Source organism: Spirosoma daeguense, assembly GCF_054776875.1.
Window position 1 is genome coordinate 57672 of sequence record NZ_BAAHBF010000010.1, and the last position, 115343, is coordinate 173014.

Sequence of the window (115343 nt, forward strand, 5' to 3'; positions counted from 1 at the left end):
CCTTGCAGACTGGCATAGCGTTCCGGGTTATAGGCATCCCGAATGGCCTTCCCATGACCGATATAATCAAATCGGATGACCTGATAGTGAGCTTCAAAGGCGGGCGCCACGTAGCGCCACATGGTCTGGTCACAGCCAAAGCCATGGGCAAATAAAATCGGCTGAGTACCGTTACCCGTAACAGTTATATTATAGCGGTTCCTAATCGTGGGGGTCATTGTTACGGTTTACTTAAGAAAAGCCTTACCCGACGACCAGGCGCTTTTACTCAAAGATACTGAATCGAATCCACTCCTATGGATTAAATAACTTGACTCAGTCATCTGTCCATGAATCAATTCATGAAGGACAGAAAGCTACCCTCGAATTGATCACGTTAATTTCCGACTATACCCAATTTCGGAAGCCCAAGGACTGGTTCGATCTGATGATGACGCCGAAGTCAACCGAGAGCTTAGGAAGTGGGCTTAGACGTTCCGTCAGGAAGCTAGTTGGTAGAACGGATTTGAGGGAGGACGGAAGGGTCTGCCGGTATATAAGTAATCCCCTGGTGGCTTAACTTTACCACATCATTTGTGTTTATACAAACGGGGTTGTCAGGACAATCCTGCGTACATTTTCTTGCGTAAAGATCAGGAAGATCTGAGTGCTTTACTGACTACTTTAGCTTGCTTACTAACCGATTCATTTTGGACACGACGTCGACTACCCACACGTTTCCCTTTTTAGCCGGTGGTGGCGAAATGGGCGAGCTTACTCGCCAGTACGACTGGGCTAGCTCCCCCTTGGGTATACCCAATCACTGGCCGGTCAGTTTACGGGCCGCGGTTGGCATTGTCCTGCATTCCCGGTTTCCCATGTTTTTGTGGTGGGGAGCCGACTTAATTCAATTTTACAATGACGCTTATCGACCCAGTCTGGGACAGATCGGCAAACACCCGTTGGCCCTGGGTCAACGGGGAGAAGCGTGCTGGCCAGAGACCTGGTCCGTGATTAAACCCCTGATCGATCAGGTTTGGGCGGGTGGCGAAGCCACCTGGAGTGAGGATCAGCTGATTCCGATCTACCGCAACGGGCGGCTGGAGGATGTCTACTGGACATTTAGCTACAGTTCGGCTTACGGTGATGAGGGCCAGATAAACGGGGTGTTTGTGACCTGTACCGAAACGACTCAGGCCGTACTGGCGCGCTGGGCATTTGAGCGCAGTCAGGCAGCCTTTCAGCATTCCATTGCCCATGCCCCGGTCGCCACCGCTTTATTTCGGGGACCACAGTTCGTCATTGAACTAGCCAACGAGCAGGTATTAGCCTACTGGGGGCGAAGCCGGGAAGAGGTCATGGGTAAACCCTTATTTGAGGCCTTACCTGAGGCCAGTGGGCAGGGGTTTGAAGAATTATTGACGGGCGTGCTCACCAATGGCCACCGCTTTGTGGCCAACGAGCTCGCTGTCAAACTAAAGCGGGCTGGCCAGCTTGAGCAGACCTACATTGACTTTGTGTACGAACCCTATCGGGACATTGACGGGACCATTAGTGGGGTAACCGTTGTTTGTGTGGAAGTAACCGAGCAGGTCCTGGCCCGGCAACAACTTAACCAGGCCCAGGCCGCGCTGCAATCCGCGATGGCTGTCGCCAAACTGGGCATCTGGCAGGTAGACCTGGCCACCAACCAGGTGGAGGTTGATGACCGGTGCCGGGAAATCTATGGCTTTGCGGTAGCGGAAGCACTTACCCTGGAGCGCATTCAGCAGGCAATTGATCCGGCGTATCGAGTCCTGGCCATGGACGCGTTGACCATCGCCCTGCGGGAACCGACGGCGACGGCTGAATATTATCTCATTCAGCCAATAACAAAACAACGGACCTGGATTCGTAGCATCAGTAAGCTTCAGCAGGATGCAGACGGGTCCAGGTATATGAAAAGCGTTGTCCAGGACCTGACGGGCTTGAAGCAGGCGGTAACGGACATCGAGGGGTTGAATGGGCAACTCAACCAGACCCTTTCGCAGTTACGGGAAAGTGAGTCCCGATACCGATTATTATCTGTCGACTTAGAACAGCAGATCCAATTACGGACCCAGGAGCTGACCATGACCAATGCCGAATTACTCGATTTAAACGGGTTATTGATCCGCTCCAACGAGAACCTGGAAAAATTTGCCTACATCGCTTCGCATGATTTACAGGAACCGCTACGCAAGATTCAGCAGTTTGGCGATTTGTTAAAGACGCGCTATACGGACTCAACGGGGGACGAGCTAGTTTACCTGGAGCGGATGCAGCTAGCGGCCAGTCGCATGTCGACGTTGATTCGGGATCTGCTCAGCTTCTCGCGGATCTCTACCCGACGGGATTTAATGAAGCCCATAGTGCTGAACGAGGTGGTGGATCAAGCCTTGACCAGCTTAGAGTTGGTACTCGCCGAAACGGGTGCCGAGGTGCGAGTTGCCCCCTTGCCAACGATCGATGCGACTCAGCTTGGGCAGCTCTTCCAGAATTTGCTCAGCAATGCACTCAAGTTCCGAAGGAAAGATTCGTCGGGCGATTGGGTAAAACCCCTGATTGAGATTCAACTGAATCGAGTGACCAGTGAAGACTTACCTGCTTTGGTGAAGCCCGCCCGCCCGGCACAAACGTATTACCTAATCCAGGTTTCAGACAATGGCATTGGCTTTGAGGAGAAGTATCTGGACCGCATTTTTCAGATTTTCCAGCGGCTGCATGGGAAGGGCGAATTTGCCGGAACAGGTATTGGACTGGCCATCTGTGAGAAGGTCGTGGCGAATCATGGCGGAGCCATTACGGCCACCAGCCAATTGGGGCAAGGGACCACTTTCTTGATTTATCTGCCTCTGATCAGTTTATAAGTCCAGCTAAAAAACGTTTGTAGTTATACTGTAACCCCCTCTGGTTTTGCAATACCGCACTGCGATCCCCGAGATAAATTGTAGCGCACGGATTTCCAGGGCTTTTACAAACGTAAGTATATAATGTTTGCCTGCATCGGCGCGGAGAGGCTTGGCAGCATGGTATATTTCCACCACCCTATTTTCGCAGGTAGTAGTCCTACACATCTAATTCTAGATCAGTTTGAGGAGCATTTTGTGAGATTGAGTCAAAGAGCCGGAGTGTGTAAAAGCGGAAGAGAAGGCCATTAAATTAGGGGGTAGTCGATGATTGATTGATCTCCAACCAGTACCAACAAAGCTTCTCCAGCATGGCCTTCAACGAAGCAATATCTAATGGCTTTAGTAAAAATGAACTAGCACCCGCTTCGTAACAACCATTGACCTCTTTATCCGAGGCAGCGGAACTCATCATAACGACTGGAATTTTACTATATATAGGATCCTCTTTCAGACGAAGCAGTATCTGATGCCCATCTACATGAGGCATGTGCCGGTCGAGTAGTATTAAGCGAGGTATATGGCTAAGGTGGGGAAGCGCAGCTAGTAATTCGTCCCCATCAGCAAAGAAGCAGACCGAGTAAGCTGAAAAATATTGACTGAATAAGTGCTCAAGTAGTGAGCGGAAATCAGCTGAATCATCCACGATGCAGATTTGGGAGCCATCGTTCACATAGGTTGCCATGATGGTGACGGTACCGCCGAAACGGTTACTATTTAAAAAGACCAACATCCGGTTGTACGGCTCGTTCCGGAAGTTGGTGAATCCCTATTGGGCAACCAGGCGAAAAACTCGTTTATTATATGTAAACAGACGAGTCAAAATGACAAACACTTCGCCAATTTATAAGTTTTATCTTATTTAGAATAGTGATTGATAGGCCTTTAATAAATATGCCTGCTACGTCTAACCAGAGTAAAGCCAATTATCAACAGGCGAACATGTTGTTCGTAGAGGAAGAAGACGATCAGTGGAGACTCATTCAAGAGGCTATAAGTAAGTGTTTATTAGAAGTTGAAACCAGACGGGTGACTTCTGTGGACCAAGCAGTGAGTCTATTACAAAGCTGGCAACATCAGGAATGGGAGCTGCCTAAACTTATAGTAGTAGATCTTCACTTGCCTACACTCACCGATGGCTGGCAGTTACTACGTGCGGTAAAAAGCATGTCGGATTCTGTTCGTCGGATTCCCATCGTGGTGTTTAGTTCGTCCACTCTCCAGACAGATATTGGGGAAGCCTACCAACTAGGTGCTGCCTCTTATTTGATTAAACCAACTGAGTTGACTGGCTGGCTAACGTTTATTGATAATCTACGAACTTATTGGTGGGAAACGGTTACCTTACCCCCTGTTCACTACGGATCATAAGTTGGCTATAGATGCCAAAACCCTCTTTTCTCTGCAAACGAGTGTTCTTAAAATAGCCCAATTTACCGTTTCGTACTTTCTAACTTTACGTATAAAAATCGGTACTTGATTGACCTTTCCCCCCCTTTGAAACTTACTATTTGGGTGTTTTGCAACAGATTAATTTTCGTATCCCTAGACTAGTACGAAAGGTAGGATGTGTTACCTTAAACGCCCGTATCTCCGAGACGACATGTACTATATAAACACGCTGTCTACAGAAGTTGGCTGCAATCTCAAATTGCCATCTCACTAATCAACGTCTCATTTTCGTATTACTGGTTAAGTTAACGATGCATTGTAGTCAGGTGACGGATTTTCCGGTCGGCCGCTGCCGGACGAAACGGCAAAACTACCCAATCATCCGCTTTTATCGTTCTAATACAACGTAATGGCCTGCCCTTGGAACGCCTTCTCCGCGTCTGGCAAAATCTCGCAGTTGTCCCAAATGCCCGTCAGGAGTGTCTGAGCATAGGATTCGGGGAGTTGATTGGTCATCATTAACTGATGAGCCATATGATTGTCGTAAGTGAAAGCGTGAAAAGTGTAACTAAATACGCCATCGGTGTCATCGAGTAGCAGATACCATACACGGGGGGTTCCATCATTGGCGGGCATCCCGATTACACCTGCGTTGAACCAGTACCGCCCGACTCCCGTATTGGAAACTTGTCTATCCGCAAACGGTAATCCGGCGTGACCGGCTAGTATTATGTCGGCCCCTGTAGCCGAAAAGGTCGTTTCTTTAACTGGCCAGGGCGTTGATGCAAACACAAAATCAGCGACACCGGTAGCTGCCCCGTGCAACACCGTTACCGACTTACCGGCATACTCAAACGAAAGCTGGAGCGGTAACGTGCTCAGCCAAGCAACCGATTCAGTAGAAAGTGTCCGAACCGCATAAGGAAACCAGGTGCGGGAAAACAAATCACAGCGTCCGCCTTCCGTGAAGTTACAGCCGCAGTCATCTTCACCTCTGATGATATTCTGCTCCACATTGCCCTGAATGGAGTGAATGCCCCAGTTTTTTACGAATTGTACCGACTCTTCAGGCTGGGCGCAGTAGCCCACAATATCGCCCGTACAGATGATGTTGCTAGGGGAAATCTGGAGTTGGCAGGCAATGACTTTAAGTGTTTCCAGTGCCTGTAAGTTGGAGTATGGGCCCCCAAACACGAGCAGCCTGTCGCTACATGTGCCAAGGTCTCGGGTATCTGGACGATCAGTCATGAGTCTTTGTTTGGAACAGCGCACTCCCCGCGAAAACTAGGAAACAGAAGGACATAGTGATCAGGTTCACGCTCAGCAGCGATCCATATTTACCATCCCCCAGTCGGAGGGATTCGGGCAAGGGAAAAAACGTTAGGAAACCGCCCAGCAGTAGCCCACCCACCACTGACAGATGAAACGCCAGTCGTGGTACCCGAACGTTCCAGCACAAAAAAACTGGAGCCATGCCAAGCACCAACGTACCACTGATGGTAGTCGCTGACAGAATAGCCGGGTCGAAAAACACGGGAATTGTACCCAACACCGTAAGCACGACCATGGCCCATCGCCCTCTGGTAACGCTCGGTACAGCGGCCCGGCTCAAGTCGATACTGATGAGTTTGGAAAACGACGCCATGGCTGAGTCTAACGTCGAGGAGGCTGAGGTTACCATAATGAGATTCATTAGCAGCAACATCGGCACGCCAAAATACCGCGCTACGGCTACGGGTGCTTCGCCCGTCAGACTATTGAGCTTAGCGAAGATCCCGACGAAGCTGAAGAAGATTATACAAAGCGATCCAATGACTGCCGCCCAAATATAGGCTCTCAGTGTAGTGCGTGTGTCTGAGATAAAGCCTCGGTCGGTCAGTACAGGGTCGTGAAAGGGATAGCTGAAACACTGCACCAGCGCTACTAGTAGCAGATCGACACCCTGATTCAGCTCCCAGCGTCCACTGTGTAAAAAGGGCATTAGACTCCCGCCGTACTGGGGTAAAATGAAGCCTAGGATCACCGTAAGCAGTACGACAAAGAGCGATAGTTGAATTACGTCAGTCATGATCGAACTGCTCATACCGCCCTTAAGCGTGTAAGCCAGCGTGAGCAGTGTAAATATGATAATCGCTACGTAGTAATCAGTAGAGCCCTGCGCTCCAAAGTACGAGCCGATTACGATAGTATTCGACCAGATTTCGTTGTAGAGCCGGATCATAATCAGTAGTGTGAAGACCACCACTGCACTCGCCCCAAATTTTGACTCCAGAAAGTGGTGGATACTTCGGTATCCGCCCTTGTTACGCATTGATACGATCACGAACCCTGCTACCAGAAACGATAGGTAATAACCTGCATAGGCAACGCCCCCCACTAGTCCGAAGCTGTGACCCAGATTAGCGGCATTGGTGATCGACTTGGCAAACAACCATGAAATGACCAAGCTACTCGTCAGGAAAAGGGTATTAGGCATTCGCTCGTTACGAGTACCCCTAAAAAATTCAGGTGCGGTACGAGCCAGGGGCGACACGAGAAATAGCGTAATGCTGGAAGCCAGCACCAGCACCCATTGCAACAGGGTTGTAGTCATGCAGAAATGATTAGCGGGTAGCCCACCAAACGGGTATGTTAATGCTATTATTCTGGGTTTTGTCAGCAGCTTTTTTGTACTGAACTGCATTCAGTGCGCTCTCGGTGCCTGGGTAGGGCATTCGAACGGGAATCAACCCGTTGTTAAGGCTAGCCGAAATTGTTTTCAGCCGTGGGAAACCGGTCCGGCGGTATTCTGACCAGCCTTCGTAGCCATTGTTGATGTTGCCCAGCCATTTCTGTGTCAGAATCTGCTCAATGGGGTTCTGTCCATTCTGCGCATAGGCTATTTTAGCACTACTCAGATAACCCGCCGGTAACGTCGTGCGCCAGTAGTCAAATGCCTGCGTAATCCCCCGCTCATACCATTCCTTACCCGAAGCCGCCACCAGCCCCCGCTCGGCGGCTTCGGCCAGCCAGAAACTGGTTTCATAGGCCGTCATGTAGTTGGCATAGAGCTTGTCCGATTCCTCCCGGAAAATTGTTCCTGTCAGCGAATAATCAGCCACTGAAATCGACAGCTTTGAAGCATCTGGACCATTCAGCAGTCCTTTGTAAGTGCCTGGTTTGGCCGTAGTGGCCCGGAAATATACCCCAATACGTGGATCGTTCAAGCTGGTGAATAATTCCTGACTGGTCAACGACATAATAAACAGGTTATAGTCGCCAATACGGGCAGTTGACATCCGAAAGTTGTTGGGCTGCGTGAGTGAGAACCGAAAGAATGCATTATCTGCATTATTCTTGATGAAGTTACCTTCTGTCACTACTTTTTGTAACGCGTCCTTCACATTTACTTTACCGGAGATTCGCATTAACGCTTTAATCTTCAACGAATTGGCAAACAGTATCCACTTGCCACGGTTGCCATTGTAAAGAATGTCGCCGTCGAGGGCGGTAGCTCCTTTGTAATTGTTGATGGAGGCAATTCCTTTATCGAGGTTGTCTAGTATGCCCCCAGCAGCCGTGTAGATGGCTTCCTGTGAGTCGTACGTGGGGGTAATTATGCCCGATTTACCTTGCAGGGCCTCGCTATAAGGTACGTCGCCGTAGAGGTCGGTGAGTGCAGCCGCCATGTACGCTTTCATGATCAAGGCCGGACCTTCGTAGACTCCGAAAGCTACGTTGGCACGGGACTTCTGCAGCAGAATTTCATTGTCGCGCAGGTTTGTATAGATGAACGGCCATGGGTTGCCACCATACTGCGATTCGCTGAGGCTGTGTCGGTCGAATAGGTTGAAGTCGATAGCCGTAAAGTACTGTCCCAGCAGATTACCCGCTACGAAAGCTTCGTACGACATCTGTTCGCCATAGTCAAACAGTATCTTGCGAAACAGCAACGATGGCTGCACGTCGACAGGCGCGTTGGAGTTGGTATTGATTTCCTGGAAGTTGTCCGTACAGCTGGGCAGAAAGCCCACTAGTACGATCAGCAGGAGGGTAATATATAATGTCCGTTTCATGGTTTGCTGCTGGGTTGGCCGTTGAGCAAGTGGCTTAAAAATTCACGCTTAGTTTGACACCCACGTTACGGGTAGTTGGATAGGTCATGTCTTCGACGCCCGTTTGCATTTGGTTTTGCTGAAATGACGTCTGTTCAGGGTCAAAATGGGGGATATGCGACAGGGCAAACAGGTTACGACCTACCAGAGCCAGAGTCAGCCGCTGCATTCGCAACTTCTTAGCCAGCCAAGCCATTTCGGAAACAGTATAGCCGATGGTCAGTTCCCGCATTTTTACGTACGACGCATTGTAGGTGTTATTTTCCTCATTATTGCGGTCATAATACATGCGATAGTATGTTTCGGCTGGAATGGCGCGGTTGTTTGGCTGATAATTTGGGTTTTCGACTGTACCAGTATTGACCACACCTTTAGCTACGATTCCAGCATCTGGCCGGTTAGCCGTTTCGATAAGCTGACCCGCCACACCTGCCAGGGCCAGGGTTCGCGACACCAAGACCCCGCCTTGCCGCCAGTCGATCAGGAAGCCTAGGCTCCAGTTCCGGACGTTAAATTGGTTCGATAGCCCCACCATAAAGTCATGGTTGTAGTTACCCAGTTTCTTCAGCGTGTTGTCAGCAATGTACTGACCGTTGCTGCCTACAATAAACTCGCCTTGAGCATTGCGCAGGTAGCCAGTTCCCCACATATCGCCCATACGGTCGCCCTGCCGTACCTGATACCAGACCGTCTGGTTTACGTTGTCGTAGATGCGATTGTAACCTAGCGTTAGAGTACCGGCCTCAGCAGGCAGCGATATCACAGTTGTTCGGTTGCGGCTGAAGTTAAGACCCACATTCCATCGGACGCGGCTCGTCTGGATAGGTGTTGCCATTAATACAGCTTCTATACCCCTTGATCGTACTTCACCTCCGTTAATAACCCGTTCGCTATAACCTGTTGGGATGGCGATTGGCAACGACAGAATCTGGTTGCGTGTATGAGCGTCGTAATAGGTCAAGTCAAAACCTAGCCGGTCATTCAGAAAGCGAACATCAGCCCCCACTTCAACCGACGTAATGGACTCTGGCTTCAGATTGGTGTTGGCAATAGCGCTCTGATCGCTGAAGGCGGGCTGCGAGAACACCGGATTGCGAGCGTTGAACACTCCTGTGGTCTGGTAGGGGCTGGTATCGTTACCAACGCTTGCCACGCTGGCCCGCACTTTTGCAAACGACAAAACCGCGGGTAGCCGGAACTGATTTGATAATACCCAACTGGCCGACACCGAAGGGTAGAAAAAAGAAGTGTTGGCCGTCGAGATGGGTGTTGCTAACGCACTTGACCAGTCGTTGCGGCCCGTAATGTCCATAAATAGAACATCTCTATAGCTCAGTTTGGCAAGCAAATACAAGCTATTGATGCGCTTACGAGCGCTCTGTTGGTATACTTCCACCGGCGAAGCCGCATTGGTGAGCTTAAATACGCCCGGTTGCGCCAGTGTCAGGGCCTGATATTGGTTGAATGACGCCAACTGATCCATGCGGTTGCCTCCAGCCGATAGATCGATCGAGATCGTTCCCAAACTACGGGTGTAATTCAGTAAAAAGTCGGTGTTGATTTCCCGGAAGAAAACTGCGTTTTCAGCATAGGCACCATTTTTAAAACGGTTGCTGCTGAAGGCTCGCCGAAACTGCCGATTCTCACTCGAATAGTCCATACCACTACGTACCATCAACGTCAAGTTGGAGGCCAACTCTCCTGTCACGGCTAGGTTCCCGATGAGCCGATCGCGGTTAAACGAGTTGCGGTTTTCATAGAGCGTGAAATACGGGTTGTCAAAATATGTATAGTTGTACGAAAAGTGCTGAATCCCCTCTAGTCCCGGCTGCCAGTATTGCTTCATGGGGTTCACATCGGTTTGTCGGCCCAGCCAGGCACTCATGGCGTAGTTGATGTTCTCCGAGCCATATTTGGTGGCAGGACGATTATCGCTGCCGCTGTTGATGTAGTTGATGGACGAACTAAATTTCAGCCGTTCGATAGGTTCGAACTGCAATCGGGCTGCCAGCGTTTTACGTTTCAAATTAACGCCTGGAATAGTCGAATGGCTATTCAGATCGGTAAAGGAAAGACGGTAACTACCCTTATCATATTTGCCCGAAACAGCCAGATTATTTATGGCCGTGTGGCCCGTTTCGTAGAAGTTTTTCAGGTTATCGGGATGCGATACAAACGGGGTCGGGGTAATGGATAGGCCACTGTACACTCGTGTATCGGCCCCGCGAACCATTCGTCCGTCGGGCAAGTTTACCGGGCTGTCATACTGGGGAATAAGCAGACCGGCATCCAGCCGGGGACCGTAACTGTATGAGATATTATCGTTGATGCCCCCACTTAGGCCATCGACGTACTTAAACGCTCCGCTATTACCTTGTCCGTAGCTGTTCTGAAATCGGGGAAGCTGAAATGGGCGCTCGGCGTAGAAGGTGCTATTAAAGCTCACGCCAATACCTTTGTTTGCCGATGAACCATCTTTGGTGGTGATCAGAATAACTCCGTTGGAGGCTCTGGTACCATAGAGAGCAGCAGCTCCCGGACCTTTTAGAACCGATACCGCAGCCACATCATCGGGGTTTATTTCCATGGCCCCGTTGCCAAAATCGATCTCCTGAAAGCCATTAGCATCATCATCAACCCGGTTCACTACCGTAGCATTATTAATGACAATGCCGTCGACCACGAAGAGCGGGTTATTGTTGGTAAAGGATGATTCCCCCCGGATAGTAATGCGCGACGACGCGCCCACACCAGTTGAACCAGCCGTGATCGTCACGCCCGCTACCTTACCCGTCAGGTTGTCGAGAAAGTTGGGGGCCTTCACGTCACTGACCAGCTGTCCATCAACTTTCTGAATCGCAAAGCCCAAGCTCTGGCTATTGCGTTCCAGCCCCAGAGCCGTCACGACCACTTCGTTAAGCGAAACGCCCTCCACCAGTTCAACCTTCAGGCTGGCCTGACCTGTATACGAAATTTCCTGCGTCCGATAGCCAAGGTAGGAGAACGTTATAAGGTCTGCTGGCTGTAGATTGGTCAAGGTAAATGTGCCTGTAGAATTGGAGAGTGTACCACTCTTCGTGCGTTTAACCTGTATAGTGGCACCCACAATTGGTTGTTGTGAGGTCTGGTCGATAACCTGCCCAGTGAGTTCCTGAGCAAGTGTAGTAACTGAAAATAACGAAAAAAAAGCAATTAGTAGTAATAACTGCATAGACGGGAAGTAGAGAAAAAGAATATTATCAATATACGAGGTGCGAAGAGAGATAGATGTCCAAGAAAGGAATTAGTCAACTATCCGCTAGTTCAGACGCAGGAATCTGTCCGAGTGAAATTCAAAAAGGGCAAAGCAGTAATACCTCAATTGGCAAGCAGGCTATCATAAAAATATAACTCATAAAGAGGATATTTCCTAAAGCCATTACAAATTATCCATGCATGCAATTATGTGTACCAGGATATTATTCAAGCCTTCAAAATAATATCTATCGCAATATTGCGATAGATATTATTTTTACTACCTTTGCTACATGGGAGTTACAAAAACTGAAATATTCACTGAAGAGCAAAACAGGGTAGCTGATTTGGCTAAAGCATTCGCACACCCAGCAAGGGTAGCCATACTGCAATTGCTGGCGCAGAAGAAAGCCTGCGTTTGCGGTGACCTAGTAGACGAATTACCTTTGGCCCAAGCGACCGTTTCCCAGCATTTGAAGGAGCTGAAACGCATCGGCATCATTCAGGGCGAAATCAACCCGCCCCGCGTTTGCTACTGCATCAACGAAACAGTATGGGAGGAAGCTCGGCAAGCGTTTGGCGCGTTGTTTGATATTTACGTAGGAACCGCAACCTGCTGCTAGCTAGGTACGCGGCTTTTTTTGTCCGAATCAATCGCAATATTACATTAAACCAATAAGAAAGACATATGGAGACCGCCGAGGAAATTAAAGAAACCGTCCGCCAGAAATACGGCGCAATTGCTCAGAATCCCGATGCTAATGGGTGTTGTGGACCTACTTCCTGTTGTGGGCCTGAAATCGAATCAAACGTACCGATTTTCATGGCGCAGGATTACCAGGAGTTGAACGGCTATGTGGCCGATGCCGATTTGGGACTCGGTTGTGGACTGCCTACGCAATTCGCTCAGATTAACCTCGGTGATACGGTGGTAGATTTGGGTTCGGGCGCTGGCAATGATTGCTTTGTGGCCCGTGCCGAGACCGGCGAAACGGGCCGCGTGATCGGCTTGGATATGACCCCCGCTATGATTGACCGCGCCCGCAAAAATGCGAAAGCGTTGGGTTTTGCGAATGTCGAATTCGTTTATGGCGACATCGAAGACATGTCCTTGCCCGAAAATCTGGCGAATGTGGTCGTGAGTAATTGCGTAATGAACCTGGTTCCCGACAAGCAGAAAGCCTTCGCCGAAACCTTCCGCATTTTAAAGTCAGGTGGCCATTTCAGCATCTCCGATATTGTACTGAAAGGCGAGCTGCCCGCAGGTTTGCAGCAGGATGCCGAAATGTACGTAGGTTGTGTATCGGGAGCGATCCATAAAGACGCCTATTTACAGCTCGTCAGGGAGAGCGGTTTCACGAATATTCAGGTGCAGAAGGAACGGGAAATTACCCTGCCCGATTCGGTGCTGCAAAATTACCTGTCTGCCGAAGAAATCGCCGAGTATCGTCAGCAAGACCGGGGTATCTATAGCGTGACGGTTTTTGCGCAAAAACCATTGACACTCACCGAGATTAAACCACTGGGAACCAGCCAAACCGCTAGCTGCTGCGGAACTGATTGCAGCAACTAATTCCACAACTGAAACCAGTCTTGAAAATGAAACGAATTCTAGTTTTATGTACGGGTAATTCTGCACGTTCGCAGATAGCCGAAGGATATTTGCAATCCTTCGCCAGAGATCGGGCCAAAGTCTACAGCGCAGGCGTTGCCCCCCACGGCGTAAACCCGCTGGCCATTCAGGTGATGACCGAAGATGGCATCGACATTTCGCACCACACCTCGAACCATGTGGACGAATACACCACTGTGCCGTTCGATTACGTCATTACCGTGTGCGACAATGCCCGCGAGCAATGTCCCTATTTCCCATCGAGCGGGGAGAAGATCCACCACAGCTTTCCCGATCCTAGCCACCAACCTGGCATTGATGCCCTGACCTCTTTCCGCCAGCTGCGCGACCAGATTAAAGTTTTTTCACAGGAATTTATCGCATCGAAATTGCTAAACTCATCGGCTAGTTATGGCACTGCACATTGAAAACGCACGGCCCGACGAGAAAGAAACCGTTGTGGCCCTACTTGAACAAGGAGATTTGCTCACCGAGGATCTACCGGAGGGCCTTCCCCATTTCGTGATTGCCAAATACGAGCAAACTCCCGTCGGGGTGGCCGGTCTGGAATCTTTTGGAACAGTGGGTCTATTGCGGTCGGTGGCCGTTGATCCAGCCTACCAAGGCAAAGGCATCGCATCACAGATGATCGACCGGTTGCTAGCCATTGCTAACAATAGGCATCTGCATGAACCGTATCTAATTACTACCTCTGCCGAGGGCTATTTTGACCGATACGGATTTGCAACTGTGAGCCGGGACACCGTACCCGAAGCTATCCAGCAAACTAGGCAGTTCAGTAGCCTTTGCCCGTCATCGGCTATTGTGATGAAACGAACATCCAAACAGTAAATTCCATGAGTCCCCCCGTCTTTCTTTTCTGGACCGCTTTTTGACTCTGTGGATTTTTTTTGCCATGCTGATCGGGATTGGTATTGGTTATTTTTTTCCGCAGTCGCAGGACTTTATCAACGAATTTAATTCCGGCACGACCAACCTACCGTTAGCCATTGGCTAGTCATGATGATGTATCCACCATTGGCAAAGGTGAAGTACGAAGAGCTGCCAAAGGTGATGGCCAACACAAAAATACTAATACTCTCTCTGCTACAAAACTGGCTCATCGGCCCGTTGCTGATGTTCGGCCTGGCGGTCATTTTCCTACCCGACAAGCCTGATTATATGACCGGGCTCATCATGATCGGAATAGCTCGCTGTATTGCGATGGTGATCGTTTGGAATGACTTGGCGGGCGGTGATCGGCTTTATGCTACTGGACTGGTGGCCTTGAACAGCATTTTCCAAGTGCTGTTTTATTCGGTCTATGCTTGGTTGTTCATCACCGTGCTACCACCCCTATTTGGCTTACATGGATACGAGGTGAATATTACCATCGGTGAAGTGGCCAAAAGCGTTTTCATCTATCTGGGTATTCCTTTTTTGGCGAGCCTTTTCTCGCGGGTGATTCTGAGTCGAATGTTCAGCCGAAAATGGTACGAGCAGACGTTTTTGCCTGCCATCAGCCCGATTACGCTCATCGCGTTGCTGTTTACGATTGTGGTCATGTTCAGCCTGAAAGGGCAGCTCATCGTATCCATTCCGCTCGATGTGCTACGCATCGCCGTTCCGCTCTCGATCTATTTTACCATCATGTTCTTTTCGGCCTTCTACCTGTCCAAGTGGGCTGGAGCCGATTACGGCAAATCGACATCGCTGGCATTCACTGCCGCAGGCAACAATTTCGAGCTGGGCATTGCGGTAGCCATCGCCGTATTCGGCATCGATTCAGGCGCTGCCTTTGCTGCCGTGATTGGCCCTTTGATCGAAGTACCCGTGCTGATTCTGTTGGTGAATTTCGCACTCAAGCAGCAGCGCAGTTTTGAACCTAACTATAAAAGGACGCTCCAAACCACTTATAAAAATGGCGAACCCATTGCCTGAGCTGGTGGCCAGAACATCAGCCAATTATTTGGGGCTACCTGCGTAAGTACGTAAAAGATGACCCCATTGCGCAGGACATTTTTCTGATAGTATATCGCCTGAGCCAGCAGCTCCATTATATGTTCGTTTATGGCTGTTCCAGCTAGCGTATGTTAACATACTATTTCAAGAATCCGACCTTTCAACGTGATTTTGAAGCGGCCAGAGCAGAGTGGAAGAACTAATGATGGTTAGCAGTGGGTACAGCAACTCACTGCTCCTTTGGTTTTTTCTATGGTGTGAGCTTTACTGAACGTCGAATTCTTCGGACAATAGATCAATGCATGTCAGCCTCTCTGTAGATATCATTTCACTTAGTTCGGCTGGAATCCAGCGATGTAGTAATTTACTTTTAGCGTACGCGCGTGGAGGAACGTATACTCACCTCCCCGATTATTCTGTCTATTGACTCTGAGTATTCATCGATCACGCTGTATATATTCCAATATAATGGCTATGATTCACCATTGTCGGTGGAGAAAGCAGACCGAGTCAGTACCTTCTTTACTCTAGTTCATGGCCTAACTGGAAAAAAAATATGTAAAATTTTGGTGGGGCTAAAATGTTCTGAAAGCGCACGAGTAAGAACCTACCCCCATACCTCTCCCCGGTGACAATTATCGTTACTCCTCCCCCCGGCTATCTTAAAAGTTATGACCTAGGTTAACCACAAAAACGTTAACTGTTTTGAAGTTAACTCTATTCTTCGACTGCTGGTTTTCTCCTTTCTCCCAGCTCATACAACGCACTGACGTGCTGGACTTCAACAGATCCCTTGGATTTAGCAAGGTGCAAAGACAAAAAATGTCCATGTCTTGACAGGTCATACTAGAATTACTTTATTGGCTTGCCAGGAGTATAGCAAGAGGGCATCACGACATGAGTAGCGTTGAGCGAAGTTGTAAAAAAAGGCAACTCGAAGCCGCCTACATATCTTCAGTTATTCATTTTCAACCAGTAACGTTTTACTATCTATGGACTACAATCCTGTTAAAATCAATGTATTGCCGGTACTTTTTACCCAGCATGAACATGTTCAAGAAGATCAAACAAGCGCCCGAGCATTTATTGAAGCCAACACTATCGCTGTCACAGAGGAGGAAATACGCCATCAACATATCATTCCGGTATTTGTGAAAGACAACGAGCCGCTGATTAGTCAAGGCGACTTCATTGATGCAACCTTGGATGCGATTAGTGATGTCTTCCGGGGTGAACGCATTCTTCGACCCCAGCTACGTGCCTCTCATCCGATAAAGGGCCGTACCCCTGACGCTAAGGCTAAACCGGTCAGTCAGCTCAGAAATGGGAAAAAACGCTCTATTACGAACGGCTCATCTTTGCAGTGGAAATTACCTCCATTCAGACTACTTTAGACAGCAACAGGCTCTCTCTAACCGTGGGCGGGGTCAAAGCCTATAATCTGGGTAACCTGTATAATCGAAAGGGGGCTAATGAACATTTCAAGGTATTCGTGGGCTTCCAAAACAAGGTATGCACCAACATGTGCGTATGGACCGACGGCTATTATAGCGATTTACAGGTAAAGAGCGTACATCAATTACGGATGGCCATTTATAGCTTGCTTAAGTCCTATGGCCAAGACAACTTATTACAGCGGGTCAGGTGTTTGCCTGACTACTCTCTAACCGAGCAACAGTTTGCTCTTCTTCTGGGGCGTTGCCGAATGTACCAGCATTTACCAACAGCGGCTAAACAGTACATCCCTCCTCTGCTTTTCGGCGATACCCAATTAGGCGCTGTCTGCAAGGATTACTACCGGGATGAGAGCTTCTGTCGTCAGGGCGGATGGCAGCATTAACTTGTGGAAGCTGCATAACCTATTCACGGGCGTCAATAAGTCGAGTTACATCGATACCTTCCTAGACCGGTCTCTCAACGCTTTACAGTTTGTCGAGCAGGTGCGCTATGGACTAGATGAGCAAGGGGTAAATTGGTATCTTCAATAGCGCACTAAATGACGTATTAAGATGGAGGGGTCGGTAGAATCATACCTCCCTCACGGATGATTATGCCACATTACCTTCTGGTAATGTAAAACACCAGAAGGTAATGTGACTAAAAAGACATGAAATGGATCCCGCATTTCCGGTCTTTCATTGGTCTCGTGTCTTTACCGTGCTTGCCACAAGTGGAACCTTTATTGCCATGCCTGTATACCTCATCGTGACTGCTATCAGTTAAGAGAACATCCCCTCACTATCAGCCTTAACTACCTTTACTGAGTTAACTTCAGCTACAATCAGTTAAGGTAGTTAAGGCTGATAAAACAGGCATCTATACCTTAACTTAAGGGCAATAATGTGTATTCCCCTTTTGCTACTTTCGTAATAATTTTGCCTTCCTCAAGTCTTCTCAGACATGCATACAATGTGGGCCTACTCATGACCTTTGTCGTAACGAACTGCTCAATAAGCTTTGCCGCTGACACCAAGACTGAACCATCCTGGTGGGTGAACTCCGTAAAGTAAGCCAGAACAAGCGCATCGTTTTCGTTAAAATCTCTGGACTCTACCTCCTTTAAAAGCTCTCGCTCAGTACGAAACTCACCTGGGACAATTATCTGGCTATCATTAATTGTAAAGGTCATTACCTTACTCGAATCTTCGGAGGCATACCGGTATGCAATATCCTTTAGGTAACGTGTGCCGTTCGAGATGCGATTAACTCCAAGCATAAAATCGAGTTCCTGGGCGATTACTCGGGAGCCAGCCATGTTTGACATCGACAACGGTCGATCATCCATTTTGTGAGCGTGGTGAATAATGATCAGGGTAATCTCTCGGGAGTACGCCAGATCACGTAGTCGGCTCATGAGCTTCTGAGCCACTGTCGATTCTTCGATTGGGTCTGTGGAGAGCCGTGTTAACGAATCCAGAACGACGACTGAAGGTTCAAGCCGGTCAATTTCCTTTTTGAGTAAGTCCCAGTGCGCTTCTCCGTGTAAAAAGCGAGGGAAGGTTTCATCGACAACATGGAAATTTCGGTCCCAGAGTGGGTCTAAATCCAGTGTGTCAGTCAGGTAGTCCAGTTGTTTCATATTTCGGATAGTCCGGTTCCGGTAAAATTCCTCCATACCCACGACGAGTACCTTTCGATGGGGAATGAACAGGGGTTGATTAAGAAATTCTGTCGTTCCGGACGCGATATGCATTAGCATATTTTCCGCCAGCACAGTTTTGCCACTTTTGGCAGGCCCATAAAAAACGCCTACGCTAGGATGGACCACTCCTCTGAATATGTATTGTGGCGGGGGTTCAGCACTAACCCGTTCAATAAGCTTGTTAACTGGGTGCGAATAAATTTCCTCGACCGGCGTAGCTGGAACTTTGCCCAGCTCGGTTGGAAGCACTGGGGAGGTATATTGAAGCATACTTTTGGATTTAAGGTTTAGGATGGAGAAGAAAAACTTCTTCCCCATCCTGATGATGGAATTAATTGTTAGAAACCTCGTCATGGAGGTGAGCCGTTAAAATGGCCAGTATTACTTTTCCCCCGTGCTCGGTGATGGCTAACTCAAGGATAAGCGCTTCTGAGCTAGGGAAACGTTCATACACTTTGATCAGGCCTTGCTGGAACAGCATAGGAGCAATCGCGTTACTTTTAGTAATCAGACTATATTTATCCAGTAGATCCTCCACTGAGTGCCTAGGGAAATAAGGTTGAAGGCGCTGAACAAGGTCTTCTTTGCCCATATCAGGCATGTTTTCTGAGGGCATACTGCCTCGAATGATCTGTCGGAGTGACATTTCGAAAGGGAATTTGATGAGTTACTCAAAAATTGAAGAGTCCGTTTTACCGGATGTCACCATATAGCTGGTGGTCGTTCTGGAGGGTCAACACCTGCTAGTTAGGCATGACGAGTGGAGGCTGTAACGAATTCCTCCAGGTCTGCTTTCCGGAAGCGTAAACCCCCACCTTTGAGCTTTACGTGGGGGTATCGTTCCGGGTTATTGTAGATTGTTTTGGGCGACACACCCAGAAATTCAGCAGCCTTACGGGTAGTAAGTAAGGGCGAATCCAGCGCTGGTGATGGCTGGATATGGGTAAGCGTAATCAGGTAATCAAGACGGGAAGAAATCTCTTCGAGTCTGTCAAATAAGTAATCAAATGTTCTTATAGGTTTGCTCATATTGTCCATTACAGCCGACCTTCGACTGATTCCGGTACAAACCTATATTGCGAGCTACAGGTATGTAATATGTATGTACATACGTATGTACAATTTATTTTTTATCGCCCTATTTTAACTTGCTAGCCTCGTCATATTCCTCTTGGGCCTTCTTTGCAATCTCGGGATATCCGTTTTGCTTCAATAATTTTATCGCTAGCTGAACAAATTCATACGCCCCTCTCTTTTGCATTGCTTTATCCCGATCTAATTTAGCTTTTATCTTATTGTACTGTTGCATTATATGTCTTCCGTCGAAGCTATGCGTGCGGCCTGTATTTAAAAAAAAATCTAAGACAGAGGTGTAAGGATTTGTACTAAACTTTTTTTCTGCGTTCAAAAAGGCATAATAGTAGGCCCACTGTTTTGTAGGCTTACCATTGTGCCTTTTTGCAGGATAGTATTCTTTAATTTGCTGGACTTGCAGATACGGGATAACAGGTAGGTTGGAACGGCGTCTAAAGCTATCAGAATCAATCATATCTAATCGATTATAATACCGTCCTGAAACTCTAAACTCGCTATAGAATTCAAACAGTTTAAATTCTATTCCATGAGAAAGTATAGAACTGATTAAGGGAAGGTTTCCGTTGGAATAAGCCATTAAACCAGCACAAAAATCCTCGTACGAAGTGGGCTCTATTAATGCAAGTCCTTGCATACGATATCGATAGGAATATAATAAAGTTGGATATGTTGCCCGGTTTTTTTCTATCCAATTGAACAACCAATCTTTATACTTATCCCTGATTTCCTCCTCATAAATATAACGATCTATCCCTCTCTTGCCGACGAAAAGATGTTCTGGTGGCAGGTATTCAGCAAAGTCTCTCTTCAAAACTGTAATATACTCATATGGTATTAAACGCTCAGGGGGAGCCTCTTCATGAACCGGATATCCCGCATGTTGCATCAATAGCAGTAAATCCAAATAAAATACATGAAGCTCATTCGCAGCCTCTCCTAGGGTAATCTTTTTCTGCATTCTATAATAAATTCTTTGCGTGTTCGACGATCATGTCATCTTCAAACGAATCTAGATAGCTTTTGGTCGTGCGCATATCATTATGGCCTAAGGATTCACTGATATACTCCAATGGAGCCCCGGAACGCTTTAATACAGTTGCAAAGGAATGCCTGGCTGTATACGTAGTGACGTCTTTCTCAACACCAACGGCCTCTGCTACTTTTCGTACGTATGTATTAATAAACCGGGTTACAAGCTGCACCTTATTTCTTTCTTCGACTGGGTTCACGCCCGAGCCTAACACTGGGAAGACTCGCTGATCAGGGTTTCCATTGCGTCTATTTCCCCAGCGCTTGATTATAGCAGCAACTTCAGGCAAGAGAGCTATGCGTATAATGTCTTCTACACGGCGAGTTCGGGCGGTTTTAGACCTCACAAACGTGATAAACTTCTCACCTACATCCTGATAGCGAAGACGACAAATATCTTTGACATTAATCCCGTTACAAAGATAGGAGAACACCCAAAAATCACGAGCCTTCTCCTCACGTTCATCATTAGATTTATAGGCCATAATCTTGCGAATGTCCTCCACAGTCAAGGCTTTCTTGATATTACGACTTGCCGGGGGTTGATACCTTCTATTGCCGAACGGGTAGCTTTCGCGACTTATAAGTCCATCAGCAATTGCGGTGTTGAAGACAGCACGGATGGTTCGTGAATAGATCCCAGCACTGGTTTTACCAACACCGTTTGTAGATAAGTATTTTTCAAATCCGGCTAACCAGTCAGGAGTAATATCTTGGAACTGTAATGGAGATTTCGAGCGATGGTATTTCAACAGATTATTCCAGGTGGTCTGGTAACTCTGCATGGTACTGATACGGCCCTCGTTCTTAAGTCTGGCAATGATTTCATCAAAAATGGTTCCTACAGTTCGGGTTTTCTGTTCTGTTTGCGTATATCTTTTCTCGAACTCTTCAAAGGAGAAAACAGTCATCATCTGAATAATTGTCTCTGCTCTGTCAGCTTCCGTTTTGAAATGGGCTTTTAGGTCTTTTATGTAGTCTTCTCGTGGCTTTGGTTTCTTCGTTTTCTCAAAGGCCTCCGCTGTAGTATTGGTCAGGTGGAAGTATATACATTTCCGCTTATAGGTAATCCGGAGCTTTGCGGGGTAGGTGCCGTCCTTCTTCTGTCGACGAGTATCTAAGTAAATATCTATCTGTGCTATCATAGGATGAATATACAATACGTATCTCATAATTTGCAAACGCTTTTGCAAACATTTTCAGGAATAATTAGGATATTACAGGAACACACTTCAACATTAACATAGTGATATTCAATTAATTATTTATTGTCATGGTGAAAGCGGGAGGCTATGGGAAGGATTCAATTTCTGACTGTTAATCAGAGGGTCGCTGGTTCGAGCCCAGCTTCGGGAGCAAGAAGCCTCAAAACAGCCTGTTTTGGGGCTTTTTTATTACCACATGTAACATATATGTATCAAAAATTATTCTAGAAAGCTCTTTATATATTATATGATATTTACAAGATATGTAAATAAATTATAAATTTGTATTTATCGTCATTAGTTAATTAAATACCTCTTTTCACGTCAGAACAGTTAATAAATAGAGCAAGAAGCGAAACAAAGAAGTGGTGTGGTTGTAAGCACTACTGCAAATGCTAAAATATAAATTGCGAGTTAGCTTTTTAAAATGATAGCAATACCCCCCCTGAAGCGTAATTAATCCAGGTGAAGTTATAAATTTGGTCATTATCGGCCCCGCCTTCGACAACGCGATAGCCTAGTTTTATACCAAAATCCGGATTTATATAGTAGGATACGCCAGCAAAAATATCTTCAGCCCTGCCAAATTTGGAAGCTAAGGCATCTCCCTCCAAAATGGCTATCCAATGCTCGTTTGCTTTGTAAGCGACGTAAAAGTTGACTAGAGGAACAAAACCCACATTGCTGAAATGCTGGTCGTTTGAGACATTCCTGTATCTGACATCTGCGTCACGGATTTTACCGGTCAGGCCAGCGCCAACCCGCCAACTCCTGGTTACAATGAAATCATATCGATAAGTCAACCGATAGGAATTGAACTTATAATTCACCTTTACATCTTCATTTCTGCCGTAGATAGCCTTATTGAAGTTGACATCCTGGTCAAATGATCCGTCATAGTTTACGGTAAGAGGGCATATAAAGCTGAAATGGTGTGCCTGTTTGCAATCGTATAACCTGCCCGAAGCCGGTAGAAAACTTGAGGCTTTACCCTAAGCTGATCACTTACATCTATGAGCGTGCCGCCAATACTGGGTATCCGGATCTCATTATAATTGGTGCTAAACACTAAGCCTGCTTCTAAATCCAACCGGAACTGAGCTTTTAAGGGCTGAAATGCCGATAAGAGTAAGCATATTGTAATTAATCTTATAGTCATTGTTATATAAGTCATACAAGTGGCAATATGTTAACGTAGAGCTAGTTTCTTCGTAATTGCGATGATCTTTTCCGCAACGGCTTTACAGCTCCAGTTATTCACCACGCAGCCCATCTTTTCTTGTTCAATTTACAAAAGCAAGTGAGCTAGTTTATCAATTATTTCCCCCTATTGCATTTTCTTGGCATTCTTATTCGCTTATCTCCTCATCATCTTCCTTGTAGAATAAGCAAGCGCATTGTTGACTGGACTTTCTACCTTTTATTGGACATGAAGCCAGTTACATCTGTCTGGAAAAGTAACAAGTATAATTCCAGAAACCCCTACTATATGCTACTAACTGAGGTTGGTTGTTATTAAAAACATTCGTCTCGCGAAACGCTCCCAACTGAGACGAAGAAGCATTCATATATCTATTTCCGTCCGTTACCTTAACTCAAGGCCAGTATGCTTTTAGCGGTTATTCTCCTATAACTAAATAGCCGCGCTAGCTTTGAGTGGTTACCCTGAAAATCCACAATAAAACCGTCTAGAAGCTCCAATTTTTAGACCATGGGATCACACCATAAGCTATTTTACTAAGATTTTATCAATTATAAAGTTACTTATGTTCATTTTAGGCAATAATAGTTATTTTTATATCTGGGGTTATAAATAACTTTAGGATTGATATTTATTCGAGAAGGGACTCCAGTCAATTGACTGAAGTTTGATTTAGACAAAAATAAATAGGCTTCTTAGTTGGTCAGCATTGACTAGCTTTTCCGTATCGTGATTCTTAATCCTCTATGAACCACGTTTTCACTCGAATTCTCTTATTGGGCTTTTTGCTCGTCAGTATTCAGACGACAAGGGCGCAAAATGCGGTGATTGATAGCCTGCGCCATCGGCTTCACGTTCCCATGCCTGATACGTCCCGTATCTACGTCTACTACGATGTTACTTTATATTTTTATAAACGTAATCAGCTCGATTCCACTGCGTTGTATCTGGAAAGGATGCTGCCTATTTGTCAACGTGCTCGTTTTAAAGCAGGTCTGGGTTACTATGAAATGATGACTGGTCAGCTGGATCGTATACGAGGCAACTATGAAACAGCCGTAACCCATTTACAAAAAGCCGTTACGTTGTATGAACAGAGTACCAAGCCTTCCGACGTAGGGATGGTTTACATAAGTCTGGGTTACCTGTATAAACAGATGGGAGAAATACATCATCTGACCGATTTAAACCGAAAAGCCATTCATTATTTGCTACTCGGTGTTCCTATTAATAAGGCCTCGCCTGTACTATATCGACTGGTGCAGAATTATATCAATCTGGGTATAAACTACGAGGATCTGAATGAAATGGAAACGGCTCATCATTACTACCTTTTGGCTCAGGAACGGGCTGAGAAAATGCCTGATGGTGAAGATTTTTTACGGACTGTTCTCAATAATATTGGTAACCTTTATCTGAAACGGCGCAAACCCGAACAGGCAATTCCCTATCTGAAACGATCGTTGGCTATCAACCAGAAGCTCCGCCGGCCATCAAGTATGGTGCATAATTATCGGAACTTATCAACCGCCTATCTCGACATTAATCAGCCGAAAATTGCGCTGGATTATGCGCGCCAGGCTCTCGCTACGTTGCCGCAAACGAATGATGCTACGTTAAGTCCATCGGTACTTCGTGTATTGCGTCAGGCATTGGCTGCTACAGGTCAATATCAACAGGCCTACGAATATTTTCTTAAAGAAAAATTGGGCGAAGACTCGTTATTGACGATCCAGAAAGCGCAGGCAATCACCAGGCTACAGGGGCAGTACGAACAAAAAAAAGCGCAGGAACTGGCTGCTATTCAGGCTCGGCTCGAACTCGAAAAAACGCGGGAAGTGTCGCAGATAGAGGCCCACAACGCCCGCGAGATTGCGCAGATTGAAGCCGATCGTAAACGGCGTGTTGCCCAGATTACGGCCCAGGCTGAAGTAGAGAAAACCCGCGCGGTAACGGAGGTACAAACCCGTTACGAGACCGCCAAAAAAACGAAACAAATTCTTGAGCTCGACCAGCAGAATAGCCGTAGAATGAACCAGATGGCTTATCTGGGCGGAGGGTTAGGACTGGTATTGCTGCTGCTGGGGGTTAGTGTCGCTCAGTATCGAACCATTCGAAAAACGAACGGAAAGCTGGTCGATCAAAACCAGATTATCGTGACCAGTAACGAACAATTGGCCGAGCAATCCGACCAGTTGCGGACGTTGATACGTGAATTGCATCACCGGGTCAAAAATAATCTGGCCATCGTGTCGGGGCTGCTCAGCCTGCAAACGTATCGCCTGACGGATTCCGGCGCAATCGAAGCCATGCAGGAGAGCCAGCGACGCGTGGAGGCAATGGCGCTGATTCACCAGCGACTGTACCGGACCGACAAAACAACGGCCATTGACATGGCGGCCTATATCACCGAATTGGCTGACGGTCTGCGAATTGCTTATGGCTATGAACCGGACGGATTTGATCTGACGGTTCAGGTGAGTGCCGCGAATCTGGATGTTGATGTGGCAATTCCGTTGGGATTAATTCTGAACGAGTTGTTGACCAATTCGTTTAAGTACGCTTATGCGCAACGATCGGCGCAGGGCGACAAACCAGCTTTGTGGGTTACACTTCACGGAAAAAAAGAACTTACGCTCGAAGTTCAGGACAATGGACCGGGGGTAGATTTAAACATTTGGCAGAATCCCGATGTTGAATCGACTTCGTTCGGTCGCCAATTGGTTTGGGCTCTCACCGAACAGCTTGAGGGAAATCTCTCGGCATTAAACCGCCCTGGAGCCTATTTCCGACTGACAATTCCGCGATTGAATTAATCTGTAAACCCTGATGGGAAGCGAGCAGCTACGTATTTTGATTGTTGAAGATGAAGCCATTCTGGCGCTCGACCTGAAAGCCAAGCTACAGAGCGAAGGGTACGTAGTCGTCGGTACGGCTTCGACGGGTGCTCGGGCGCTGGAAATTTTTGGGCAGCAACCGGTCGATTTGGTCCTCTGCGATGTAAATATAAAAGGCGAAATTGATGGTATAGAAACCAGTCGGCGACTGCTGGCTATTCGAGTGGTTCCCCTAATCTACCTCACCGCCTTTTCGGATGCCGATACGTTACGTCGGGCCAAGCAGACGGCCCCCGCAGCGTATCTGGTCAAACCCGCTAACATCGCTCAGCTACGTATCGCCATCGAGTTGGCCATTAGTAATTTTGCCCGAATCAGTGCAACGCCAGCCAGTAAGCCTGTTCCCGACGTAGCGCCTGACAGTGACCGCGACTTGAATCGGGATACGATTCTACGGATTGAAAATCAGATTTTTATCAAAAGTAATCAGCAGTTTGTACGTATCAACCTGGCCGACGTACTGTATCTGTCCGCCGAAGATATCTATACGACTTTTGTTACGTCGCAGAAAAAATACGCGCTACGTCTGTCGTTGGGGCAAGTGCTGGAACGTATCGACTATGCGTGGTTTGTCAGAATTCACCGCTCGTTTGCTGTAAATATCGGCCATGTCGACGCGTTCAACGAGCAGGAAGTAAATATTGGAACCATGCAGATTCCGCTGGGCCGCTCGTATCGGGAAACGTTTATTCGCCGGTTTACTTTTCGATAAATACAGTCTCAATAAGTTCACCTACCAAACCAGGTTATTTACCTACCAAACAGGGACGCTGACCTACATTGCGCGGCAAAAAAGTGCCTAAATGAGCAGATTTGAAGAGAGAATGCAACCTACACCGGTTGTTCACCTTCCTCAAAATGCTTATGATTACTTTCTACTTCCATCGCCCAAAACGCCAGTTTCCTCGTAGAACAGGACCGTTTGCACTGCTCCTGTTTATGCTGGCTTTCCAACCCGTAGTGGCCCAAACGATCCGCTACGTGAAAACAGGTTCGTCTGGGAATGGGTCGTCCTGGGCTACTGCAACGAGCGATCTGCAACAGGCCATCAATGCCAGTAATTCCGGCGATCAGGTCTGGGTTGCCAGCGGAATTTACAAACCTGGACCCGCTGGTAACACTGATCGGACAATCAGCTTTACGTTGAAAAGCGGGGTGTTAGTCTACGGTGGCTTTGCCGGAACCGAAACCACGCTAGGCCAGCGCCAACTCTCCAGCCCGTCGTCTACTACGTTGTCGGGCGAACTAAAAGACCCGGCGAGCCGACTCGATAACAGCTATCATGTGATACGTAACACAGGCGCACTGGTCAACGGTACTACGTTGGATGGCTTTACCATCAGTGGTGGGTATGCCGATGGCGACGGTGCAAACATGTGGGGTGGTGGCTTAGTCAATACGCCAGCGGCCAACCTGACGGCATTCATCAAGCTGCTGAACTGCTACTTTACCAATAACTACAGCCGAACAACGGCCGGGGCTATTTTGTCATTCGCCACCACCAATGGCTCGACTACGCTGGAATGCTACAACTGTACGTTCGATGCGAACTCGACCAAGTACGCAGGGGGAGCGGTTTTTATGGGCCGAAATGAATATAACCAGCAATACCTGACAAACGCCGGCACCAACAAAGGAACGTTTGAAGACTGCGTATTTAAAAATAACAAGAACTTTCAGGAAGGACAGGGAGCCGCGGTTTTCCTGAACAACCGCAACGACCAGAATAGCATCAATACCTTCAGACGTTGTTTTTTCAGAGACAACCTGTCTACCAATGAGTTGAACGGTCCAAAGAATAATACGGAAGCCGGAGCCGTGTACAACCTCGATGGGTCACCGAAGTTTATTAGCTGCGGTTTTACCGGAAATTCTGCCAATAATGGTGGGGTATTTACTACGTACAATACAAATCAGTCTTCACTGGCCCGCCCGACATTTACTAACTGTAGTTTCACGAAAAACGTGGTTGTGGGCAACTTTCCGGAAGGTGGCGTTTTTTATGTAGGAACGCGCTCACGGGTTCTTTTAGAAAACTCGATTGTTTTCGACAACGGCGGCAGCAATACCATTCGCGTTTATGACACCGGATTTTCGTCGGTGTCGGCCACCGCATCTTTATTCGACAATACGGTTACGACCTTCACCGGTACCGGCAACAACGCGACCACTACCAACCCATTTAGTAATACGACTACGCTGGCCACGCTCCCTTGTACGCCTGTACTGAATGGAAGCTATCCGGCCCTGGCGACTCCGGCGCTAATTGGCACGACTGATTTAGCTGGGAACCCCCGGCTGGTCGGCAATGCGGTGGATCTGGGCGCCGTTGAGTTTCAAAGTGCGCTTATTACTGCCGCAGGCGGAACGATCACTTATTTGAACCGAACCGGCTCGACAACAATTTGTGCTGGAGCCAGATTAACCACCCTTCGCAGTGGCGACGATGGCTTTGCGCCAAAAGGTTATGCTTGGGAAAGTAGAACGAATGGCGGATCCTGGCAGGCCATCAGTGGGCAGAATGGTACTACGTTACCCACGATAGAACAAATAGTGAATGGGCAAACCCGAGAGTTCCGGCGGCTTTCAATCGATTGCAATAACTCGCCCGTCTATAGCAACGTACTGACCTTTGTTCCTTCCAGTACGGTTATTTCACCCGGTAGTATTAGCGGGCCGCCCTTAGTGCCTGCACCGCAGGAAGTAGTACTTTCCTTTACCAGCACAAGCACAACAGGAGGATCGGCTGAAGCATCACCCACTACGCTGTACTGGCAGCAAAGTAATGACAATGGCCTCAGTTGGGTAACGCTTTCCAGTACAAACGCCCAAAGCACTACGTTGCCCGCGCTGAATGCCGGTGAAAACACCTCCAAAGAGTTTAAATTCCGACGTATCACCTCGAACGTGTGTAGCCTCACGGCGGCTTCGAACGTAGTGACCGTGAAAGTTGTGAATACGATTGGGCTCATTTCGGGGAAGGTCGTGAGTCGCGACGGTATTACGCCGGTGGGTGGCGTTACAATTACGGCGGTACGTAACACGACGGGATTGGCCGGTAGTCCGGGAACCATGACCTACACCGCCGTAACGAGCGATGGCAGCGACGGGGCGCAGGGAACGTATCGAATTCCTGTGTATTGGGGGATGACGAATACCACAACTCCGGCTTCGGTAACCGCATCGCTGTTTACCATTACGGCCAGCTTTACCGGGCATACCTTTTCAGATCCGCAGAATCGGACGCTCAACCAATTCAACTCACAGGTGGGCGACGTAAACTTTACAGACTTTACTACGTTCTCGATCAGTGGTTCTGTCAGTCAAACCTGTCCGGATTGTATAACCGGCACCACGGGGCAAACGCCAGGAACCGGTTTTGTCAGTTGTCCGCTCGATTCCGTTCAGATGGAAGTGCGTGGTGTTGGCTATTTGAACCAAAGCCAAAGCGGCTATCAGAATGGGCAGTATGGCCGGTATGCGCTGGTCGTGCAGAATCCGACGTCTTACACCGTGTCGGCATCCTACAAAAACCTGACGTTCACACCGCCTACGCAGCTGATTAACGTAACGAGTGATGTTTACAACCTAACCTTTACGTCGCCTACTTCCCGGACCATCGAAGGGCGAATTTCGGCGGGTTGCGACGATGCGATTGGCTCGGCTGTATTAGAATTTGCGGATATATTACCAAAGGCCGATGACGGTACGACCCGGACCTCGTGCTTCCGAAAACAAATCAATACGACCAGCGACGGTTATTTCCGGGTGGCGCTGCCGGCCCGCAAGTACAAAGTAACGGTAGTCAGTTTTTCCGCAAGCAGTACGTCTGTGGTGGGAACGGACGTAGCACCGTTTATCAACGCGCTTCCGGGGGATTCGCTCATTCGCGACCTGACCAGTACGACCGCCGTTACCAAACTCAACCTGATTTTTCAGCGCCCACCCACTCTGGCTCTGGTAGGGTTACCGGCGGCCTGTAACCAGCAAACGCCAGCGGTGCTGGAACAGGCGCGGCCTTATTCGCTATCCGTGGTTGCTTATCAAGGGCCGGTTAGCAAGGGGTGTCTGGTGCCAAGTGCTCCCGTTGCCAGCACGGCCACCAGTACGTCAGCGAACAATACGTCGGCCACCAGCCAGACCGTGCTGGTGAAAACAGACATCCGTACCGGCGAAGATGAAGAAGCGAAATTTAGTTTGGTGAAATCGGTAGTGAGCCTGACCATTACGCCAGGCGTGCCCAACATCATCAGCCCCTACACCCGGTCAATTAATGCGCAGTATACCGATGCTTACGGGCGATTAGCTACTATCGGACCTGTTCCGGTTGTGGTGACGGGCTTAAAATCTGATACCGCTACGTATACAACCTCCTCGCCCGAAATACCGCTGTTAGTACTGCATGATCCCCCGGGAGACAACAGCTACAGCAAATGGAGTAAGAGCACCTCGCAGGAGCGGGCCGTAAAATTCTACAGTGCCACGAATAACACCACCAACGCCTGGCTGGAAGCCAAATTAGGTACGAAGTTTTCGACGGGAATAGGAGTCGAAATTGAAAACGAAGTCTGGGGAAAATTGGGCGGCAACATAGAAACGTCGGTTAGTAGGAACACGGGAGGAGAAACCATTTTGAAATCGACGATTCAGGACGACGTATCGACATCTGGCTCCCCCGACTATATTGGCGATGCGGCTGACGTATTTATTGGTGGAGCACTCAATTTCTTCTATACAACGGCCACTGTTATTTCGGTTAATCCGGCTTCGTGCAGCGTAGTGTCGACCAAGCAAATCGTTATGGCGCCAAATGGCATTAAAACGCAGTTTTATTACACGGACGACGACATTCGGAATCTGGTTATTCCGAAACAGCGACTGATTGCCACCACCAATCCAACCAGCCTGTCGGCTCAGGAAGCCCTTCGCCAGATCAATGTGTGGGAACAGGTGCTCAAACGGAATGAAGACAATAAAAAACAGGCTGAGTTCGTAGAAAACAGAACATTCGGTAGTGGCGTTGAAATCAGTAAGACCCTGACGCGCTCGGCTTCGAAATCCACGACAATCGAATTTGCAATGTATATCGATGCGGGCGTTGCTGCGAGCGCAGGTCTTGAAATCGGTGGTTCGGGGGGCGAAATTGGGACTTCCGTTAATTTCAAAATGGAGTCGGGCGGAAGCAATACACAGACTGAAACCGAAGAAGTCAGCACGGGGTATTTCCTGAAAGATGACGATCCGCGCGACAACATTACGGTCGATATTAAAACCGACCCGGCCTACGGTACGCCTGTTTTCTCGGTGCTCGGTGGCGAGACCAGTTGCCCCGCTGAACCTGGTACGATATCGCGCGATATAGCCCAGTTCAACGCACCTGTCACAACGGTGAGTAATGTGGCGGCTACTGGCACGGCGCAGTTCTCCATCGTGGTGGGCAACATCAGCCAGATAATAACCGACGCCAGCCGAAATTATATCGTGCGTTTTGAGCCAAGTAGTAATCCGGGAGGAGCCAAAGTCCTGATCAACGGTAGCCCAGGCCCCGTGTCCGTTCCGGTGAACCGACTGACGCAGACGACGTTGATCGTAACCGTGCAGCGTCCGGATAATGGTAGCTCGAACGTCTTTGCCTTTGAAGGGCTCCAGTTCCGGATCACCGACGGTTGTGACTCCGATCTGGGTGCCGACGGACGCGACATCGCCAACCCGATTCTGCTGTCGGCGTTCTTCCAGAGTCCCTGTAGTTCGGCTAGTCTGGTTACGCCCGAAACCGGCTGGATTTCAGCCCTCGCCGATAACAACCGGATTCCGGTTCAGATTGCGGGTTATACCGTGGCAAATCTGAGCAAGATTACCCTGCAATACCGCGAAACCGGGGGCGGCAACTGGCTCGACGCGTTTAGTCTGAATGCCAACCAATTGGCCAACAGCGTAAACGGTACACAGGCGACGATGAACACCAGTAGCCTGGCTGATAACGGCTATTCGCTACGTCTTAAAATCGAATGTCCGACGGGCAATGGCGGTACCAATATTACGTATTCGACCCGGGTTGACGGCATTATTGACCGGACTCCGCCCGAACGTTTCAGTAATACCTTACCGGCTAATGATACATACGGTCCGGGCAGTGTAATTGGTATTACGTACAACGAACCGCTGGCTTGCGGCCGACTTACGAACAGTAGTGCTATGGTACGTCGTGCATCGAATGGGCAACAGATTCCGGTGTCGGTAGGGTGCTCAAACAATCAGGTTGTGTTGCTGCCATTGACTAGCCTGTCGCCTTACATGGGTGAGTTGATGAGTGTTACGTTGACGGGCGTGGCTGACCAGTACGGCAACGTTCGTTCGACGTCGGATAGCTGGAAATTTGCGGTGGGTAGTGCCCCTGTTGCAACGGGGAATACGGCGCTGTCGGTAACCATTAGCAACAGCCCGATTTCAGAAAGTGCGACTACACCGATGCGGGTTGTTTTCAGGTTACCGCAGCAGACGACGAATAACGTACTGGTGAACTTCAGCATGGGCGGTACCGCTACGTTCGGTGTTGACTATACTGTTACGGCGTCAGGCAATCAGCCGGTCTCGGCGAGTATCAACGGCGCACTTGGCTCGATTATGATTCCAAGTGGTGCTACCTCTGCTACGTTGCTCATTACGTCCGTTAACGACGCCATCTACGAACCCGACGAAACAATTATTATCAATTTGCTCGAAGGCGGAAACTATAGCATCAGTGCGGCCTCGTCGGTAACGGCAGTCATTCTAAACGACGATCCGCTGACCAATCCGGATGTGATCACCAGCGTTCGTATCGGCAACTGGGAAGACCCTGCTACATGGGATCTAATGCGATTACCACTGGCGACGGATCAGGTGATTATTAATCAAAACCACACCGTTACGCTGTCGACAGCGGGATCGGCCAGAAAAGTCGTCCCTAAAATCAACTCCCGATTAAGAATGCCGCTGTCGTCTTCAAAGTTGCGATTATCTCTCTAGCGAAAAGCTACTAAATAAAGAGAAAGCCGTTAGCCCATCAGATCTGATAGGCTAACGGCTTTTCTGATTGTAATTTACAACTGACCTTTGCCTGAGAGCGAAGAAAGTTTTTACTATTTTCTATACCTTCTCGCTGTGAGCCATAAATTTCAAGAAACGCTCCCAACTGAGAGGAAGGAGTATCTATAATTCGGGCATAAAAAAGGTAGACAGGAACAATCGACGAGTTGAGACCAGATTGAGGCCTATATTGATAGACAATAAAGCGTCAAAAGGCAGCTAAATTTGGGTGACCAGCTCCTGTAATTGCTGTAGGCTGTTTGGTTTCTTTTAAACGCGCCACACCCCGGTGATGGTTTCCATCGATTGAGCTTGCCCGCTTAGCAAAACGACCGGGATAGCGGCAAAGAACGAATTTTCTTGCAACCGGGCAACGATGTCAGCAACCGTTTGGCAGGACATTCGGTAATCCATAAAAACTACGCGAGGGAGCGTTGTTGTATGTTCGAGTGAGCGCATCCTTCGCCCGTAGAAAATTACGTAAAGGCGGTGGTGTCGAAGTGTTGCTGCATCACCAGCTCAAATAGCCAGCAGTCACCGCTATCGTCATCGACTAAATAAACGCCTTAGCCAGCGCCCCACGCTTGCCCTATGACCGATTTTTCCATGAACCTCACCCTCAGGTTTCTTCCATAAATCGCCACCTAAAAACCAGAATTAATCAGACGGTAGCAAATCGTCTTGCTTTCTGGTTGATACACTTCTACGACCCGCGCTTCAGCCCCTTCGATCAGCACCATTTCACCCGCTTCGATTCGGGCGGCTTTTTTCAGGCCGGGAGCTACCAGGGAAGCTGCCTGGTCAAAGTCGAGTCCTGCGGGCAGTGAAATCACGAAAGCTGCGGGCAGACAAATGTATTCGGCATATCCACCCGCACCGGGCGTAGCGAAGACAGGCATACCCTCAGCCATGGTGTCAACTCCTTCACCAAGGCCGACCACCGTACCGGCTAACTCTACGCCGGGGATGAAGGGAACCGGCAAGGCTTCGGGGTAGTCTTCGCCCCGCCGACGGATGGTATCGGCATAGTTAACACCGATGGCTTCAATTTTAATCAGCACTTCGCCCGGTGCGGTGGAAGGGGTGGGTACTTCTTCGTAGACCAGTACATCGGACGAACCTGCCTGATGGAATCAGACGGCAATCATGGGCTCTATTGGGTTAAATGACATTGATTGGGGCTGGATAGACCATCAACCGGGCATAGCCGGGTCCCTCAAGCGACGTTGATAACCACTTTGCCCTTCGAGCGACCGCTTTCGACATAAGTCAGGGCCTGGTTAGCTTCACTGAACGGAAAGACCTTATCCACGACGGGGCGGATAACCTGATTATCAATAAGATTAGCGATTTTGGCGAGCTGGCCACCATCGGCCCACATAAACAGGAACTCGTACTGAATCCCCAACGCTTTCGCTTTGCGTTTGGTCGAAAAGCTCAGGAAAAAAAATATTGTTCGCAGCAACCAGTTCAGCCCCACCGACCGGGCAAATTCAGCATCGGGTGGCCCGGTGATGGAAATGAGTTTGCCACCGGGTCGGAGTATCCGCAGCGACTTGGTCAGCGTAGCTGCATCCTGACTGTTGATCACCAAGTCATAATTGCTTAAGACCTGCTCGAAATCCTGCGTCTTGTAGTCAATAACGACATCAGCCCCCAGGCTTTTGACCAGGTCGCGATTGGCCGCACTGGCGGTGGTAGCCACCGTAGCGCCCAGGTATTTGGCCAGTTGAATGGCAAACGTACCCACCCCGCCCGAACCGGCCTGGATAAACACTTTCTGCCCTTTCTGAAGATTTCCTTTGTCAACCAGGGCCTGCCAGGCCGTCAGGCCCACCAGTGGAATCGATGCGGCTTCGGCCATCGACAGCGACCTGGGCATGCGGGCCACGTCGGTTTCGTTGATGGCAATCAACTCGGCAAACGTGCCCGTGCGATAATCAGCCGGGCGGGCATAGACCTGATCACCAACGTTAAATTTTTTGACTCGGGTGCCTATCTTGGTGACCACGCCAGCCACATCGTGGCCCATAATAAGGGGTAATTTATAGGGCAACAGGGCTTTGAATGCCCCTTCCCGAATTTTGGCGTCGAGCATGTTGACGCCAGCCGCCCGGACCTGCACCAGCACGTCCTGTTCGCCCACGATTGGGTCAGGCATGTCGGCTAGTTGCATGGGCTGGTTCTTGTCGTACTTTTTGATAATAAACGCTTTCATCGCTAGTTTGAGTTTATAGGAGGCTATCGCTGAGCCTGCAACAACGAATAACTCTTTTTGGGGTTTACTAACTGATAAGTAAGCCGGGGAAATAGCCGATTCAATAGATAGATCACCCTAGTGTCGCCTACCCGAATGGTCAACTTATCCTTTTTCAAGCTTCGGATAAACGAACGGACAAACGCTTCAGGCGTCAGCATGGTATCGTCTCTCCCAGCAGTCATCCCGGTAGCCACCAGGGGAGGCAGTAGCTCAACGACCTGTATCCGGCTACCGCTCAACCGCAGATGGGTACGAAGCGATTCGGTGTAGAAACCCAAGGCAGCCTTGCTGGCTGAGTAGGTCGGTTCGACAATGGACGGTACATAGCGAAGCAGTGAGGTAGTGTTGATAATGGTGGCCTGTGGCCGGCTGTTGAGCATGGGCAGAAACAGATTATTGAGCCGCACCACGGCCAGATAGTTAATGGCGATCTCATTAGCCGCATTGTCCACATGCCTCTCATCAGCTATTCCCAGATTAAGTAGGTTACTGCCCACCCCGGCATTGTTGTAGAGGATGTCGATTCCGCCCAACTGGTCGACATGTTGAAGCAGCGACCGGGCTTCGGTCTCGCTGGACGCATCGCTTTGAATGGTAATTAGGGCTGGATAAAGCCGTCTGGCTTCGTCTAGCTTGTCAGAGTTACGGCCCGTAATGATGACACTGGCCCCTTCCGCCAGCAATTGCCGGGCGGCTTCCAGTCCAATGCCTGAGCTACCGCCCGTAATCAGAATCGTTTTATTGGTTAGCATCATGGCTTGCTGCGTGGGCCGGGTACGTAGGGTGTCATCGAAGCGTAGTATAGCGAACGAACCGGTGAATTCGTTTACGATCGATTAGCCAGTTACCGGCGCTATTTTATACCAGTTAGTCTACTTAGTTTGTTAACGAGGTGCTTATTCATTCATTTCAAGAATAGACCAAACGGTCTATTTCAAGCCAAAAAAAATTAAAGAGCGTACCGATCGAGTTCTGCTTTCAGGCTTTTGATGAGTGCCTGCATGGGTTTGGCGGTATCCATCGAACGGCACATAATTAAACCACCCTCTACGGCAGCGGTAAGCTTGAATGCGTACAGAGCGGGTTCCAGGTCAGCGGAAAATTCACCGGCATCGATACCCTGTTGCAGCACTGCGGCCAGCCCTTCCTGTCCCCTACGCAGCATCCGCGCAATCCGCTCCTTAATGGCTGGAAAATTGTCGTCCGATTCAACGGCCATGTTGAAAATAGGACAACCACCCGCAATGTTTGTATTGAAGGGGTCCCGGTAATAGTCTAGAAAGGCAAACACTTTCGCTTTAACCGTGCTGCCTTTGCTAACCGCTACGGTGATCTGTTCGGCTGTCTGGCTGAGCATAAAATCGGTTACCTGAAGCGCTAGATCTTCTTTACTTTGAAAGTGACCGTAGAGACAGCCTTTGGTTAGCCTGGTAGCTGCCAGCACATCATCGATACTGACCCCGGAAACCCCTTTTTGGTTAAATAGGGGGGCGGCTGTTTCGAGGATAAACTGTTTGGTTCGTTCCGCTTTCGTAAGCATGGCTCAAAAATAGACCAAAAAGTTTATTTTACCATAAGACACGCTTTTTTTTTAAAAAGTTTATACGCATTTCGACAGTAGCATGGGGGCGGGCATATCTACAACTATTCCGGTAACATACATCACTGAAGCTGCTCTGATGACTATGCTTTACTTCAACTTATACTGGATAAAGTCTCCGCTATAGCTATGTCAGCTTCATTGATAAACGATGCGGCATCAGAGGCCAGAAACAATACCATTTCGGCCACCTCCTCCGATTAACTGCCTAAATAGGCTAAAACGTCCGGTGTAGCATCCGATGTCAAACTAGGCGCTTCGATTGATCCGGGGCTGACGATTTGACCCGGATCAATCGAATGGTCAGCTCATTCAACGCAATATGGGCAACCTTATTGATAGCCCATTTAGTAGACACATAAGCGCCGGTGTTCATCGAAGCCGATTTTAAAGACGCAAATAGCGCGTCAAAATCGGCTTCGGTAACGTGTTCGATGCAGGCAAACGATGCGACACCGCCCAGTTAAACAAAGCCAAGAAGCTGGCTGGTTTGTTAACGACTTTGGTGGTGGCTTTGACGGTTACCCAACCTGTGGAGTCGATCACCGATCAGCAAACCTGAAGGGAGTCTTTGCTGATGTCAAGGCCAACACAATAGCGTAGGAAAGATGTTATAAACAAAGGGGATAAAAAGTGAAACATCCTGACTACTTTTCTGACTCGGGCACATCGATGGCAGATCACAGTAATAAACTGCACCTATGGATACTGTCAAAGGACAGGGTTCAACGCAGCCAGCGAGTTCAAGATCGGGTTATTCTCCGTCTCAGCCGCAGACCCGAGGTACTGGTGCCCCCCGTCAGGTCTTACTCAAAATTGCACTTTTTCTGAGAGAACCACCTTATGACAAAGATATGAGCTACGGACGGTCAAATCTCTATGGACTCAAAGACTGCCTCTTTAGCTCTGGCTTGAGTTTGAAAATCATGCTCATAGACCAACTCCAACTTGAGGTTTTTGAAAAAACTCTCCGCCACAGCGTTATCCCAGCAGCTACCTTTCCCACCCATACTTTGCACAACCAGCGGGTGTTTTTCAGCAGTCTAGTGAAGCTATGACAGGCATACCGAACCCCTCGAGCCAAATAAAAGATCAACTTGCGTTCGATTGGCCCGGTTTTATGGGATTGAATTGGCGCTTCAAATGGTTTTCGGCCACTGGGTAGGTATGTTTTGAATTCGTAGAAGTAACTACATACTGCTTCTGAATGACGCTTTTAAGATTAGACTGCTTCATCAGTCTGGCTACGCGGGGTCGTGATACCTTCACGCCATAAGCGTTTATGTCCAGTCAAATGTAGCAGCTCCAGGAATCCGTGAAACATAATTTTAAATAACCACTTAAAGTAAATCTTCTTAAAGAAGAGGGAATTAAGGTTTAGTAAATCCATATTGAAGCATAAATTGAATGTTTGCCCATAAATCTATTCCTCTAAGCACTTTCTAAGTTTTGCTTAAGCTCATTCTAAGGACATGATGCGTAGTTTGGTTGTTTGCAACCCTAAACGATACGTATCATGCCTACACTTACTCAACTAATACTGTCTCTGTTTACTATTTTAATTGTCACTGTATTCGTATGCGTTTTTCAGCTTCGTATGGCTGTTAATATGCTACGTATACGTCTTAATATCAGTGAATTTGTTCGCTTTTAAGTCAAATCAGATTTTAAAAGGTATGAAGTGAGAAATAGTAACCATGAGCTATGAAAATAATGAGTAAACCAGCTATAAACAGACGAAGACTTGGTGTAACCTTTACGGCCGACCTACAGGCAAATGTCGTCGTATGGATACCTCAAGCTAACCAAGTTGCTCTTTCGATTAATAATCATGCGCTAATCCTGCCTTTACAGAAAGATGGAAACGGCTACTGGCGACTTACTACAAATGCCTTAAAACCCGGCGACACGTATACGTTTGTGCTCGATAATGAGAAAGAATGCGCTGATCCAGCGTCTTTGCTCCAACCCGAAGGCGTATACGGCTCGTCGCAGGCGTTCGACACCAGCGCCTTTTACTGGGAGGATTCGAGTTGGGTGAATCCGCCAATTGATGAATACATTGTTTATGAACTGGATATACCGGATTTCACCAGCGATGGTACGTTAAAGGCTGTTATCTGGAAGCTTCGCCACTTAAAAAAGCTTGGTATAAATGCGATTCTGCTTCGGCCCGTTACCGATTTCCCGGAAGCACGTAGCGGAAATACGGAAGCTGCTTTCTTATTCGCCGTTCAGGCAGCCTACGGCGGCCCCGGTCAATTACAGCAATTAGTTAATGCCTGCCATTTCGAAGGCATGGCAGTTATGTTGGATGTAGCCTATAAACAGACTATGCCGGGCAGACGTAGCAGTAGACAACCAGTGTCCCGTAAACAGGAAAACCGTCTCGATTCGAATGTCTCCAGTGAAGCTTACCGACACTACATTATTGAAAATGCGCTGATGTGGTTTCGTGATTTTCACGTAGATGCACTACGTCTGAAAAATGTTTCTTCTCAATCAGATGCAGAACGGTTATTATGGAAAATGCGGGAAGCAACGAATAGTTTGACAGCTCAAACCGGGCGGCAGCATTATCTTCTTGTTGAGCAGGATTCGTCACCGGTTTCGATAGATTTTATAGAGGGAAACGAGTTACAACATTCCGATTGTCAAGCAACAAGTAAAGATAACTGCAATACCTACTACATGAACCTAACGGGTAAGTCGCACCAGACAAAACAGTATCGGAAAGACTGTTTATGCGATGGTAGGTTTTCGAAAATTCTTCAGGATTTGTTTGAACATAAGTTTGAAGCGCCCCCCGAAGAGGCTCTTGTTTCGGGGCTGCAAACCTATCATCAACCTTATGAGCAGTCCGATGAACCGATCAACAGTGAATTGCTAAAACTTATTGCTGGTTCTATGATGGTAAGTCCCTGTATTCCGACGCTGTTTATGGGCGAAGAATGGGGAGTAACCAGTCCATTTAGGCGGGTAGGACATCATGAATCCGTCAGAACGGATTCTGAATACGAGCTTAACTTGTTGGTCGATTCTGGAAATTCGGTTTCGTCGGGTTTGCCGTGGGAATTGTTGAACGAGTTGCCTAATCAAACTTTGTATCGCTATTATCAATCACTTACAGATCTCCGGCGAAACCAGCCCGCGCTGCATCATCTGAATCCAAAGCAGGCGAATGTGATTTATCAGGATGGTGAGCCTACGTTGCTGTTGCATCGTTCGTATAATACAAATCAGATCGTATGTCTGATGAATTTTTCGCACGAAAAACAGAGTGTTACGTTACCTGATTTAGGGAAAAACTGGCAAAAACTGCTCGACTCTGCCGACCCGGTCTGGAACGGCCCCGGCTCTGCGCCAGAATCTTTGACGAATGCAAGTACCTGTATGCTGCAACCCGAATCCATCGTTGTATACATAGCCCAATCCTAGTTGATGGATCGTTGCCTCTCGTCCGCTTCTTTTTCGACAGGATGTACAGGATAAAACAGATTTAAATAATTCTGTACATCCGTTACATCCTGTTAATCCTGTCAAAAAAGGAACTTGCCCTACACCCGTTTATTTTTCCCGGAGAAGCGTTAATAAAACGCCGTTTGTCCAGCCAAAACCATCCTGATTCGGATACTCACCACCTTTAGCTGCTGCGGTGCTCATCACATCGTATTTTTCGACCAGTTTTCCGTTGGCCTTATAGACACGCAAATTTTCAGCCACCCAGCTTGTTTTAATTTTATTGGCCAGGGGTAGCTGCCGATAATTACGTAGTCCCTGAATAGCAACCCATTGCAGCGGAGCCCAGCCATTTGGCGCGTCCCACTGCTGGCCAGTACGTACCAACGTAGTCGTTAAGCCGCCCGGCTTTAAAAATGATTGTTCCAGCTTACGGGCTACAGAAATGGCCTGCGCCGACGTAGCGATTTTGGTAAAAAGCGGATATACGGCCGCCAGTGAATAAACGGAAGAAGGTTTTCGGGCAACAAAGTCATAATCGAAAAAGAATCCGCTTTTGGCGTTCCAGCAGTAGCGTTGAATAGCGTTACGTCGCTGTTGAGCCAGTTGTTCAAATTCCTTTGATCGGCTCAGATTGCCCTTCAGCCGATACGCATTGGCCAGCGTTTGTTCCAGATTGAAAAGCAGGGTGTTTAAATCGACCGGAATAAAATCGGTAGTGTGAATAGTACGTAGATTTTTTCCATCACTTAACCACCGACTGCTGAAATCCCAGCCCGATTCGGCAGCCGCACGCAGGTTTCTATAAAGCATTTGCGGATTTTTGGCTGAGCGAGCCAGTTGCCGGTCTTCCCGATACGATTCAGGACGGGGAGTCTGCTGGTCATCGTAATAGCGATTGAGATAAACCCCGTCGGCCAGCCACACTACGCGCCGATAGGATGGATTCTGGCTTGTTACCTGCTCTTTTCCGGCCATCCAGAAATCATACTCCCGTTGTAGTTCGGGCAGATACGTAGTGAGTACCCGGCGTCCCTGAATTTCACTCAACAGATTGACCATCAATGAAAAAAAGGGCGGTTGGGATCGGCTCAAAAAATACGTTCGATTGCCGTTGGGAATAAACCCGAACGTTCGGATCAGGTACGCAAAATTATCGACCATATTCCTGATCTGCACCGTCTGGCCCGATGCACGAAGCCCCAGCATGGTAAAATAACTGTCCCAGTAATAAATCTCGTTGAACCGTCCGCCGGGTACTACGTATGGCTTGGGTAAAGCAATCAACGAGCCAGTAGGTTCACCCGCTTTCGGACGGGACGTAGCGGACCGGGTCAGCACTGCCCACAAATCGGTAATATGCTGCTCTGCCGACTGCCCCGCTTTGCTGGTGTACACAGACGCCGGTTGATCGGGTAGCGTAAAGTGTTGGAGAACAAAGGTTTTTAGGTTGAAATTGGGCTGACTTCGGGCTTTTTCGTAGTTAGCCAGAATGGTGGCTGGCGGAAATTTAGGCACACAATCGGCGAAGGTTTTCGAATCTGGGAAAACGGATTTCTGCTGAACAGCCTCAAATAATTCCCCAAACTGCACATCCGGGCCAGCGGGTATCGACGGTGTTGTCTGTTTTGTTGCGGGTAAACGTTGTCCCTGATTTTGACTGGGAACGGCAAAAAAGAATAAGCTATAAAGTAATACGTAGTGCGTGAATCGATTCATGAAAAATGGTTTGCCTGGTGCATACTGGCCAGCCGTTTTACTGACGAACACGTACCTGCCTTTTGTTACGTGCGTTCATAGGCCAACAGTAAGAACGTACTGATACAGTCGCTGATCCCCAAAAACGAAAAATCAGCAACTGCATCAGTACACTATGTAAACGATTAAATATCAGCGGTGGTACTTGCCACGGCCTCAGCCTCCTGCGGGTCGAATACGAAAGCCTGTAATCCTGTCTGGTTCGTAATCGATTGGATGATTTGTAACGGAATACGTACCCAGTCGGGTCGGTTTTCCAGTTCATTTGTCAAATCCGAAATGGCTTTTTCAAGCAGATAAACTTCCAGCATCATTTGAAGGTCGGCGGGCTGATCAGGAATAAATGAGCAATCCTGCGTTGTTTCCTGATACGCTTCCATGAAAAAATTAGTCATGCATCTCGCCCAGAATTCAGCGTAAGGAAGCAGTTGAACCGTATCGTCGGCCAGCACCTGATTGTTTTGCAGAAACCCTTCGTAACATACGTAGTAAAACGAGCGAATCATGGCCGCTACGTCGCGCAGAGGAGATCGCTTCAACCGACGTTCGCTATAACTACGGGTATGGTCACCGCCAAAATCCTGAATGAGAATATCTTTCCCCGTCAACAGAATCCGCTCAAGTTGAAGATCACCATGAATTCGAATTTTCGTGGTGTCAAGTTTTTTCGAATAAATCCGTTTTAGGAGATTCAGAATAATGTCTTTTTGCCCCAGAACGTGTTCTACGTCCTGTCGTATGTCGTTGGGAAGCCGTTGCAGATTCCGTTTCTGGGTCTGGTAATTTTCACGAACCAGTGATTGTAGGCCCGAAAACAATGATCGCTGATAATGCAGAGAGAAATCTTCTGGGGCAAAATCGCGATTCATACTGTCGGAGGCTAATGCGTTGTGCATCTGCCCGATACGTATGCCCAGAAGCCGTATCTGCTGGGCGGCCCGGTGACCAATTAACTCTTGTGTTTCGAACGGTAACGTACTGAATGCGACAGGCTGGCTGAGTGATCCCATGGGCGTTGCCAACGATATTGCCAACTGTGTTTGATTACGTGCCAGAATACGTTCGATGAAATTGTCGATACGTTCGAGTACGTAGCATTTTCCTGTATCGTGCCACGCATTCATTTCCTGCAATACACCTAGCATAATCGGTTCGCCTGCCGAATACATGTCAAGCGACCCCGCTAGCGTTGGAACGTTTGGGAAACCCACCTGCTCAGACAAGAACTGAGTGAGTTCTGCATCTGGATTTGCCCGTACATCGACTCGCCTGAACACCTTCAACAGATAATGATAATCGTAGGCGATGGCTGTGTAAGCTGAATTGGACGAAATTAATTTTGGTTTTACTGAATCGTGGCTTTGCAGATAATCCTCCAGTGTCGATTTACCCTGAAAAACAAGATTTCCGCCGTTATACTGAGCTTTCTGAGCCATTTTCTGAACAAACGCCTGTTGCACTTCTGGAAGATACAGGCCATCGCAGAGAAACCCGGATTCATGCCCCAGTTCGAGCTTAGCGAGCATAGCCTGTGGCGTGTTCTGTATCAATTTGGCCGCCTGCAACTCATCGGCAAAAGCGATACATAACTGGAAAATTTCGGGGAGCCCATGCTCATACGAAACTTCGAGTAAAAGTATATAGGCCGACCCGACCGGTAGCAGTAAAGGAGCGTGATTAACAATAGTCACGCTACGTATGGTCTGCTGTTTTTCGCGGAACCAGTCGGTTCGGAGCAGATAGTCGGGTAATACGTTGGTTTCCAGGCGTTCGCGAGTGCCGTTATTCAGGATTTGCCCCCAGAGTGCCACCCGAAGTTCAGGTAATTGAAAAGGTGGCTGGACGGCTGTATGAGCTTTTTCCAGCACAAACCACTGATAATCGTGTGGGGCTAACGTAAAGAAATAGGTCTCGCTTTCGGAAACCGCCGGAAAGGCATTCCGGCTAAATACATCGACCGGAACGTAGCCACTAAAGCCCGCCAATTCGACCGCTGCGGGTTGTGAATACTTCGATAAATTGATGATAATTAATAACGTTTCGTCTTCGTAGGTACGTGTGAAGGCCAGCACTTTCGAATTTTCGACGTTCAGAAATTGTAAATCCCCCCGTCCAAACGCTTTATATCGCTTCCGAATGGTGATCATCCGCTTCATGAACCAGAACAGCGACGACGTGTTGGTACGTTGCGTTTCAACATTTACCGATTCAAAATGATACTCGGGATCGAGAATGGTGGGTAGGTAAAGTTTGTGCGGATTGGCCTTCGAAAATCCGGCGTTCCGGTCGGGCGACCATTGCATGGGTGTGCGAACGCCATCGCGATCGCCCAGATATACATTATCGCCCATCCCGATTTCGTCGCCGTAATAAATAACCGGTGTGCCACGTAGCGAAAACAGCAGACTGTTCATCAGTTCTATTTTCTTCCGGTTGTTGCCAAGTAACGGAGCCAGTCGGTGACGAATGCCCAGATTGATACGTGCTTTGGGATCTCGGGCATAGGTCTTGTACATATAATCCCGTTCTTCATCGGTAACCATTTCGAGGGTCAGCTCATCGTGATTACGCAGAAAAATAGCCCATTGGCACGTATCAGGAATGGCAGGCGTTTGCTCGAAAATGTCGCTGATGGGATACCGATCTTCCATCTGCAAGGCCATAAACAGGCGAGGCATTACCGGAAAATGGTAATTCATGTGGCATTCGTCGCCGTTGCCGAAATAGGAAGCCGAATCTTCGGGCCACATATTGGCTTCGGCCAGAAAAGCAACTCCCGGAAAGTACGTATCGACATGCTCACGAAGCCGCTTCAGAAAGGCGTGGGTTTCGGGTAGATTTTCGCCGTTGGTTCCTTCCCGCTCGAACAGGTACGGAACCGCATCCAGCCGAAAGCCATCAACACCCATCGAGCACCAGAAATCGATGATTTTGAAAATTTCGTCCTGAACAAGCGGATTATCGTAATTCAGATCGGGCTGATGATAGAAAAAGCGATGCCAGTAATATTGTTGCGCTTCCGAATCCCAGGTCCAGTTCGATTGCTCGAAATCCTGAAAAATAATCCGTACATCCTTGTATTGGTCAGGATCATCGGTCCAGACGTAGTAGTCGCGTTCGGGCGATCCTTTGGGTGCTCTTCGGGCACACTGAAACCACGGGTGCTGGTCGGATGTATGGTTAATAACGAGTTCGGTAATTACTTTCAGATTGCGTTGATGGGCTTCGTCGAGCAGGTTTTTAAACTCGCCGATGGTACCATATGACGGATTGATGGTGTAATAATCTGCAATATCATAGCCATCATCGCGCAGGGGCGACGGATAGAAAGGAAGTAGCCAGATAGCCGTAATGCCTAACTCCTGAAGGTAGTCCAGCTTGCTGAGTAACCCCTGAAAATCGCCAATTCCGTCGTTATTGCCATCGCAGAAGGCTTTGATGTGAAGTTCGTAAATAACAGCATCCTTATACCAGCGGAGGTTATTACCTAAGTCTATCGTATGTTCTGTCATAAGTGCGTTCAAGTCAAAATTTGTTGCGCCGATGTGGGCATTGCTACCACATCGAGCTTTTGGCAACTTCCGATTTCGATTTAAAAATTCACTTATAATCTGCTTAGAAATTACTTAGAAGACAGAAATGTCACTGAAAATCAGGTTGATTTTATGAGTTCTAAGGAGTTTCTAAGAATTGCTTAAGCCCCCTCTAATTCCTGCGTGCGTCTTTTGTTTAAGACACTGAGCGTTCAGAAATACGCACAATACATGCAGACATTTAATTCTTCTTTCAAGCGATTATTGATTGTTTCCTATCGACTTCCATTCACGATTCAGCAAACTGAGGTAGGTACAGAACTACGTCAGAATTCCGGCGGACTGGTTTCGGCAGTTTTGTCGATGGCTGAGCAAATGGGGCAAAAACAGGATAATCTGGAAACCAAAATCCACTGGGTCGGTCATGGCGATACGTCGTTGCAACAGGCGCACCCAGCCATGCTTGAGAATGATACGTTCGTAGCCCATCCGGTTTTTATGGACGAGGAAGTACATACGGGTTTTTATTATGGTTTCAGTAATGATTTAATATGGCCGCTTTTTCATTATTTCCCTTCATACGCATCGTTTAAAGATGCTGATTTTCAGCGCTATCAACAAGCCAATGCACGCTTTCTGGAAGAATTAACCAAGTTAATCGAACCCGGCGATCTGGTCTGGATTCACGATTTTCAGTTGATGCTTTTGCCCGATATGCTTCGGCGTGCCGTACCCGATGCTACCATTGGCTATTTTTTTCATATTCCTTTTCCCAATTACGAAATCGTAAAACTGCTGCCCCGTACCTGGCGGCATATGCTGATCAATGGCATTGTAGGGGCTGATGTGGTTGGGTTTCATACAACGGATTACGTCCAGCATTTTCTCCAGTGTGTGGCCGAAGTGCTGGAGTTGCCTATGCTTGGCTCACGTATTGTGCTGGCAGATCGTTCTGTCGTGGTAAAAGACTTTCCAATCAGTATTGATTTTCACAAGTTTAATGCGAGTGGACAGGAGAACGATGTGATTACCATGCGTGAGCACTATCAGGAGCTGCTGCGGCACAACAAAGTTATTTTCTCCGTCGATCGGCTCGATTATACGAAGGGCATTATTTATCGATTGCAGGGGTACGAATGGTTTTTGATGCATAATCCAGACTGGCACAACAACGTAACGTTTGTGATGACGGTTGTTCCATCGCGCGATAAAATTGGTCAGTATCAAGAGCTTAAGCGGGAGATCGAGGAAACAATTGGCCGAATCAACGGGCGGTTTGGCACTATTGGCTGGCGTCCGATTGTGTATTCCTACAATTCATTGACATTCACCGAACTGCTGGCTTTGTATACCGCCTGCGACATTGCCCTGATTACACCGATTCGTGATGGGATGAATCTAGTCTGTAAAGAGTTTGTTGCCAGCCGTTACGATCATAAGGGAGTGTTGATATTGAGTGAGTTAGCCGGAGCGGCTCGGGAATTACAGGATGCATTGATTATTAACCCGACCGATACGCAGGAAATGGCCGAAGCAATCCGGCAAGGGCTGGAAATGCCTGAATCAGAACAGAAACAACGAATGTTACATATGCGGAAGCACTTGCAAAACCATAACGTATTTCGCTGGAGCAACGATTTTCTGGTTGCCTTCAACGACGTAGCGAATCAGCAGCAGGAACTGGAAACCGACTTGCCGGTAGAGTCGTTTGTCAGTGCGTTTGATGAAGCTCGCCAACGCTTATTACTGCTTGATTTCGACGGTACGTTGGCACCCATTGTGAATAACCCGGCCGATGCCCGGCCGTCGGAATCATTAAAAAATACGTTACTGCATTTGGCCGAACATAGCGACGTGGTGGTTATCAGCGGTCGAAATCGGGCCTTTCTGGAAAAAACATTCAGCAACATTCCTGTTCATCTGGTTGCCGAGCACGGCGCTTTTCTGAAAAAGGCCGATCACCCCTGGGAACGGCTCGATTTATCGACCGACGACTGGGTGACCGCAGTACGTTCGACGATGAATGAGTTCGTGAATCGATTCGCCGGTTCGTTTATAGAAGAAAAAGAAACTGCGCTTGTCTGGCATTACCGAATGGCTGAATCTGAGGATACTGAAACACAGGCAATTGAGCTAGCAAATCTGCTACGTAGTGCCTCGTTTTCGATTCCGTTATCAGTTATTCAGGGAAATAAGGTTGTGGAAGTGAAAGCCGCACAACATAGCAAAGGCACCGTTGCGCTCACCATTCTCGATCACAAATCATACGATTTCATTGCCAGTATGGGCGATGATACGACCGATGAAGACATGTTTCGGCAGTTGCCAAACTGGGCGTATACGGTAAAAGTGGGGTCGGGTCAATCGTTTGCCCGTTATCGGCTGGCCCGGCAACAGGACGTAGAAACACTATTATATCGTATGGGTAACGTATTGGAAATTAGCGAATAAGTTAATTACGCTACGTCTATCGGGCTAGTCGTTACTATTGGCATTTTGATGCGTATCGGTTTGTTGTTTTTCCTGATTCAGACGTCGGAGCAGATGACTATAGTGTGGAGGAAGGGAGTCAGTCCCCGAAGCGCGAAAGCCGAACCATGCACTGCTGAAATAACTCAGTATACCGATAACCAGAATTATAATTGCGATAATTAAATACGTCATAATCAGATAATTATTTAGATAACGAGCGAGTTAGGAGGCATTAGGCAATCGTTGATAGCGCTCTGTCAGTGAGAAAACAGAGCCACTTTCAACGTTGCCATGAGCGCATTTACTACGCTACTTCCCGAAAAGTAGACGAGACTAATAAGGCACTCCTTAAAGAGAACTTAGAATTTACTTAGAACACCATTGCCTTAAAGCCGTTTATTTGAGTGATCTCTAAACCTTTCCGCAGACTATGAAGCTCTTAGTGGTTGAAGACGAAGTCAAAACGCTGCAGGCTATTCAGCAGGGGCTGGAAGAAAGTCAGTTTGAAGTAGATATAGCTTATGACGGACTAATTGCCCGGCGGCTGGCGTTGAAAAACAATTATGCCGCAATTATTACCGATCTGATTCTGCCGGGACTAAATGGCTATGAACTTTGTCGGCAATTGCGGGCAGAAGGGCTCACTACGCCCATTTTGATGCTGACTGCGCTAGGTGAAACGGAAGATAAAATTTCGGGCTTCGACGCGGGAGCGGATCAATACCTGACAAAACCGTTTCAGTTTGGTGAATTACTGGCACGGGTGCGTGCACTGACCAAGCGAGGTACACAGGTAGCTATGACGGCTCAAACAATACGTTATGGAGGAATAGAGATGAATCTGGATGCCAAGACGGTAATACGTGATGGCAAACTAATTGAGTTAACAGCCCGTGAGTTTGCTCTGCTAGAATTTCTGATGCGCAATCAGGGAAGGGTTTTGTCGAAACCGGAAATCGCCGAACACGTATGGGATCTGAATTTTGATACGGGCACCAACGTAGTGGAAGTGTATATCAATTACCTCCGCAAAAAAATGGATAGAGATTTCCCCAAGAAACTGATTCACACCCATTTTGGTATGGGTTATATGTTTAAGGAAGAATAGTAAGGGGTAGCAGGGCAATTTATTAGGCGGGGAGTAGTCGGAATAACCCCGCTGTACCGAGCCAGCCCTGCTACTCCCTGCCAATTTCACCATGACTATTCGCAAACGGTTGACCTTACGCTTTACGGGCCTGGTATCCAGCATTCTGCTGCTGGCGTTTGTTAGTATTTATACGTTCTGCTGGTATTTTATCTCGTCCGATTTTTACCGACGATTAGATCGAAAAGCGAATACAATTGGGGATATGCTCATTCGGCACCGACTGGATGCAAAACTAGTTCAGCAACTGAGTCAGATTCGGAAAGACCAGCTACCCAACCAGAAAATCATTGTTTATGATAATCGGAACAGAATTATTATCCACACCAATGAACGGTTGCCTCTGACGATTTCGGAATCGATGCTTACAAGTATTCGAAAAAAGAAACGTCGGGATTTCCAGCAGAATGGATATTACCTGTCAGGAGTTCGGTTCATGACTGCATCGGGGCAGCTTGTCGTTATTGCCAGTGCCGAGAATACGTATGGGGATGAATTTTTAAGACGGCTGTTTTGGGCATTAACGGGACTTTTTTTTCTGATTGCTGGGATCACCGCTTTATCAGGCTGGTTCTTTTCCGGCGATGCCCTGCGACCGATGCAGCAGATTGATCGAATTGTAAATGCTATTTTCCCGAACAATCAGAAAGAGCGCTTACAGATCGACAGTGATAACGATGAAATCAGCCGATTATCAGCAACGATCAACCGATTATTAGATCGGGTGGCCGAGTCGTTCCGATTGCAGCGAATGTTTGTCGCCAACGTATCACACGAGCTAAAAAATCCACTTACACAGATCAGTTCGCAACTGGAAGTCAGCCTGTTAAATCAGCGCAATCCTGAAGCGTATCGGCAAACGATACGTTCTGTGCTGGACGATGTTGGCGAACTAACCATCCTTACACATGAACTGTTGCAGCTCTCAAAAGTGAATCAGGATGGAGCCACCAGCCTGCTCACCGATGCGGTCCGTATGGACGAGATTATATGGGATATTCGTCAGCAGGTCATGAGCCTGAACCCTCAGTATGACGTAAAGGTAACTTTAGGCGAATTACCCGATGAACCGGATCAATTGACAGTACAAGGTAATAAAACGTTGCTGGAAACAGCGCTGAAAAACCTGACGGAAAATGCCTGTAAGTTTTCGGATAATGGTCAGGCGCTGCTGCACATTAATTTCGATCAGAACGTAGTACGTATTCAGATACAGAACACAGGCCGCCCGATTCCTTCGGATGATCTGCCGTATATTTTTGAGCCTTTCTACCGAAGTCGCCAGACCGATAATATTCAGGGGTATGGTGTAGGGTTATCGCTAGTTGAGCGTATTATCCGTTTGCATGGCGGTCGGATTGGCGTTACATCGATGGCGGGCCAACCAACGGTTTTTGCCATTGAGCTTCCTCTCTAGCCCACATTCTCTAAGCAGATTCTAAGGAATTTATCAGCGAATCTTAAGGCTGGATCAGCACATTTGATTTTCCTTTAACACCGTAATGGCCACTACGTAACAGATTTCTTATGCTTATATATTCAGAACGCAAATTCTGGATAGACTACAGGCTTAACGTACTCATATCATGTCAATTATCAATGAAAACTCACTATTACCATATACTCCTTTTTTTCCGCCAGGGCCTGTTCCAAAACAAACCCAAAATGAGGATAAGAAGCTATTTGGCAAAGAACCACCCCAAAAACCAGATTGGCTAATGATATTCATGACAGTCTTATTTATGCTAACATTATTGCTTCTCTGGATTGTCGACGTACCGGGCTTAGTAAAACGATAGAAAGTAAACACTACGTCAGTAGGAACAAGCCATTAGTCCATTCCCTTCGGCTCTATAGGTTGATCTTTCTTCACAACAGCAGGAGCCGCCTGCGTCATGGCCTCCCGGACAAAACCAGCTTTTAAGTGCTCGTAAAACGAAGCTGGATCAATTAGCGATGCTGCCCCTTGCGCCATAAGCCCGCCCAGCAATAACTGAAATATTGCCGAATGTCTGTCTGTCATTTCCAGTACTAGAATGGCTGCGGTAAATGGCGAACGTACCACACCTGTCAGAAAACTGACCATACTCACCAGTATAATCAAATTGGTATCACTCGGTGCTACGTTGGTCAGCCGGGCGATTGCATCGCCCAATATGGCACCGGCACTGAGCGACGTAGCAAACACCCCCCCCGCACCGCCACTACTGTAGCTGAGCGCCATACCGGCAAAACGAACTGGAAAAAGATACCACGGTGTCAGATGATCGTTCTGAAACAACAACCGATTAATGATCGGCTTACCCGTTCCGATGGCATCGGCACCAATCCAGAAGGCGAGGCCGGCCAGTAACAGGCCACAGCCGACAACCCAGCCAACCTGCTCCGGCCAGCTACGAAGCCGTTGGCGACGGGCGTTGATCCATAATAACGTTTTTGCAAATAAAGCTCCCGCCAGACCGCAAAAAATGGCTACCAATACCACAATGCCCAATACCCAGCCCGTTGTAACAACCACTTTCGGAAAGCCTAAATACAGGTAAGGCCCCTGAATAGCCTGTGCCGTCATTCCGGCAATGATAACCGCAGTAAAAACAGCCGTTCGGAAGCGGGTTATGTGCGTTTGGGTGAGTTCTTCCACAACGAAAACAATTCCGCCCAGCGGTGTATTGAACGCAGCGGCTAAACCAGCCGCACCACCCGTAACCAGCGCAATCTGGCGCGACAGTTTCGGCCACCCAGACGGCTGTAATCGATTGATAGCCCGAAAAATAGCGGCTGAAATCTGAATCGTCGGTCCCTCCCGACCAATTACCCCTCCGCCCATCAGCAGAACGACGCTGCTAAGTATTTTAACAATGGCCACGCGCAGACTGAGTAAATAAGCCGTCCGTCCGTGCAGAGTCGGGGTCGATAGTTCAATACCTGCCATCACCTGCGGAATACCACTTCCCCGTGCTGCGGGAGCCAGCATCCGCACCGCTAACCAGGCCAGCACGAACGCTACGGGTATTATAATAAACGCCAGTAAGGGTTCATTACTAAACCAGGCAAAGCTCAGATGTTCAGCCCAGACAAATAATTCTTCGTAACCGACGGCTGTTAAACCAACCAGTAAAGACGCAATCCAGAAAGGTAAACTTTGCAGGATAATTCGACGGACACGATCGGTATAGAATCGGCGAAAAACATGCTGGTCGAGCCAGGCGAGCACACGGGCATACCGGGAAAACGTAGGAAACTGCATTCGAACTTGATATACCTTTTTATACGTAACGCAGATTGTTGCCGGTTGATTTAGGTAGCCTACCGATCTAAGCAAATTCTAAGGAGTCTTTAATTCGTCTATAACGACTCAGTATCAGCTTTGTCATATTCCTTCACGTACTACAAACCAAAGAACTTATGGAAACAACGGAACGTAATCATACAAATCTGGTATGGACACTGGCTACGCTGATTATACTGGGTCTGGTATGGGGTATGTACTGGAAAAATGACCGTATGCATTCCAGTCGTTACGACCAGATTGAGCAACGTGCCGATTCCTTACTATCCGTAAAATTTCTGCTCGAAGGCGATAACCGCGAATTAAAACGACAGCTGGAAACAATGGTTGATGATAACGCGTATCTGGACAAACGTATCAACAAATTACATGAACAGATAGGGCAGCGCGAACGTAGCGAAATAGCGTTGCGGCACAACCGGATACAACAGACACGTAGCATTCGGAGTCTGAACGATAGCCTTAGCCAACTGAAACTAATTCGCGACAGTCTGGAGAATCAGATGGCGGCCATGCATGACAAATTAAACTGGCAGATTCGGTCAAACGCGTTACTGATCAGCCAGAAAAAAGAGCTGGAACAAAAGCAGAAAGTATTGAACGCCCGTTTAGTGGCTACAGCACCCCATTCTGCCATCACAGGCGATGCCTTTCGGGTTGCCGTAAGTAAGGCGAACAAAAAAGTTACGGCAAAAGCAAAAAAAGCAAAGACATTAACGGTCTCGCTCAACGTACCAAACTCTTTTTCGATTGAGGGAAAACAGGAAGTCTACCTGAGCCTAACCGATATGCAACGGAATCCGATGCTACCTGTACTGCGCAATAAAACCGTTACGTTACCTAACATAAACGAGCATATTCCGGTGCATGCCGAGCAGCAAGTAAATTTTGACCGAAACCCGCAACGTCTTTCGTTTAGTCTTACACCAGATGTGACCTTAAAATCGGGAACATATCGGGCGTCGATTTTCACAAAAGATATGTATCTGGGGTCGGTCGAATTTCAATTGAGGGATAGTTTCTGGTTCTTTTAGTTAAGTCATCAAACAAACTCAACCCATGTATGGAAACGCTTCACTTCCAAACGAACATCAATACCAGCGAGGACGTAGCAGTTGTTACGTTGCCGCTAAATAACATAGAGCAGATTGATGGCTGGAATATCGATACGGATTCGACCGATAAACTGTTGACCGTTCAAACCACTGACAATCGAATAACCGATCTGGTAGAAAAGGCTCTTCGAAATGTCGGTTTCGCAGCCCAGAAGATTTCCAGAGATCAGATTTCTTAACTCAACCAGGCCGAGGTTTTGGGCTGTTTCTAAGCCAATTCTAAGCAATCTTTAAGCCCTTTCTTAATCCCGTACGGTAGCTTGCTGATGCTTCCCCAGAGAACGTATTTGACCGTCTGGCGGAGTCTAAACCAAAGCACAGCATGAAAACGCAACTCACCTGTTTATTGCTTTTGGGTCTGTCAGGCGCTACGTCGGCGCAAACACCAGCTCCCGATGCAGCTACGTTGATGAATCTGGGGCGTTTCGATGAAGCCAACAGAATGCTCACTCGAAACGCTCAGCAAAATCCATCCATACAAACGTATTTCGACGCTGGTTATGGCTACTTACGTTCGGGTAAACCCGATTCGGCCCGTAACTGGTTTTTTAAAGGTATTTCCCTCGACGAAAAGCGGTTTCCACTCAACCAGACCGGTTCGGCGCTTACCTATCTCGTGCAAAACGACACGGCTAACGCAGGCCCCAAACTCGATGAGGTTATTGACAAAAGTAAAGGCAAAAACGCGGAAATTCTGTTTCGGATTGGCGAAGCCTATACGGGTTATCTCACGCCCGGCAACGGTTCCATTAAACCAATCTATACGAAAGCGGTAGATGCCGCCAAAGCCATTGATTTCCTGAACCGGGCAGCCGACCGAGACAAGAAAAGTTCGGCTATTCAATTAGCATTGGGTGATGCATATTACCTGAACAAAGATGCTGGTACGGCCGTGTCGTGCTATGAAAGTGCCCTTGAGTTAGGTATGAATCCGTCGCGGGTGTATCAGCGAATTGGCGACATTTACTGGCAGGGACGTAATCTCAATCTGGCGGTCGAGAATTATAAAAAAGCGATTGAAGCCAATACCAGTTACGCTCCTGCTTACAACCAATTGGCTGAGCTGTATTTTCTAGTCAATCGCTATAAAGAGGCTGCCAATTACATTGATCAGTATGTGAACGTAGCGAAGGATAAACGGCAGGAAACGTTGCTACGTCAGGCCCAGTTTCACTTTCTGGCCAAAGACTACCAACGTACCGTTAACCTGATCGACAGCAACCGAACGGCGCTGGCACAGAATCCAATTGTATATCGTATCGAAGGTTGGGCGTACTCCTCGCTAAAGCAACCTCAGAAAGCAATTCAGAATATTACTACGTTTCTGGAAAAAGCACCCGATAAAGCCATGCCCGACGATTATAAATATCTGGGGAATGCATACTTAGGTATTGAGAACCCGGTCAGCGATTCGCTCAAAGCAGTTAATGATTCAATTGGCATAGGTTATCTGGCAAAAGCGGCTCCGTTCGATACTACGGAGAATTTGTACAGCGATATGGCTAAATACTATTACCGGGCCAAGAAACATCCTGAAGCGGTAGCTGCGCTTGATTCGGCCGCAAAACATGGCTTCAAAGCCGATGTACAGGATCTGTTCCGATACGGTATGAGCAATTACACCCTCGGTTTCCAGCGTGATAGTCTCGGAAAACTAGTTCGGGATACGGTTCGATTCGCCATGGCAGACTCCGCACTGGCATTAGCTCAGAAAACATCACCCGAATATGCACCAACGGTATTGTATCGGGCAAAAGCGAATTACTACGCCTATACACCCGAAGAAGCCGTACTCAAAGGCAAAGCGAAGCCCTATTTTGAACAGTTTACCAACATGGTAGCCGATAAGCCCGAAGAACAGAATCGGTATAAAAAGGATTTAGTTCTCGCTTTTAAGTACCTGATTTCGTATCACGAGATGGTTACCAAGGATGAAAATGCCCGAAAAGAATGGCTGACGAAAGGCCTGAATTTATTTCCTGATAACAAAGATCTGGCGAAAATTGCTGCCCCAGAAACGGATACCAGCAATCAATGATTACTTTTTGCATAGTTGAACAATGCCCACCAGAACGCTACCTGAGCTAGATCTTGGGTAGCGTTTTTTCTTAAGCCATTTTTTAGATGAATTGCAGCGACTCTAAGCAAATTCTAAGCGCATTTTAAGCCTCCCTTTAATTGCCATTATCTTCTTGCAATAGAATCAGCAAGGCTATCTACCAGCCTGATCGACACTTACTAACTAGTTCAATTTCAGAAGATCAACGACAATATATGCAATACTATCTGAGCATAGTAACGCTCCTGATTGGCTCAATAATAACAGGTTGTTCGGACCCACAGGAGAAAAAAACGGAAAAGAAGCCGTCGCTTCCGGTTATTCAATTGACACGTCAAGATGCAACCCTGGATCATGATTATACCAGCAGTCTGGAAGCAGTACAAAATGTTGAAATACGTGCTCGGGTTGCTGGTTATCTCGATAAGATTTTAGTTGATGAAGGTCAATCTGTTCACAAAGGCCAGCTCCTATTTCAGCTCAACCCAACCGAATATCAGGTAGAGATCGACCGGGCTCAGTCAGTGCTGGAAAGTGCAATGGCGGAGGAGCAATCCGCCGAAGTAGAAATGGATCGGGTAAAATTACTGGTCGATAAAAACGTAATCTCTCCGTCCGAACTGAAGCTGGCCAAATCAAAAATAGCCACGGCCCGTTCGGCAATTAATGGAGCAAAAGCCGCTCTGAAAAAAGCTCAGTTTCACGAATCGCTGACCAGCATCCGGGCTCCGTTTGACGGCGTTATCAATCGATTGCCATTCAAACGCGGAAGCCTGATTGAAGAAGGGGCCTTACTAACCGCCATTTCCGACATTCGACAGATGTATGCTTATTTCAACGTATCGGAGAAAGAGTACCTTGCTTTTATCAAAAAACGACGCGACCCCGAAAAAACGATTGTCCGCGAAGTAGACTTGTTGCTGGCCGATGATTCGGCATACCCTTATAAAGGGAAAATCGAAACTACCGAAACCGAATTCGAAGATAACTCCGGCACAATTGCTTTTCGGGCCACCTTCCCGAATCCAAAACGCCTGCTACGTCATGGCGCTACTGGTAAAGTTCGACTCACTACGGACGTAGACGATGCCGTATTGGTACCCCAGAAAGCTGTTTTTGAAGTGCAGGACAAAAACTTCGTCTATGTGGTAGACGCCAATAATAAAGTGAAGGCAAGAAGTTTCGTACCCCGTAGCCGCGTCGATCAATTATATGTTGTTCAATCGGGGCTTGAGCCCGGCGACCGAATTGTATACGAAGGAATTCAGAGCCTCCGAGACGGCATGACTATCGTACCCAAGCCTTTACCTGCCAAAAACGTACAAGCCCTGTACGCATCAGCTCAGTAATATAATGGATGATAAAAATGCAGCAGACGTAGTCAACGTATCAACTCCTGACTACCAGTCAAATACGGCATAATCATTCTGCATTTTTCATTACCCATTCTACTTTTTTTATCCTCGACTATGCTCAATACCTTCATAAAAAGGCCATTGCTGTCTACGGCCATTTCTGTTCTGATAGTCTTGCTAGGCATACTGGCACTGACAGGTCTGCCGGTTACGCAGTTTCCTGAAATTGTGCCGCCTTCAGTTACAGTAACCACCCGCTATACTGGTGCCAGCGCCGACGTATGCGTTAAAGCGGTAGCGACTCCACTCGAACGGGCGATCAATGGCGTACCCAACATGACCTATATGACGTCGATGTCGGGCAATGATGGAACAACGCTTATTACTGTATTCTTTAAAGTTGGTACTGATCCTGATCTGGCGGCTGTGAACGTACAGAACCGCGTAACAACCGTGATGGACCAATTGCCGGAAGAGGTCATTAAAGCGGGTGTGGTGACAGAAAAGGAAGTAAACAGTATGCTTCTGTATCTCAACATCGTGAGCAACGATTCGAAAGTTGATGAGAAGTTCATCTACAACTTTGCCGACATCAACGTACTGGCCGAACTGAAACGGATCGACGGTGTAGGTTTTGCCGCTATCATGGGCAGTCGTGATTATTCCATGCGTGTCTGGCTCAAACCTGACCGGATGACGGCCTATGATATTTCGCCCGATGAAGTTGTTGCCGGGATTCGGAAACAGAACGTAGAAGCAGCTCCCGGGAAAGCGGGCGAAAGTGCCGACAGTGCCCCCCAGACACTGCAATACGTACTACGTTATACGGGTAAATTCTTCGAACCGGCCCAGTACGAGAATCTTATCCTTCGTACAAACCCTGATGGATCATTGCTACGTCTTAAAGATATTGCCGATGTTGAATTCGGGTCTCAGAATTACGGTATTCTTTCCAAAAACGATGGTCGACCGTCGGCGGCTATCATGCTCAAACAGCGGCCCGGTTCCAATGCCAGCGATGTTATCGCTGCCGTTAAAACGCGAATGGAGGAGCTGAAAGAAACCTCGTTTCCGTCAGGCATGACGTATAACTACGCCTACGACGTATCACGCTTTCTCGACGCATCAATTCATGAAGTGGTTCGTACGTTGATCGAAGCTTTTGTGCTGGTTTTTATCATCGTGTTTTTGTTTTTACAGGACTGGCGCTCTACGTTGATTTGTGCGCTGGCTGTACCAGTAGCCCTGATTGGTACGTTCGCTTTCATGAGTTCGATCGGTTTTTCAATTAATCTGCTAACGCTGTTTGCACTGGTGCTGGCTATCGGTATTGTGGTCGATAACGCTATTGTGGTAGTGGAAGCCGTTCATGCCAAGATGGAAGAGCCGGGTGCCAACGGCCCCTTATCGCCACGCGCTGCTACGTTTGCGGCTATGGGAGAAATTGCCGGAGCTATTGTTGCTATTACGTTGGTAATGTCGGCGGTGTTTGTTCCCGTAGCGTTTTTATCGGGTCCGGTTGGAATTTTTTACCGACAATTCTCCCTTACGCTGGCCATTGCCATTGTGATTTCGGGCATCAACGCACTCACGCTAACCCCCGCTTTATGCGCCATTCTGCTTCGGCCTGTTCATGGAGAGAAAAAGGGACTTTTGGGTCGATTCTTTGCCCAATTTAACCGGGGATATGAATCGCTGGCAAGGAAATACCAATCGCTGCTACGTCGGATTGTTGACCGGGGCGTTGTTACGTGGGGATTGCTATTGCTGTTCATTCTAGGAACCTGGGGCGTCAGTACCATTCTGCCGGGCGGTTTCATACCGACAGAAGATCAGGGGATGATTTATGTGAACGTAACCGCCCCGGCGGGAGCAACCGTAGACAGAACCGAGAAAGTACTGGACGCTATCGAAACGATTGCTTCTCAGCAGGAAGCCGTTGAGAACGTATCGACACTGGCCGGATATAGTCTTTTAACCGATGGCGCAGGGGCTTCTTACGGAATGGCGATGATTAATCTTAAGCACTGGGATGAACGGAACGTATCGGTGCAGGAGTTGATTGCTACGTTGGAGGAAAAAACGCAGGGTATTTCCGATGCCACAATTCAGTTCTTTCCACCGCCTACCGTACCGGGTTTTGGTAATTCCAGCGGATTTGAATTGCGTTTGCTTGACAAAAATCGTAGTGGCGACCTGACTCAAACAGCCAAAGCTGCACAGAGTTTTATTGCGGCCTTGAAGAAACGTCCTGAAATCGGCGATGCGTTTACCAGTTTCGATGCCAGCTTTCCGCAATATATGCTGCATGTCGATCAGGAGAAGGCGTCTCAGAAAGGGGTTTCTATCGACAATGCGATGAGTACGCTTCAAACGATGATGGGTAGTTTTTATGCATCCAACTTTATTCGTTTCGGGCAAATGTACAAGGTTATGGTTCAGGCCGCACCCGTGTATCGAACCAAGCCTGAGGACGTACTGAATATGCGCGTCAAGAATGATCAGGGCGAAATGGTTCCTTATTCAAATTTCGTTCGACTGGAACGCGTTTACGGACCTGAGCAGCTTACCCGCTATAATATGTATACCTCGGCAATGATCAATGGCGATGCCGCACCGGGCTACAGTAGCGGTGATGCCATACGGGCCATCGAAGAAGTAGCTTCTAAAGAACTGCCCAAAGGTTTCGGCTTCGAATGGTCGGGAATGTCGCGGGAGGAAGTGATGTCGGGCGATCAGGCGCTGTATATTTTTGCCATCTGTCTGGTGTTTGTATACATCCTGTTGATGGCTCAGTACGAAAGTGTATTCTTGCCACTATCCGTTCTTTTATCACTACCAACGGGTGTATTCGGCTCGTTCGCCTTTCTGCAACTGACTGGATTACAGAATAATATTTATGCGCAGGTGGCACTGGTCATGCTGATTGGGTTGTTGGGTAAAAATGCCATTCTGATTGTCGAGTTTGCCAACCAGCGGCATAAAGAAGGTTTATCGATTGTCGACGCAGCGGTAGAAGGAGCCGTTTCGCGGTTACGTCCGATTCTGATGACCTCCTTTGCATTCATTGCGGGCCTTATTCCACTCTGTATGGCGTCGGGCGCTGGCGAACTGGGCAACCGTTCTATCGGTACGGCAGCGGCTGGCGGCATGTTTACCGGTACGTTGTTCGGTCTTATAATCATACCGGGGCTCTTTGTCTTCTTTGCCAAAATTGCTCAGCGTTTCAGTTCGAACTCGCACACCAACGATGAGTCACCCGATTCTCATTCGTCAAAAGCCGATGGTCATTCGGTCAGTCAATCCACTCAACCACACGTCAATGGCACCATTGTTCATTCATAAATCGATTCGAATCAGTTGTTATTTTCTCTTTGGTTTAGGTCTGCTGAGCAGTTGTCAGTTGCCCAAATCCCTGATTCTGCCAAAAGCCAAACCGATTCCTGTTACGTTTGCAGGCCAGCGCGATTCAACAGGTATTGCCAGCCAGAACTGGCGAACATTTTTTTCTGACCCAAATCTGGCTCAGCTCATCGATACAGCACTGGCGGGTAATCTGGATTTACGTATCGCTACCCAACGTATTGAGACCGCTCGGGCTGCTTTTGAGTACAGTCGTGGTTTCCTCGCTCCGCAGGTTAACGCGGTTGCTTCGGCAGGTGGAGATCGATACGGTAAATACTCTATGAATGGCGTAGGAAATTTTGACACGAACCTATCTGAGAACATTCGAGGAAATGAGCGCATTCCAAACCCAACACCCGACTACTTTCTGGGTGCTCGCAGTACATGGGAGGTTGACATTTGGGGAAAACTTCGTAATCGAAAGAAAGCGGCTTATTTACGATTGCTGGCTTCCGAAAAAGGGCGTCATGCTGTAATTACGGCATTGGTCGCGGAGATAGCACGCTATTACTACACCCTGCTTGGCCTTGATGGCGAACTGGAAATCATTCAAAAAAACATTGAGCTGCAACAGAATGCGTTGGGGTTAGTCGGTATTCAGAAACAAGCCGGGCGAGTAACTGAGTTGGCCGTTCAGCAATTTACCGCTCAACTGTTGAATACCCGAAGTCGGCAGGGACGCGTACGGCAGCAAATAATTGAAGCTGAGAATCAGTTGAACAGGCTACTGGGTCGGTACCCACAGCCAATTGTTCGAGGAAAATCATTGCAGGAGCGTGAACTGCCGAGTCAGGTACTAACCGGTCTACCGGCTCAGATGCTTGTCCGCCGGCCCGATATACAGCAGGCCGAACTCGAATTACAGGCGGCCCATGTTGATGTTGACGTAGCGCGCGCGGAGTTTCTACCCAGTCTGAACCTGAATGCCTATCTTGGATTGAATGCGTTTCGGACGGCTGTATTGTTTAACCCGGCTTCAATAGCGGCCGGTCTGTTGGGTGGCCTATCGGCACCGATCATAAACCGACGTTTTCTGAAAGGAAACTACCGCCAATCAGAAGCACAGGCTATGGAATCGTTATATCGCTATCGACAAACCATCCTAACGGGTTTCAGTGAGGTAACAACCAATCTGCGAGGTGTAGAAAATTACTATAACGTAGCGGATTTACAGGCGCAGGAGGTCGATGTACTCGAAAAAGCGGTTAATACGTCGAACGACCTTTTCGCCAACGGTTACGCATCCTATCTCGAAGTGATCACCGCACAACGTAGCGTACTGGAAGCAGAACTTGCCCTGATAAACACCAAACAGCAACAGTTTTTTGCCTTCACAGATTTATATCGGGCGCTGGGTGGCGGGTGGCAATAAATTGGACTACTACACTAACTGGTTGCCAGAACTAATGCCCTACCTTTTGTTTTTTTAAAAGACTCATTCTCGACGATATGGCATACTCACCCCAACCAAACAGACTACGCTAACAACAGGCCGATGATCTACTAGCGACCCAGAATCTACTTAGAGTGACTATGGATACCTCCAAGGATATAATTCAGGTCTTTCAAGCGGTTTGTAATAAACTGGGGGAACCTACAACCTTTTATTGGACAAAGTGCGGAGAAAAATTGTCTGAAAACAGGTAAGAGACCCTCCGCCCGCAGACAACTTTATTGAGTTTATGACTCTTTTTTTGGCAATAGAGTTGTGTTATACCAATACTGCTTTAACGTATTAACATACGTTCTCCATTCCACGAGTTCTTCTGGTTTGCGCGTGTACGCAGCAGCACCAGCTTGGTAGGAACGCCGAACGTAATTCTTTTGTAAACAATGCGATAACATGACAATAGGTATCTTCCTGTTGACCCGTGCCTGTAATAGGGGAATCAATTCAATGCCATCGAGAGCATCCCGTAAATCAATATCTAGTAAGATTAAACTAGGCTGGCAATTCCGTGGATCATCTAGAAAATAAAGGGCTTCTAAAGCCGTTGAAACGCTGATAAACGTAGCTTCCACAAACTCTCGTCTACCAACCAAACTCAACAGATCGCTGACGGATGAATCATCATCTACCACTAATACATCAAAAGGCCTATCCTGAGTTTGCATTAGTTTAGTTGGTAGCAGTGTAAATTGAATCTCAACAAATGTAAAAAAATTGTTATAGGTTATACTATCTCTGGTCAGAATCAGCCAATTATTTAAGTGAAGGGTGTGCATTTTTGAAAAGTGGTTTTAAATGCATCTAAACTGCCCAACTCCCGCTGATTGGAAAAATTATCGTACATGATTAATTGAAGCGTGCAACTGGCCATCATCAGGTAAGCACTGACCCGATCCAAGCATTTATAAGGCCACAAAGTATGGCCATTCAGAACGGTAAGCTCTTTAAGGAGCGTAAAGTTTGGCGGAGGGCTTCCGATGGTGACAGGTGATACGACCAGATCAAGAACCAGCCGTAATACTCACTTTTCGCCCAAGAGGCATCGGTGTCAATTCTGGAATGAGGCACTACCTTGAGAAGCATGTGTTTTTGTGCCAGATGCCTCCCAGTTCCCAAAACACGCTTTTATCGGCAAAGCTGTAATCGAAGGTATAGTACTGTAATTGCTGGCACTGTTGAGCGACAGCGGGCATTAACTGCTGAATCAAAGCAGTCAGAGCCAGAAAACGCCTACGGATGGTTTTACGGAGCTTGTTGCCAACCCAGCAAGCTATAATTGGCTTTAGCCCATCGGTGCATAGCGGCAAAAGGATGAATACGTTTGAGAAGCATAAAAAATAGCAGGAATGACATACTCGGATGGGTTTGAGGCTTCCCTCGTTTATTCTCTGCTCCCCTGTCACTGTATTGATGTCTGCATCTTTACAGTGGGAAGCCAAACTAATGGAACAAACCTGAAAACAACGGTAGCTGCAATACTTGATGCGACCATGATTACGTTCATAATCCGACTGATCAGACGCACACAAACTTCACTGTATAAGGCTACGCAGTACTTACCCTCTAACGCAAACCAACGTTTCAGCTCATCATTGAGCATTAGGTCGGGCCACTCAAAAAGGACGACGTTCACCTTAGCTAGTAGTATAGAAAGCTGAGCTTGGGAAATGGCCTGTTGATACGCCCTTTGCGTAGCCTTACAAAGGATTTTAAAGTGGTTAACAAATGTCGGTGCAAACAGACGAGTTTACTGTCTCGGCCACAATACAAAGCTATCACTAACCTATTGATGAACAGTGCAATGGAATGTATTTCATTTCGATTGTCGCACCTATACAGATTGGGTATCTGTTCAAGTCGTTGAAAAAATATCGTAGTTTTAACCGAGTAAGGGGGGTAGTCATGATTTTGCAATCTAAGCCACCACAAAAGTAGGACTAACTACTCCTTGCCCGTTTTATAAGAAAGCCCTGTTTCTTTGGATTGAAAAGCATAGTCAAGCTGCTATCCTTTAACTTTAACTTCAATGACTCCATTTGATTCCCGCTTAGACCTTAGTCCGATTAAATCAGCTATCGATGCAATTCGGGCTGAAGTTGGTAAAGTGATTGTTGGTCAACATCAGGTTGTTGATTTGCTACTAACAGCGTTACTGGCCGATGGGCACGTATTGATTGAGGGCGTTCCTGGCGTTGCTAAAACATTAACGGCTAAGTTGCTGGCAAAAACCATGTCGGTAGGCTTTAGCCGGATACAGTTTACACCCGACCTGATGCCTTCTGATGTACTGGGTACGTCTATTTTTCAGCCCAAAACTGGTGATTTCGTTTTTCGGCCAGGCCCAATTTTCTCAAACCTCATTCTGATAGACGAAATCAACCGGGCTCCCGCCAAAACACAGGCAGCTTTATTTGAAGTGATGGAAGAACGGCAGGTGACGAATGATGGTACTACGTATCATCTTGATGAGCCGTTTATGGTATTGGCTACGCAAAACCCGATTGAGCAGGAAGGAACGTATCGACTTCCAGAAGCTCAATTAGATCGGTTTCTATTTAAAATCGTAGTTGGCTATCCAGCCGCAATGGAAGAGGTAGATATACTACGTGGTCATCACCAGCGTAGAAATTTATCGGATGCGCTCGAAGCCATAAACGCTGTTCTTACAGCCGAACAATTGACTACGTTACGTGCTCAGGTGCATCAGGTACACGTAGAAGATAAACTTTTCGACTATATCGCTCAGATTGTTCAGGCCACCCGTGCCAATAAATCGCTTTATCTCGGTGCTTCGCCCCGTGCATCAGTAGCATTGCTCAACAGTGCTAAAGCACTTGCTACGTTACATGGCCGCGATTTTATTACGCCAGAGGATGTTCAGGAACTTGCGCCCTCTGTGCTACGTCATCGTATTCTTCTGACTCCCGAACGAGAAATGGAAGGCGGTACGGCCGACGAGGTAGTGGCCCAACTAGTGAAGAAAATAGAAGTGCCACGTTAATGATGAAGAATGAACGGCATAACGTAAGTAATGAACGAAAGAGCAAGACGAAGGCTTTTTTGTCCATGATTCATTGTACCTTTTTCATTCTATATGTTCCATTGCTTTTTGGACAAACACCCGATCGCAATCAATTAATTGGGAAATGGATTGGTGTGCACACAGAGTGGGATTTAGATCTTTCCTGTCCGTTACCTATATATCTTCAACTAGATGCCGACGGTACGTATCAATTCGGCATGATTGAAGGCTCAGCCCCCAAATTATCGGCTACCTGGGATAAACAGGGTGATTCTATTCGGCTTGATACGATCCGTTATACGCCGGGTGTAATTAGTCTGCAACAGAACATTCTACGCATCGGAAAAAATTACCCGATGGTTTTTCGTCGATTCGATGACTTTCCCCTTGATTCAGCTCAGACTTATAAAACTCTTAGTGGACGCGTATGGCAGTCGGATAGTCTGACTCTTTATCTTTTTCCAGATGGCAAACTAGCAATGGAAAATACAGTGACCAAGCAGCGAACGGCACACTTCTGGAGGCTGGCCCAGCTAGAGAAGTCGGTTTTTCTGGTCATTCGGGGTAATCAATATACTGGAGAAGGCAACTGTAAATACATAAGGCAATTACGAAACATTTCACCGACATCGTTGCAGTTTATCGGCAGCAATGGACAGGTGGTAACTGTTGAAAACTTTCGATTCCTCCGCTCGCTCAATAAAGCCGATACGTGTAGGCCAAGTGGTTTCCAGGTCTGTAGCAACTGTTATCGCCAAAGCTGGTACGAAACCAATCGATTGGCCGGAAGCCAGCGTTACGACCTCATTCAATTGTTCAGAAAACAGTATCAACCTCTTTATCAACAAGGAGAATCTGGTTTAGTACGTGTTCAGTTTGAAGTCAATTGTAAAGGTGCAAAAGGGGCATTTCTGCTAAAAGGATTTGGCGAAGATTATTGTCCCAGAACATTTGACAAGCGCGTGCTGAATCAAATATTGGCCATTTGCCGGGATTACGTAGCAACAGATGCGATGCTTCTAGAATCGCATCGTCAGGACGATGCACCGTCCGACGTTGCCGTGTCGCTTACATTTCGCCTTAAAAATGGCCAGATAACTGAAATACTGCCATGAGAAAATTCTGGTTTTTATGGCTATTGCTCCCTATATCGGGATTCTGCCAGACAGATGAACAGCGTCTGAAATCATATGCCAATTTGCTGATTACCAACCAAAAGGTTAATAATCAGTTTTACTACGACGACATCCGTGAGAGAAAGCGTCTCGATACGTTGTCGGCTTCATCTGAAAATTATAGGCTGCGTATGCTCAATTACTTATGGCGCAAGGAGTATGAACAAGCCGAACAATGGATGGAGAAAACAACTGGACTTTATCCTAAACAACATGGCTTGGTTGGCGAATTATATCTGTTACACTTACGCGATTATCCGCGTGCCTTAGTGCATTTCGATACTTATGATGCATTGACACCAAACTTCGACGATATAGTTGGCTATAATCCGGTTAGCTATATGAAAGGGTTAACCTACCGCGCCATGGGAAACCATCAGAAAGCCCTTGAACAGTTCAGTATAGGCATCGATTCATTAACTCATAAACATGGAGCCGAGTGGGTTAATTATAAACATTACGTTAGTCGGGCGGTCAGTTATATCGCAACTCAACAGCCTGAAAAAGCGTTGACAGACTTGGAAAAAGCGGCTAAAAATTTCAGTCGGTCGGCCCTTGTGCAATACCACCGAGGGCGTGCGTTACTGCAGCTTAACCGAACCGATGAAGCGCGTTCGGCTTTTCAGGATGCATCGTTTTTTTTCAAAGCGTTACGTGCCGAACGAACAAGTGATTACCAGGAAGACGATTTCAACTCACTTTATGAGCCCGAAATTGATGACGCCCTTGCCAACCTAAAAACGCAACGCCCCTGATGTTCTTCCGTCCGCTTTTCGTTGCTCTACGTTTGTGGTTCGCCTTAATTGGTATTACGCTACTATTTATTGCGGCTTACGCATTTCCGATTCTGTTGCCACTGGCAAAGATTGTTTTCGTGATTTTCCTCCTGCTGATCGGACTAGATGGCTGGCTTCTGTTTCGGCAGAGAACCGCTTTTTTTGCCCGTCGCGAATTACCTGAACGACTATCAAATGGCGATCAGAATCCGTTGACTATCTACCTCGAAAATCGGTATAATTTTCGGGCCGACGTAGAAGTAATTGACGAAATTCCGTTCCAGTTTCAACGGCGCGATGTGCTGTTTCGGGCTCGCCTGAACCCGAGCGAAACCCAGGCAATACGTTACGAGCTTCGCCCAACCCGTCGGGGAGAATACAGCTTTGGTGCCGTAAATGTATTTGTTCTGACACCATTAGGCTTACTAAAACGTCGGTATCAATTCGAGAAAGGCAAAATGGCCGCCGTTTATCCATCGTTTTTGCAAATGCGTCAATACGAACTCTTAGCAGCCACAAATCGTCTGAATGAGATTGGCGTCAAACGTATCCGACGTATCGGGCACAGCATGGAATTCGAACAGGTTCGCCCCTACTCTACCGGCGATGACGTTCGAACGATAAACTGGAAAGCCACATCCCGACGTAGCGTTCAAAGTACTACGTTGATGATCAATGCGTATCAGGATGAGCGTTCGCAACCTATTTACTGCCTGATTGACAAAGGTCGCGTAATGAGGTCGCCGTTTGAAGGGTTAACACTTCTCGATTATGCGATTAATGCCAGTTTGGTTCTGAGCAACATAGCATTACTAAAACAGGATCGCGCCGGTATTTTAACCTTTTCCAATCATATAGGTCAATTGCTCCCGGCCGATCGTCGGTCGGGTCAGATGCTTAAAATTCTGGAATTGCTTTATCGGCAGAAAACCCGCTTTCTGGAAACGGATTACGAAAGTTTGTATGCCAGCGTGCGTACCCACGTTCGCCAACGCAGTCTGCTTTTGTTGTTCACTAATTTTGAGACTGTTAGCGGTATGCAGCGCCAGCTTCCTTATCTCCGCCGATTAGCTAAAGACCATCTGTTGCTGGTCATTTTTTTCGAAAATACCGAGTTAACTACTCTGCTTAACGACCCTGCTGCCGATACGGAAGAAATTTATCTAAAGACTATTGGCGAAAAATTTTCGTATGAGAAAAAACAGATTGTGAAAGAGTTAGGCCAATACGGAATTCAGACCATTTTAACCGCTCCGAAAAATCTTACCGCCAATACCGTAAATAAATACCTGGAGCTAAAAGCACGCGGAATGATTTAATTGGCGGTTGTTGCTACGTATCAATTATCGCCAAGACCACCTTTAACAGATTCATAGTCAGACTTTAACCGCCCCATTTCTTTAGCCAGAAACGTTTGGAGCTGCCGGTTGAAATCGTCTTTTTCGTCGTCGGGCAATGATGTATATAAATCTTTCAGTTCCTGATTGATAGCGGCCCGTTCTGCATCATTGGCAGCGTTGATAGAGCGATAATGATACTTGCGAAAATCGTACTGTGGCATTTTTATTCGTATTCAGATAATATGGTAAAGATACAGCACTATTTATAAAGCAGAAATATACTTCTGCTTGTTTGGTAAAGCACTTAATAGCTATGCTCTTCCAGTTTAACTTTTCCGCGAAAGGTCCAGAAAACAAAGACCGTATACGTACCAACCAGCGGCATTCCGATGAAAGCGAAAAGCAACATGGTACGTAATGACGAATCGGAAGAAGCCGCTTCATAAATGCTAATGTGCCCGCGTGGATCAACCGTCGAAAGTACCAGATTGGGGTATAAGCCCATCGCAAACAGAATCAGTAACAGTGCAGTGGTAATGGATGATGAGATAAAGCCGCGTCGATATTGTCGTTTCTCGATGCTACGTCGGATGTTGAGTACAATAAGCACAGCCGCCATCGGCAACACGAATAACTCAGGGTGATTCTTGAAAATGGCTGTCATGTGAGGTACGTAAATCAACGTAGCGTTCGAGGCTGCCAGAAAGCACAGGATGAAGAATTTGCTGGTGTTGTTGGCAATAATGGTCAGTTTCGCGTAGAGCCGATCTTCGGTTTTCATCAGCAGATACATCGCACCATGCATCATAAAAAGTGATAGCACCGTAACGGCGATCAGCCCGGCATAGGGGTTGAAAAAGTCCTTTAATTCGCCAACAAATTCGTGGTTGGCGTTTAGCCGAATGCCCTGAATGAGATTACCCAGTATCAAGCCCAACAAAAGCGAAATACAAACGCTGGACACGGCATAGCTCACATCCCAAAGTTGCCGCCACCAGGCCATCTGTTCTTTACTTCGAAACTCAATTGAGATTGCTCGAAAAATAATAGCGACCAGAAACAGGATAAACGGCAGGTAGAATACCGATAGAATAGTGCCATAAACCATTGGAAAAGCCGCAAACAAAGCTCCGGCTCCAATTACCAGCCAGACTTCATTCCCATCCCAAACGGGGCCGATGGCATTGAGCGCAATACGTCGGCTTTCTTCTTTTCGAAAAAAGAGATGTAACGCACCCGCCCCTAAATCAAACCCATCCAGAATTCCGTAGCCGCTAATAAGCGCGCCAATTAGTAGAAACCACCAGGTAGGTAAATCAAGACCAAGAAAGGTATCCATAAGCAGAAAGGCGAAAGAGTGAAAGAATGAAAGAGCGAAAGCCATACGGTCAATTCGCTCTTTCATTCTTTCACTCTTTCACTCATTTAAAATTGGATTAAACGATGGGTTCATGCGCGACGACGTTTCGCCATCTGACGCTACGTCTGGACCATGCTGAATTTTCTTATTGAGCAGGTAGAGAAACAGACCGAGGAGCATCACATACACCAGCGTAAACAAGATGAGCGATGCCAGTACATGTTCGGCCTTAACGGCTTGCGAAAGCGCGTCGGAGGTACGTAGCAGCCCATAAACCACCCACGGTTGTCGGCCAACTTCGGCCGTGTACCAGCCAACCTGATTGGCAATTTGGGGCAACAATACCGCGTAAACGAAAACCACCATTAGCCAGCGCGTCTGGAACAGCTTTTTTTGATAGAGCAAATACAGGCTGAACAACGTCAGCGCGATCAACGTCATACCGATAGCCACCATCAGATGATACGTCTGAAAAACAAAATTGATGGCCGTCGGGCGGTTTTCGGGTTTTATGCTATTCAGGCCGGGAATGGGTTGGTTAATATCCTGATGCACCAGCAACGACAGTCCGCCCGGAATTTTTAGCCCCGTTGTTTTCTGATTCTTGGCATCAACCCAACCCATCAGATACATATCGGCAGGAGCTGATTTCTCAAAATGGCCTTCCATTGCCGCCAGTTTTGCGGGTTGGTATTTTGTCACTACCTCAGCCGATTTATGTCCGGTAAAAAGCTGGCCCAAAGCCGACACAGCCGCTACCCAGAGTGCAATTCGGAAGGCAGCCTGTGCGTGCACTACGTGTTTCTTTTTCAGAATATACCACGCACTGACACTCAATACCAGAAATGAACCCGCCAGAAAAGCGCCAATCAATACGTGTGAATACCGTTCAACCGATGATGGATTGAAGACCATTTCCCAGAAATCCGTTACGATGGCACGCGCTTTCATACCTTCGCCTTCGATACGGTAACCGCTGGGTGTTTGTTGCCAGGAGTTAGCCACCACAATCCAGAGAGCTGAGAATATAGAACCCAGCGCGACTAATACTGTAGCCATAAAATGCACTCTGGGACTTACGCGGTTCCAGCCGAACAGCAGAATACCAAGAAAAGCCGATTCCAGAGCAAAGGCAAAAATACCTTCGGCTGCCAGTGCCGAGCCAAAAATATCGCCAACGTAGCGAGAATACGTAGCCCAGTTAGTACCGAATTCAAATTCCATAACGATACCGGTAGCCACGCCAATTCCAAAAATGAGCGCGAAAATCCTAACCCAGAAACGGGTTAATTCCTCATAAACTTTGTCTTTGGTTTTAAGATACAGCCCTTCCATAATTACCAGACAAACGCCGAGACCAATGCTCAGGGGCGGGTAGATGTAATGGAAAGCAATTGTAAAAGCAAACTGAATGCGGGAGAGTAATTCGACATTGTCCATAGCCGTTACGATAGCAGGAACGGTCGCCGAGGTCGCAGACAGACAGTGCGAGAGAGGGCGAACAAGGCGAGAGATCTATCGGGTGCAAGGTACTATCAGAAGCCGAAACAAGCCAATAATTGCCCGGATAAACTCTATCGTCTTATCCAATGAATGTATTAGTATGTACTTTAGCCGCTCTATCTAAACCCTATCAGCGATGAATCAGCTACGTATCAATGGCCGAATCTGGCTCGAAACTACTTCGCCCGACGCAACAGAACGGTTTATGGGTATTGGCCGACTTGAGCTTCTGAGTCATATTCAACGTACCGGCTCGATCAACAAGGCAGCTAAGGCCATGCAGATGTCGTATAAGCGAGCCTGGGATCTGGTTCAATCCATGAATACACAGGCCGACGCGCCGTTAGTGTCGACACAAACCGGGGGTGAAAAAGGTGGTGGAGCGATTGTGACCGAAGAGGGCCAGAAATACCTGACTCATTTTCAGGGATTGCAGGAGCGGTTTCGGCAATTTCTGGCGAACGAACTGGCTAATCTTCCTCAATAAGCAAAGAAAGCTCTCGTAACCTGATAGATTACTCTATTCCTTATTCATTCTTGATTCTCTGCACTCATTTATCCTTTAGCTTATTTAAAACAGTCTGGATTTGCCGATTATAATTAGCAATCTGCTGATCATAGGCATGGGTAGTATCGGTCAGTGACTTTTTCAGCACTTTAAAACTGTTGAGCCGCAACGTAGCGTACTGACGTAGTAGCAGGTTACGTTGTCGCAACTTTTCGGGCAGTTCGAGTTTATCAGACTTGTTCAACAAGTCAATTGCCTGGCAACAGGCAACTATACCTTTCTTATCAATAGCATTAGCAATTTCGGCCGCAGGTGTATTGGAGGGTAATCGAAGCGCATCCATCGCCTGTTTTTCGAGCTGCCCAAACTGATTCATCATTCGATCATACTCAGCCGCTACGTTCGAGGTATTTGTATAAACGAACGCCGACATCAGCAAAACAACAACTGGCGGAATCAGTAAATACACTGAATTTCGGTTAGTTAAATAACCCTGCCGAAGAACAGCCCAGTAAAATACGTATCCAAACAACAATCCAGCCAGCAATCCGCCAATATGTGCCGCATTATCAATTCCCGACTGAAGACCAATCATCAGGTTGAATCCAACAAAAATCAGGATACTTCTCAACAAACCACGTCGGGTTTCGGCATCGAGCCAGTTGGTAGTTAGTAACGCCAAGAACACGCCATATAAGCCAAAAATAGCACCTGATGCTCCTGCACCCAGAACCACATCATGCCACCAGAGACTAACAACACTACCCGACAATCCGGTGGTCAGATAAGCAATCGTAAACTGGCGGGTTCCCAATAAAGGCTCAAGTACAGGGCCAATCTGCATCAACGCATACATATTGAACAGCAGATGGAGTATACCAATATGCAGAAAGCAACTACTCAGTAGTCGCCAAGGCTCACCGTCGAGGGTCAACGGAGAATAATTGGCGCCCCAGCGAATAAGATCCTGTGATTCTGGTTGCAGAACATTCACCCCTGTCAACGCCATCAGAATAAAGATGCCAACATTCAGCCAGATGAGCACAGGCGTTACTACGTATCCGTCGGCGGGTTTAAGGAACTCAAGTGCATTTGTTCGCTCGGGCCCAGACGAAGCCGCTTCGCTACGTTGCTCAGACTGATTATCTGGCTCGGCTGTGTACTCAGGCTCAGACGATGGATTTGTCTGCCTTTTCGGTGTATTTGCTGAATGATCAAATTCTTCTGATTCTGTACTCATAAATAGCTGGTTTCTACGTAACGATCATACGTTTCGGGTTGTAATAATAACAATGCTGATTAGAAAAGTATTGCGAGCAAACGGTTTCGGACAAAAGTTTTAGAGGGTAAGGAGTAAACAGGAGACTTTACTTATTTTTGATGGATACAAAAGCAGAAGTCTCTGCTTTGTCTGCCGTATGAACAAAAATAAATCGTCAATTTTTCGACATGGCCCCGCCATTTTATCTGCCTGGCTGCTGTCGCTCAACCTGTATGCCCAGAGTGATTTGCCAGCCGTACCACTTACGCAACTTACCCGCCCAACAGGCTGGGAATTAGCTGGCTCAATCTCGCCTACAGCTGATGCTACGTCGCTACGTCCCAAATCAGGAAACAGCCTCCTTGTTGGCTCAACAGAACCCCTCACGCTGGCTACACCAACCGACGACTTCCGTATGCATGTCGACGTGTTAATGACTGCCAATGCCGATGTCACGTTGACTTTACCAACGGGTCAGGCTATTCGGCTGGCGGGCTCGCAGGAATCGGCTCGTTTGCTTAAAGCACCCGGTTTATGGCAATCGGTAGATATATGGTATAAGGTAAATGCAGGAAAAGGGTCGTCTGTTCTCGAGAAATTTGCCATAAACGGCATCACCGTTCGGGAAAGTCAGATACTGACTAATAACAAAAAGGGACCGCTGATGCTGTCAACCAAATCGGGTTCAGTAGCGATACGCAATCTGGGCTTTCGAACCATGTCGCCCCGCAACGTAGCGAAGTGGACAGCTCCCTTAAATTACACGATTGTAGAAGGCGGCTATATTCTCGACCCGAAGTATGCGGCCCAGAAAAAAGTATTAAAACAGGATACGGTCGGTACGCTTAACTATGAGGTCTCGTATGGTCAGCCACGTCAGTATTCTATCTTTTTCACAGGAAAGCTTAACATTTTCGAGGCTGGTACGTATCAACTCGAACTAAATCAGGGTGGAGCTGGAGCGTTGTGGGTCGATGGCAAAGAGTTGATTCCGGTCAATCACCTCGAGCTGGGTCAGCCCGCCACAGGAACCACTACGTTGTCGGCCGGATCGCACGATATCCGGGTTTATTTTTCCCGGTCTTGGTTTCGGCCGGGTTTAGGGTTATTTATTTCTTTGGCCGATACGCGCCCGCAGCCGCTTCATGCGCCAGCTTCACTACCCGAGCCTGATGCCGTGGCATTGGTCAGTGTGAATCCCGATTATAGCAGTCCACAGGACAAAATCCAGCGAATTCGTTCGTTTGTGCAGTTGCCTGGCGAAAAAACAAAACGCACGCATAGTCTATCCGTCGGCGCACCAACGGGTATACATTACACGCTCGATTTGAATCAGATGGCGCTACTTCAAGTCTGGAAAGGTGATTTTGCCAACGTAACCGAAATGTGGTATGAACGTGGTGAACCACAATTGCTTAGCCCACTGGGAACATTGGTTCGTACATCACCACAAACGCCGTTGATGGTTCTTCAGAACGAGGCAGCCGCCTGGCCTGACAGCGTTGACGAAAATACGTTACGTTACGTTGGTATGACCGTTGACAAACAGGGTCAGCCCACTACTCAGTATAAATTAGCCGGGCTGACGGTTACTGACGCCATTCAAACCAGCCAAGACGCTACGTCCGGAAATGCGCTCGTGCGTACGCTAACGCTCAATGGATCAACCAACGGAACGCCTTATTGTCGAGTAGCCGCTGCTACGTCGGTCGAGGAAGTGGCGAAAGGATTATACGCCATCAACGACCGTAGCTATTACGTCCGTATCGAGCCGAAAGCGAAGGCTAAAATCCGTCAGAGTAACACTAAGCAGGAGTTGCTATTGCCTGTAGACCTGAAAAATGGGGCTGCTTCCGTACAGTACTCGATTATTTTCTAATTCATCCACAGCTATGTTGTTGGATCAACATATTGGTCAACCCAATAACGTAGCAAGCGTACCATGACAACTGATTCTATCTCTTGGGCCGATTTTGAAAAGGTGGAAATTCGGACGGCTACGGTCATCGCGGTTGAGGATTTTCCGCAAGCACGAAAACCGGCCTATAAACTAACCCTCGATTTTGGTGAACTGGGCTTGAAACGCACATCGGCACAATTAACCAAACTGTATAGTGCCAGCGAACTGGTGGGCAAACAGGTTGTAGCCGTAGTCAACTTTCCGCCCAAACAGATTGCTACGTTCATGAGTGAATGTCTGGTCTTGGGCGCTGTTTCTGCTGATGGAACCGTTACGTTGCTTCAAACCGAACGCCAAACAGCAAACGGTTTGCGTATCGCCTGATAATGAATTTATAATGAATAATGAAAAAAATAGAATGAAGAAGTTCACTTACTTCAATGCGTTCCTGTTCGCTCTTTCAACATCCGTTGCGGCACTCTTTTCCTCTGCCGCCTTTGCACAGCGCCCGGCAGGTGAAGATGATTATTACCGAATTCTTACACTCCCCATTCCCGAGGATATTAAATTGGAAGTAGGTGGACTGGCTCCCCTACCCGATGGCAGATTAGCCGCTTGCACTCGTCGCGGGGAGGTCTGGCTGATTAGCAACCCTTATATGCAGGGAAGCCGTATGCCGACGTACAAAAAATTTGCTTCTGGTTTGCATGAGCCGCTTGGCCTGATGTGGCACCCGAAAGGTTATTTTTTATGTACGCAACGGGGCGAAGTGACCAAGCTTGTCGATACTGATGGTGACGACGTAGCAGACGAATATAGCTCGTTTTACAAATGGCCGTTATCGGGAAACTACCACGAATACAGTTATGGCCCGGTTATGCTACCCGATGGCGATATGATTATCACGCTCAACCTCGACTGGATTGGCTACGGAGCCAGTCTGGCGAAATGGCGCGGCTGGATGCTGAAACTAAACGACAAAGGCGAAATGACGCCCTGGGCAACGGGTATGCGTTCGCCTGCCGGTTTTGGCGTGCTACGTGACGGCAGCATTTTCTACACCGAAAATCAGGGTGACTGGGTTGGTTCAGGCCGGATGACACACGTAGCGAAAGGCGATTTCGTAGGTAACCCAGCCGGTTTGCGCTGGACCAGCGAGCCGGGTTCGCCACTGAGTTTGAAACCCGAAGACGTACCGAGCACTGGCAAACCGATGTTTGAGGTTGCCAAAACGGTGAAGAACCTGAAAGTTCCGGCAATCTGGTTCCCGCACACATTGATGGGCATTTCTACATCTGATTTTAAAGAAGATACGACTAACGGCGCGTTTGGACCTTTTTCCGGACAATTGTTCGTTGGCGATCAGGGACATAGTAAAATTATGCGGGTGGCCCTCGAAAAAGTAAATGGTGAGTGGCAGGGAGCGTGTTTCCCATTCCGTGAAGGTTTTCAATCGGGTATTATACGTACCGTTTGGGGGCAGGATGGTTCTATGTTCGTGGGTATGACAAGTCGCGGCTGGGCTGCTACCGGTAAAGATTCATACGGTGTTCAACGGCTGGTGTGGACCGGTAAAACGCCATTCGAGATGAAAACCATTACGTCGAAACCCGACGGATTTGAAGTTACGTTTACCCTGCCTGTTGATCGCAAGACCGCCGAAAACCCCGAAAGCTACAGCCTTAATAGTTTTACGTATCGGTATCACAAAACCTACGGAAGTCCCATTGAAGATGCGCGCCCCGTACCCATTCGGGGAATTGTGGTGGCTGCTGATGGACTAAGCGCTCGCATCGTGGCCGATACCGTGTTACGTGAAGGTTTCATTCATGAAATCAAAGCCGAAGGCGTTCGGTCGGCGTCGAATATGCCATTGCTGCACTCGGTTAGCTATTATACGCTGAATGCCATTGCACCTGGCGAAAAACTAACTCTTCCGGCACGAGTTATAGCTGCGGCTAAACACGACCATACCGACATGATGGCTGCGGAGAAAAAAGAAGCCGTCACAACGGCGAAAAACGTAAAATCGGTAAACGCCAAACGTGTTGTAACGATGCCAGCCGACTGGGCAAACGGCCCAGATCAGACTATTACCATTGGCACCAAGCCCGGTCTGAAATTCGATGTTGAGAAATGGGAAATAAAAGCAGGCAGTCGTATTAAGCTCGTTTTCAATAACAACGACGATATGCTGCATAACTGCGTGATCACAAAACCAGCTACGGCTAATGCTGTCGGCGATGCGGCTCTGAAATTAAACCTGAATGGCCCGAAGATGAACTACGTACCGGCATCGCCAAACGTATTGTATCATACTAACATTCTTCAGCCCGAAACCTCCGAAAGTATTTATTTTACCGCACCCACTACACCCGGTGATTATCAGTTTGTCTGCACATTCCCCGGCCATTCGTCGCTGATGCAGGGAGTTCTTAAAGTGGTGAAATAACCGGGTTAACGTAGCGATTTAAAAAACATCCCACTTTTTTACAATGACGTTTCCAGATGGAGCGTCATTGTTTTTTTAGTTGCCATCTGCTAAATCGCATTGTTTTTCGTTCTATGCGTATGCGATACGTCTCAGGGTTTATTGTTTTCTTTCTGTTCTCCTCAACAGCCTATGCTCAACGCGAAGCTGACGATACGTCGCATTATAGAAGCATTCCCATTCCAGCCCATTTAATGCCTATTGAACGGGCTTATGGCTCTTCATCGCTAGGTAGTGTTTATTTCTACGGAGGCAAAAAACTCTCGTCTCCCTATTCGCTGGAAATTCCATTTTATGAGCTGAACGATGCCGAAGTCAATCATCGTTTTCAGACGTTCCGCACGTTAACTACCCTGAGTCGCCTGACGGCTTTGGTTCCGCTGGCGTATATTGTGTTAACTAGTTCTAAAAATAATGGAACGTATTGGACAGTATATGGCGGCTCTATTGTATCCTCACTCACGTTTTCGATTATTGGCAATAGTCAGGTCAATAAAGCTGTGACTCGCTATAACCAGTTGCTACGTCAGCCACGTGTAGGCTTATCCGTTAATCAGGTTCCGCTGACAGGGCAGGTTGCAACAGGTGCTGGTGTTGCCTGGTCGTTCTGAAATCAGTTAGCCAGATTTTGAGCGTGGACTATCGTCTGCGCTTTTTTGTTAGTTTCGTTTTTCAATCATCAACCAAACGTATGCCATCTAAAGCTTTACTTTCCTCTTTTCTCGTTTGCGTCTGTTTTTCTTCGTACGTAAACGCCCAGACAGTTAGTGTGAATCGTGATCCGCAGATTGCCGACCTTATAACTCAGATTTCGGCCGATAGTCTTCGCGCACATATCAACGGGCTAGTTAGTTTCGGCACCCGGCATACGTTAAGTGTACCAAATGATGCGACCGCATCTCCCACGAAAAAAGGACTTGGTGCGGCTCGTCAATGGATTTTAGGCAAATTCAATCAGTATGCGAAACAATCGAACGGGCGTTTAAGCGCTACGCTTGATACGTGGACGCTCCAACCCGACGGTCGACGTATTGATAAGCCCGCAAACATGGGTAACGTAATGGCGACGCTCAAAGGCACCGATCCTAACGATAACCGCATCTTCATCGTACAGGGCCATATGGATAGCCGCGTAACGAACGTAATGAACCGCGAATCGGATGCGCCCGGTGCTAATGACGATGGTTCGGGTACGGCGGCCGTTATTGAACTATGTCGGGTGATGAGTAAATCGTCATTTCCGGCCACGGTTATATTCGTTACGTTAACGGGAGAAGAACAAGGATTGCTTGGTGCTGAACATCTCTCCGAGCGAGCTGTAAAAGAGAAATGGAACGTAGAGGCCGTCCTGAACAACGATATTATGGGTAGCAACAACTCCAGTGATACACGTATCATCGACAATACCCGATTACGTGTATTCAGTGAAGGTTTACCCGCCAGTCTGTTGAAAGACACAACCGGACGTATCGCGCAAATTCAGCGATTTGGTAACGAAAACGACGGTAAAGCCCGCACGCTGGCCCGGTATCTGAAAGAAGTTGGCGAACGCTACGTCGAAAATCTGGACGTAGTGATGGTATATCGGAACGACCGGTATCTGCGTGGGGGCGACCATACACCCTACGTTCAACGCGGATTTGCAGCGGTACGCTTGACCGAGATGAACGAAAATTACGAGCACCAGCATCAGGACTTACGCACTGAAAACGGCATTGAATACGGCGACTACGCTAAGTTTATGGACTTCGAATACCTCCGTAAGAATACAGCTGTTAATCTGGCAACGCTGGCTAATCTGGCAAAATCGCCCTCAACTCCACAGAACGTAACAGTCGATGTCCGGAACCTGACCAACGCTACGGTATTGTACTGGCAAGCTCCGAAAACCGGCAATGTAAAAGGTTACTACGTATTGATGCGCGAAACGCACTGGCCGTTCTGGCAAAAGAAATTTTTCACCAACAAACTAGGCATGACGCTCCCGTTCTCGAAAGACAATTATTACTTTGCTGTACAGGCTGTTAGCAACGATGGTAACGAAAGTCTGCCCGTTTTGCCGGTACCGAATTTGCGTTAATTCGCAGAGGTTGTTTCTTGTCTCATCGCTCCATATTTGTTAGCTTTGACTAGTAAGCACGTAATACAATCATGGAAACGCTCACAATAGAAATAAAGACAGCCAAGGCCCGAAAACTTATCGATGATTTAATTGATTTGGGGATTATTTCTATCAAAACTGAGCCTCCTATTTGGGCAGATTTGTGGAATAAACTCGATGGTAGATTGCCGCAAACAGAGCCAGACATGAGTGATGACGAAATCATGGATGAAATCAAAGCATATAGAATCGAAAGACGAAATCAATCAAATAGCTCTATATGAGAATTGTGATTGATACCAATGATTTCATTAGTGCACTGATTGGAAAAAAGCATCGGGAGAAGTTAAAAAAGGTTTTAGAACGGGCAGATATTGAGTTATTTGCTGATCATAATTTACTAACTGAACTTTCGGATGTAGCCTATAGAGACAAGTTTCGTAAATATGTTACACCAGCCGAAATAGCTCTTTTTCTAGAAGTTGTTCGCGTTAGACTCACCATCATTGAGCCAACAACTGTAGTCGCTGATAGCCCTGACCCCGATGATAATTACCTGTTAGCGTTGGCAATTGATGCTCAAGCTGAATACCTCATTACAGGTAATAAAATCGATTTGCTTGATCTTAGTCCATATCGTGGGATCAAAATTACCCGCCTGCAAAGTTTTTTAGATAATCTAGGTTCCTGATGTAAGTCAGTGATCCAGTAACCGACGAACCTAACTTCTCCTGCTATGTCTCTTTTATCGAAACGGCAATTTCTTAAAAGTATGGTCGGGGCAACAACGCTCCCCGTCATGAAGTGGCCTGATTTAGATGAACTGGTTGCTCAGGTTTCACACGTACCAGCCGAGAAATTGGCACAGCAGGAAGAGTTTTGGGCTACCATTCGCGCAGCTTACCCGATCACGAACGATTTTATCCAACTCGAAAATGGCTATTATTCGCTGGCGGCCCAGCCGGTTATGGATAGCTATCTGAAGCATATTCAGAAGATTAACAGCGTATCGTCGTACTATATGCGTACTCGCCAGTTCAACGACAAACTGGAATCTCAGGCGCAACTGGCCCGGCTGCTTGGCTGCTCGCCCGACGAGCTAATTATTACCCGAAACACCACCGAATCGCTGGATACCGTTATTGCTGGCCTGAACTGGAAACCGGGCGACGAAGCGATAATGGCCGAGCAGGATTACGGAGCCATGCTCGATATGTTTCGGCTTCAGGCTCGGCGGCATGGTATTGTCAACAAGATGATTTCTATTCCTAACCATCCCAAATCCCATGCCGAACTAGTGAGTTTGTATGAAAAAGCCATTACGTCGAAAACCCGGTTGCTGATGGTTTGCCACATGGTCAATATCACGGGACAGATTATGCCCATCCGCCAGATTACGGAAATGGCCCATAAACATAACGTAGGGGTTATGGTCGATGGCGCACACGCGTTTGGGCAACTGGCTTTTACTATAGCTGATTTAGGCGGCTGCGACTATTACGCCAGTAGCTTACACAAATGGCTTGGCGTGCCCTTAGGGGCGGGGATTCTGTACGTGCGTAAGGATAAGATTCCAGCACTTTGGCCGATGTTTGGCGACAGTAACTTTTCAGACGATAACATTCGGAAGCTCAATCATACCGGAACGCATCCCGTTGCTACCGATTTGGCTATTCAGGATGCCATTCGATTTCACGAACGTATCGGTATTGAACGGAAGCAGTCTCGTTTGCGCTATTTACAACGTTACTGGACCGATCAGATTCGGAAGCATCCCAATATTATTCTCAATACGCCCGACGACCCAAACCGTTCCTGTGCCATTGCTAACGTAGGAATAGCCAAATTAAAGCCAGCCGATTTATCGAAAGCCTTGTTCGATACGTATAAGATTTTTACCGTAGCTATCGACAGCCCAACCGTGAAGGGTATCCGCGTTACGCCCCATATTTATACCAAAACAAACGAGCTAGATACGTTCGTAAAAGCATTGAAGGAACTGGCGGGGTAAGTTCATTTAGAACACGTGTAAGTATAATCGTTTACAATAACGATAAGGCCACCATATATATAAGCAGACTCTCCATCTTTTCCGTGGTAAACACGTCTCAGTACATTCCCTTTTCTATCGAGTTTGTGGGTAAAATTTCCTGTATACACATTAGGAATAATAGACGCACCAAACTGATTGTCAATTGTAGTTTGTACGAGCAAATAACGAGATTCCTTTCCATAAAAAGTAGGTAGTGTCGGAATACCCGGCCTAGTATAGTCGAACTTGTTTCGGATAATATGAGTCGGCGTCGCTGGACTATCTGAGAATGATGTTTCTATCAGATTTCCATTCTGCACCTTATAGTTTATGTTTGTTCCACCTACCGACTCAAGACAGGTCAGATAACCGTTTTTGTCGTAAGTAGCTTTTCTGGTGCCAAATTGTACTTCAGCATACCCTTGGCTATTTAAGGGTATTTTTTCAATACTAACAGGCTTAGAAAGAGCAGTTAAGTTTATCCTTTTTATAGTTACATTCTTCGAATCATAGTGGTAGTATGCCGAATCTGCTTTGTCAGGATAAATAGTATACTCAATCGAAATACGCCCCTGCTCATCATACGCATAAACACTTTTTTGGGTAGTACTTACCTGAAATGATTCTCTATCTATAACGATGGTTTCTGGTTCAAGCTGAGAGAACTGTCTCGTACTTACCAATTTTTTAATTGTTTGGGTAGCAATAAGGCAACCATTTTCTGGCGCAACTTCCTGCGCTTGCTTCTGCGCGCAACTTGTAAATTCTGTAGCTATGCCAATCAATGCTAAACAGTATATAAATACAGAGTTCATAGACGTTCGACTATATATCAGATGGCTATTTTAATATCAGATGGCTATTTTATAAAACTCTCCAATTGCCTTACTGCAAATTTATAGATATTTTATTCAAAAATAGTTACAAATTTACAATATAAATATTTGATATAAGTTTACTTACATAACTATCATCTGAATCAAGCCGAAAACTAAATTTAGAAATAGTGATTCTGTTTGCATCAACTGCCGCTCCATCGGCGTAATATGTTTGGTGAACTATTCGTTTTTTTCGTAGTTTACGCTCGTAGTTCTTTTTCAAACCCCGAATTGACTAAAAATTCAACTGCTTATGAAGCGTTATGTGTATGTACTCTGTTTATTAGTCTCTTTTTGGGGACTTACATCTTGTAATAAAACCACCGATGTGGCACCTGTTTCGCCTATAGTGGGGCGATGGGAGCTAAGCAGAGGGTTATTGAGCGGGTTTCCGGCTGCCACTAATTTTAATGGAGCAGCTATCGACTTGTATTATTTTGAATCAATTGGTTCAACCATCGACATTTACTCGGACAATACCTTTAACACTACGTTTAAAAACGTTACGGTCGATGATGCAAGCGGTACATGGACATACGACAATAACAACCTGACGTTGAAGTATGACGCAGGCGATGAAGAGAAATATACCTACACTAAGAATAAAAACATCGAAGAATTAGCACTAACTCCTACTGTCAGCTATACGTTGCCGACATCTTCAAGTACAACTGCTGCCGGGCAGGTCCAACTGATTTACAGAAAATAATATTGCTCTGCTACGTAGCATTCACTTCATTTTTAGAAATGCTACGTAGTAACAAACTGAGAAAGAGGATCAGCGCCCAGCGTTGATCCTCTTTTATTTTATGATCTTTTTTACATTAATATAGCCGTTCACTAAAATCCACAGCAGCATAGATTAGCAATAAAACACTACTATTTCTTCGGTAAATTTAATATATTGTTCCTATATATTTGGCATAACAAATCAATATCAAAATATTTAACAAGCACTTTTCAGTGCATAAATCTTTATTTATTGGCATTAATTTGTACTTTCACAAAACCCTATCTACTAGGGAGTTGTATTTTGACTTACTTTTATTTTATCCTCGATTAATACAAAAAACTATAGATCATGTCATCACAACTAACACGTCGGGACTGGCTTCGTGCCAGTGGCTTATTAACGGCTGGTTTGAGCTTTAGTCGGTTCGCATCGGCCGAAGCGGCTCGTTCGGCAGCACCCTACGTATCGACCTTTACCAACGAATTCGCCTTTGCCGATGACCCGTTTGCCAAAATGCCTAAACTTCGGGCACGTTTGTTGGCAAACGAAAACCCACTTGGGATTTCACAAAATGCCAAAGACGCGCTCATTAAAGCTGCGGAATTAGGCAACCGCTACGCTTGGATGGAGTTCGGCCAACTTAAAGGCTTAATTGCCACCGACGAAGGCGTAAAAGCCGAAAATATCATGATGTCGCCCGGCTCGTCGGACGTATTGATGGCGGCTGCCGATTATTTTGCCAAAGGGGGCGGCACGATTCTGACCAGCGCAATGACCTACGACGATCTGCTCCAGCGAGCCGAAAAGTTTGGGGCCAAAATTAAAGCGTTGCCTATGACGAAGGACTTCAAATTTGACCTCCCGGCTATCAAAGCTGCCATTACGCCTGAGGTAAAAATGATCTATATCGTCAATCCGAATAACCCAACGGGCACAATTGTACCCACGGCCGAGCTGGAAACATTCTGTCGGGAAGTCGCTCCTAAAGTCCCGGTATTTATTGACGAAGCGTATATCGATTTTTTCGAACCAGCCGACCGGCCAAAACTGGGCAAACTGGTTAGCGAAGGCATGAACATAATACTGGCCCGCACGTTCTCAAAAATTCACGGATTTGCCGGGTTACGTCTTGGCTACGCAATTGCGCAGCCGAATATGCTCAAAACGCTACGTGCCTATACCAACGGCGAATTTGCGGTGAGTATCACTACGTTAATGGCCGGTATTGCCAGTTATCAGGATAAAGCATGGCAGAACCACTGCCGCGCCGAAAATGCGAAGGCACGTACCTACACCACCAAAGCACTCACCGACATGGGTTACGAGGTGATTCCGTCATCAGCAAATTTTATCCTATTCCCAATCCGTATGAAAACCTCGTCGTTCAGCAATCAGATGTTCGGACAAGGTATTGGTATTCAAACTCGTGATTTCAACGGCCAACCCTATTGCCGGGTCAGCGTTGGCACGATGGACGAGATGGCCATTTTCGTAGAAGGATTTAAAAAAGTTGTAGGATAAACAAGTCGATACGTAGCGAATCAATAGCTGCTCAGTCGCTGTGAACGTAGCGTTTTGCTTCGCTACGTATCGACTATTCACGATTATATGACAAGACGCGACTTCATCAACAGTACGAGTGCCAGTTACGCCAGCTTGCTGGCTTGGGGAATGCTTCATCCGGCTCCGGCGTCTGCATTTGACTTACCCGCCAATGGGCAGCGTAACGACGGCAAGGGGAGAAAAGTAATTATTTTAGGAGCTGGCCTAGCGGGCATGACAGCGGCTTACGAACTCGGCAAGCTTGGTTACGACTGCACCGTAGTAGAAGCTCGTTCACGTTCGGGCGGACGTGTCTGGACAATTCGGGGTGGTACGAACGAAACCGAGATTGGCGGAGCACAACAAACCTGCTCGTTTGCCAATGGCCATTATTTCAATGGTGGAGCGGCCCGGATTCCGCACCATCACCAGCTAACGCTTCAGTATTGCAAGGAGTTAGGCGTTCCGTTACAGATTTTTAATGGTGCCAACGAATCGGCTTATCTTTATAACGAAGGCGGCACGGGCGAACTGGCTAACCGCCGGATGCGTATCAGTGATTATCATAACGATATGCGCGGCTATACGGCGGAACTTCTATCAAAAGCACTCGATCAGTCGGCCCTGGATCAGCAATTAACGAAAGAAGACGTAGAGAAGCTGGTCGACTTTCTAAAAAATGAAGGCGATTTAAATACAACGCATCTGTATAAAGGCACAAATCGACGCGGCTACAAAGCGAAAAGTGATCCCGGTGCGGGCAATGCGCCCGGTACAATCACTGACCCTTATGGCCTGACCGATTTGCTACGTTCAGGGTTCATGCAACCTGTTTTTTACAACGTAGGCGATTACGCTTATGAACAACAGGCTACGTTGCTGCAACCTATTGGCGGGATGGATATGATTCCGAAGGCGTTGGAGAAAAAACTGGCGGGTAAAATCATATTCAACGCGCCGGTTAAAGAGCTTCGCAAAACGGATAATGGGGTTCGGGTTGTGTATCAGAAAGATGGGAAACCAGTGGAGCTAACGGGTGAGTTCTGCGTATGTACACTTCCGTTACCACTGTTAAAAAATCTGGAATCAGATTTATCGGGTACCATCAAACGGGCGGCTGATTTTGTTCCATACATGAAAACAGGGAAAATCGGACTACAATTTAAGCGTCGCTTCTGGGAAGACGACGACGGAATTTATGGCGGAATCACCCGAACTAACATGGATATCAATCAGATATGGTATCCCTCGTTTGGTTTGCAGGAACAGAAAGGCGTGCTGATTGGCTATTATAATTTTTATAGCCGGGCCGAAGCCGTTGGTACGTTATCAATTGCTGAACGCGAAAAAATGGCGCTTGCTCAGGGCAGCAAAATTCATCCGCAGTATCCAAGTGAATTTGAAAATTCGTTTTCACTGGCTTGGCATCGAATCCCATACAGCGAAGGTGGTTGGGCTAATTATGACGATGCAACACGCCGAAAATACTACCCCGCGCTACTTGAACCCGACGGGAATATTTATTTCGCTGGGGAACATACTACGTATCTGACGGCTTGGATGGCGGGAGCTTTTACCTCCGCTCGCCGAACCGTTGAAGCGATTCACGCCCGCGTTGGCGAATACACAAAAAAATAACGGCGGCAACAGGCTCCGGCTGTTGCCATAAACGCTTATCTCAATTGGACTTAGATGCAATAGCCGAAGCCTGTTGCCGCCAGAATCATGAAAAACAACCTGCTATCGCTCTTCTTTTTTCTAACCTGCGCTGTTACAACGCAGTTGCTCAGCCAGCGCGTCTGGGCGCAAACCGCTTCAGCCAGCGCATCCACGCCGGGCATGACGTTGGAGCAGTTAACCGCTATTAAAGCCATCAAAATTGCGAATCTCGATAAAGACACGTACTTCAAATCGGGCGGCTTTATCTTGGATCGTTACGAAGAACGTCCAGCATATGTCTTTACATATAGCGACGGAATCACCCGCAAAATTTACCTATACAAAGTCTTTTCTGCCGAAGACACCAAAGAGTTAGGCTTGCTGGCAATTTATCAGAATGGCAAAACCAACGAAATAAAACCGTTTGTGATTCCTGGCGCATCGGGCGACCGAAAAGCATGGGATGCGTACATCGACGATTTGAAATACGTTGGCGAAAAAGAACCGGGCCTTATGTCAGCGCTTACGTTCGTGCTTTCCCGCGAAATGGCTGGCCTTTTATCGGGCGGAGGTGCCAAATCGGATGAAGGCGGTTCGAAGAAAAAAGAAGAGTACAATTTCTGCTTTGCGGCTAATGCACCGGTTTCGATACCAGATGGTTCAGCAAAAGCGATCAGCGAGGTAAAGGTTGGCGACGTAGTACAGGGTTACGATGTAAAAACGAAAACACTCGTTCCGACCCGCGTAACGCGCGTAGATACACACGAAGGCGATTTTGCGTTAGTAGGCGTGTCGCTTACACCAACCAACGAACTTACCGCAGATACACGTAACGTTCCTGTTACGCTAACTTTACTGGAAGCAACAGCCAATCATCCAGTGTTAACAGAAACAGGCCAGAAACCGCTGGGAAACGTAGCAGTTGGCGAAAGTTTATACCGAATTGAGAATGGCAAGGCCGTTACGTATCGGGTGATACGTATTGAAAAAGCCAGTCGTTCGGCGGAAACTGTTTATAATCTTGTAACCGAATCAGGGGCTTATCTGGTCAACGAAACCATCGTGCTAGACAAGTAATTCTGGATTTTATAACGTAACGCGGCCTACTTATCCACATGGTACTCATTGAGAGTGTGGACAAGTAGGCCGCGTTACGTATTTTTGCCGCAAACGACTTCTGTTCAGGCATGACACTTATTAAACCCGTTCACGGCATTCATCCACAATTCGGCGAAAACTGTTGGTATGCCGATAACGCAACCATTGTTGGGCAGGTCACAATGGGCCGCGATTGTACCGTTTGGTTCAATGCAGTTATTCGGGGCGATGTAAATACAATCACGATTGGCGATCGAACGAATATTCAGGACGGGGCGGTGATTCATTGTACGTATCAACGGCACAAAACTGTTATTGGCAACTCCGTTTCTATTGCGCATAATGCTGTGGTGCACGGCTGCACTGTGGAAGACAACGTATTGATCGGTATGGGCGCGATTGTGATGGATGGGGCTGTCATTGGGTCGGGTAGTATTATTGCAGCTGGCGCTATTGTTACCCAAAACACCATCGTACCACCGGGTTCTATATACGCTGGAAATCCAGCCAAGTTCCTAAAAGCGGTATCTCCCGAACAAGCTGAAATTTTTAGTCGGACGGCGAATAATTACGTTATGTATGCCGAGTGGTTTAAATAAACGCTCGCAACCACTACGTAGCATTACAGCACCCCCTTCTCTCTTTATTAATGAATGATTTTTTGATTTACCTTCAGCTTGGTTTCGATCATATTACCGATCCCGGCGGCTACGATCATGTCTTATTCGTGATTGCGCTTTGCGCGGTTTATACGCTTCGGCAATGGAAACAGGTACTGGTATTGGTCACAGCTTTCACCATTGGCCATTCCATTACGTTGGCGCTGGCAACGCTTCAATTGATTCACTATAAAACCGAAGTCATTGAGTTGCTTATTCCGATTACCATTCTGATTACGGCGATTACCAACTTATTTTTTCAGGAACCTAAATCGAAATCGGTTTCTATTTCGCAACAGTCGAAAAGCCGTTGGCGTTATGGTCTGGCGCTGGCGTTTGGGTTAATTCATGGCATGGGTTTTTCAAATTACCTGCGCAGTTTGCTAGGTAAAGAAGCCAACATCCTTGAGCCACTCCTCGCCTTTAACCTTGGACTTGAATTAGGCCAGCTACTTATTGTAGCCCTTATTCTTGCGCTGGCCTTTCTGGTATTGGAGATTCTCAATAACTCCCGACTACGCTGGGTATTGGTTGTGTCTGGAATCGTGGCAGGTATGGCCATTTCGCTCATCATTAACAACGAGTATCTGAGCGAATTGATGCACTAATTAAAATTTCACTTCGAAGCTGTTTCAACACTATTAGCTGTCAATTGCGGCTGGCTTATGTGCTTATACAGATAACGCGTATATCGAACACATTCGGCACGTGGTAAATGAACACCATCGGTCGTCTGATACGTATCATCGGGAAAAGGAATATGGCGAAAATCAGACGCGGGAAATTGCTCTGAAACCAATTCTCGCAACCTTTTGCTCACGTTCGAATTACGAATGCGTGGGTCTGTCGGCATTTCGAAGAAAATCAATTGCGTACCTTCTTTACGTAGCATCTGTACATACGTATTGGCATCTTCAATCGTAGCGCGCAAAGCCTTGTCCTCTGGCTTATCGTTCGTTTGGGCCAATCGCTTCTGAACCAGTCTTGTTACAAAAGCAGTATCGACGGTCTCTACAATTTCGTCCGAGGCTCCTCCACCACGCCAATCACGTAGCAACGCTTTCATCACACCGACAGGCTGGTATTTTAACCGCATAAACGGAACATACTGACGAATCTGTGACCAACCCGGTTCCACAAATTTGGCGAAGAACGTAGTGTCTGGGCTACGATCTAACGTATTGATTTCGACAAGTATTAACTTAGGCCGAGAAGCAGAATGAGCTATCAAATGCAGGCCATCGACCGACGTCATTCCCTCCAGTGATAGATTATAATAATGCCCAAGGTGCCCCGGCAAACTGTCGAACAACAGCCGATTGCTCATCGATGAGCCTACAATTATTGTATCAGCCTGCGCCCCATTTTCATACAAAAACTCTTCGGCTTTTACTGTATTACGTTGTTCAACGGTCTGCGCCGTTCGCCGGATATTGCTCCGAAAAATGGTAATAAACAGGCTATACGCCAGCAACAACAGAATGGTTGTGAATACCGCCTTGCGAATCATTAGAATTGAAAATAAATGAATGATCCTCCCGAACCGCTGTTTGTAATGACTAAAAAAATCATGACGGCATAGGCTATAAACTCCCATGCCGGATGTTTTTCTGAGTCAGGCCGTTGCTCACGTAGCAAATAATTGATGTGATACAGAACTACTGCCAATGCATACACAGCAATCAAACTAAGCACACGCCCGTCGTTCGGCTTATCCACATTATTGACCAACGCTTTACAATACGCTATTACGTGGTTGAAATCGGGTAGTTTGAACAGAAGCCACAAAATTGTTACGTACCCAAACACGATTATCCCACGTATAAACTGACTGATACGTGTCGGTTTCGATGGAAAAAGGTTATCAATAAATCGCTCTACCGCCAATGCCAACCCATGCGCAAAACCCCAGATAGCATAACTCCAGGCCGCTCCGTGCCAGAGACCGCCAAGAACCATTGTCAGCATTAGGTTCAAATAAGTCCGGAAAGCGCCGTGTCGATTTCCCCCCAATGGAATATATAGGTACTCCCGCAGAAAACTTGACAGCGAAATGTGCCAGCGTCGCCAAAAGTCAGAAAACGAAACCGATACATAAGGAAAGTTGAAATTAATTGGAAAATCATAGCCGAACAGACCGGCTAGCCCTAAAGCAATGAGCGAGTAGCCAGCAAAATCGGCAAAAATCTGCATCGAATACCCGAATAGTAAACCTAGCAGTGTTAGCGAAGAATACGCTTCGAAATAAGGATATGTAATGAGTACAGTATGATCTTTCAGATTATCGGCGATAACCATTTTTAGAAAATAACCGACCACTAATGCACGAAAGCACTTATCCCACTGAATTTCATTCCAGAATTTCGGCTTTATCTGGGGAAGGAAATAATAGGCTTTTACGATAGGCCCTGCTACCAACTGCGGAAAAAATGCTTTAAAGAAAAAGACGGTTTCGGCATGTTTCGCCAGATTTTTCGCAATCATCGACCGAAACTGTGGTACGTCGCGATTTCGATACGTATCAATGACTAAGCTGATACCCTGAAACGTAAAAAAAGAAATACCGATCGGCAAGGGCATAGCCACCAAAACTTCAGCAAGCGAACTATCGGCGGGCAAAAAAGTCCGGCTGAGAAGTGGACTGTATTTAAAAAAACAGAGAATTCCCAGATTAGCGACAACACCCCACGTAGCATGAAATTTACGCCGGTCGGAGTGGCCATAAATCACGAAATAGCTCGAGAAAATATTGATAGATACTGATAACAACAGCAGCCATAGTAAATCGGCCTGATTAGCTGCATAGAATACCAGACTGGCTATAATGAGAATCGGCACCTGCCACCGACGTAGTGCCGGTAAGTAGTATAGGCTCAGCGTTACGATTACCAGAACAACGAATTCAAAACTGGTAAAAAGCATTTTAAACTGTAAATAACTTGTTGGTATAAGGGGCAATATTAACGACGAACAGCTATTCGAAACAAAAAATACTTTCTTATCGGCATTTTTCGAACGTAGTACGCTACGTCTATTACCGTTAATTACGTGTTGTCAATAAATATATTTTGCTACGTACTCTTTTCTGTTGAATCGCGTTGCGAGAACGCTCATCAGTAACATATTATGTACTTTTTCTGTACTTTTACGTGCATTTCACAACAACTATAACCTAACTATGCGGAAGATAATTTTGCTGGCGGCTGGTTTAGCCGTTTCAGTTTGGTCGGTACGGGCGCAGGCACCGGCAGCTACTCAAAATGCTAACACGCGCTTTGAGCAATTGGGTCCCATGTTGCCAACTCCTAATACGTTCCGAACCGCTTCTGGAGCACCTGGTAAAGACTACTTTCAGAACCGAGCCGACTACGATATTAAAGTAGAGCTTGACGACGCTAATCAGAAAATCATCGGCTCTGAAACCGTTACATATCACAATAACTCTACTGATGAACTGCCATTTATCTGGCTCCAACTCGACCAAAACCTGTTCGCAAAAGGATCAACGGGTAGTGTTACCCGCACAGGTGGTGTAAACGAGAGCGGCATGAGTTTCGCCCAGTTACAGAATCTGACGTCGGTTCGCGAACGTAGTCAGCAACAGGCGAGTGATAAATTTGGCTATAACATCACATCGGTTAAAGATACTAAAACCGGCAAAGCGCTCAAGTATACCATCAATCAGACAATGATGCGGATAGAGTTGCCAGCAGGGTTAAAACCGGGTGCCAGTTATTCATTCAATGTCGACTGGAATTACTTCATTACCGAATATTACGGACGTAGCGGTATGGAGTTTTTCGCGAAAGATGGCAATTACAATTATTTCATCGCTCACTGGTTTCCCCGGCTTTGTGCATACAACGACGTAAATGGCTGGCAGAATAAACAGTTTTTAGGCCAGGGTGAGTTTACGCTCATTTTCGGTAATTATAAAGTAGCGATTACTGCGCCAAGCGACCACATCGTTGGCTCAACCGGCGAATGCCAGAATTACAAGCAGGTATTAACGGCCACCCAGCAGAAGCGCATGGCGCAGGCCGCTACATCGAAAACACCAATTGTTATTGTAACGCAGGCAGAAGCCGAAGCTGCCGAAAAAGCGAAACCCGGTGATACAAAAGGTAAAAAAACATGGGTATATACAGCACAGAACGTTCGGGATTTTGCTTTTGCAAGCAGCCGTAAGTTCATCTGGGACGCCATGCAGACAGATGTATACGGCGATGGTCGTAAAATCTGGAGTATGTCGTTCTACTCGAAAGAAGGAAATCCACTTTGGGGGCAGTATTCAACCCGTGTAGTAGAGCATACGCTTAAGTCGTACGGTAATCGTACCATCAAATATCCGTATCCAGTAGCTATTTCATGCCATGCTACAGCCGGTGGCGGCATGGAGTACCCGATGATTTCGTTCAATGGTGGTCGGCCTGAGCCAGACGGTACGTATTCGGCACAAACCAAAGCGGGAATGATTGGCGTCATTATCCACGAAGTAGGACACAATTTCTTCCCTATGATTGTCAATTCCGACGAACGTCAGTGGACATGGATGGACGAAGGTTTGAATACGTTCTGTCAGTATCTGGCCGAAAAAGAATGGGATTACGATTTTCCATCACGCCGGGGCGAACCTCAATACATTGTTGATTATATGAAATCAGACAAATCGGTACTTTCTCCGATTATGACTTCGTCTGACAACGTAATCAGCCTTGGTCCGAATGCGTATGCAAAACCAGCCACGGCATTGAATATTTTGCGTGAAACTGTCATGGGTCGCGAATTATTCGACTATGCGTTTAAAGAGTACGCTCGTCGGTGGGCGTTTAAAAGTCCGGAGCCTGCCGATTTCTTCCGGACACTGGAAGATGCATCGGGCGTTGATCTCGACTGGTTCTGGAAAGGCTGGTTCTACGGTGTTGAGCCCGTTGATCAGGATTTAGTAGAAGTAGAATGGTATCAGGTTGATTCAGGCGATCCTGTTGCATCAAAAGCGGCTGCGCGCAACGAAGCACAGCGTCGGGCAGGTACGATCAGTAAACAACGCGATGCGGCTACAAAAGCAGAAAGTGTTGTGGCTACAGATTCGACCATGAAAGATTTCTATAATAGCTATGATCCGTATGCTGTTACGGAAAACGACAAAAAGAGATATCAGGATTATCTGGCCAGTTTGAGCGAGTCGGAACGTAGCACCATTACGTCTAGTGCTGGTACTAATTTCTATACAATTTCGCTGAAGAATAAAGGCGGAGTTCCGATGCCAGTTATAATTCGAATGCAGTTTGAAGATGGCACCGATTCCGTAGCCCGCTTCCCGGCCGAAATCTGGCGCTTCAACGACGTATCGCTGAAAAAGGTAATTACCACTAGTAAAAAAGTAACGCAGTGGACGCTCGACCCTTATCAGGAGATCGCCGATATTGATACTGAAAATAACTCATTTCCAAGGGTAGCGCAGCCAACGCGCTTCCAGTTGTATAAGCAACGGCAAAATCCTCTCGGTCCGCAAGGTTCTAATCCGATGCAGCAACAACGAGGTTCAACTCCTCCATCAAGGCAGGGAAGTGGTCGAAACTAATGCAAAAAATACAGACAATGGCTGGTGACTGTTAGAATTTACAGAGCCAGCCATTGTACATTATCCATTATCCATTACTTTTGCAGTCCCTTTCGGGATGTAGCGCAGTCCGGTAGCGTGCTTGCATGGGGTGCAAGAGGTCGTGGGTTCGAATCCCGCCTTCCCGACATTATAAAAGAGACGTAGCAGGTGCTACGTCTCTTTTATTTTCCCCCTGCGTTGGCTTCATAATGGTTCAAAGAGTGTTTACTGCAATCGAAATTACTAATCGATTGCACTTTTTTTTACAGCCTCTTGTGGAATCGGATGTTACGTTGCATCTACCTAACAACAAGCCTTTCATAAGCTCATGGAATTCATAAAGAACATTCTTAACAATTATTTTATGAGTCATGCTCCACCTTAAGCAAAGCCTCTATTTAGCCGCTGGAAAGGGCAATTGATTCACAACTTGATAAACAGGGATTTATCGTTTCCGGTATCTATTGAAAAAATAATCAGCAAAATTAAATATATCCAAGTATTTATTGCTGAGTTACAATAAAAGTGAAACATTTGCAGAATACAATTGTGTGGTTTTTGATTGAAATCACATATTTTTGTGGAGGTTCGACGGTATTTCTATTAAATTTTTATCCTGACAAACCGAAAGAGTCTAAATTTTTCACTTTTTTTACCGGGTAAACCAACTTTTAATTTTAACCCTACAGTCCAGTTCCAATGAAAACACAAACACCCTCTCCAGCACCCGCTAAAGCATCGGCACCAAAGAAGAAGTCAAGTGGGCTTAACCCGGTATTTATTATTCCGGTTCTGTTCATCATTGCTGAGTTGACATTCCATTTCGTGTTTGGCGATGGTAGCCACTTCCAAGATGGTGATCATGATAAGCTTCCTTTGCCCGGCGATTATTTCGGTACCGTTTACGCAGGTGGTTTTATTGTGCCAATTCTGTTTACCTGTTTTTTGTGCGTACTAGTTTTCTCTATTGAGCGCTTTATTACCATTGGCCGTGCAAACGGTTCAGGATCGATCGATGATTTTGTTCGGAAAATCAAAGGTCAACTTGACAGAAATGAAGTAGCTGCTGCTATTCAGGAATGCGATCGTCAGAAAGGTTCAATTGGTAACGTAGTAAAAACTGCTCTGGTAAAATATCAGCAATTAGCTACAGACAATCAGTTAGACAAAGAGCAGAAATTGGTAGCTCTACAAAAAGAAGTAGAAGAAGCGACTACGCTTGAATTGCCAATGCTGGAAAAAAACCTAACCATCATTGCTACTCTGGCTTCGGTTTCTACGCTGATCGCTCTGCTTGGAACAGTACTTGGTATGATCCGGGCTTTCGCAGCTATGGGTGCTACGGGTCAGCCTGATACAGGTGCTCTTTCGACAGGTATCTCTGAGGCTCTTGTAAATACAGCTATCGGTATCGGTACAGCCGCTATTGCAACGATCATGTATAGCTACTTCACCAGCCGTATTGATACGCTGACGTACAACATCGATGAGATCGGTCTGAGCATCCAACAAAACTTTGCGGCTCACTACTAGTCGTCTAGTGTTGTTGATGTAATTAACCCACCTGCCCAGGCCAACTGGGCAGGTAGAAATAGAACAACTTATGCCAGCAGTTAAAGTAAAACGCGCCAGTTCTACGGTAGACATGACCGCGATGTGCGACGTTGCATTTCTTTTGTTGACGTTCTTTATCTTGACGGCCCAGTTCCGGTCTCAGGATGCAGCAGCAATTGAAACACCTTCGTCCATTTCCGGAATAAAAGTTCCCGATAGTGACATTATGACTATTGGTCTTGGTAGAGATGGAAAAGTCTATTTCGGTACCGATAACCAGCAGACTCGTATTGCTACCCTAGAAAATATCGCAGCCGCAAAAGGACTTTCATTTACCGATCAAGAGAAGAAAGAATTTGGCTTAATGTCAAATTTCGGCCTGCCTATTAATCAATTGAAAGCATATCTGAGTTTGCCTAAAGAACAACAGGCAAAAATTAAACAGCCAGGTATCCCAACTGATTCTACAGGCGCAGGTGCAACAAATGAGTTAAAAGACTGGGTATTCAACTCCCGGAAGGCTAATAACGGTCTGCGAATTGCGTTGAAAGGCGATAATCTCGCTAAATTCCCCGAATTCAAGAACGTCTTGGCTACGCTGCAAGCGCAAAACATCAACAAATTCAACCTCATTACGGGAACGGAAGCTCCCCCGGCAGGTTGGAAAGCTGATTAAGCACTCAGCAATTGAATTTGATTTTCACCCCGCAAATCTGTTAAAATAACATGGCAGAAATTAACACTGGCGGTGGTGGTGGCAAACATGATGGTGGTAAGGTTCGGTCCAAAAAGGCCTCAACTCGGGTAGATATGACGCCCATGGTTGATCTGGGATTTCTCCTGATTACCTTCTTCATTTTGGCTACCACCCTGAGCAAACCATCTTCGATGACGCTCAATGTGCCGGACAAAACACAAAAAGAAGAAACGGAACCTATCAAGGCATCCAATGTAATGACTGTTTTCTTAGGTAAAGACAACAAGGCATATTACATTTTTGGTAAAGCTGCGAACGAAGACCCTGAACTTAAAACTGTTGGATACGGCTACGAATTTCGGCAGGCCCTTCAGGAAAATGTCAAGAAAGTAGGTGGCGAAAAGTTTGTAGTTGTTATTAAACCAACCAAATTATCAACCTATAAAAATATGGTTGATGTTCTGGACGAAATGGCTATTACAAAACTTAAGCGCTATGCTCTCGTAGATGCATTAACGCCAGACGAGAAAAAGCTTCTTAAAGATAAAGCACAATTAGACGTATAACACCATGGCAGAACTAGACTCCCAGGCAACACTTGATGATATAGTGTTTGCCAATCGGAATAAGGCATATGGTGCATATGATTTGCGGAAGACGTACCCAAAGACAGCAACACGTGCCCTAATTATTGGTGGCATTCTGTTTACACTCGCGGTACTTACGCCTACCATCATCACCGCTTTAACTCCGGAAGAAAAAGAGGTATCAATGACTGAGGTGGATTTGATGAAACTCCCTCCTCCTCCCATCGATCCAAATGAACCACCGCCACCGCCACCACCGCCGGTAGAAGTACCGAAGGTGAATACGGTGAAATTTCTTCCACCTGAGGTAAAACCAGATGAGGAAGTACCCGAGGAAACTCCTCCACCTGCCGTTGAAGAATTGAAGGAGGCTGTGGCCGCTGAAAAAACGCAGGAAGGTGATCCGAACGCTGAGGAAGTTATTGCAGCTCCTGAAGCGACAGCCGCTCCAACGAAAGTTGAGGTAGCCGTTGAAGCAGCCCCTAAAGAAGAGGAAATCTTTACAGTTGTAGAACAGCAACCTGAATTTCCAGGAGGTATGGCAGCATTAGGGCAATATCTGGGTAAAAATTTACGCTATCCGGCAGCCGCCCAACGAGCGAATATCTCAGGTAAAGTATTCATTAGCTTCGTTGTTAACACTGATGGTAGTATTCAGGACGTGTCTGTTTTGAAAGGATTAGGCTTCGGAACAGATGAAGAAGCTCAGCGCGTTGTAAAAAGTATGCCAAAATGGCGGCCAGGTAAACAATCAGGTCGTCCGGTTCGGGTGAAATACAACCTGCCGATCAATTTTACGCTGGAGTAAGTTATCTATGCGCGGACAAAATAGAGGTCCAGCACAGCTAACGTTGTACATAGCAGCACTAGCTTCGCTGGCATATCTGGGAGGAGGCATCGCATTGATTGCCTCCTCCCAGTCTTTTGGAGTGTTCCCTGAGCCTGGTCCATTTCGATATGGCATGGGCGTTCTACTGATTGCATATGGTGCTTTTCGAGCTTATCGAGCCTATCAACGTTTTCAGGAAAATGATTAACCGATTTTGGCCAATTGCCTGTTTACTGTTTAGTTTATTTAGCTGTGGCCCCGGCAAGCCAAAGCTTGACAATCCATCTCAGGGCGAAATTGTGATTGCTGCCGACGAATCTTTTCAGCCGTTGGTATTTCAGCTCACGTCAGCATACTCGGGAATCTACCCAAATGCTCATTTTAAAATCGTCTACAAACCTGAACAGGAAGCTGTAAATATGATGCTTCGAGACAGTGCCCGGCTGGTCTTCGCAACTCGTAAGTTGACGCCATCCGAACAAGGGGTATTGAATCAGCGAAAAATAAATGGCTCTGCATTAAAGCTTGCTACGGATGGTGTTGCCCTAATTATCAATAAGACAAATACGGATAGTCTCGTTACAATGGGCGAATTACAACGTATTTTTGATGGGCAGATAAAACAATGGAATCAACTAAAGGGTGGTAACCAAACTGCTCCTATTACGTTGGTCTTTGACAATAACAATTCCAGCAATTTGGCGTTTGTTCTAAACATATTCAAGGTTAAAGAGGTTAAAAACCTACGTATTTTCACAACACGTTCAAATCGTGAAGTGATTGACTTTGTTCGTAAAAATCCTTCAGCGTTAGGGTTTATTGGCGTAAACTGGATAAGTGACAGCGATGAACCTTTGTCTGTCGAATTAGCTCAGGATTTACGGGTAATGGGTGTATCAGAGAAGCAAAATCCAACAAAAAGAGATGACTATTTTCAGCCGTTTCAAGAGGATTTAGGTATGCAACGCTATCCATTACGTCGCCCGGTATACGTATTAAGTCGTGAAACCCATCCTGGTTTAGGAGGAGGGTTGACTAACTACGTTGTTAGAGATGCAGGCTCGCTTATTATTCGTAAATTGGGTCTTTGGCCTACTGTACCATATAATCGGGAAGTTAATTTAGTAAAATGAGTAAATTTTTTGGTTTAACCGCAATTTTTTAGATTTGCCGATTGTTTTGTAAGCACTAATCTATTTATCCTATTTCCAACTTAAACTACATGATGACTAATCAAAAGCAATCGCTACTGAGCATCTTGTTCTTTGGGGCAACCGTAACAACTCCTATACTGGCACAGGATGTTCAGTCAGCCCTAAAAGATATAGAGGCAGAGCGATATACAAAGGCAGAACAAACGTTAACACAATTAGCGAATAGCTCGCCCTCTGCTGATAATCAGTTTTACCTGGGTTATTATTTCCTTAGAAGTGGTCAAGTAGATAAAGCGAAAGCCGCTTTTGAAAAAGGTGCTGCTGCTGACGCAAAGAATCAACTTAACAATGTTGGTTTAGCAGGTGTAGCACTTGCGAAAAAAGATAGAGCTACCGCTAAATCTCTGATTGACGGGGCATTGGGTGCAACAAAAAATAAAAATCAGGCAGTATTAGTTCGGGCAGGTGAGATGTATACTCTGTCAGAACAGACTAATGATCCTGCCGAAGCATTACGTATCCTGCAACTTGCTGATGAAAAAGACAAGAAAAACGAGGATGCGGAAATAGAGATGCTTATGGGAGATGCGTACTTTCTGAAAAATGATGGAGGTAACGCTATCACGAAGTATGAAAATGCTATGCAGATTAAGCCCAATTTAGCGGAAGCTAACTACAAAATCGGTCGTCTGTATTTACGTGGTAAGAACTACACAAAGGCACAGGAGTTCTTCAAACAGGCCATTCAAAACGATCCTGAGTTCTCGCCAACATACCGTGCTTATGCTGACGCTTTGGCTAACTCTCGCGCTTACAAGAGTGCTGCTCAAAACTATGAGTTGTTCATACAAAAGAGCGGAACGACCGACCCTGAATTACTTCTTGACGTAGCACGTTATAAGTTCTTGGCAGAAGATTATCAAGGCGCTATTGCTTATCTAGACCAACTGAAAGGTAAAATCAATAACCCGATTATTGATCGGATGTATGGTTGGGCATATGCTGCTCTGGGCAAAAATCAGGAATCGATTGATGCACTCAACCGCTTTATATCGACGGCTCCTCAGAAAGTAATGTATGACGATTACAAATATCTGGGTCGTGCTTACACACAACTGAATACCCCCGAGGGAGATTCATTGGGTATTGCTAATCTGGAAAAAGCTGCTACACAGGATACTACAGAAAACTTGTATCGTGAAATCGCTAAAACGATGTACGATAACAAGAAATACGATAAAGCTGCTACGTATTACGCAAAAACTATTGCTAATGATAAGAAGCCACAAAACAACGATTATCTGTGGTTAGGTCTTGCCAGCTATCAATATGCTCCACGTATCGGTCGTGACAGTACGGCAGCTCCAATGGATACTGCACAAATCCGTCAGTTAAAAGAAACGTATTATCTACGTGCAGACTCAGCCTTTAATTTGATGGCTCAAAAAATTGAAGCCGATGGTAAAAAGTATCCATTAGCGTATTACTACCGTGCTGGCGCCAATTACTACGCTTACCCAAATGATAAGGCAAAAGGAGCTACTGCAGCAGAGCCTCTTTATCTGAAGTTTATTGAACAGGCAATGGCACCTGATTCGGCCGATAAAACGGATTACAAGCGTTATTTGATTACATCTTACAAGGCATTAGCTGGTTTTAGTCTCCTGAAGAAAGATGACGAAAAAGCAAAAGAATACTTTAACAAAGTGCTTGAACTTGATCCAAACGATGAAAGCGTGAAGAAAGCTTTGGAAGGCCCAAAGGCCCCTCCCGCTAATACTACTCCTGCTGCCAAGCCTGCCCCCAAAGCAGCTCCGGCTAAAAAGAAAGTAGCAAGTAAATAGCTTTTTTCTAAAAAAATAGAAGAGCGCAGGTGTATATCCTGCGCTTTTTTTGTGCTTTATACTCAATAAACCGCATGACTCTCACCGGAATAGAGCTATTATTTGCCATTGAAGTGTAAATTTGCGGGCGCAATTTTTTTGACTAAACGACACTACTGCAAAACTGTATGCTTAACCTTGTACTATTTGGCCCCCCAGGAGCTGGAAAAGGTACCCAAAGTGAAAAACTGATTTTTAAATACAATTTAGTTCATTTGTCAACCGGCGATTTGTTACGATCGCAGATTGCAGCAGGAACAGAACTAGGTTTACGGGCTAAGCAATTAATGGATCAGGGACTACTGGTTCCTGATGAAGTGGTGATTGGCATGATTGAAAGTAAACTACGTGAAAATCAATCAGCTTCAGGTTTTATCTTTGATGGATTTCCTCGTACAGTATTACAAGCAGAAGCTCTTGATACGTTGTTGAGTCAGTATCAAACGCCTATCACGGTCATGATTGCTTTGATGGTAGATGACGAGGAACTTATTCGAAGATTGTTAAAGCGTGGTGAAACATCTGGTCGGCCAGACGATCAGGATGAGGCAACAGCGCGCCGTAGAGTAAGTGTTTACAATAAGGAGACTATGCCCGTAGCTGATTATTACAGCCAGCAGGGTAAATTTGTACCTATTGATGGTATCGGAACAATAGACGATATTTTTCAGGCTATTTGTCAGAAGATTGAGGAATCGGTTGAGCGGTAAAGACTAAGTATGGCTTCATCTAATTTTATTGACTACGTAAAAATCAATTGTCGCTCAGGAGCCGGTGGTGCTGGTTCTCTGCATTTTCGCCGTGAGAAGCACACCCCAAAAGGTGGACCCGATGGTGGCGATGGCGGCCGTGGCGGGCATATTGTTTTGCGTGGCAACGCTCAGCATTGGACACTCCTCCATCTTAAATATCGGAAGCATGTTAAAGCTGGCAACGGCGTAGCTGGAGAAGGAGGACGCCGGAGTGGGGCACATGGTGAAGACGTAGTATTGGAAGTACCTCTGGGCACAATTGCCCGCCATCCAGACACGGGTGAAAAATTAGCTGAAATCACGGAACACGATCAGGAAGTTATTTTATTGGCTGGCGGTCGTGGTGGACTTGGCAATGATCATTTTAAAACATCTACTCAACAAGCTCCCCACTATGCTCAACCCGGAGAGCCAGGGTTGGAAGAATGGATTATATTAGAGCTAAAATTACTGGCAGACGTTGGACTGGTTGGGTTTCCAAATGCAGGAAAATCGACCTTGCTTTCGGTGATGTCGGCAGCTCGTCCTGAAATTGCTGAGTATGCTTTTACAACCCTTGTCCCTAATTTGGGAGTCGTTGCTTACAGAGATTATAAATCGTTTGTGATGGCCGACATTCCGGGTATTATCGAGGGAGCTTCGCAGGGTAAGGGAATAGGGCTTCGGTTTTTACGACATATTGAGCGCAATTCGGTTCTGCTCTTTCTCATTGCAGCAACTTCCGAAAATATTCGTCAGGAATATAATACCCTGTTGAACGAGCTTCATGCATTTAATCCGGAGTTGATGGACAAAGGGAGGTTGTTAGCTATTACAAAAATAGATTTGGTTGACGACGATACGTTAGCTCGTCTGAAAGACCATTTACCACAAAAGGTTCCCACTGTATTTGTCTCATCGGTGAGTCAGCGGGGTTTGAATGAACTAAAAGATAGTATCTGGCAACAGCTCAATGCTACCGAGCCGGTCTAGATTGCCCATACTTGTTTGTCAATGATCGAAGGGATCGGTTGGTTGCGCTTTGAAATCTTATGAACCATTTCTCTATAGCCTCTCGTATAGCATTTTTATTGTTGCTTCCTGTTTTAGCAATGGCCCAGATTCAAGTCTCTTTTCCGACTACCCGAGCCGTTTTTCAACGTGACAAGGCGAATCAGGCAACTTTTCGTATTACAGGTTATTACACAACAGCCGCTATTACCCGTATCGAAGCTCGCTTGATAACCCGCGACGGTATGGGTGTTTCCACGGAGTGGCGAACGATTCAGAATGCGCCAGCTAATGGCATTTTTGCCGGCGATATTAGTGGAACTGGTGGCTGGTATAATCTGGAAGTGCGCGGCATGATTGGCGAACAGCAAGCCGGAACTGCAACAACAGTCGAACGCGTTGGTATTGGCGAAGTATTTATTGTTGCCGGACAATCAAATGCAGAAGGTGTGCACCAACAGGCACCTAACCCTAAAAATGATCTGGTAAACTGCGTAAATTATCGATATCCGGATACTGGATTTCCAAACGATCCGCCAACGCCAGTATTTACACTTTTAGATAATACAGACAACTTTTTTATTGCGCCCAGAGGAACAGGTAGCTGGTGTTGGGGGCAATTAGGCGATTTACTGGTAAAGCGTCTGAAAGTGCCCATTATGTTTTTCAACGCAGCTTTCCGTGGTACTGCTGTTCAAAACTGGCGTCAAAGCGCGCCAGAAGGTGGTACAGCTTACGGAGTATACAATGGCGATGCATATCCAGCCCGCCAGCCCTATATTAACCTCAAGCTGGCGATGCAGTTTTACGCAAATATGCTGGGCTTACGAGCTATTCTCTGGCATCAGGGCGAAGCGGATAACCTTATTGACACACCAACTTCGTCGTATATAAATGATCTACAGACCGTTATTTCGCAGGCTCGTCGCGACTATAATCAAAACATGTCCTGGGTAATAGCCCGCGCAAGCTATGGTGATTTTATTGGCTTGTCTGACTCTAATATTCTTCAGGCTCAAAATCTGGTTATTAACACAAATGCAAATGTTTTCGCAGGCCCTAATACAGATGTAATTCAGGTACCTCGCGTTCGTCCACCTTTAGGCGCAGCAACCGAAGGGCTGCACTTTGATTATGACGGACTCGTTGAAGTAGCTAACGCCTGGAATAACAGTCTGAACGACGATTTCTTCCAACGTTCTACCACAATAGCACCGGCCCCTACTCCTACCCTTTCAGTAGCCTGCGGAACCAACAATACGCTGAGATTGACAGTAAATGGCGATTATCCGAGCGTTCAATGGGAATCGGGAGAAACAGGCAGTACCGTTACTAAAGGTGCAGGTTTGTATCGGGCAAAAATCAAGGATAGTTTTGGTAATACGTTTCTAAGTGGTCAAATCCGGGTCAGCGATGCACCTACCGCTACTGTTGTGAATAATGCACAACCATCGGTTTGTATCGGAAGTAGTCTTTCGCTCACCAGCAATTATGGCAACGTAACGTGGCTGGATCAACAACAGAATAACGCGAACGTAGCAACGACTCAAACCTTCTCAACAACTACAGCCGGGGCTTACTACGTTCGTTACCGAGATATAAGCGGTTGCGATTTTACTTCGAACGTAGTGAATGTTCGCGTAAATCAACTGCCTCCTACACCTACGGTTACCAACGAGAGAACAGCTACTCTCTGTCAGGGAGAAACCACTACATTACGTGCTAGTAATGATAACGTTCAGTATAATTGGAACGACGGGCAGAAAAACAAAACGATTAGTGTTGGCAACACAGGTTCTTATTTCCTGACGGTTACCGACCAGAATGGATGTACTTCGGCGCGTTCGAATACGATAGCAATAACTGTTAATCCAGTTCCAGCAAAGCCAACCGTTACGACTAACGGCCCAACTACATTCTGTGCCGATCGGAACGTTACGTTAACGGCACCTGCTAATACAGCGTATCAGTGGAGTAGTGGTCAAACCTCCCAAAGTGTAACATTAAACCAGTCAGGCGATTATACCGTTCGGACACAAAACCAGTTTGGCTGTTCATCAGTACCATCCGATGTGATCGTTCTAAAAGTGAACCCTCTTCCAGCTACGCCAACCGTTACGGCAGGAGGACCCACTACGTTCTGTGAAGGCAACCGCGTAACACTTATAGCTACTAGCCCGCTTAATGTGCTTTGGTCGAGTGGGCAGTCGGATAAATCGATCACAGTTGCAACGTCGGGGAATTATGCTGTGCAGTCACAAGACCAGAACGGCTGTCTCTCCCCCTACTCCACCGTTATTGCGGTGAAGATGAATCCGTTACCTGCTACCCCTACTATTTTGGCTAACCCTTCGCCAATTATTTGTGCAGGCGATAAAGTTACCTTACGGGTAGATGGGCCTTATACCGTTTTCTGGAGTACGGGCGATTCCACTAAAAGTATTACCCGGAGCACGGCTGGAACGTATTCAGCGAGAATTCGGGATGAGTTTGGCTGTGTTTCAGCACAGGCAGGTTCCACTACGGTCGAATTGAGAGCGTTACCAACCGCGCCAACTGTTAACATGATTGGTACTTATACGCTGGAGGCTGTGAGTGCTACTAATGGTACGCAATATCGCTGGTTCCGGGGTAGTGATTCATTAGCGACCAATACCGCTATCATCAAAGCTAATGAACCAGGCACATATACAGCCAAATCGTCTGTAGTATACTCAGAAACGTTAACCTGTTTCTCAACCGCGTCAGCCCCTTATTCATTTACCATCGATGTAAGCAATAGAGGCTTGAGCATTTACCCAAATCCGAACCCAGACAAAATTGTTTTCGTGGAAACACAAGCCAATTTATCAAACGCCACGTTGACTCTTTACACCCTCAATGGCCAGGTAGTGTTGACAACAACGGTTGGTGTGTTCGATGAGCGTAAACAATTGATACTTACAGGCTATCCTTCCGGGCCTTACATACTACGTGTGCAGTCGGGTACATTCGACGTTTCAAAACGAATTATCGTCGGATTGTAATATTAATCCTAAATCAACCGTTTAGTCAAAAGAATAGCCAGTACAGTTGCATTTTACCGGGAAATTAGTCGGACCTTTGTGCGGCCCGTCTGAGAAAGGCTCGATTTTTGTATCCGTTTACTGGTTAATTCGACACCAACGGCACAAAGGGTATAAGGGGATTAATTATAACCGATGAACATTCATTTTTTACTGTTACGCTTAGTTGCGTTTAGTCTGACAATTGCCAGCCTGCACGCTGTAGCACAAAGTAACAGCCAGGTTCTTAAAATAACCTTCCCGGAAAGCCGGGCTGTTTTTCAACGCGAAAATGATAATACGGGTACGTTTTATTTATCTGGCACAATTTATCAGCCTGTAGATAGCGTACAAGCCCGTGTTCAGGCAGAAGTAGCAGGTCAAGGAACAAATACTGACTGGATAACTATTCAGCGTAATCCTCAGGGCGGAGTTTTTCAGGGTTCGCTACGTGTGAAAGGTGGCTGGTACCGCTTAGAAGTTCAAGGCTTCAGCAGCGGAAAGGTTATCGGTAGTGATGTTGTCCGTAAAATTGGTATTGGCGAAGTATTTATTATAACCGGCCAATCCAACGCACAGGGTTTTCAGGACTTCGGTGCTGTTGGAGCTGCCGATGACCGGGTAAACTGCGTAACGTATAATAATATTACGTCCAACTCAACCGCCGATCCTCCGGCCCCAACCTTTGAACAATTAAGTGCTACGTCATTTATTGGCCCACGTGGTCAAAGCGCATGGTGCTGGGGAGTTCTGGGCGATAAAATCACGCAACAGTTTAATGTACCCGTTTTATTTATCAATACAGCCTGGCAAGGAACTGTTATTAAAAACTGGCGGGAAAGTGCCGACGGTAAAATAGCTAAGAATATTTTCGCAATGGGTACACCTAACGAGAATTTCCCTGTCGGAATGCCGTATGCGAATCTGGTTATTTCATTACGTTATTATTGCTCGATTTTGGGTTTGCGTGCAGTTCTATGGCAGCAAGGCGAAAATGATAACGTCCCACTACATTCTACCCGCGAAGCTTATCGGGAGGATATGCAGTATCTGGTCAATAAAACCCGCACTGATACCGAACGTTATCCGGCATGGGTTTTGGCTCGATCATCTTACAATGCAGGCCAGGTAAGCGAAGCAATCCTACAGGCACAAAACGACGTTATCAGCACATACAACAACAATGTATTTGCGGGACCTTTGACGGACAATATCCAACGGCCACGATACGAAGGTGATGTTCATTTTGGGGGCGATGGTCTAAAACTGTTAGGGCAAGCCTGGTTCGAAAGTCTGAATAGCATTTTCTTTGCCAGTTCACGTCCATTGCCACCATTGCCTCAACCTGCCATTTCGGTAACCTGTGCTGCCAATGGAAGCTTAACCCTCAACCTGCCTACCCTATACAGTTCGTATAGCTGGAATTCGGGACAAACAAGCAGAACCATTACAGTTTCGCAACCCGGACTTTACCGCGCTGTATTAAAAGATAGGATTGGCAATACATATCTTTCTCCTGCTATTGACATTCAGGGCAATACGTTACCATCTACACCAACTATCTCCTTAGCAAGTCAGCCCGGACAGGTGGCAAGTAACCAACAACAAATCTGTTCCGATTCATCTGTCGCCCTAACGATCAATACACTGGCGAATAGTACGGGAGTATGGAGCTACAGTGGAACTACAACAATTGCCAAAACAATAAACCTGAGCAAAGCAGGAACTTACTCCTTACAGGCCATGAATGTATATGGTTGTAAATCGGCTCAGACTACGTTAATAAATTTAACCGTTCAACCCAAAGTACCCACACCTACAATTGAACAGGTTGGCGTTTATACCATCAAAGCAATTTTGCCGACTCCAAGCGGTGGTCAATCTGATGCTTTTGACTGGCGTCGTATCAGTGAGCGTAATACTGAGCAATTACCTTCAACTAGCTCTGAGATAAAAGTCGTTGTATCGGCAAGTTATTCTGCACGTGCCAAAACAACTTTTGCTATTGCTAATGGTGCGAACATAACGTGTTATTCGCCTTACAGTGCGCCTAAAGCCTTTATATTTGACAAAACGGCGGGAGGTTTAAGCGTTTATCCTAATCCGTCTACCGATGGGTTAGTACTTGTTGAAACGGTCGAAAATTTAAAGAATGCCGATATTGACGTATTTTCTCTTACTGGTCAGCGTCTTTTCTCCAGTCAGATTCCGCTTCTCGACGAACGTAAAGCGCTTGATCTAACAAATCTTTCACAGGGCGTTTACTTGGTTAGAGTACGTTCTGCAGGTTTTGACGTATCAAAGCGAATTATCATCAACCGATAAAGCTAAATTATTCTTTTTCGGTCAAAACAACGGCAGCCTTTTTGCAAAAAGGCTGCCGTTGTTTTGACCGATTCTATATCCGGGTTGTTAATTGTCTAAATAAGCCGTATTACGTATCTTTGAGGTGCTTATAGTAATCCAGTGTTACGTAGCATATTATCATGACTCTATTGGTTTTATCGCTACCTTTACGCTGTTTTCTCTACCTACTTCTATGAACGCAACCTACGTTCCAGCCGACTATTTGCCGGTGCTGATTCAGCTTGGCTTAGCTATTGGTTTCATCGTAACCACGATGATTGTAACACATGCTATCGGGCCAAAGCGTAATAGTATAAAAAAGGATGATCCGTTTGAGTGTGGTATTCCGGCTCAGGGCGATGCACGTACACCCATTTCCATTAAATACTTTCTGATTGCCATCCTTTTCGTTCTTTTCGACGTTGAGGTTATCTTTTTATACCCTTGGGCTGTGAATTTCAAAGGGCTGGGAATGACCGGTTTTATTGAAATGGTACTGTTCATGGGATTGCTACTGGCAGGTTTCTATTATATTATCCGCAAGGGCGTTCTGAAGTGGGAGTAGAATCCAACAAATGAATTTTTGAGCATATTTATTCGTTGTTAAAGTAAGCAATTACAACCGCTATGGCGGACCGTGTTTTATGGCAACTGATATTAAGCTGGCGAAAGCCCCGGCGAGCTATGATGGCCCCGGTTTCTCCGCCACTTCATTCGATAAAATTATAGGTCTGGCCCGGGCAAATTCGCTCTGGCCATTACCGTTTGCTACGTCCTGCTGTGGCATTGAATTCATGGCAACGCTGGCCTCTGACTGGGATTTGGGCCGGTTCGGTTCGGAACGTAACAGTTTTTCACCTCGTCAGGCCGACATGCTGCTGGTAGCCGGAACCATTGCAAAAAAGATGGCTCCAGTTGTGAAACAGGTTTATTTACAAATGGCTGAGCCTCGTTGGGTAGTGGCCATTGGTGCCTGTGCTTCCAGCGGTGGTATTTTCGATACCTATAGCGTACTACAAGGCATTGACCGGATCATTCCAGTAGATGTATACGTACCGGGTTGTCCTCCTCGCCCTGAACAAATTATTGAAGGGGTAATGCAGATTCAGGAGTTGGCAATAAACGAATCATTACGTCGACGCAATACCGAAGAATATCAACATTTATTGAATTCATATAATATTCAATAATGCCTAGACCAGTTGCTTTGTTATATAATAAAGCAACTGGCTGTCAGTCAATTAGTCAATCATTTGTTCACCCATCAGTATGCTGACCAACGAGGAAGTTGCGCAGACAATTATTAGTCAGTTTGGCGAATCCGTTCGTGATTTTGATGATCCATACAATCTGCTAACCTTTTCAACGACGCGGGAGAACATTATTCCGTTGATTACGTACCTGAAAGATCACGCTACGTATCAGGTAGGCTTTCTGACCGATATTACGGCTGTTCATTATCCTGACTCAGTGGGTCAGGAATTTTGCGTTGTTTATCATGTGCATAGCCTGATCAATAATTTTCGGCTACGTATCAAAGTCTATTTATCAGCAGACGATATTCATATTCCGACAGCCACTACGTTGTTTGCCAGCGCAAACTGGATGGAGCGGGAAACGTTTGATCTGTTTGGCGTAATTTTCGACGGTCATCCGGATCTTCGTCGGATTCTAAACATGGAGGAAATGGACTACCACCCCATGCGGAAAGAATACCCGCTTGAAGACGATACGCGCGAAGATAAAATTGACGCACTGTTTGGGCGATAAAGATTGACTTGTTGAATTGTTGAATGATTGACTTTTTCATTCGGCAATTCAATCATTCAACAATTCAATTATTGAGATATGGTTTCTGAAGAACTCGATATAGCTAACAAAAACCTGCCGGCAGAACAAGGCCCCGTTCAGTACGTCAACGAACTAACGACACTAAACCTCGGCCCTACTCACCCAGCTACGCACGGAATTTTTCAGAACATCCTGCAAATGGATGGCGAAAAAATCGTGTCGGGCGAGCAAACGGTGGGCTACATTCACCGTGCATTTGAGAAAATTGCTGAACGCCGTCCATTTTACCAAATTACTACGTTAACCGACCGCATGAACTATTGCTCCTCCCCTATTAATAATATGGGATGGCATATGACGGTTGAAAAACTATTGGGCATCGATATTCCGAAACGGGCACAATATATCCGGGTGATTATGATGGAATTGGGCCGCATTGCCGATCACATCGTCTGTAACGGTATTTTGGGAGCTGATGCAGGAGCACTCACCGGTTTTACGTATGTATTTCAGGAGCGCGAAAAAATATACGATATCTACGAAGAAATCTGCGGAGCACGTCTGACAACCAATATGGGACGTATCGGCGGTATGGAGCGCGATTTATCGCCAACGGCCATTCGTAAGATTCGTGAGTTTCTGGTACGTTTCCCCAAAGTGTTGCAGGAGTTCGAAAATCTGTTCAATCGTAACCGGATTTTCATGGACCGCGTCATCAACGTAGGAAGCATCACAGCCGAACGTGCCCTTAGCTACGGTTTTACAGGGCCAAACCTACGTGCTGCTGGTGTTGATTATGACGTACGGGTTATGAATCCCTACTCATCGTACGAAGATTTTGAGTTCGATATTCCCATCGGTCAGAACGGCGATACGTATGATCGGTACATGGTACGTAGCGAAGAAATGTGGCAAAGTCTGCGGATCATCAAGCAGGCGATGGATAACCTTCCCGAAGGTTCGCACTACGCCGATGCGCCCCAATACTATCTGCCTCCAAAACAGGAAGTTTATAAAAACATGGAAGCGCTGATCTATCACTTCAAAATTGTGATGGGCGAAATCGACGCTCCAGTTGGCGAAGTGTACCATGCTGTTGAAGGTGGGAATGGTGAATTAGGTTTCTATTTAATTAGTGATGGTGGCCGTGCGCCGTATCGTCTGCATTTCCGTCGGCCATGCTTTATTTATTATCAGGCTTATCCAGAAATGTGTAAGGGCCTGACATTGTCAGATGCCATTATCATCATGAGTAGCATGAATGTTATTGCAGGCGAACTGGATGCGTAACACAGTTTCCACTGGCCGCAAAACGAGCGGTTTATAGTTTTAAACTATGAGTAAGACTCTTGAAAATAAGGCGGTAGTTTTCACCCCTGAACGTTTAGAAAAGGCGAAGGAAATTATTGCACGTTACCCTGAAGGTCGGCAGAAGTCGGCTTTATTGCCATTGCTTCACCTACTACAGGAACAGGAAGGCTGGACTAGTCCTGAAGGCATGGACTACGTAGCACGGCTTCTTGATATTCAACCAATTGAAGTATATGAGGTTGCTACGTTCTACACCATGTACCATATTGATCCGGTTGGCAAGAACGTCATTGAATATTGCCGTACGGGCCCTTGTTGCCTGATGGGTGGCGAAGACGTACTGGCTCACCTGAAACAACGTCTTGGTATTGACACGGGTCAGACAACTGTAGACGGACAATTCACGCTCAAAGAAGTAGAATGTCTGGCAGCCTGCGGTATGGGACCTGTTTTCCAGATTCGGGAAAAATACTACATGAACCTAACCAACGAGCGTGTAGACGAAATCATTGACGAACTGTCGAAGTAAGGAATGGCTACCAAAATATTAACCGAGCATATTGACGTTCCCGGCATTGAGACATTCGATGTTTACCGGAAACATGGCGGCTACACCGCTGTTGAAAAAGCCCTGAAAACAATGTCGCCCGACGCCATTGTTGAAGAAGTGAAGAAAGCTGGCGTTCGTGGTCGGGGTGGCGCAGGCTTCCCAATGGGGATGAAATGGAGCTTTTTGGCCAAACCAGAAGGTGTTCCCCGATACTTGGTCTGTAACGCCGACGAATCGGAGCCCGGTACGTTCAAAGATCACTATCTGATGAAAATGATTCCCCACTTGCTTATTGAGGGAATGATTGTTTCATCATACGCTTTAGGAGCTAATAAATCGTTCATCTATGTTCGGGGTGAATTGATGTATGTTATTCATATTCTTGAGAAAGCGATTGCCGAAGCAAAAGCAAAAGGTTTCTTAGGAAAAAATATTCTGGGCTCGGGTTACGATCTTGAACTGGTTGTGCAACCCGGTGGTGGTGCATATATCTGTGGCGAAGAAACAGCCTTGCTCGAATCGCTGGAAGGTAAACGCGGCAACCCACGTAACAAGCCACCGTTCCCAGCCGTAAAAGGTCTTTACCAGTGCCCAACGGTTGTAAACAATGTAGAGTCGATTGCTACTACGTCCTGGATTATCAATAACGGTGGTGATGCTTATGCGGCTATCGGTATAGGACGTAGCACCGGCACCAAGTTGATTTCGGCATCGGGCCACATTCGCAAGCCCGGTGTTTACGAAATTGATCTCGGGGTTCCAGTCGAAGATTTCATTTTTGCCGACGAATGGTGCGGAGGAATTCGTCCCGGTCACAAGTTCAAAGCTCTTGTAGCTGGCGGTTCGTCAGTGCCCATTCTGCCTGCTAACCTCGCACTTACGCTGGCAAATGGCGAAAAACGGCTAATGAGCTACGAATCACTATCAGACGGTGGTTTTGCAACGGGTACGATGCTTGGTTCAGGTGGTTTTATTGTTTTCGACGAAACAGCCTGTATCGTACGTAACACTTGGAATTTCTCTCGGTTCTATCATCATGAATCCTGCGGACAGTGTAGCCCATGCCGTGAAGGAACGGGTTGGATGGAGAAAGTGCTCCACCGGATTGAATACGGTCATGGCCATCAGCAAGACATTGATTTGCTGGTCGACGTAGCGAAAAAAATCGAAGGAAATACCATTTGTCCACTTGGCGATGCAGCAGCCTGGCCGGTTGCCAGCGCTATCCGTCACTTCCGTGATGAATTCCAGTGGCACATCGATCATCCGGCCGAAGCTACTCAACCCGGCGCTGTGTACCGGGGCGAAATGGCTTTGGTGTAAGTTAAACGGACTAAAATCCGTAACGTAATAAGATAAGGTTAAACGGACAGTGTCCGTATTAAAATATGGAAGACGTAAAGCCGCAATTGTTGAAAGTTACCATCGACGGTATTGAAGTCGAAGTGGAGCCGGGAACGACCATTTTGCAGGCCGCCCGCAAAATTGGTCCGGAGGTGGCTCCTCCGGCCATGTGTTACTATCAGCCATTGAAAGGCAGTGGCGGCAAATGCCGGGCCTGTCTGGTACGTGTTGCCGCCGGTTCTGCAAAAGACCCTCGGCCAATGCCGAAACTGGTGGCGTCCTGCTTAACGGCCGTTCAGGATGGTATGATCGTAGAAAATACGACTAACCCTCAGGTAATAGATGCACGTAACGGAATCGTTGAGTTTCTGTTACTGAACCACCCACTCGATTGCCCTGTGTGTGACCAGGCTGGTGAGTGCGATCTTCAAAACTTCGCATTCGATCATGGTAAGGTTACGACTCGCTACGAAGAAGACCGTCGTACATTCGAAAAAGCGGACATAGGACCGTACATTCAGTTGCACATGACGCGTTGCATTTTGTGCTACCGTTGCGTATATACGGCTGATCAGATTACTAACAAGCGGGTTCATGGCGTATTAGGACGTGGCGATGCATCAGAAATTGGTACGTATATCGAGAAAGCGATTGATAACGATTTCTCAGGTAACGTAATCGATGTTTGTCCAGTTGGTGCTTTGACCGATAAGACGTATCGGTTCAAAAGCCGGGTTTGGTTTTCTAAACCCGTCGATGCGCACCGCGATTGCCCAACCTGTTCAGGCAACGTAACGCTTTGGTATCGTGGCGACGACGTAATACGGGTGACGGCTCGTAAGAACGAATGGAACGAGGTAACTGAGTTTATCTGTAATACCTGCCGTTTCGAAACCAAGAAAACCAGCGACTGGACGATTGAAGGGCCAACCAAAATATCGCGCAGTTCGGTTATCTCGGCCAATAAGTACCGTAAAGACACCATCAAACCGTCGTTTGGTCAGCGGCTGGCAGCAGCAGAATATAAGCAGATTCCCGATGAGCGCGATATGTCGCAAATGCAGATTGAGCAGTTAGCTCCCGAGCGTTTTACGAAAGTATTACCTTCGGCACTGGAACCAGAACCTTAATAAGTTGTAGCGTTGAAAAGTCGTAAAGTTGTAGAGTTCAACTCTCCACTTTAGGTTTTTACAACACGAGCACTTGACAATTTTACAACGCAAACGATGGACTTAGTCATATTATCTGCGAAAGGGATTATCATTCTTGTTCTTTTCGTCATAACGCTTATTATCGCGGCTTACTCAACTTGGGGTGAGCGCAAAGCGGCTGCTTTCTTACAAGACCGTCTTGGCCCAAACCGGGCTGGTATCTGGGGACTTATGCAACCACTGGCTGATGCGGGTAAAATGTTCTTCAAAGAAGACTTTATTCCGGCTCAGGCAAACAAATGGTTGTTTATTCTCGGTCCTTGTTTAGCCATGCTCACGGCGTTGATGTCGAGCGCGGTTATTCCATTTGGCGATACGATTCGCTTCGTGTGGGATAAGGTTAATTACGAAATTCCGCTACAAGGTTCAGAATTGAACATTGGCGTACTGTACATTTTCGGCGTAGTGTCGCTGGGTGTGTATGGCGTGATGGTTGGTGGCTGGGCGTCGAACAACAAATTCTCGTTGTTAGGCGCTATTCGGGCAGCATCGCAGAATATCAGCTACGAAATTGCTTTGGGTCTCTCAATCATTGCCATTCTGATGATGACAGGTTCATTGTCGCTACGTGCCATTGTGAACGAGCAGGCCGGTTTCTTTGAGTGGAACGTATTCACGCAACCACTTGGGTTTATCATTTTCCTGACCTGCGCATTTGCCGAGTGTAACCGTACGCCATTCGATTTGCCTGAGTGCGAAACAGAACTGGTTGGTGGTTACCACACCGAGTATAGCTCCATGAAACTGGGCTTCTACCTGTTTGCCGAGTACATCAACATGTTCGTGTCGTCAGCCTTTATCTCTACGTTGTATTTCGGTGGTTTCCACTATCCGTTTATGAACGAAGTAGGAAGCGCGCTGGAGAAATCGCTGGGAGCGATCACAGGACATAATATTGCCACGGCGATTCAGTTTGTTCTGTTTTTCGGCAAGATTTTCTTCTTCATTTTCTTCTTCATGTGGGTTCGCTGGACGGTGCCACGTTTCCGTTACGATCAACTGATGAATCTGGGCTGGAAATCACTTATCCCCTTGTCGATTCTGAATATCATCATCACGGGTGCCGGATTGATGTTTAATTTTAAATATTCGAGCTGGTTAATTGCCATTGTCATGATTGTACTGGCGATAACAACAGCCGTGAAGGCCCCCAAACGGGAAGTATTCGCGCAACAGTCGTAATAAATCATGTTTGAAGTTTGCGGGTTGAATCCGCTACGTATCGTTTCAAACCGCAAACCACAACCTTCAAACAATTCGTATGCAACTAACGAATAGAGCCAAACAAGTCAGCAATAAAGAAATGACGCTGGCGGAGAAGATGTACCTGCCCGCATTCTTTAGCGGTCTGGGCATCACGATTAGCCACCTTTTCAAAAAGAAGGTGACGATTCAGTATCCGGAAGTAAAAAAATACCTGGGGCCAGTCTATCGCGGACACCACGTATTGAAACGCGATGAGCAAGGTCGTGAACGCTGCACGGCTTGCGGTCTTTGTGCTGTAGCTTGTCCTGCCGAAGCCATTTCGATGGTGGCTGCCGAGCGCAAAAAAGGCGAAGAAAATCTGTATCGCGAAGAGAAATACGCGGCCGTTTACGAGATCAACATGCTACGTTGCATCTTCTGCGGTTTGTGCGAAGAAGCTTGTCCAAAACAGGCTGTTTATCTCCGCCACGACCGGATGGTTCCTGTGTTTATGGAACGTGACGAAGTTGTATATGGCAAGGAACGTCTCGTCGAAAAAATGGACGACCGCTACGTCCGCGCCAATAATTCTGAAGTGAAAGCAACGCCAACCGAACCTAGTCTGACACGGGCGGCTACGTAGACGAGCCCAATCCCATCGTCCTACATCTACTGAGCTATGACTGAATTTCTAAATTTCTTTAAAGCATTAACGCCAACCGGCTACGTATTT

92 protein-coding genes, 2 tRNA genes and 2 pseudogenes (2 of these 96 cut by a window edge) are annotated in these 115343 nt (G+C 46.8%); 66 read left to right on the forward strand and 30 right to left on the reverse strand.

Annotation, left to right across the window (positions count from 1 at the left end; all coding sequences use genetic code 11):
* Positions 1–218 carry the beginning of an alpha/beta fold hydrolase gene (locus ACYVD4_RS27840; RefSeq protein ID WP_460951229.1) on the reverse strand. It extends 589 nt beyond the left edge of the window, so only the first 218 of its 807 coding nucleotides appear in the window; the start codon lies at positions 216–218; its stop codon lies beyond the left edge, outside the window.
* A gap of 525 nt (positions 219–743) precedes the next feature.
* Between ACYVD4_RS27840 and ACYVD4_RS27845 the strand changes: the two genes are divergently transcribed.
* Positions 744–2867: a PAS domain-containing sensor histidine kinase gene (locus ACYVD4_RS27845; protein ID WP_460951628.1), complete on the forward strand. Its 2124-nt coding sequence runs from the start codon at positions 744–746 to the stop codon at positions 2865–2867.
* Positions 2868–3159: 292 nt separating this feature from the next.
* On the opposite strand, the gene ACYVD4_RS27850 is transcribed toward ACYVD4_RS27845, so the two are convergent.
* Positions 3160–3639 carry a response regulator gene (locus tag ACYVD4_RS27850; protein ID WP_460951230.1) on the reverse strand — a complete coding sequence of 160 codons (480 nt, stop codon included), beginning with the start codon at positions 3637–3639 and terminating at the stop codon, positions 3160–3162.
* A 161-nt stretch (positions 3640–3800) separates the two neighbouring features.
* Between ACYVD4_RS27850 and ACYVD4_RS27855 the strand changes: the two genes are divergently transcribed.
* Positions 3801–4277, forward strand: a complete 477-nt coding sequence (locus tag ACYVD4_RS27855; protein WP_460951232.1) for a response regulator — start codon at positions 3801–3803, stop codon at positions 4275–4277.
* A gap of 417 nt (positions 4278–4694) precedes the next feature.
* Here ACYVD4_RS27855 and ACYVD4_RS27860 read toward each other — a convergent pair whose 3' ends face one another.
* From ACYVD4_RS27860 to ACYVD4_RS27875, 4 genes are read right to left on the reverse strand one after another with little or no spacing between them, the layout of a single operon-like run.
* Entirely contained in the window at positions 4695–5546 is an 852-nt protein-coding gene (locus ACYVD4_RS27860; protein ID WP_460951233.1) for a metallophosphoesterase family protein, read from the reverse strand.
* The gene (locus tag ACYVD4_RS27865; RefSeq protein WP_460951234.1) at positions 5539–6891 is read right to left on the reverse strand and encodes a sodium:solute symporter family transporter; all 1353 of its coding nucleotides are present in this window, start codon (positions 6889–6891) and stop codon (positions 5539–5541) included. Before ACYVD4_RS27865 ends, ACYVD4_RS27860 begins: the two co-directional genes overlap by 8 nt.
* Before the next feature lie 10 nt (positions 6892–6901).
* Positions 6902–8353: a SusD/RagB family nutrient-binding outer membrane lipoprotein gene (locus ACYVD4_RS27870; RefSeq protein ID WP_460951235.1), complete on the reverse strand. Its 1452-nt coding sequence runs from the start codon at positions 8351–8353 to the stop codon at positions 6902–6904.
* Positions 8354–8387: 34 nt separating this feature from the next.
* Entirely contained in the window at positions 8388–11603 is a 3216-nt protein-coding gene (locus ACYVD4_RS27875) for a SusC/RagA family TonB-linked outer membrane protein (RefSeq protein ID WP_460951236.1), read from the reverse strand.
* A gap of 316 nt (positions 11604–11919) precedes the next feature.
* Here ACYVD4_RS27875 and ACYVD4_RS27880 point away from each other — a divergent pair, with 316 nt between their 5' ends.
* The 7 genes and pseudogenes from ACYVD4_RS27880 (at position 11920) to ACYVD4_RS27910 (ending at position 17188) form a co-directional block, all read left to right on the forward strand.
* Positions 11920–12249, forward strand: coding sequence for an ArsR/SmtB family transcription factor (locus tag ACYVD4_RS27880; protein ID WP_460951238.1), 330 nt, complete (start codon positions 11920–11922; stop codon positions 12247–12249).
* Between the two features lie 65 nt (positions 12250–12314).
* Entirely contained in the window at positions 12315–13199 is an 885-nt protein-coding gene (locus ACYVD4_RS27885; RefSeq protein WP_460951239.1) for an arsenite methyltransferase, read from the forward strand.
* Positions 13200–13225: 26 nt separating this feature from the next.
* Positions 13226–13666 carry an arsenate reductase ArsC gene (locus ACYVD4_RS27890; protein WP_460951241.1) on the forward strand — a complete coding sequence of 147 codons (441 nt, stop codon included), beginning with the start codon at positions 13226–13228 and terminating at the stop codon, positions 13664–13666.
* Positions 13650–14090 carry an arsenic resistance N-acetyltransferase ArsN2 gene (gene arsN2 / locus ACYVD4_RS27895; protein ID WP_460951242.1) on the forward strand — a complete coding sequence of 147 codons (441 nt, stop codon included), beginning with the start codon at positions 13650–13652 and terminating at the stop codon, positions 14088–14090. Before ACYVD4_RS27890 ends, arsN2 begins: the two co-directional genes overlap by 17 nt.
* Positions 14091–14154: 64 nt before the next feature.
* Positions 14155–15179 (forward strand): annotated as a pseudogene (arsB, locus tag ACYVD4_RS27900) (ACR3 family arsenite efflux transporter).
* Positions 15180–16192: 1013 nt separating this feature from the next.
* Positions 16193–17040: pseudogene (locus ACYVD4_RS27905) on the forward strand (DUF3871 family protein).
* Complete coding sequence (locus tag ACYVD4_RS27910) at positions 17003–17188, forward strand: DUF3871 family protein (protein ID WP_460951243.1); 186 nt, start codon at positions 17003–17005, stop codon at positions 17186–17188. The pseudogene ACYVD4_RS27905 and the gene ACYVD4_RS27910 overlap by 38 nt, the downstream one beginning before the upstream one ends.
* 335 nt (positions 17189–17523) lie before the next feature.
* Here the strand turns inward: ACYVD4_RS27910 and ACYVD4_RS27915 are convergent, their stop codons facing one another.
* The 5 genes from ACYVD4_RS27915 to ACYVD4_RS27935 all read right to left on the reverse strand — a co-directional run bounded on the left by ACYVD4_RS27915 (position 17524) and on the right by ACYVD4_RS27935 (position 21611).
* Positions 17524–18696 carry an AAA family ATPase gene (locus ACYVD4_RS27915; protein WP_460951244.1) on the reverse strand — a complete coding sequence of 391 codons (1173 nt, stop codon included), beginning with the start codon at positions 18694–18696 and terminating at the stop codon, positions 17524–17526.
* Entirely contained in the window at positions 18674–18934 is a 261-nt protein-coding gene (locus ACYVD4_RS27920) for a hypothetical protein (protein ID WP_460951245.1), read from the reverse strand. The genes ACYVD4_RS27915 and ACYVD4_RS27920 overlap by 23 nt, the downstream gene beginning before the upstream one ends.
* A 155-nt stretch (positions 18935–19089) precedes the next feature.
* A complete protein-coding gene (locus ACYVD4_RS27925) occupies positions 19090–19371 on the reverse strand; it encodes a helix-turn-helix domain-containing protein (RefSeq protein WP_460951246.1) in 282 nt (93 codons plus the stop codon).
* A 109-nt stretch (positions 19372–19480) separates the two neighbouring features.
* A complete protein-coding gene (locus tag ACYVD4_RS27930) occupies positions 19481–20395 on the reverse strand; it encodes a hypothetical protein (RefSeq protein WP_460951248.1) in 915 nt (304 codons plus the stop codon).
* A 1-nt stretch (position 20396) separates the two neighbouring features.
* Positions 20397–21611 carry a phage integrase SAM-like domain-containing protein gene (locus ACYVD4_RS27935; RefSeq protein ID WP_460951250.1) on the reverse strand — a complete coding sequence of 405 codons (1215 nt, stop codon included), beginning with the start codon at positions 21609–21611 and terminating at the stop codon, positions 20397–20399.
* A 114-nt stretch (positions 21612–21725) separates the two neighbouring features.
* Between ACYVD4_RS27935 and ACYVD4_RS27940 the strand changes: the two genes are divergently transcribed.
* A tRNA-Asn gene (locus tag ACYVD4_RS27940) sits at positions 21726–21821 on the forward strand.
* A 272-nt stretch (positions 21822–22093) separates the two neighbouring features.
* Here the strand turns inward: ACYVD4_RS27940 and ACYVD4_RS27945 are convergent.
* Positions 22094–22474, reverse strand: a complete 381-nt coding sequence (locus tag ACYVD4_RS27945) for a porin family protein (protein WP_460951252.1) — start codon at positions 22472–22474, stop codon at positions 22094–22096.
* A gap of 1144 nt (positions 22475–23618) precedes the next feature.
* Between ACYVD4_RS27945 and ACYVD4_RS27950 the strand changes: the two genes are divergently transcribed.
* The 3 genes from ACYVD4_RS27950 (at position 23619) to ACYVD4_RS27960 (ending at position 32777) form a co-directional block, all read left to right on the forward strand.
* Complete coding sequence (locus ACYVD4_RS27950; RefSeq protein WP_460951253.1) at positions 23619–25688, forward strand: histidine kinase dimerization/phosphoacceptor domain -containing protein; 2070 nt, start codon at positions 23619–23621, stop codon at positions 25686–25688.
* A gap of 13 nt (positions 25689–25701) precedes the next feature.
* Positions 25702–26481, forward strand: coding sequence for a response regulator (locus ACYVD4_RS27955; protein WP_460951255.1), 780 nt, complete (start codon positions 25702–25704; stop codon positions 26479–26481).
* A gap of 152 nt (positions 26482–26633) precedes the next feature.
* Positions 26634–32777, forward strand: coding sequence for an Ig-like domain-containing protein (locus ACYVD4_RS27960; RefSeq protein ID WP_460951257.1), 6144 nt, complete (start codon positions 26634–26636; stop codon positions 32775–32777).
* Positions 32778–33107: 330 nt separating this feature from the next.
* Here ACYVD4_RS27960 and ACYVD4_RS27965 read toward each other — a convergent pair whose 3' ends face one another.
* From ACYVD4_RS27965 to ACYVD4_RS27985, 5 genes are all read right to left on the reverse strand, one after another.
* Complete coding sequence (locus ACYVD4_RS27965; protein WP_460951259.1) at positions 33108–33296, reverse strand: COMM domain-containing protein; 189 nt, start codon at positions 33294–33296, stop codon at positions 33108–33110.
* A 185-nt stretch (positions 33297–33481) separates the two neighbouring features.
* Entirely contained in the window at positions 33482–33898 is a 417-nt protein-coding gene (locus ACYVD4_RS27970; protein WP_460951261.1) for an alcohol dehydrogenase catalytic domain-containing protein, read from the reverse strand.
* 155 nt (positions 33899–34053) lie between these two features.
* Positions 34054–35055, reverse strand: a complete 1002-nt coding sequence (locus ACYVD4_RS27975; RefSeq protein WP_460951262.1) for an NADP-dependent oxidoreductase — start codon at positions 35053–35055, stop codon at positions 34054–34056.
* A 23-nt stretch (positions 35056–35078) separates the two neighbouring features.
* A complete protein-coding gene (locus ACYVD4_RS27980; protein ID WP_460951263.1) occupies positions 35079–35852 on the reverse strand; it encodes an SDR family oxidoreductase in 774 nt (257 codons plus the stop codon).
* Positions 35853–36046: 194 nt separating this feature from the next.
* Positions 36047–36637 (reverse strand): TetR/AcrR family transcriptional regulator, encoded by a 591-nt coding sequence (locus ACYVD4_RS27985; RefSeq protein ID WP_460951265.1) that lies wholly within the window; start codon positions 36635–36637, stop codon positions 36047–36049.
* A 507-nt stretch (positions 36638–37144) separates the two neighbouring features.
* On the opposite strand from ACYVD4_RS27985, the gene ACYVD4_RS27990 reads away from it, so the two are divergent.
* Entirely contained in the window at positions 37145–37300 is a 156-nt protein-coding gene (locus ACYVD4_RS27990) for a hypothetical protein (protein ID WP_460951267.1), read from the forward strand.
* Between the two features lie 266 nt (positions 37301–37566).
* Here the strand turns inward: ACYVD4_RS27990 and ACYVD4_RS27995 are convergent, their stop codons facing one another.
* On the reverse strand, positions 37567–37707 hold the full coding sequence (locus tag ACYVD4_RS27995) for an integrase core domain-containing protein (RefSeq protein ID WP_460951268.1): 141 nt from the start codon (positions 37705–37707) through the stop codon (positions 37567–37569).
* A 694-nt stretch (positions 37708–38401) separates the two neighbouring features.
* Here ACYVD4_RS27995 and ACYVD4_RS28000 point away from each other — a divergent pair.
* The gene (locus ACYVD4_RS28000) at positions 38402–40135 is read left to right on the forward strand and encodes an alpha-amylase family glycosyl hydrolase (protein WP_460951270.1); all 1734 of its coding nucleotides are present in this window, start codon (positions 38402–38404) and stop codon (positions 40133–40135) included.
* A 129-nt stretch (positions 40136–40264) separates the two neighbouring features.
* On the opposite strand, the gene treF is transcribed toward ACYVD4_RS28000, so the two are convergent.
* Together treF and treS are read right to left on the reverse strand one after the other, a co-directional pair.
* Positions 40265–41875, reverse strand: a complete 1611-nt coding sequence (gene treF / locus ACYVD4_RS28005; RefSeq protein ID WP_460951271.1) for an alpha,alpha-trehalase TreF — start codon at positions 41873–41875, stop codon at positions 40265–40267.
* Between the two features lie 164 nt (positions 41876–42039).
* Positions 42040–45426, reverse strand: a complete 3387-nt coding sequence (gene treS / locus ACYVD4_RS28010) for a maltose alpha-D-glucosyltransferase (protein WP_460951273.1) — start codon at positions 45424–45426, stop codon at positions 42040–42042.
* 252 nt (positions 45427–45678) lie between these two features.
* On the opposite strand from treS, the gene ACYVD4_RS28015 reads away from it, so the two are divergent.
* Positions 45679–47898 (forward strand): bifunctional alpha,alpha-trehalose-phosphate synthase (UDP-forming)/trehalose-phosphatase, encoded by a 2220-nt coding sequence (locus tag ACYVD4_RS28015; protein ID WP_460951275.1) that lies wholly within the window; start codon positions 45679–45681, stop codon positions 47896–47898.
* 24 nt (positions 47899–47922) lie between these two features.
* On the opposite strand, the gene ACYVD4_RS28020 is transcribed toward ACYVD4_RS28015, so the two are convergent.
* Entirely contained in the window at positions 47923–48111 is a 189-nt protein-coding gene (locus tag ACYVD4_RS28020) for a hypothetical protein (protein WP_460951277.1), read from the reverse strand.
* A gap of 238 nt (positions 48112–48349) precedes the next feature.
* Between ACYVD4_RS28020 and ACYVD4_RS28025 the strand changes: the two genes are divergently transcribed.
* Positions 48350–49027, forward strand: a complete 678-nt coding sequence (locus ACYVD4_RS28025) for a response regulator transcription factor (RefSeq protein ID WP_460951279.1) — start codon at positions 48350–48352, stop codon at positions 49025–49027.
* A gap of 91 nt (positions 49028–49118) precedes the next feature.
* On the forward strand, positions 49119–50483 hold the full coding sequence (locus ACYVD4_RS28030; protein WP_460951280.1) for a sensor histidine kinase: 1365 nt from the start codon (positions 49119–49121) through the stop codon (positions 50481–50483).
* 414 nt (positions 50484–50897) lie between these two features.
* Here the strand turns inward: ACYVD4_RS28030 and ACYVD4_RS28035 are convergent, their stop codons facing one another.
* Positions 50898–52313 carry a chloride channel protein gene (locus ACYVD4_RS28035; RefSeq protein ID WP_460951282.1) on the reverse strand — a complete coding sequence of 472 codons (1416 nt, stop codon included), beginning with the start codon at positions 52311–52313 and terminating at the stop codon, positions 50898–50900.
* Between the two features lie 158 nt (positions 52314–52471).
* On the opposite strand from ACYVD4_RS28035, the gene ACYVD4_RS28040 reads away from it, so the two are divergent.
* The 6 genes from ACYVD4_RS28040 (at position 52472) to ACYVD4_RS28065 (ending at position 61661) form a co-directional block, all read left to right on the forward strand.
* Positions 52472–53389, forward strand: a complete 918-nt coding sequence (locus ACYVD4_RS28040; protein ID WP_460951284.1) for a hypothetical protein — start codon at positions 52472–52474, stop codon at positions 53387–53389.
* 29 nt (positions 53390–53418) lie between these two features.
* The gene (locus ACYVD4_RS28045; RefSeq protein ID WP_460951286.1) at positions 53419–53649 is read left to right on the forward strand and encodes a copper chaperone; all 231 of its coding nucleotides are present in this window, start codon (positions 53419–53421) and stop codon (positions 53647–53649) included.
* A 143-nt stretch (positions 53650–53792) separates the two neighbouring features.
* The gene (locus ACYVD4_RS28050; protein WP_460951288.1) at positions 53793–55508 is read left to right on the forward strand and encodes a tetratricopeptide repeat protein; all 1716 of its coding nucleotides are present in this window, start codon (positions 53793–53795) and stop codon (positions 55506–55508) included.
* Positions 55509–55744: 236 nt separating this feature from the next.
* On the forward strand, positions 55745–56878 hold the full coding sequence (locus ACYVD4_RS28055; RefSeq protein ID WP_460951290.1) for an efflux RND transporter periplasmic adaptor subunit: 1134 nt from the start codon (positions 55745–55747) through the stop codon (positions 56876–56878).
* A gap of 120 nt (positions 56879–56998) precedes the next feature.
* On the forward strand, positions 56999–60229 hold the full coding sequence (locus ACYVD4_RS28060; protein ID WP_460951292.1) for an efflux RND transporter permease subunit: 3231 nt from the start codon (positions 56999–57001) through the stop codon (positions 60227–60229).
* Entirely contained in the window at positions 60207–61661 is a 1455-nt protein-coding gene (locus tag ACYVD4_RS28065) for a TolC family protein (protein WP_460951294.1), read from the forward strand. The genes ACYVD4_RS28060 and ACYVD4_RS28065 overlap by 23 nt, the downstream gene beginning before the upstream one ends.
* Before the next feature lie 308 nt (positions 61662–61969).
* On the opposite strand, the gene ACYVD4_RS28070 is transcribed toward ACYVD4_RS28065, so the two are convergent.
* A complete protein-coding gene (locus tag ACYVD4_RS28070) occupies positions 61970–62404 on the reverse strand; it encodes a response regulator (RefSeq protein WP_460951296.1) in 435 nt (144 codons plus the stop codon).
* A gap of 1361 nt (positions 62405–63765) precedes the next feature.
* On the opposite strand from ACYVD4_RS28070, the gene ACYVD4_RS28075 reads away from it, so the two are divergent.
* The 4 genes from ACYVD4_RS28075 (at position 63766) to ACYVD4_RS28090 (ending at position 68031) form a co-directional block, all read left to right on the forward strand.
* Positions 63766–64740, forward strand: coding sequence for an AAA family ATPase (locus ACYVD4_RS28075; protein WP_460951298.1), 975 nt, complete (start codon positions 63766–63768; stop codon positions 64738–64740).
* Positions 64741–64805: 65 nt separating this feature from the next.
* On the forward strand, positions 64806–65876 hold the full coding sequence (locus ACYVD4_RS28080) for a hypothetical protein (protein WP_460951300.1): 1071 nt from the start codon (positions 64806–64808) through the stop codon (positions 65874–65876).
* A complete protein-coding gene (locus ACYVD4_RS28085) occupies positions 65873–66691 on the forward strand; it encodes a tetratricopeptide repeat protein (RefSeq protein ID WP_460951302.1) in 819 nt (272 codons plus the stop codon). The genes ACYVD4_RS28080 and ACYVD4_RS28085 overlap by 4 nt, the downstream gene beginning before the upstream one ends.
* Positions 66688–68031: a DUF58 domain-containing protein gene (locus tag ACYVD4_RS28090; protein ID WP_460951629.1), complete on the forward strand. Its 1344-nt coding sequence runs from the start codon at positions 66688–66690 to the stop codon at positions 68029–68031. Before ACYVD4_RS28085 ends, ACYVD4_RS28090 begins: the two co-directional genes overlap by 4 nt.
* Before the next feature lie 20 nt (positions 68032–68051).
* On the opposite strand, the gene ACYVD4_RS28095 is transcribed toward ACYVD4_RS28090, so the two are convergent.
* The 3 genes from ACYVD4_RS28095 to ACYVD4_RS28105 form a co-directional block, all read right to left on the reverse strand.
* Complete coding sequence (locus ACYVD4_RS28095) at positions 68052–68273, reverse strand: hypothetical protein (RefSeq protein ID WP_460951304.1); 222 nt, start codon at positions 68271–68273, stop codon at positions 68052–68054.
* 83 nt (positions 68274–68356) lie between these two features.
* Complete coding sequence (cydB, locus tag ACYVD4_RS28100; RefSeq protein ID WP_460951306.1) at positions 68357–69457, reverse strand: cytochrome d ubiquinol oxidase subunit II; 1101 nt, start codon at positions 69455–69457, stop codon at positions 68357–68359.
* Positions 69458–69469: 12 nt separating this feature from the next.
* Positions 69470–70852, reverse strand: a complete 1383-nt coding sequence (locus ACYVD4_RS28105; RefSeq protein WP_460951308.1) for a cytochrome ubiquinol oxidase subunit I — start codon at positions 70850–70852, stop codon at positions 69470–69472.
* A 199-nt stretch (positions 70853–71051) separates the two neighbouring features.
* Here ACYVD4_RS28105 and ACYVD4_RS28110 point away from each other — a divergent pair, with 199 nt between their 5' ends.
* Positions 71052–71402 carry a winged helix-turn-helix domain-containing protein gene (locus ACYVD4_RS28110; protein WP_460951310.1) on the forward strand — a complete coding sequence of 117 codons (351 nt, stop codon included), beginning with the start codon at positions 71052–71054 and terminating at the stop codon, positions 71400–71402.
* A 64-nt stretch (positions 71403–71466) separates the two neighbouring features.
* Here ACYVD4_RS28110 and ACYVD4_RS28115 read toward each other — a convergent pair whose 3' ends face one another.
* Positions 71467–72663, reverse strand: a complete 1197-nt coding sequence (locus ACYVD4_RS28115) for a rhomboid family intramembrane serine protease (protein WP_460951312.1) — start codon at positions 72661–72663, stop codon at positions 71467–71469.
* 178 nt (positions 72664–72841) lie between these two features.
* Between ACYVD4_RS28115 and ACYVD4_RS28120 the strand changes: the two genes are divergently transcribed.
* From ACYVD4_RS28120 to ACYVD4_RS28155, 8 genes are all read left to right on the forward strand, one after another.
* Positions 72842–74563 (forward strand): PA14 domain-containing protein, encoded by a 1722-nt coding sequence (locus ACYVD4_RS28120; protein WP_460951314.1) that lies wholly within the window; start codon positions 72842–72844, stop codon positions 74561–74563.
* 63 nt (positions 74564–74626) lie between these two features.
* Positions 74627–74968, forward strand: coding sequence for a tRNA-binding protein (locus ACYVD4_RS28125; RefSeq protein ID WP_460951316.1), 342 nt, complete (start codon positions 74627–74629; stop codon positions 74966–74968).
* Positions 74969–75002: 34 nt separating this feature from the next.
* Positions 75003–77036 (forward strand): plastocyanin/azurin family copper-binding protein, encoded by a 2034-nt coding sequence (locus ACYVD4_RS28130; protein WP_460951318.1) that lies wholly within the window; start codon positions 75003–75005, stop codon positions 77034–77036.
* Between the two features lie 119 nt (positions 77037–77155).
* A complete protein-coding gene (locus tag ACYVD4_RS28135; RefSeq protein WP_460951319.1) occupies positions 77156–77686 on the forward strand; it encodes a hypothetical protein in 531 nt (176 codons plus the stop codon).
* Between the two features lie 80 nt (positions 77687–77766).
* Positions 77767–79155, forward strand: a complete 1389-nt coding sequence (locus ACYVD4_RS28140) for a M28 family metallopeptidase (RefSeq protein WP_460951320.1) — start codon at positions 77767–77769, stop codon at positions 79153–79155.
* 71 nt (positions 79156–79226) lie between these two features.
* On the forward strand, positions 79227–79460 hold the full coding sequence (locus ACYVD4_RS28145) for a hypothetical protein (RefSeq protein ID WP_460951321.1): 234 nt from the start codon (positions 79227–79229) through the stop codon (positions 79458–79460).
* Positions 79457–79867, forward strand: coding sequence for a putative toxin-antitoxin system toxin component, PIN family (locus ACYVD4_RS28150; RefSeq protein WP_460951322.1), 411 nt, complete (start codon positions 79457–79459; stop codon positions 79865–79867). The genes ACYVD4_RS28145 and ACYVD4_RS28150 overlap by 4 nt, the downstream gene beginning before the upstream one ends.
* 45 nt (positions 79868–79912) lie before the next feature.
* Complete coding sequence (locus tag ACYVD4_RS28155; RefSeq protein WP_460951324.1) at positions 79913–81187, forward strand: aminotransferase class V-fold PLP-dependent enzyme; 1275 nt, start codon at positions 79913–79915, stop codon at positions 81185–81187.
* 2 nt (positions 81188–81189) lie between these two features.
* Here the strand turns inward: ACYVD4_RS28155 and ACYVD4_RS28160 are convergent, their stop codons facing one another.
* Positions 81190–82023 (reverse strand): hypothetical protein, encoded by an 834-nt coding sequence (locus ACYVD4_RS28160; RefSeq protein ID WP_460951325.1) that lies wholly within the window; start codon positions 82021–82023, stop codon positions 81190–81192.
* Between the two features lie 316 nt (positions 82024–82339).
* Between ACYVD4_RS28160 and ACYVD4_RS28165 the strand changes: the two genes are divergently transcribed.
* The 6 genes from ACYVD4_RS28165 to ACYVD4_RS28190 all read left to right on the forward strand — a co-directional run bounded on the left by ACYVD4_RS28165 (position 82340) and on the right by ACYVD4_RS28190 (position 88385).
* Positions 82340–82795, forward strand: a complete 456-nt coding sequence (locus ACYVD4_RS28165) for a hypothetical protein (protein WP_460951327.1) — start codon at positions 82340–82342, stop codon at positions 82793–82795.
* A 372-nt stretch (positions 82796–83167) separates the two neighbouring features.
* Positions 83168–84340 carry a pyridoxal phosphate-dependent aminotransferase gene (locus ACYVD4_RS28170; protein WP_460951329.1) on the forward strand — a complete coding sequence of 391 codons (1173 nt, stop codon included), beginning with the start codon at positions 83168–83170 and terminating at the stop codon, positions 84338–84340.
* Between the two features lie 87 nt (positions 84341–84427).
* Positions 84428–85999, forward strand: a complete 1572-nt coding sequence (locus ACYVD4_RS28175) for a flavin monoamine oxidase family protein (protein ID WP_460951330.1) — start codon at positions 84428–84430, stop codon at positions 85997–85999.
* A gap of 87 nt (positions 86000–86086) precedes the next feature.
* Complete coding sequence (locus tag ACYVD4_RS28180; protein ID WP_460951331.1) at positions 86087–87097, forward strand: Hint domain-containing protein; 1011 nt, start codon at positions 86087–86089, stop codon at positions 87095–87097.
* Positions 87098–87207: 110 nt separating this feature from the next.
* Positions 87208–87717, forward strand: a complete 510-nt coding sequence (locus ACYVD4_RS28185; RefSeq protein WP_460951332.1) for a gamma carbonic anhydrase family protein — start codon at positions 87208–87210, stop codon at positions 87715–87717.
* 50 nt (positions 87718–87767) lie between these two features.
* Positions 87768–88385, forward strand: a complete 618-nt coding sequence (locus tag ACYVD4_RS28190; protein ID WP_460951334.1) for a HupE/UreJ family protein — start codon at positions 87768–87770, stop codon at positions 88383–88385.
* An 8-nt stretch (positions 88386–88393) separates the two neighbouring features.
* Here the strand turns inward: ACYVD4_RS28190 and ACYVD4_RS28195 are convergent, their stop codons facing one another.
* Together ACYVD4_RS28195 and ACYVD4_RS28200 are read right to left on the reverse strand one after the other, a co-directional pair.
* Positions 88394–89287 (reverse strand): hypothetical protein, encoded by an 894-nt coding sequence (locus ACYVD4_RS28195; RefSeq protein WP_460951335.1) that lies wholly within the window; start codon positions 89285–89287, stop codon positions 88394–88396.
* A complete protein-coding gene (locus tag ACYVD4_RS28200; RefSeq protein WP_460951336.1) occupies positions 89287–90699 on the reverse strand; it encodes an MBOAT family O-acyltransferase in 1413 nt (470 codons plus the stop codon). Before ACYVD4_RS28200 ends, ACYVD4_RS28195 begins: the two co-directional genes overlap by 1 nt.
* Positions 90700–90955: 256 nt before the next feature.
* Here ACYVD4_RS28200 and ACYVD4_RS28205 point away from each other — a divergent pair, with 256 nt between their 5' ends.
* From ACYVD4_RS28205 to ACYVD4_RS28315, 23 genes are all read left to right on the forward strand, one after another.
* Positions 90956–93361 carry a M1 family metallopeptidase gene (locus ACYVD4_RS28205; RefSeq protein WP_460951337.1) on the forward strand — a complete coding sequence of 802 codons (2406 nt, stop codon included), beginning with the start codon at positions 90956–90958 and terminating at the stop codon, positions 93359–93361.
* A gap of 93 nt (positions 93362–93454) precedes the next feature.
* Positions 93455–93528 (forward strand) — tRNA-Pro (locus ACYVD4_RS28210).
* A 553-nt stretch (positions 93529–94081) separates the two neighbouring features.
* Positions 94082–94915: a MotA/TolQ/ExbB proton channel family protein gene (locus tag ACYVD4_RS28215; RefSeq protein WP_460951339.1), complete on the forward strand. Its 834-nt coding sequence runs from the start codon at positions 94082–94084 to the stop codon at positions 94913–94915.
* 70 nt (positions 94916–94985) lie between these two features.
* Positions 94986–95612 (forward strand): ExbD/TolR family protein, encoded by a 627-nt coding sequence (locus ACYVD4_RS28220; RefSeq protein WP_460951341.1) that lies wholly within the window; start codon positions 94986–94988, stop codon positions 95610–95612.
* Positions 95613–95662: 50 nt separating this feature from the next.
* Positions 95663–96199, forward strand: a complete 537-nt coding sequence (locus ACYVD4_RS28225; RefSeq protein WP_460951342.1) for an ExbD/TolR family protein — start codon at positions 95663–95665, stop codon at positions 96197–96199.
* A gap of 4 nt (positions 96200–96203) precedes the next feature.
* Positions 96204–97028: an energy transducer TonB gene (locus ACYVD4_RS28230; RefSeq protein ID WP_460951344.1), complete on the forward strand. Its 825-nt coding sequence runs from the start codon at positions 96204–96206 to the stop codon at positions 97026–97028.
* A 7-nt stretch (positions 97029–97035) separates the two neighbouring features.
* A complete protein-coding gene (locus tag ACYVD4_RS28235) occupies positions 97036–97257 on the forward strand; it encodes a hypothetical protein (RefSeq protein WP_460951345.1) in 222 nt (73 codons plus the stop codon).
* A complete protein-coding gene (locus ACYVD4_RS28240) occupies positions 97250–98182 on the forward strand; it encodes a PstS family phosphate ABC transporter substrate-binding protein (RefSeq protein WP_460951346.1) in 933 nt (310 codons plus the stop codon). Before ACYVD4_RS28235 ends, ACYVD4_RS28240 begins: the two co-directional genes overlap by 8 nt.
* Before the next feature lie 89 nt (positions 98183–98271).
* On the forward strand, positions 98272–100047 hold the full coding sequence (locus ACYVD4_RS28245) for a tetratricopeptide repeat protein (protein ID WP_460951348.1): 1776 nt from the start codon (positions 98272–98274) through the stop codon (positions 100045–100047).
* A 167-nt stretch (positions 100048–100214) separates the two neighbouring features.
* Positions 100215–100796, forward strand: a complete 582-nt coding sequence (locus tag ACYVD4_RS28250; protein ID WP_460951350.1) for an adenylate kinase — start codon at positions 100215–100217, stop codon at positions 100794–100796.
* Positions 100797–100805: 9 nt separating this feature from the next.
* Positions 100806–101810, forward strand: a complete 1005-nt coding sequence (gene obgE / locus ACYVD4_RS28255; RefSeq protein WP_460951352.1) for a GTPase ObgE — start codon at positions 100806–100808, stop codon at positions 101808–101810.
* Between the two features lie 119 nt (positions 101811–101929).
* Entirely contained in the window at positions 101930–104854 is a 2925-nt protein-coding gene (locus ACYVD4_RS28260; RefSeq protein WP_460951353.1) for a T9SS type A sorting domain-containing protein, read from the forward strand.
* A 174-nt stretch (positions 104855–105028) separates the two neighbouring features.
* A complete protein-coding gene (locus ACYVD4_RS28265) occupies positions 105029–107197 on the forward strand; it encodes a sialate O-acetylesterase (protein ID WP_460951354.1) in 2169 nt (722 codons plus the stop codon).
* 214 nt (positions 107198–107411) lie between these two features.
* Positions 107412–107783 (forward strand): NADH-quinone oxidoreductase subunit A, encoded by a 372-nt coding sequence (locus ACYVD4_RS28270; protein ID WP_460951356.1) that lies wholly within the window; start codon positions 107412–107414, stop codon positions 107781–107783.
* A gap of 79 nt (positions 107784–107862) precedes the next feature.
* Complete coding sequence (locus ACYVD4_RS28275) at positions 107863–108408, forward strand: NADH-quinone oxidoreductase subunit B (RefSeq protein WP_460951357.1); 546 nt, start codon at positions 107863–107865, stop codon at positions 108406–108408.
* A 79-nt stretch (positions 108409–108487) separates the two neighbouring features.
* On the forward strand, positions 108488–108988 hold the full coding sequence (locus tag ACYVD4_RS28280; protein WP_460951358.1) for an NADH-quinone oxidoreductase subunit C: 501 nt from the start codon (positions 108488–108490) through the stop codon (positions 108986–108988).
* Between the two features lie 78 nt (positions 108989–109066).
* A complete protein-coding gene (nuoD, locus tag ACYVD4_RS28285) occupies positions 109067–110299 on the forward strand; it encodes an NADH dehydrogenase (quinone) subunit D (protein ID WP_460951359.1) in 1233 nt (410 codons plus the stop codon).
* Positions 110300–110345: 46 nt separating this feature from the next.
* A complete protein-coding gene (locus tag ACYVD4_RS28290; protein WP_460951360.1) occupies positions 110346–110849 on the forward strand; it encodes an NADH-quinone oxidoreductase subunit NuoE family protein in 504 nt (167 codons plus the stop codon).
* Positions 110850–110852: 3 nt separating this feature from the next.
* Entirely contained in the window at positions 110853–112193 is a 1341-nt protein-coding gene (nuoF, locus tag ACYVD4_RS28295) for an NADH-quinone oxidoreductase subunit NuoF (RefSeq protein ID WP_460951362.1), read from the forward strand.
* A 65-nt stretch (positions 112194–112258) separates the two neighbouring features.
* Positions 112259–113344, forward strand: coding sequence for an NADH-quinone oxidoreductase subunit G (locus ACYVD4_RS28300; protein ID WP_460951363.1), 1086 nt, complete (start codon positions 112259–112261; stop codon positions 113342–113344).
* 96 nt (positions 113345–113440) lie between these two features.
* A complete protein-coding gene (gene nuoH / locus ACYVD4_RS28305; RefSeq protein WP_460951365.1) occupies positions 113441–114607 on the forward strand; it encodes an NADH-quinone oxidoreductase subunit NuoH in 1167 nt (388 codons plus the stop codon).
* A gap of 79 nt (positions 114608–114686) precedes the next feature.
* Positions 114687–115253: a NuoI/complex I 23 kDa subunit family protein gene (locus tag ACYVD4_RS28310; protein ID WP_163942244.1), complete on the forward strand. Its 567-nt coding sequence runs from the start codon at positions 114687–114689 to the stop codon at positions 115251–115253.
* A 36-nt stretch (positions 115254–115289) separates the two neighbouring features.
* On the forward strand, positions 115290–115343 hold the beginning of the coding sequence (locus tag ACYVD4_RS28315) for an NADH-quinone oxidoreductase subunit J family protein (protein ID WP_460951367.1). It continues 504 nt past the right edge of the window; only the first 54 of its 558 coding nucleotides appear in the window; its start codon is at positions 115290–115292; its stop codon lies beyond the right edge, outside the window.

What these genes read in the sequence shown, in the direction of transcription:
- ACYVD4_RS28265 (WP_460951354.1), top strand. Translation starts at nt 105,029, where the DNA reads ATGAACATTCATTTTTTACTGTTACGCTTAGTTGCGTTTAGTCTGACA.
- ACYVD4_RS27955 (WP_460951255.1), top strand. Translation starts at nt 25,702, where the DNA reads ATGGGAAGCGAGCAGCTACGTATTTTGATTGTTGAAGATGAAGCCATT.
- ACYVD4_RS28130 (WP_460951318.1), top strand. Translation starts at nt 75,003, where the DNA reads ATGAAGAAGTTCACTTACTTCAATGCGTTCCTGTTCGCTCTTTCAACA.
- nuoH (WP_460951365.1), top strand. Translation starts at nt 113,441, where the DNA reads ATGGACTTAGTCATATTATCTGCGAAAGGGATTATCATTCTTGTTCTT.
- ACYVD4_RS28200 (WP_460951336.1), bottom strand. Translation starts at nt 90,699, where the DNA reads ATGCTTTTTACCAGTTTTGAATTCGTTGTTCTGGTAATCGTAACGCTG.
- ACYVD4_RS28045 (WP_460951286.1), top strand. Translation starts at nt 53,419, where the DNA reads ATGGAAACGCTTCACTTCCAAACGAACATCAATACCAGCGAGGACGTA.
- ACYVD4_RS28075 (WP_460951298.1), top strand. Translation starts at nt 63,766, where the DNA reads ATGACTCCATTTGATTCCCGCTTAGACCTTAGTCCGATTAAATCAGCT.
- arsN2 (WP_460951242.1), top strand. Translation starts at nt 13,650, where the DNA reads ATGGCACTGCACATTGAAAACGCACGGCCCGACGAGAAAGAAACCGTT.
- ACYVD4_RS28055 (WP_460951290.1), top strand. Translation starts at nt 55,745, where the DNA reads ATGCAATACTATCTGAGCATAGTAACGCTCCTGATTGGCTCAATAATA.
- ACYVD4_RS28105 (WP_460951308.1), bottom strand. Translation starts at nt 70,852, where the DNA reads ATGGACAATGTCGAATTACTCTCCCGCATTCAGTTTGCTTTTACAATT.
- ACYVD4_RS28235 (WP_460951345.1), top strand. Translation starts at nt 97,036, where the DNA reads ATGCGCGGACAAAATAGAGGTCCAGCACAGCTAACGTTGTACATAGCA.
- ACYVD4_RS28085 (WP_460951302.1), top strand. Translation starts at nt 65,873, where the DNA reads ATGAGAAAATTCTGGTTTTTATGGCTATTGCTCCCTATATCGGGATTC.
- ACYVD4_RS28280 (WP_460951358.1), top strand. Translation starts at nt 108,488, where the DNA reads ATGCTGACCAACGAGGAAGTTGCGCAGACAATTATTAGTCAGTTTGGC.
- ACYVD4_RS27980 (WP_460951263.1), bottom strand. Translation starts at nt 35,852, where the DNA reads ATGATGCTAACCAATAAAACGATTCTGATTACGGGCGGTAGCTCAGGC.
- ACYVD4_RS28300 (WP_460951363.1), top strand. Translation starts at nt 112,259, where the DNA reads ATGGAAGACGTAAAGCCGCAATTGTTGAAAGTTACCATCGACGGTATT.
- ACYVD4_RS28030 (WP_460951280.1), top strand. Translation starts at nt 49,119, where the DNA reads ATGACTATTCGCAAACGGTTGACCTTACGCTTTACGGGCCTGGTATCC.
- ACYVD4_RS28110 (WP_460951310.1), top strand. Translation starts at nt 71,052, where the DNA reads ATGAATCAGCTACGTATCAATGGCCGAATCTGGCTCGAAACTACTTCG.
- ACYVD4_RS27960 (WP_460951257.1), top strand. Translation starts at nt 26,634, where the DNA reads ATGATTACTTTCTACTTCCATCGCCCAAAACGCCAGTTTCCTCGTAGA.
- ACYVD4_RS27885 (WP_460951239.1), top strand. Translation starts at nt 12,315, where the DNA reads ATGGAGACCGCCGAGGAAATTAAAGAAACCGTCCGCCAGAAATACGGC.
- obgE (WP_460951352.1), top strand. Translation starts at nt 100,806, where the DNA reads ATGGCTTCATCTAATTTTATTGACTACGTAAAAATCAATTGTCGCTCA.
- ACYVD4_RS28000 (WP_460951270.1), top strand. Translation starts at nt 38,402, where the DNA reads ATGAAAATAATGAGTAAACCAGCTATAAACAGACGAAGACTTGGTGTA.
- ACYVD4_RS28135 (WP_460951319.1), top strand. Translation starts at nt 77,156, where the DNA reads ATGCGATACGTCTCAGGGTTTATTGTTTTCTTTCTGTTCTCCTCAACA.
- ACYVD4_RS27965 (WP_460951259.1), bottom strand. Translation starts at nt 33,296, where the DNA reads ATGCGCTCACTCGAACATACAACAACGCTCCCTCGCGTAGTTTTTATG.
- ACYVD4_RS28155 (WP_460951324.1), top strand. Translation starts at nt 79,913, where the DNA reads ATGTCTCTTTTATCGAAACGGCAATTTCTTAAAAGTATGGTCGGGGCA.
- ACYVD4_RS27975 (WP_460951262.1), bottom strand. Translation starts at nt 35,055, where the DNA reads ATGAAAGCGTTTATTATCAAAAAGTACGACAAGAACCAGCCCATGCAA.
- ACYVD4_RS27850 (WP_460951230.1), bottom strand. Translation starts at nt 3,639, where the DNA reads ATGTTGGTCTTTTTAAATAGTAACCGTTTCGGCGGTACCGTCACCATC.
- ACYVD4_RS28025 (WP_460951279.1), top strand. Translation starts at nt 48,350, where the DNA reads ATGAAGCTCTTAGTGGTTGAAGACGAAGTCAAAACGCTGCAGGCTATT.
- ACYVD4_RS28270 (WP_460951356.1), top strand. Translation starts at nt 107,412, where the DNA reads ATGAACGCAACCTACGTTCCAGCCGACTATTTGCCGGTGCTGATTCAG.
- treS (WP_460951273.1), bottom strand. Translation starts at nt 45,426, where the DNA reads ATGACAGAACATACGATAGACTTAGGTAATAACCTCCGCTGGTATAAG.
- ACYVD4_RS27995 (WP_460951268.1), bottom strand. Translation starts at nt 37,707, where the DNA reads ATGGGTGGGAAAGGTAGCTGCTGGGATAACGCTGTGGCGGAGAGTTTT.
- cydB (WP_460951306.1), bottom strand. Translation starts at nt 69,457, where the DNA reads ATGAAAGAGCGAATTGACCGTATGGCTTTCGCTCTTTCATTCTTTCAC.
- ACYVD4_RS28050 (WP_460951288.1), top strand. Translation starts at nt 53,793, where the DNA reads ATGAAAACGCAACTCACCTGTTTATTGCTTTTGGGTCTGTCAGGCGCT.
- ACYVD4_RS27910 (WP_460951243.1), top strand. Translation starts at nt 17,003, where the DNA reads ATGAGAGCTTCTGTCGTCAGGGCGGATGGCAGCATTAACTTGTGGAAG.
- ACYVD4_RS27855 (WP_460951232.1), top strand. Translation starts at nt 3,801, where the DNA reads ATGCCTGCTACGTCTAACCAGAGTAAAGCCAATTATCAACAGGCGAAC.
- ACYVD4_RS28125 (WP_460951316.1), top strand. Translation starts at nt 74,627, where the DNA reads ATGACAACTGATTCTATCTCTTGGGCCGATTTTGAAAAGGTGGAAATT.
- ACYVD4_RS28080 (WP_460951300.1), top strand. Translation starts at nt 64,806, where the DNA reads ATGATTCATTGTACCTTTTTCATTCTATATGTTCCATTGCTTTTTGGA.
- ACYVD4_RS28140 (WP_460951320.1), top strand. Translation starts at nt 77,767, where the DNA reads ATGCCATCTAAAGCTTTACTTTCCTCTTTTCTCGTTTGCGTCTGTTTT.
- ACYVD4_RS28245 (WP_460951348.1), top strand. Translation starts at nt 98,272, where the DNA reads ATGATGACTAATCAAAAGCAATCGCTACTGAGCATCTTGTTCTTTGGG.
- ACYVD4_RS28165 (WP_460951327.1), top strand. Translation starts at nt 82,340, where the DNA reads ATGAAGCGTTATGTGTATGTACTCTGTTTATTAGTCTCTTTTTGGGGA.
- ACYVD4_RS28180 (WP_460951331.1), top strand. Translation starts at nt 86,087, where the DNA reads ATGAAAAACAACCTGCTATCGCTCTTCTTTTTTCTAACCTGCGCTGTT.
- ACYVD4_RS28095 (WP_460951304.1), bottom strand. Translation starts at nt 68,273, where the DNA reads ATGCCACAGTACGATTTTCGCAAGTATCATTATCGCTCTATCAACGCT.
- ACYVD4_RS27990 (WP_460951267.1), top strand. Translation starts at nt 37,145, where the DNA reads ATGCGACACCGCCCAGTTAAACAAAGCCAAGAAGCTGGCTGGTTTGTT.
- ACYVD4_RS28205 (WP_460951337.1), top strand. Translation starts at nt 90,956, where the DNA reads ATGCGGAAGATAATTTTGCTGGCGGCTGGTTTAGCCGTTTCAGTTTGG.
- ACYVD4_RS28225 (WP_460951342.1), top strand. Translation starts at nt 95,663, where the DNA reads ATGGCAGAAATTAACACTGGCGGTGGTGGTGGCAAACATGATGGTGGT.
- ACYVD4_RS27890 (WP_460951241.1), top strand. Translation starts at nt 13,226, where the DNA reads ATGAAACGAATTCTAGTTTTATGTACGGGTAATTCTGCACGTTCGCAG.
- ACYVD4_RS28120 (WP_460951314.1), top strand. Translation starts at nt 72,842, where the DNA reads ATGAACAAAAATAAATCGTCAATTTTTCGACATGGCCCCGCCATTTTA.
- ACYVD4_RS27915 (WP_460951244.1), bottom strand. Translation starts at nt 18,696, where the DNA reads ATGACGAGGTTTCTAACAATTAATTCCATCATCAGGATGGGGAAGAAG.
- ACYVD4_RS28215 (WP_460951339.1), top strand. Translation starts at nt 94,082, where the DNA reads ATGAAAACACAAACACCCTCTCCAGCACCCGCTAAAGCATCGGCACCA.
- ACYVD4_RS28060 (WP_460951292.1), top strand. Translation starts at nt 56,999, where the DNA reads ATGCTCAATACCTTCATAAAAAGGCCATTGCTGTCTACGGCCATTTCT.
- ACYVD4_RS28040 (WP_460951284.1), top strand. Translation starts at nt 52,472, where the DNA reads ATGGAAACAACGGAACGTAATCATACAAATCTGGTATGGACACTGGCT.
- ACYVD4_RS28220 (WP_460951341.1), top strand. Translation starts at nt 94,986, where the DNA reads ATGCCAGCAGTTAAAGTAAAACGCGCCAGTTCTACGGTAGACATGACC.
- ACYVD4_RS28065 (WP_460951294.1), top strand. Translation starts at nt 60,207, where the DNA reads ATGGCACCATTGTTCATTCATAAATCGATTCGAATCAGTTGTTATTTT.
- ACYVD4_RS27950 (WP_460951253.1), top strand. Translation starts at nt 23,619, where the DNA reads ATGAACCACGTTTTCACTCGAATTCTCTTATTGGGCTTTTTGCTCGTC.
- ACYVD4_RS28230 (WP_460951344.1), top strand. Translation starts at nt 96,204, where the DNA reads ATGGCAGAACTAGACTCCCAGGCAACACTTGATGATATAGTGTTTGCC.
- ACYVD4_RS28160 (WP_460951325.1), bottom strand. Translation starts at nt 82,023, where the DNA reads ATGAACTCTGTATTTATATACTGTTTAGCATTGATTGGCATAGCTACA.
- nuoD (WP_460951359.1), top strand. Translation starts at nt 109,067, where the DNA reads ATGGTTTCTGAAGAACTCGATATAGCTAACAAAAACCTGCCGGCAGAA.
- ACYVD4_RS28035 (WP_460951282.1), bottom strand. Translation starts at nt 52,313, where the DNA reads ATGCAGTTTCCTACGTTTTCCCGGTATGCCCGTGTGCTCGCCTGGCTC.
- ACYVD4_RS27985 (WP_460951265.1), bottom strand. Translation starts at nt 36,637, where the DNA reads ATGCTTACGAAAGCGGAACGAACCAAACAGTTTATCCTCGAAACAGCC.
- ACYVD4_RS28250 (WP_460951350.1), top strand. Translation starts at nt 100,215, where the DNA reads ATGCTTAACCTTGTACTATTTGGCCCCCCAGGAGCTGGAAAAGGTACC.
- ACYVD4_RS28175 (WP_460951330.1), top strand. Translation starts at nt 84,428, where the DNA reads ATGACAAGACGCGACTTCATCAACAGTACGAGTGCCAGTTACGCCAGC.
- ACYVD4_RS27860 (WP_460951233.1), bottom strand. Translation starts at nt 5,546, where the DNA reads ATGACTGATCGTCCAGATACCCGAGACCTTGGCACATGTAGCGACAGG.
- ACYVD4_RS27930 (WP_460951248.1), bottom strand. Translation starts at nt 20,395, where the DNA reads ATGCAGAAAAAGATTACCCTAGGAGAGGCTGCGAATGAGCTTCATGTA.
- ACYVD4_RS27875 (WP_460951236.1), bottom strand. Translation starts at nt 11,603, where the DNA reads ATGCAGTTATTACTACTAATTGCTTTTTTTTCGTTATTTTCAGTTACT.
- ACYVD4_RS28310 (WP_163942244.1), top strand. Translation starts at nt 114,687, where the DNA reads ATGCAACTAACGAATAGAGCCAAACAAGTCAGCAATAAAGAAATGACG.
- ACYVD4_RS28145 (WP_460951321.1), top strand. Translation starts at nt 79,227, where the DNA reads ATGGAAACGCTCACAATAGAAATAAAGACAGCCAAGGCCCGAAAACTT.
- ACYVD4_RS27870 (WP_460951235.1), bottom strand. Translation starts at nt 8,353, where the DNA reads ATGAAACGGACATTATATATTACCCTCCTGCTGATCGTACTAGTGGGC.
- ACYVD4_RS28015 (WP_460951275.1), top strand. Translation starts at nt 45,679, where the DNA reads ATGCAGACATTTAATTCTTCTTTCAAGCGATTATTGATTGTTTCCTAT.
- ACYVD4_RS28190 (WP_460951334.1), top strand. Translation starts at nt 87,768, where the DNA reads ATGAATGATTTTTTGATTTACCTTCAGCTTGGTTTCGATCATATTACC.
- ACYVD4_RS27865 (WP_460951234.1), bottom strand. Translation starts at nt 6,891, where the DNA reads ATGACTACAACCCTGTTGCAATGGGTGCTGGTGCTGGCTTCCAGCATT.
- ACYVD4_RS27925 (WP_460951246.1), bottom strand. Translation starts at nt 19,371, where the DNA reads ATGAGCAAACCTATAAGAACATTTGATTACTTATTTGACAGACTCGAA.
- ACYVD4_RS28070 (WP_460951296.1), bottom strand. Translation starts at nt 62,404, where the DNA reads ATGCAAACTCAGGATAGGCCTTTTGATGTATTAGTGGTAGATGATGAT.
- ACYVD4_RS27845 (WP_460951628.1), top strand. Translation starts at nt 744, where the DNA reads ATGGGCGAGCTTACTCGCCAGTACGACTGGGCTAGCTCCCCCTTGGGT.
- ACYVD4_RS27880 (WP_460951238.1), top strand. Translation starts at nt 11,920, where the DNA reads ATGGGAGTTACAAAAACTGAAATATTCACTGAAGAGCAAAACAGGGTA.
- ACYVD4_RS28260 (WP_460951353.1), top strand. Translation starts at nt 101,930, where the DNA reads ATGGCCCAGATTCAAGTCTCTTTTCCGACTACCCGAGCCGTTTTTCAA.
- ACYVD4_RS28170 (WP_460951329.1), top strand. Translation starts at nt 83,168, where the DNA reads ATGTCATCACAACTAACACGTCGGGACTGGCTTCGTGCCAGTGGCTTA.
- ACYVD4_RS28185 (WP_460951332.1), top strand. Translation starts at nt 87,208, where the DNA reads ATGACACTTATTAAACCCGTTCACGGCATTCATCCACAATTCGGCGAA.
- nuoF (WP_460951362.1), top strand. Translation starts at nt 110,853, where the DNA reads ATGGCTACCAAAATATTAACCGAGCATATTGACGTTCCCGGCATTGAG.
- ACYVD4_RS28020 (WP_460951277.1), bottom strand. Translation starts at nt 48,111, where the DNA reads ATGACGTATTTAATTATCGCAATTATAATTCTGGTTATCGGTATACTG.
- ACYVD4_RS28275 (WP_460951357.1), top strand. Translation starts at nt 107,863, where the DNA reads ATGGCAACTGATATTAAGCTGGCGAAAGCCCCGGCGAGCTATGATGGC.
- ACYVD4_RS27935 (WP_460951250.1), bottom strand. Translation starts at nt 21,611, where the DNA reads ATGATAGCACAGATAGATATTTACTTAGATACTCGTCGACAGAAGAAG.
- ACYVD4_RS28290 (WP_460951360.1), top strand. Translation starts at nt 110,346, where the DNA reads ATGAGTAAGACTCTTGAAAATAAGGCGGTAGTTTTCACCCCTGAACGT.
- ACYVD4_RS28240 (WP_460951346.1), top strand. Translation starts at nt 97,250, where the DNA reads ATGATTAACCGATTTTGGCCAATTGCCTGTTTACTGTTTAGTTTATTT.
- ACYVD4_RS28150 (WP_460951322.1), top strand. Translation starts at nt 79,457, where the DNA reads ATGAGAATTGTGATTGATACCAATGATTTCATTAGTGCACTGATTGGA.
- ACYVD4_RS28115 (WP_460951312.1), bottom strand. Translation starts at nt 72,663, where the DNA reads ATGAGTACAGAATCAGAAGAATTTGATCATTCAGCAAATACACCGAAA.
- treF (WP_460951271.1), bottom strand. Translation starts at nt 41,875, where the DNA reads ATGAATCGATTCACGCACTACGTATTACTTTATAGCTTATTCTTTTTT.
- ACYVD4_RS28195 (WP_460951335.1), bottom strand. Translation starts at nt 89,287, where the DNA reads ATGATTCGCAAGGCGGTATTCACAACCATTCTGTTGTTGCTGGCGTAT.
- ACYVD4_RS27920 (WP_460951245.1), bottom strand. Translation starts at nt 18,934, where the DNA reads ATGGGCAAAGAAGACCTTGTTCAGCGCCTTCAACCTTATTTCCCTAGG.